This window comes from Hyalangium versicolor, assembly GCF_020103695.1.
GTDB classification, from domain to species: Bacteria; Myxococcota; Myxococcia; order Myxococcales; family Myxococcaceae; genus Hyalangium; species Hyalangium versicolor.
Window position 1 is genome coordinate 56,925 of sequence record NZ_JAHXBF010000011.1, and the last position, 115,343, is coordinate 172,267.

The 115,343-nt window shown below is 66.5% G+C and carries 80 protein-coding genes and 1 tRNA gene (2 of these 81 cut by a window edge); 44 read left to right on the forward strand and 37 right to left on the reverse strand.

Annotated features, from left to right (window positions below; translation table 11 throughout):
* Window positions 1-1,883, forward strand: partial view of an RHS repeat-associated core domain-containing protein gene (locus KY501_RS53665; protein ID WP_304608632.1) — the 3' end only. It extends 3,976 nt beyond the left edge of the window; 1,883 of the gene's 5,859 nt are visible here — the last part of the coding sequence; the start codon falls outside the window, past its left edge; the stop codon is at window positions 1,881-1,883.
* An 11-nt stretch (window positions 1,884-1,894) separates the two neighbouring features.
* A complete protein-coding gene (locus KY501_RS23150) occupies window positions 1,895-2,572 on the forward strand; it encodes a hypothetical protein (RefSeq protein ID WP_224365427.1) in 678 nt (225 codons plus the stop codon).
* 70 nt (window positions 2,573-2,642) lie between these two features.
* Here KY501_RS23150 and KY501_RS23155 read toward each other — a convergent pair whose 3' ends face one another.
* The 3 genes from KY501_RS23155 to KY501_RS23165 all read right to left on the reverse strand — a co-directional run bounded on the left by KY501_RS23155 (window position 2,643) and on the right by KY501_RS23165 (window position 7,904).
* Complete coding sequence (locus tag KY501_RS23155; protein ID WP_224365428.1) at window positions 2,643-2,867, reverse strand: hypothetical protein; 225 nt, start codon at window positions 2,865-2,867, stop codon at window positions 2,643-2,645.
* 97 nt (window positions 2,868-2,964) lie between these two features.
* Window positions 2,965-6,714 carry a S8 family serine peptidase gene (locus KY501_RS23160; protein WP_224365429.1) on the reverse strand — a complete coding sequence of 1,250 codons (3,750 nt, stop codon included), beginning with the start codon at window positions 6,712-6,714 and terminating at the stop codon, window positions 2,965-2,967.
* Between the two features lie 338 nt (window positions 6,715-7,052).
* Entirely contained in the window at window positions 7,053-7,904 is an 852-nt protein-coding gene (locus KY501_RS23165) for a TonB family protein (RefSeq protein WP_224365430.1), read from the reverse strand.
* A 355-nt stretch (window positions 7,905-8,259) separates the two neighbouring features.
* On the opposite strand from KY501_RS23165, the gene KY501_RS23170 reads away from it, so the two are divergent.
* The 7 genes from KY501_RS23170 (at window position 8,260) to KY501_RS23200 (ending at window position 13,717) form a co-directional block, all read left to right on the forward strand.
* The gene (locus tag KY501_RS23170) at window positions 8,260-9,621 is read left to right on the forward strand and encodes an IscS subfamily cysteine desulfurase (RefSeq protein WP_224365431.1); all 1,362 of its coding nucleotides are present in this window, start codon (window positions 8,260-8,262) and stop codon (window positions 9,619-9,621) included.
* Between the two features lie 56 nt (window positions 9,622-9,677).
* Window positions 9,678-10,085 (forward strand): Fe-S cluster assembly scaffold IscU, encoded by a 408-nt coding sequence (iscU, locus tag KY501_RS23175; RefSeq protein ID WP_224365432.1) that lies wholly within the window; start codon window positions 9,678-9,680, stop codon window positions 10,083-10,085.
* A 38-nt stretch (window positions 10,086-10,123) separates the two neighbouring features.
* Window positions 10,124-10,528 carry a HesB/IscA family protein gene (locus KY501_RS23180; protein ID WP_224365433.1) on the forward strand — a complete coding sequence of 135 codons (405 nt, stop codon included), beginning with the start codon at window positions 10,124-10,126 and terminating at the stop codon, window positions 10,526-10,528.
* Between the two features lie 176 nt (window positions 10,529-10,704).
* Complete coding sequence (gene hscB / locus KY501_RS23185) at window positions 10,705-11,334, forward strand: Fe-S protein assembly co-chaperone HscB (RefSeq protein WP_373691635.1); 630 nt, start codon at window positions 10,705-10,707, stop codon at window positions 11,332-11,334.
* On the forward strand, window positions 11,331-13,178 hold the full coding sequence (hscA, locus tag KY501_RS23190) for a Fe-S protein assembly chaperone HscA (protein ID WP_224365434.1): 1,848 nt from the start codon (window positions 11,331-11,333) through the stop codon (window positions 13,176-13,178). Before hscB ends, hscA begins: the two co-directional genes overlap by 4 nt.
* A 1-nt stretch (window position 13,179) precedes the next feature.
* Window positions 13,180-13,557, forward strand: a complete 378-nt coding sequence (locus KY501_RS23195) for a 2Fe-2S iron-sulfur cluster-binding protein (RefSeq protein ID WP_224365435.1) — start codon at window positions 13,180-13,182, stop codon at window positions 13,555-13,557.
* Window positions 13,558-13,633: 76 nt separating this feature from the next.
* Window positions 13,634-13,717, forward strand: a tRNA-Leu gene (locus tag KY501_RS23200).
* Window positions 13,718-13,769: 52 nt separating this feature from the next.
* Here KY501_RS23200 and KY501_RS23205 read toward each other — a convergent pair.
* The 3 genes from KY501_RS23205 to KY501_RS23215 form a co-directional block, all read right to left on the reverse strand.
* Window positions 13,770-15,914, reverse strand: coding sequence for a choice-of-anchor D domain-containing protein (locus KY501_RS23205; RefSeq protein ID WP_224365436.1), 2,145 nt, complete (start codon window positions 15,912-15,914; stop codon window positions 13,770-13,772).
* Between the two features lie 129 nt (window positions 15,915-16,043).
* A complete protein-coding gene (locus KY501_RS23210) occupies window positions 16,044-17,087 on the reverse strand; it encodes a lysylphosphatidylglycerol synthase transmembrane domain-containing protein (RefSeq protein ID WP_373691637.1) in 1,044 nt (347 codons plus the stop codon).
* A gap of 40 nt (window positions 17,088-17,127) precedes the next feature.
* Entirely contained in the window at window positions 17,128-18,681 is a 1,554-nt protein-coding gene (locus KY501_RS23215) for an alkaline phosphatase family protein (protein WP_224365438.1), read from the reverse strand.
* 154 nt (window positions 18,682-18,835) lie between these two features.
* On the opposite strand from KY501_RS23215, the gene omp85 reads away from it, so the two are divergent.
* The 4 genes from omp85 to KY501_RS53670 all read left to right on the forward strand — a co-directional run bounded on the left by omp85 (window position 18,836) and on the right by KY501_RS53670 (window position 25,483).
* Entirely contained in the window at window positions 18,836-20,017 is a 1,182-nt protein-coding gene (omp85, locus tag KY501_RS23220) for an Omp85 family outer membrane protein (protein WP_224365439.1), read from the forward strand.
* A gap of 28 nt (window positions 20,018-20,045) precedes the next feature.
* The gene (locus KY501_RS23225) at window positions 20,046-22,286 is read left to right on the forward strand and encodes a putative metal-binding motif-containing protein (protein ID WP_224365440.1); all 2,241 of its coding nucleotides are present in this window, start codon (window positions 20,046-20,048) and stop codon (window positions 22,284-22,286) included.
* Between the two features lie 165 nt (window positions 22,287-22,451).
* On the forward strand, window positions 22,452-23,168 hold the full coding sequence (locus tag KY501_RS23230) for a tetratricopeptide repeat protein (RefSeq protein ID WP_224365441.1): 717 nt from the start codon (window positions 22,452-22,454) through the stop codon (window positions 23,166-23,168).
* Window positions 23,165-25,483, forward strand: coding sequence for a putative metal-binding motif-containing protein (locus KY501_RS53670; protein WP_304608633.1), 2,319 nt, complete (start codon window positions 23,165-23,167; stop codon window positions 25,481-25,483). The genes KY501_RS23230 and KY501_RS53670 overlap by 4 nt, the downstream gene beginning before the upstream one ends.
* Window positions 25,484-27,647: 2,164 nt before the next feature.
* Here the strand turns inward: KY501_RS53670 and KY501_RS23245 are convergent.
* Complete coding sequence (locus tag KY501_RS23245) at window positions 27,648-28,559, reverse strand: LysR family transcriptional regulator (protein ID WP_224365442.1); 912 nt, start codon at window positions 28,557-28,559, stop codon at window positions 27,648-27,650.
* Between the two features lie 98 nt (window positions 28,560-28,657).
* Between KY501_RS23245 and KY501_RS23250 the strand changes: the two genes are divergently transcribed.
* On the forward strand, window positions 28,658-29,698 hold the full coding sequence (locus KY501_RS23250; protein ID WP_224365443.1) for an aldo/keto reductase: 1,041 nt from the start codon (window positions 28,658-28,660) through the stop codon (window positions 29,696-29,698).
* Window positions 29,699-29,725: 27 nt separating this feature from the next.
* On the opposite strand, the gene KY501_RS23255 is transcribed toward KY501_RS23250, so the two are convergent.
* Genes KY501_RS23255 through fni form a run of 5 tightly spaced genes read right to left on the reverse strand, consistent with a single transcriptional unit; the run spans window position 29,726 to window position 35,180 of the window.
* Complete coding sequence (locus KY501_RS23255; protein ID WP_224365444.1) at window positions 29,726-30,805, reverse strand: mevalonate kinase family protein; 1,080 nt, start codon at window positions 30,803-30,805, stop codon at window positions 29,726-29,728.
* A complete protein-coding gene (gene mvaD / locus KY501_RS23260; RefSeq protein ID WP_224365445.1) occupies window positions 30,805-31,794 on the reverse strand; it encodes a diphosphomevalonate decarboxylase in 990 nt (329 codons plus the stop codon). Before mvaD ends, KY501_RS23255 begins: the two co-directional genes overlap by 1 nt.
* Before the next feature lie 7 nt (window positions 31,795-31,801).
* Window positions 31,802-32,734: a mevalonate kinase gene (mvk, locus tag KY501_RS23265; protein ID WP_224365446.1), complete on the reverse strand. Its 933-nt coding sequence runs from the start codon at window positions 32,732-32,734 to the stop codon at window positions 31,802-31,804.
* 16 nt (window positions 32,735-32,750) lie between these two features.
* The gene (locus KY501_RS23270; RefSeq protein ID WP_224365447.1) at window positions 32,751-34,079 is read right to left on the reverse strand and encodes a hydroxymethylglutaryl-CoA reductase, degradative; all 1,329 of its coding nucleotides are present in this window, start codon (window positions 34,077-34,079) and stop codon (window positions 32,751-32,753) included.
* 42 nt (window positions 34,080-34,121) lie between these two features.
* On the reverse strand, window positions 34,122-35,180 hold the full coding sequence (gene fni / locus KY501_RS23275) for a type 2 isopentenyl-diphosphate Delta-isomerase (RefSeq protein ID WP_224365448.1): 1,059 nt from the start codon (window positions 35,178-35,180) through the stop codon (window positions 34,122-34,124).
* A gap of 160 nt (window positions 35,181-35,340) precedes the next feature.
* Between fni and KY501_RS23280 the strand changes: the two genes are divergently transcribed.
* Both KY501_RS23280 and KY501_RS23285 read left to right on the forward strand, forming a co-directional pair.
* Window positions 35,341-35,751: a hypothetical protein gene (locus tag KY501_RS23280; RefSeq protein ID WP_224365449.1), complete on the forward strand. Its 411-nt coding sequence runs from the start codon at window positions 35,341-35,343 to the stop codon at window positions 35,749-35,751.
* Window positions 35,752-35,828: 77 nt separating this feature from the next.
* The gene (locus KY501_RS23285; protein ID WP_224365450.1) at window positions 35,829-36,776 is read left to right on the forward strand and encodes a zinc metalloprotease HtpX; all 948 of its coding nucleotides are present in this window, start codon (window positions 35,829-35,831) and stop codon (window positions 36,774-36,776) included.
* A 13-nt stretch (window positions 36,777-36,789) separates the two neighbouring features.
* On the opposite strand, the gene KY501_RS23290 is transcribed toward KY501_RS23285, so the two are convergent.
* A complete protein-coding gene (locus KY501_RS23290; protein ID WP_224365451.1) occupies window positions 36,790-37,674 on the reverse strand; it encodes a 2-oxo acid dehydrogenase subunit E2 in 885 nt (294 codons plus the stop codon).
* A 271-nt stretch (window positions 37,675-37,945) separates the two neighbouring features.
* On the opposite strand from KY501_RS23290, the gene KY501_RS23295 reads away from it, so the two are divergent.
* On the forward strand, window positions 37,946-39,040 hold the full coding sequence (locus KY501_RS23295) for a coiled-coil domain-containing protein (RefSeq protein WP_224365452.1): 1,095 nt from the start codon (window positions 37,946-37,948) through the stop codon (window positions 39,038-39,040).
* Between the two features lie 61 nt (window positions 39,041-39,101).
* Here the strand turns inward: KY501_RS23295 and KY501_RS23300 are convergent, their stop codons facing one another.
* The gene (locus KY501_RS23300) at window positions 39,102-40,643 is read right to left on the reverse strand and encodes a Kelch repeat-containing protein (protein ID WP_224365453.1); all 1,542 of its coding nucleotides are present in this window, start codon (window positions 40,641-40,643) and stop codon (window positions 39,102-39,104) included.
* Between the two features lie 70 nt (window positions 40,644-40,713).
* On the opposite strand from KY501_RS23300, the gene KY501_RS23305 reads away from it, so the two are divergent.
* Window positions 40,714-42,255, forward strand: a complete 1,542-nt coding sequence (locus KY501_RS23305; RefSeq protein ID WP_224365454.1) for a sensor histidine kinase — start codon at window positions 40,714-40,716, stop codon at window positions 42,253-42,255.
* Window positions 42,252-43,580, forward strand: a complete 1,329-nt coding sequence (locus tag KY501_RS23310; protein ID WP_224365455.1) for a M16 family metallopeptidase — start codon at window positions 42,252-42,254, stop codon at window positions 43,578-43,580. Before KY501_RS23305 ends, KY501_RS23310 begins: the two co-directional genes overlap by 4 nt.
* Here the strand turns inward: KY501_RS23310 and KY501_RS23315 are convergent.
* On the reverse strand, window positions 43,555-44,805 hold the full coding sequence (locus tag KY501_RS23315; protein WP_224365456.1) for a tetratricopeptide repeat protein: 1,251 nt from the start codon (window positions 44,803-44,805) through the stop codon (window positions 43,555-43,557). The genes KY501_RS23310 and KY501_RS23315 overlap by 26 nt on opposite strands.
* A gap of 112 nt (window positions 44,806-44,917) precedes the next feature.
* Between KY501_RS23315 and KY501_RS23320 the strand changes: the two genes are divergently transcribed.
* Entirely contained in the window at window positions 44,918-45,265 is a 348-nt protein-coding gene (locus tag KY501_RS23320; RefSeq protein ID WP_224365457.1) for a hypothetical protein, read from the forward strand.
* A gap of 41 nt (window positions 45,266-45,306) precedes the next feature.
* Here the strand turns inward: KY501_RS23320 and KY501_RS23325 are convergent, their stop codons facing one another.
* The gene (locus KY501_RS23325) at window positions 45,307-45,882 is read right to left on the reverse strand and encodes a DJ-1/PfpI family protein (protein WP_224365664.1); all 576 of its coding nucleotides are present in this window, start codon (window positions 45,880-45,882) and stop codon (window positions 45,307-45,309) included.
* Window positions 45,773-46,597, reverse strand: coding sequence for an AraC family transcriptional regulator (locus tag KY501_RS23330; protein ID WP_224365458.1), 825 nt, complete (start codon window positions 46,595-46,597; stop codon window positions 45,773-45,775). Before KY501_RS23330 ends, KY501_RS23325 begins: the two co-directional genes overlap by 110 nt.
* 233 nt (window positions 46,598-46,830) lie before the next feature.
* Here KY501_RS23330 and KY501_RS23335 point away from each other — a divergent pair, with 233 nt between their 5' ends.
* On the forward strand, window positions 46,831-58,434 hold the full coding sequence (locus KY501_RS23335) for an RHS repeat-associated core domain-containing protein (RefSeq protein ID WP_224365459.1): 11,604 nt from the start codon (window positions 46,831-46,833) through the stop codon (window positions 58,432-58,434).
* Between the two features lie 2 nt (window positions 58,435-58,436).
* On the forward strand, window positions 58,437-58,745 hold the full coding sequence (locus KY501_RS23340) for a hypothetical protein (RefSeq protein ID WP_224365460.1): 309 nt from the start codon (window positions 58,437-58,439) through the stop codon (window positions 58,743-58,745).
* A gap of 43 nt (window positions 58,746-58,788) precedes the next feature.
* Here KY501_RS23340 and KY501_RS23345 read toward each other — a convergent pair whose 3' ends face one another.
* Genes KY501_RS23345 through KY501_RS53680 form a run of 4 tightly spaced genes read right to left on the reverse strand, consistent with a single transcriptional unit; the run spans window position 58,789 to window position 68,494 of the window.
* The gene (locus KY501_RS23345; protein WP_224365461.1) at window positions 58,789-60,282 is read right to left on the reverse strand and encodes a DUF4388 domain-containing protein; all 1,494 of its coding nucleotides are present in this window, start codon (window positions 60,280-60,282) and stop codon (window positions 58,789-58,791) included.
* A 12-nt stretch (window positions 60,283-60,294) separates the two neighbouring features.
* Complete coding sequence (locus tag KY501_RS53675) at window positions 60,295-62,145, reverse strand: GGDEF domain-containing response regulator (RefSeq protein WP_309242989.1); 1,851 nt, start codon at window positions 62,143-62,145, stop codon at window positions 60,295-60,297.
* 41 nt (window positions 62,146-62,186) lie between these two features.
* Window positions 62,187-63,038: a diaminopimelate epimerase gene (gene dapF / locus KY501_RS23360; RefSeq protein WP_224365462.1), complete on the reverse strand. Its 852-nt coding sequence runs from the start codon at window positions 63,036-63,038 to the stop codon at window positions 62,187-62,189.
* Between the two features lie 23 nt (window positions 63,039-63,061).
* A complete protein-coding gene (locus KY501_RS53680) occupies window positions 63,062-68,494 on the reverse strand; it encodes a methyltransferase domain-containing protein (RefSeq protein WP_304608634.1) in 5,433 nt (1,810 codons plus the stop codon).
* 104 nt (window positions 68,495-68,598) lie between these two features.
* Here KY501_RS53680 and KY501_RS23375 point away from each other — a divergent pair, with 104 nt between their 5' ends.
* The 3 genes from KY501_RS23375 to KY501_RS23385 all read left to right on the forward strand — a co-directional run bounded on the left by KY501_RS23375 (window position 68,599) and on the right by KY501_RS23385 (window position 73,515).
* Window positions 68,599-69,402, forward strand: a complete 804-nt coding sequence (locus KY501_RS23375) for an IF-2 protein (protein WP_224365463.1) — start codon at window positions 68,599-68,601, stop codon at window positions 69,400-69,402.
* A gap of 513 nt (window positions 69,403-69,915) precedes the next feature.
* Window positions 69,916-72,384 (forward strand): ribonucleoside-diphosphate reductase subunit alpha, encoded by a 2,469-nt coding sequence (locus KY501_RS23380; RefSeq protein ID WP_255636805.1) that lies wholly within the window; start codon window positions 69,916-69,918, stop codon window positions 72,382-72,384.
* Between the two features lie 120 nt (window positions 72,385-72,504).
* Complete coding sequence (locus KY501_RS23385; protein ID WP_224365465.1) at window positions 72,505-73,515, forward strand: ribonucleotide-diphosphate reductase subunit beta; 1,011 nt, start codon at window positions 72,505-72,507, stop codon at window positions 73,513-73,515.
* 18 nt (window positions 73,516-73,533) lie between these two features.
* On the opposite strand, the gene KY501_RS23390 is transcribed toward KY501_RS23385, so the two are convergent.
* From KY501_RS23390 to KY501_RS23420, 7 genes are all read right to left on the reverse strand, one after another.
* Window positions 73,534-73,941 (reverse strand): hypothetical protein, encoded by a 408-nt coding sequence (locus tag KY501_RS23390; protein ID WP_224365466.1) that lies wholly within the window; start codon window positions 73,939-73,941, stop codon window positions 73,534-73,536.
* Window positions 73,942-74,215: 274 nt separating this feature from the next.
* Complete coding sequence (locus KY501_RS23395) at window positions 74,216-75,040, reverse strand: hypothetical protein (RefSeq protein ID WP_224365467.1); 825 nt, start codon at window positions 75,038-75,040, stop codon at window positions 74,216-74,218.
* Window positions 75,031-75,690 carry a hypothetical protein gene (locus KY501_RS23400; protein ID WP_224365468.1) on the reverse strand — a complete coding sequence of 220 codons (660 nt, stop codon included), beginning with the start codon at window positions 75,688-75,690 and terminating at the stop codon, window positions 75,031-75,033. The genes KY501_RS23395 and KY501_RS23400 overlap by 10 nt, the downstream gene beginning before the upstream one ends.
* A gap of 400 nt (window positions 75,691-76,090) precedes the next feature.
* On the reverse strand, window positions 76,091-76,906 hold the full coding sequence (gene aqpZ, locus KY501_RS23405; RefSeq protein ID WP_224365469.1) for an aquaporin Z: 816 nt from the start codon (window positions 76,904-76,906) through the stop codon (window positions 76,091-76,093).
* 207 nt (window positions 76,907-77,113) lie between these two features.
* Complete coding sequence (hpt, locus tag KY501_RS23410; protein WP_224365470.1) at window positions 77,114-77,647, reverse strand: hypoxanthine phosphoribosyltransferase; 534 nt, start codon at window positions 77,645-77,647, stop codon at window positions 77,114-77,116.
* Window positions 77,648-77,657: 10 nt separating this feature from the next.
* On the reverse strand, window positions 77,658-78,473 hold the full coding sequence (locus tag KY501_RS23415) for a uracil phosphoribosyltransferase (RefSeq protein WP_224365471.1): 816 nt from the start codon (window positions 78,471-78,473) through the stop codon (window positions 77,658-77,660).
* 18 nt (window positions 78,474-78,491) lie between these two features.
* Entirely contained in the window at window positions 78,492-79,091 is a 600-nt protein-coding gene (locus tag KY501_RS23420) for a thymidine kinase (RefSeq protein ID WP_224365472.1), read from the reverse strand.
* A gap of 173 nt (window positions 79,092-79,264) precedes the next feature.
* Between KY501_RS23420 and KY501_RS23425 the strand changes: the two genes are divergently transcribed.
* From KY501_RS23425 to dnaB, 9 genes are all read left to right on the forward strand, one after another.
* Window positions 79,265-79,672: a DUF5658 family protein gene (locus tag KY501_RS23425; protein WP_373691636.1), complete on the forward strand. Its 408-nt coding sequence runs from the start codon at window positions 79,265-79,267 to the stop codon at window positions 79,670-79,672.
* Window positions 79,673-79,775: 103 nt separating this feature from the next.
* Window positions 79,776-80,075, forward strand: coding sequence for a septation regulator SpoVG (gene spoVG, locus KY501_RS23430; protein WP_224365474.1), 300 nt, complete (start codon window positions 79,776-79,778; stop codon window positions 80,073-80,075).
* A gap of 41 nt (window positions 80,076-80,116) precedes the next feature.
* Window positions 80,117-81,070, forward strand: a complete 954-nt coding sequence (locus KY501_RS23435) for a ribose-phosphate pyrophosphokinase (RefSeq protein WP_224365475.1) — start codon at window positions 80,117-80,119, stop codon at window positions 81,068-81,070.
* A gap of 174 nt (window positions 81,071-81,244) precedes the next feature.
* Window positions 81,245-81,964, forward strand: coding sequence for a 50S ribosomal protein L25/general stress protein Ctc (locus KY501_RS23440; RefSeq protein WP_224365476.1), 720 nt, complete (start codon window positions 81,245-81,247; stop codon window positions 81,962-81,964).
* Between the two features lie 69 nt (window positions 81,965-82,033).
* Window positions 82,034-82,609 (forward strand): aminoacyl-tRNA hydrolase, encoded by a 576-nt coding sequence (gene pth / locus KY501_RS23445; RefSeq protein ID WP_224365477.1) that lies wholly within the window; start codon window positions 82,034-82,036, stop codon window positions 82,607-82,609.
* Window positions 82,610-82,880: 271 nt separating this feature from the next.
* Complete coding sequence (rpsF, locus tag KY501_RS23450) at window positions 82,881-83,354, forward strand: 30S ribosomal protein S6 (protein ID WP_224365478.1); 474 nt, start codon at window positions 82,881-82,883, stop codon at window positions 83,352-83,354.
* Window positions 83,355-83,399: 45 nt separating this feature from the next.
* Window positions 83,400-83,819, forward strand: a complete 420-nt coding sequence (gene rpsR / locus KY501_RS23455) for a 30S ribosomal protein S18 (RefSeq protein ID WP_224365479.1) — start codon at window positions 83,400-83,402, stop codon at window positions 83,817-83,819.
* 30 nt (window positions 83,820-83,849) lie between these two features.
* Window positions 83,850-84,293, forward strand: a complete 444-nt coding sequence (gene rplI / locus KY501_RS23460; protein WP_224365480.1) for a 50S ribosomal protein L9 — start codon at window positions 83,850-83,852, stop codon at window positions 84,291-84,293.
* A 97-nt stretch (window positions 84,294-84,390) separates the two neighbouring features.
* Window positions 84,391-85,767 carry a replicative DNA helicase gene (gene dnaB / locus KY501_RS23465; RefSeq protein ID WP_224365481.1) on the forward strand — a complete coding sequence of 459 codons (1,377 nt, stop codon included), beginning with the start codon at window positions 84,391-84,393 and terminating at the stop codon, window positions 85,765-85,767.
* Window positions 85,768-85,839: 72 nt separating this feature from the next.
* Here the strand turns inward: dnaB and KY501_RS23470 are convergent, their stop codons facing one another.
* The 4 genes from KY501_RS23470 to KY501_RS23485 all read right to left on the reverse strand — a co-directional run bounded on the left by KY501_RS23470 (window position 85,840) and on the right by KY501_RS23485 (window position 95,224).
* Window positions 85,840-86,481 (reverse strand): hypothetical protein, encoded by a 642-nt coding sequence (locus tag KY501_RS23470; RefSeq protein ID WP_224365482.1) that lies wholly within the window; start codon window positions 86,479-86,481, stop codon window positions 85,840-85,842.
* 164 nt (window positions 86,482-86,645) lie between these two features.
* Window positions 86,646-89,942, reverse strand: a complete 3,297-nt coding sequence (locus tag KY501_RS23475) for a CHAT domain-containing tetratricopeptide repeat protein (protein WP_224365483.1) — start codon at window positions 89,940-89,942, stop codon at window positions 86,646-86,648.
* Between the two features lie 22 nt (window positions 89,943-89,964).
* On the reverse strand, window positions 89,965-91,023 hold the full coding sequence (locus tag KY501_RS23480) for an ADYC domain-containing protein (RefSeq protein WP_224365484.1): 1,059 nt from the start codon (window positions 91,021-91,023) through the stop codon (window positions 89,965-89,967).
* A 193-nt stretch (window positions 91,024-91,216) separates the two neighbouring features.
* Window positions 91,217-95,224 (reverse strand): bifunctional serine/threonine-protein kinase/formylglycine-generating enzyme family protein, encoded by a 4,008-nt coding sequence (locus KY501_RS23485; RefSeq protein ID WP_224365485.1) that lies wholly within the window; start codon window positions 95,222-95,224, stop codon window positions 91,217-91,219.
* Window positions 95,225-95,250: 26 nt separating this feature from the next.
* On the opposite strand from KY501_RS23485, the gene KY501_RS23490 reads away from it, so the two are divergent.
* Window positions 95,251-96,258 (forward strand): RNA polymerase subunit sigma-70, encoded by a 1,008-nt coding sequence (locus tag KY501_RS23490; protein WP_224365486.1) that lies wholly within the window; start codon window positions 95,251-95,253, stop codon window positions 96,256-96,258.
* 9 nt (window positions 96,259-96,267) lie between these two features.
* On the opposite strand, the gene thiD is transcribed toward KY501_RS23490, so the two are convergent.
* The 3 genes from thiD to thiE are packed head-to-tail and all read right to left on the reverse strand — an operon-like array spanning window position 96,268 to window position 98,443.
* Window positions 96,268-97,008 carry a bifunctional hydroxymethylpyrimidine kinase/phosphomethylpyrimidine kinase gene (gene thiD / locus KY501_RS23495; RefSeq protein WP_224365487.1) on the reverse strand — a complete coding sequence of 247 codons (741 nt, stop codon included), beginning with the start codon at window positions 97,006-97,008 and terminating at the stop codon, window positions 96,268-96,270.
* Window positions 97,005-97,772, reverse strand: coding sequence for a gamma-glutamyl-gamma-aminobutyrate hydrolase family protein (locus KY501_RS23500; RefSeq protein WP_224365488.1), 768 nt, complete (start codon window positions 97,770-97,772; stop codon window positions 97,005-97,007). Before KY501_RS23500 ends, thiD begins: the two co-directional genes overlap by 4 nt.
* Entirely contained in the window at window positions 97,769-98,443 is a 675-nt protein-coding gene (thiE, locus tag KY501_RS23505) for a thiamine phosphate synthase (RefSeq protein WP_224365489.1), read from the reverse strand. The genes KY501_RS23500 and thiE overlap by 4 nt, the downstream gene beginning before the upstream one ends.
* Window positions 98,444-98,532: 89 nt before the next feature.
* On the opposite strand from thiE, the gene KY501_RS23510 reads away from it, so the two are divergent.
* The 3 genes from KY501_RS23510 to KY501_RS23520 are packed head-to-tail and all read left to right on the forward strand — an operon-like array spanning window position 98,533 to window position 99,742.
* Entirely contained in the window at window positions 98,533-98,805 is a 273-nt protein-coding gene (locus KY501_RS23510; RefSeq protein WP_224365490.1) for a hypothetical protein, read from the forward strand.
* Complete coding sequence (locus tag KY501_RS23515) at window positions 98,802-99,113, forward strand: DUF1844 domain-containing protein (protein ID WP_224365491.1); 312 nt, start codon at window positions 98,802-98,804, stop codon at window positions 99,111-99,113. Before KY501_RS23510 ends, KY501_RS23515 begins: the two co-directional genes overlap by 4 nt.
* Window positions 99,110-99,742, forward strand: coding sequence for a hypothetical protein (locus tag KY501_RS23520; protein ID WP_224365492.1), 633 nt, complete (start codon window positions 99,110-99,112; stop codon window positions 99,740-99,742). The genes KY501_RS23515 and KY501_RS23520 overlap by 4 nt, the downstream gene beginning before the upstream one ends.
* 20 nt (window positions 99,743-99,762) lie before the next feature.
* Here the strand turns inward: KY501_RS23520 and KY501_RS23525 are convergent, their stop codons facing one another.
* Window positions 99,763-100,290: a hypothetical protein gene (locus KY501_RS23525; protein WP_224365493.1), complete on the reverse strand. Its 528-nt coding sequence runs from the start codon at window positions 100,288-100,290 to the stop codon at window positions 99,763-99,765.
* 208 nt (window positions 100,291-100,498) lie between these two features.
* Between KY501_RS23525 and clpB the strand changes: the two genes are divergently transcribed.
* The gene (gene clpB, locus KY501_RS23530) at window positions 100,499-103,129 is read left to right on the forward strand and encodes an ATP-dependent chaperone ClpB (RefSeq protein ID WP_224365494.1); all 2,631 of its coding nucleotides are present in this window, start codon (window positions 100,499-100,501) and stop codon (window positions 103,127-103,129) included.
* A 231-nt stretch (window positions 103,130-103,360) separates the two neighbouring features.
* On the opposite strand, the gene KY501_RS23535 is transcribed toward clpB, so the two are convergent.
* The gene (locus tag KY501_RS23535) at window positions 103,361-103,606 is read right to left on the reverse strand and encodes a hypothetical protein (protein ID WP_224365495.1); all 246 of its coding nucleotides are present in this window, start codon (window positions 103,604-103,606) and stop codon (window positions 103,361-103,363) included.
* 165 nt (window positions 103,607-103,771) lie between these two features.
* Here KY501_RS23535 and KY501_RS23540 point away from each other — a divergent pair, with 165 nt between their 5' ends.
* From KY501_RS23540 to KY501_RS23560, 5 genes are all read left to right on the forward strand, one after another.
* Window positions 103,772-107,371, forward strand: coding sequence for a tetratricopeptide repeat protein (locus KY501_RS23540; RefSeq protein WP_224365496.1), 3,600 nt, complete (start codon window positions 103,772-103,774; stop codon window positions 107,369-107,371).
* A gap of 292 nt (window positions 107,372-107,663) precedes the next feature.
* Window positions 107,664-108,170: an RNA polymerase sigma factor gene (locus KY501_RS23545; RefSeq protein ID WP_255636809.1), complete on the forward strand. Its 507-nt coding sequence runs from the start codon at window positions 107,664-107,666 to the stop codon at window positions 108,168-108,170.
* A gap of 580 nt (window positions 108,171-108,750) precedes the next feature.
* Window positions 108,751-113,019: a tetratricopeptide repeat protein gene (locus KY501_RS23550; protein ID WP_224365667.1), complete on the forward strand. Its 4,269-nt coding sequence runs from the start codon at window positions 108,751-108,753 to the stop codon at window positions 113,017-113,019.
* 458 nt (window positions 113,020-113,477) lie between these two features.
* Complete coding sequence (locus KY501_RS23555; protein ID WP_224365497.1) at window positions 113,478-113,831, forward strand: hypothetical protein; 354 nt, start codon at window positions 113,478-113,480, stop codon at window positions 113,829-113,831.
* Window positions 113,832-113,935: 104 nt separating this feature from the next.
* Window positions 113,936-115,343: the 5' portion of a hypothetical protein gene (locus KY501_RS23560; protein ID WP_224365498.1), read on the forward strand. The gene runs 74 nt beyond the window's last position; only the first 1,408 of its 1,482 coding nucleotides appear in the window; the start codon lies at window positions 113,936-113,938; its stop codon lies off the right edge, out of view.

Below are 115,343 nucleotides of genomic sequence, written 5' to 3' on the forward strand. Positions count from 1 at the left end.
AGGATGGTGCGCGGGCCCTGTTTCACCATGACTCTGAAGACCAACTTCTGGAGATCACCAACGAAGGGGGAGAGACACTTCGACTGGACAGGGATGCAGTAGGGAGGGTTGTTCGCGAGCAGGGATTCGACGGTGCCCTGAAGAAATATCAATACGATCTAGCGGGTCGTTTGGTCAGAAGAATTCACGCCAGCGAGCGAATCGATGAGTTCTCATACGATGCCGCCGGACGTCTCATCGGCGTGAAGCACTCGGATGGTGGATTCAGCCGCTATGTCTATCGGGCAGATGGAGTGCTGGTCGAGGCCGAGAACGAGACGGGTACGGTATTGCTGGAGAGAGACGCCCTCGGCCGGATCGTAGCCGAGCGGCAGGGAGAGGCCCAGGTTGCCTCGACATACTCTCTTGCAGGTCAGCGGGTGGAATTGTCGAGCTCCTTGGGCCTTCGCCAGAAAGTCATACGCGACGATCTGGGTGAGGTCATTCGCTTCGAATGCACTTCCAAGGAGAGGAGCGCTCCTTGGAGTGTTCTCTTCAAGCGTGATGGCGAGGGGCGGGAGGTATCCCGGCAGATGCCAGGAGGAGTGGCTGCGCGCTGGAGTTACGATGAAGCAGGACGCTCATTGGAGCGGCGTATTTTTCTCCGGGGCGAGGAGATCACCAAGCGCATCGTCCGTTGGAGGGGCGAGGATCAGATAGCGTCCATCGTGGATGGGGTGTGGGGACCCGTTGAATTCTTGCATGATGGCAGGGGGCGGCTTGTCGGAGCGAAAAGGCCGGAGGGTGCTCTCCAGCGCCGCGCCACGGACATCGTGGGCAACCTCTTCCAGAAGAGTGACCTCAGCGACAGGCGCTACGGGCGCGGTGGAGTACTCCTCGAGTCGGACGGCACCCAGTTCCGACACGATGCGGACGGCTATCTGATAGAGAAGCGCGAACCGGGAGACCTCATCTGGAGATATGCCTGGAATGGGGCTGGACTCTTGCAGGAAGTGCAACGGCCAGATGGTGCTCGCGTGCGCTTTGCTTACGACGCCTTCTGCCGACGGGTCTCCAAGTCGGTGGTGCGTTTGGACTCGCAAGGGGCGGAGCATGTCGAGCACCACACTCGGTTCGTATGGGATGGGCAGGTGCCCTTGCATGAGATATCCAATGCCGCGGGTACCACTCATTGGTTCTTCGAGCCTGAAAACTTCGTGGCCTTGGGCAAGGAGGACTCTCGTGGCCGCTATGCCGTGGTTTCTGATCATCTCGGCGTTCCAACTGAGGCATATGATGAGCTAGGACGATTGGCCTGGCGGATGCAGTTGGATATTCATGGGGTCGCAACGACACGAGGAGACCGCACTCCTTGTCCGTGGCGCTGGCCAGGGCAATATGAAGATGAGGAGACTGGCCTCTACTATAATCTCCACCGGTACTATGATCCCACGACAGGTCGCTATATCAGTCAGGATCCCATCCGGTTGGCGGGCGGACTTGGGTTCTATTCGTACGTTTCGGATCCGCTCAGTTGGCTGGATCCTTGGGGGCTGCAGGGGATCATCAACCGGGGAGGGGCATTCAAGGATCTCGATGCCCTCAAGCAACCGGGAGAAGTGGCTCACCACATGCCTCAGAATGCGTTCATGAGGCAACAGGGTGTCTCACGAGGAGATGGGCCAGCTCTTGGCATGGAGCAGATTGATCACGAGAAGACCCGAACCATGCGCTGGAAGGGGGCGGAGTCCATGAAGGCGGATGCAGGGAAGAGTGCGCGGTCGCGATTGGCCATGGATGTCAAAGATATTCGAAAGAACTTCGGTAATAAGTACAATAAAGGCATGCTAGAAGCCATCAAGTACGCGAAAACTCTCCCTGAGTTCAAGAAGCCGTGCCCGTAACCAGCACAACCATGAGCCAGAAATCCAAATGGGGTCCTCAATTGAGCCAGCCAGGGTGGATTGCCACGCCAGGGCATGCTCACTCCCCCCACCTTTTTGGTGGTGCTTCATGGCACATCGAGTCTGCAAATGACTTGGTGTTGCCCACGCTCTTGTTGTCTCTGGATGTGGGGAGATTGCCCGAACCGGTGTCTGGCTCCAGCGTGACGTGTTTGCCCCTTGTCACTTATCTCAACTGCGAAACGGACTCTGAAGTTCAGGAATATCGCTTCGAAGAGCGGACTTGGCGGATCCACTGGTTGGTGGGGCAGTGCAAGGAGGGGCGGCAGTTGCCACAGGAACTCCGCTTGCCCGCGCCGTTGCCTGAAGTGCGAGTGGACTTGCGTCCCATGCAACCCCAGGAGATTCCGGACACCGAGGCGAACTACTGGGCAGCGTGCGACAGCTTCCTCGGTGGCGAGGGGATCTTGCGTGTGCTCGGTGCACCGCTCTGGCTTACGGTACCCCTGGAGTTTCATTGCTCATGCGGTCGGGCAATGAAGTACGTTGCCAGTCTCGGCTACGAGCTTCCTGACACTCCCTCGCGATTCCTGAAAGGTGGTCAGGTGCTCTTCGTAGGAGAGATGGCTTTCTACTTCTTTTTGTGTGGAGCCTGTCTTCGCGTGCGGGTTGCCACTCAATCGACGTGAACCATGTGAGGCTGCTTGAGGTCCTGCTCTGTCGTAGGATGGGATGGCTCGCTGAGAAGCACGTGAGCTTTTAGCGCTTCCGAGAGATCGCTGCCCCCCCGACTTCGCCGCCAGCACGCAGCCTTGGAGGCAACCAGTGGCGGGGGGTGACGGCCACTCCATCCACCGCCTTGAAGTACAGCGGCCCCTCGCCCGTGAAGCGCGCTACCGTATCCGTCCATGGAGCGAAGCTCTGGGTGGCCGAGGGCGCCACGCTGGTGGATGCGTTCGGTGTTCCCTCCATCTCTGGATTCATCGGCTCCCTGACTCTGCTTATCCCCAGAAAAGAAAACCGGCGTGAGAACGGAGTGACTCCGTCCCCACGCCGGCTGATTCACAACATGAGCGATGAACTACTGGACGACGTTCAGCGCCGTGTCATCGACGAAGAAGCCCGTCTTCAGCGTCACGTCCTCGGTGGCGCTGAAGAACAGCTGGACCGTCTGGCCCTTGTACGCGGACAGATCGAACGTCTTCTGAACGTACGCCGTGCCCTTGTCCAGGTTGCTGTAGGTGGCCAGCGTCGTCAGCACGGTGCCCGAGCTGTTGCGCACCGACACCGTGAGCTTGTCGTACTGCGAGCTCGTCGTGGTCTCCGAGGTGGTGATCTTCAGCCAGAAGCTGAACGAAGCGCTGCAGGCCGTCGCCGGGATGGTGATGGCCTGGTAGGCGGTCTCGGTGGACGTGCTGCCGTTGTTGCCCAGCGTCGCCTTGTAGCTGCCGGTGCGCGCGGCGCTGTCGCTCGTGAGGTTGTTGATCACGCCCGAGGTGGCCGTCCAGCTCGTGCTGCCGCTCTCGAAGCCCGCGTTGGCCAGCAGCTGCGTCGTGGTGGCGCAGGTAGCGGCGTTGTTCACCGTGACGGCCACCGCGCTCGAGGTGCCCGTGTTGCCGGCCGCGTCGTAGGCCTTCGTGGTCAGCGAGTAGCTGCCATTGGCCACCGCCGTGGTGGTCCAGGTCACGCTGTAGGGCGACGTGGTGGCGGTGCCGATCAGCGTGCTGCCCGCGTAGAACTCCACCTTCGTCACGCCCACGTTGTCGGAGGCGCTGGCGCTGAGGGTGGCGGTGCCGCTCAGCGAGGCGCCCGCCGTCGGCGAGGTGATGGACGTCGTGGGAGGCGTGGTGTCCGTGCTGCCAGCGCCCACCGCGAAGGCCACGTCATCGCGGTCGTCGTAGCTGCCGGTGCTGCACGAGCCCACCGCGCCGTTGTAGCGGAAGGCGGCGCGGACGGCCTGCACGCTGCCGCCATTGGGCAGCGTGTAGGTGGTGGACAGGGTCTGGCTGCCGGTGGCCGTGGGGTTCACCGTCGCGATGAACACCCAGCTCGGGCTGCTGGCATCGGCCGCGTAGTACAGGTCCAGGTGGTCCGCGGACGTCGAGTAGGCGTAGACGGTGGCGTCGATGCGCACGGTCTTGCCCGGAGCGAAGCTGGAGCCATCCGTGGTGGTGACCTTCACGGCGTCCACCGACTCATCCGAGTGATACGTGCCGGAGGCGCCGTCCGCGCAGCTGCCCTGGAGGGTGTTGGGCTGGTGCGGCTCGGGCCCAAGGCCCGCGCGGCCCGTCAGCAGATCGCTGGAGGCGTTGCAGGTGTTGCCGACGGTGGCGCACAGCGGAACCTGCAGGGTCGCGTCATACGACGCCTGGCCCTGCGGGCTGACCGTCAGGGTGACGGGCACCGCGTACGGCGAGTTGGTGGCACCCGAGGCCGTCAGCGTGATGGCCGCGCTGTACGTACCCGCCGCGAGCCCGGTAGCATCCACCGCCGCCGTGATCGTGGAAGGAGCAGTCCCGGAGGACGGGCTCACCGTCAGCCACGCCGCGCTCGAGGCGGCGCTCCAGGTGAGCGTGCCCACGCCGGAGTTGGTGATGCTGAGCGTCTGGCTGGCCGGGTTGGCACCGCCCACGACGCTGGCGAAGCCCAGGCTGGCCGGGTTGGTGGCGATGGACGGCTGGGTCGGCGCCTGCTCGCTGCCGTTGTAGATGACCAGGGCGAAGTCCTGATCCGTGGTGTCCGTGTTGCCCGTCACGCCGTCGCCGGCGATGTTGGTCGCCTTCACGGTGACCGTGAAGCTGCCCGACACGCCCGCAGGCAGGAACACCGACTCCACGTTGTTCTTCGTGTCCGCGGAGCCGCCGCTCGTCGAGTTCGCACCCGAGAAGACGTTGCCCTTGTAGGTGGTGCCGTTGACGGTCACCTCGAGGTCCAGGTTGTTCACCCAGGGAGCGCCCGTGGTGGGGCCCGGCGCGTCCGTCCACGCCAGCGTCACCCGGAACGGGTTGCTGCTGGAGGACACCGTGCCCGTCACCTGGTACGTCTCACCCGTGCCAGCGAACACCTTGGTCTGGTCGACCAGGATGCGGCCAGCCCCGTCGAACGCGCGGCCCAGGTTCATGCGGCCCATGCCCTGGTTGTTCGAGGGCAGCGTGTCGTTGGCGCCCGTGCCCGTCATGTAGGTGGCGGAGTTCATCAGGTACGCCTTGACCATCGCCGGGCTCGGAGCGGTCAGCGCCTTGTTCAGGAAGTCCTGGTAGACGAGGGCCGAACCACCCGCCACCGCGGGGCAGGAGTGGGACGTACCGCTCGACCACCCGTACAGCGTGCTCCCGGAAGGCCAGTACTTGTCGCACACGCTGCTGCCGTCGTAGTTGGACTGCGGGATACCGGCCTCGATGTGCGTGCCGGGAGCCACGATGTCCGGCTTGAAGCGGCCGTCGCCGCCCGACGAGTTCACAGGACCGCGGCTGGAGAACGAGATGATGTCCTCCGCGCTGTTGGCGCCCGTGTTGTCGATGGCGCAGCCGTCCGTGCCCGTCTGGCGCACGTTCTCGCTGGCACCCACCGTGATGACGTTCTTGGCCGTGGCGGGGCTGCTCACCGTGTTGGCCGAGGAGCCGTCGTTGCCCGCGGCGAAGACCACCACCATCTGCTGAGCGCCCGTGGTCGTCTGCGAGTCACGAACGATCTTGTCGAACTCCTGAGCGTTCGTGTCGTACTTCTTGGCGGCGCTGCCCGTGTAGCCCCAGGAGTTGCTCGAGATACGAGCGCCCTGCCCGTAGGCCGTGCTCTCCCAGGCGGTCGCCGTGGCGGTGCCATCGCCGAAGATGGCGGTGATGCCCAGCCGCGCGTACGGAGCGATGCCGAGGCCATAGTTGTAGCCGTTGGCGTCCTCGTAGGTGCTACCGGTGCTGACGTTGTAGCCACCGATGATGTGCGAGTTCAGGAAGCCGTGGCCTCCCATCACGCCCGTCTGCGCGGTGGGGTTGTTCTGGAACGCGATGCGCGTGGACGGCAGGTCCGGGTGTCCGGACAGCGAGTACGCGTCGTCCGCGACCTCGACGGCGAACGAGCTGAACTGCGAGCTCGTGAAGCCCTTGCTGGTCAACCAGGACAGGTAGTTGGGCCCGGTGGGGCTGCCGGCCGAGATGTTGCCGGCGACGATCTGACCCTGCACCTCGTCCAGCTTGCGCCGCTTCGTCTGCTGCTCGACGGCGAAGACGCCCTCGAGCTGCGCGATCTCATCCAGTCGCGCCGCATCGACGATCAGCTCGACGTTCTGGAAGCCCAGCACCGAGCGGCTCCCGACGACGCTGGAGGCCATCCCCTTCAGCGTCGTGACGGTGGCCGACGCGTCCTGCCCGTCGATCACCTGCACCACCACGTTGAGCTGCGTCCCGGCCAGCGCGCGGCGATCGGCGCGGAGCTCCGGAGACAGGCGGAAGCCCGGCTCGTAGTCACCCAGGAACCGGACGAAGCTCCGCTTCGCCTTGAGGTCCACCAGGGCCTTGGCCGTGGTCGCATCCGCCCGAACCACGTAGGTGTTGTAGGGGATGTAGCTGACGATCTGGACGCCGGTGGCGCGCAGCTCCTCGAGCCACTCATCGCGCACGGAATCCGTGAACTGCACCAGGTACTGCCCGCTGCGAGGCGCCGCGCTGGCCGTCAGCGTGCGCTGCATGTTGGAGGACCGCAGATGGCTCGGCAGCCGGTTGTAGGTCGCCTCCGCGTTGTCCGTGTCGATGGGATACTCGTTGAGGACGATCAGCTGGTGGGCTGGACGCGTGAGGATGCTCGAGTTGAGCGCCGCGACCTCTCCAGGATCCATTCCGGTGTCACCAGAGGTCTGGCTGCAGGCCGCAAGGACCGACAGCACGAGGCCCTTGGCGGCTCGGCGGAACGAGTGGGGACGTCTTGGCAATACGGGTGTCACTTTGGCTTGGGTCGGACGAGTCCGAGTCATCGGGATTCTCCCAATGGGGGGATTAGGACCAGCAGGGACTACATGCCCCTGGGCGACAATGCTTGCGGGCATTTCGGGAATCGCCTGGTCTTTAGCGGTAACCGATTTGTTAATGGAACTCTTTTGCAACCCGGTGTCAACACAATGCGGGGTTTCCCTGCGTTAACAAATGTGTCGGGAAGCGCGGAGGAGCGAGGTGCTCCTCAGAGGTGGTAGCGGAACGGCAACTCTAGGAGGAAGGGGTTGCCCAGCTCCGGCGGAGGAGGCGGAAACGGCTGGGCATTGCGGACGGTCTCCTGGGCGGCGTCGCAGAGCACCGGGTGGGGACAGCGGCCCACCAGTTCCAATTTCAACAGCCTGCCCTGGGAGCTGATGGACACATTCAGTGTCACCTGCCCCGTGATGCCCGCGGCCGCCGCCAGGTGCGGATAGCGCACGAACATGAACCGGTCTCGAATGAGCTTCTCCATGTACCGCTCGACCAGCTCGTCGCGCTCCTCGGGGGTGAGGGTCGGTGGAGGTGCCACCGCGCCACTGGCGAGCACGGCCCCCACCAGTCCCCCCGCCACTCCGGCCACGGTGCTTCCCGGCGCCTCGTCCAGTGCATCGCCCGGGGAGGCCTCGTCGGCCGCGGCAGAGCCGAGAGCGGAAGCAGGCACCTCGCTGGCCGGGGGGCTGCTATCGGGAGGTGGGAGTGGCTCTGGAGCCTCGGGTGCTCTCGGCGGCAGCGGCACGGACATCGGGCGGGGAGGCACATCGCGGGTGACCACCCGACGGGAGACAACCCTCACAGGCGCGGAAGGAGGAGCCACCGTGCTGGGAAGCGAGGGGGGAGCAGGCAGAAGCCTGAGGATGGGCGCATCGTCCTCTCCCGCACGAACGGGAAGGTGGATGGCGCTCCTCGGATCCCGCTCGAGCACGACGATGGCGAGCACATGCAGGACGAGGATGAACGGCCCCACCCTCAAGAGCCGCGCACGGCGCTCGACCTGGGACAGACGGGCGTCGAGCACAGAGGCGAACAACCTGCCCTGTGCCACACCCTCCTGCCGCATGCGTTCGCCTCTGGCCGAGCAGCCCCAGCCCTGAAATCTCAACCTGAACGGAGATTCAAGAGCGACACGGCACATCCGTAAAGGGGGGCCGTGGGGCCACCTGTGCGGTGGTTTCCTCTTGCAACCATCCAGGTGTCCGCGAGCCCTCACTCCGCTGGCTGCCGAGCATGCCTCCACCCCGGCCCTCCGGCAGACGGGGCGTGGAGCGCCTCCGCCCCACCAGGTCTCCCCGCCCTTCCGGGATGGGCCCCGCGACGCTCTTATGTTTCCTTGACCACGAGGTCCTCGCTTTAATATTAGACCATCCTGGTCCACATTGGTGGGTCAATGTAGGCCAGTGGGAAGGTTCTCCGAGATGAAGCTGCCGATCTACATGGACAACCACGCCACCACCCCGCTGGATCCGCGGGTGCTGGAGGCGATGATGCCGTACCTGCGCGAGGACTTCGGGAATGCCGCCTCGCGCAACCATGCCTTCGGGTGGAAGGCGGAGGCCGCGGTGGACAAGGCCCGCAAGCAGGTGGCGGAGCTCATCGGGGCCTCGGACAAGGAGATCGTCTTCACCTCCGGCGCCACCGAGTCCGACAACCTGGCCATCAAGGGCGCGCTCGAGTTCTATAAGGAGAAGGGTGACCACATCATCACCCTGAAGACGGAGCACAAGGCCATCCTCGATACCTGCAAGCGCCTGGAGCGCATCCGCCAGGAGCGCCTGGACGAGCTGAAGCTGCTGCGGCTGTCGCAGCTGGCCGAGACGGACGTCACCCCGGACAACCTGGCCGAGTTCGCCGCGAAGTACCGCATCGAGGAGGACGCGCAGTACCAGAAGTGGGCCGCGCGCCCCACCGGTGGCGCCCGCGTCACCTACCTGGACGTGGAGAAGGACGGCTCGGTGAGCCTGGAGAAGCTCGCCGCCGCCATCACCGACAAGACGGTGCTGGTGTCGATCATGTTCGCCAACAATGAGATCGGCACCGTGCAGCCCATCGCGGAGATCGGCAAGCTGTGCCGCGCGAAGGGCGTGCTCTTCCACTGCGACGCAGTGCAGGGCATCGGCAAGCTGCCCTTCAACGTGGACGAGATGAAGGTGGACCTGGTCTCCATCTCCGCCCACAAGATGTACGGCCCCAAGGGCGTGGGCGCCCTCTATGTGCGCCGCAAGCCGCGCGTGCGCATCGCCCCCATCATCGACGGCGGCGGCCACGAACGTGGCATGCGCTCCGGCACGCTGAACGTCTCGGCCATCGTGGGCTTCGGCAAGGCGGCGGAGATCGCTCGCGAGGAGATGGCCGAGGAGTCCGCTCGCATCTTCCGGCTGCGCGAGAAGCTGCGCACCGGCATCCTGAGCCAGCTGGACATGGTCGTCGTGAACGGCTCCCTGGAGCACAGGCTGCCGGGCAACCTCAACCTCTCGTTCTCCTACGTGGAGGGCGAGGCGCTGATGATGTCCATCAAGGACGTGGCGGTGTCTTCCGGCTCCGCGTGCACCTCGGCCTCGCTCGAGCCCTCGTACGTCCTGCGGGCGTGCGGCGTGGAGGAGGACCTCGCGCACAGTTCCATCCGCTTCGGCATCGGACGGTTCAACACCGAGGAGGAGGTGGACTTCGTGGTCCGCCTCGTGGTGGACAAGGTGCGCAAGCTGCGCGACATGAGCCCGCTCTACGAGATGGCCAAGGAAGGCATCGATCTCAAGAGCATCGAGTGGACGGCACATTGATCCGAGGGCCGTTGCCGGCACCCCGGGTCCGTTGAAAGATTCCTGAAGGAGTACCCATGGCTTACAGCGACAAGGTCATCGAGCACTACGAGAACCCCCGCAACGTCGGGACTTTGGACAAGAACGATCCCAACGTCGGCACCGGCCTGGTGGGCGCCCCCGCCTGCGGCGACGTGATGCGCCTCCAGCTGAAGATCACCGACGAGGGCATCATCGAGGACGCCAAGTTCAAGACCTTCGGGTGCGGCTCGGCGATCGCCTCCAGCTCGCTGGTGACCGAGTGGGTCAAGGGCAAGTCCGTTGATCAGGCGATGACCATCTCGAACAAGGACGTGGCGCGCGAGCTGGCGCTGCCTCCGGTGAAGATCCACTGCTCGGTGCTGGCCGAGGACGCCATCAAGGCCGCCATCGAGGACTTCAAGAAGAAGCGCGAGGCGCGGCAGGGCAAGCAGACCGCGTCCTGAGTCGAGGCCTCGAGAACGAATCGGGAAGAGGTGCGGACATGAGCGAGCAGACGACCCCACAGACCCAGCAACTTCAGGCGGCGTCTGCCCCCGTGCCTGCTGGAAAGCCCGCCGGCAAGGGCATCGTCCTGAGCGACAGCGCGGTGCAGCGCCTGCGCGTCCTCCTGGAGCAGCGGCAGACGCCCGAGGCCGGGCTGCGCCTGGCCGTGAAGGGCGGTGGCTGCTCGGGGCTGCAGTACGCCATGGAGTGGGCCGAGAAGCCTCGCGAGCGCGACAAGATCTTCGAGCGCGACGGCGTCCGCGTCTTCGTGGATCCGAAGAGCTACCTGTACCTCATGGGCACGGAGCTGACCTTCGAGGAGTCCCTGATGGGCTCCGGCTTCAAGCTGCAGAACCCGAACGTGAAGACCGCCTGCGGCTGCGGCGAGAGCTTCACCGTCTAGCCCGGACACCTGCGCCCCACACGAGCGAGCAGGCGCCTCTCCCGCTGCTGGAGGCAGGGGGGGAGGAGGAATGGCTCTCCGGCGCCCCACCCGTGTCTGGCCACAGGTCTCACGACATTTCAGGGGGCTCGGTACGAGACCGGGCCCTTTTCTTTTTTGGCCGCGAGGAGTGAACCGTGAAGTGTTGGAACTGTGAGGGGGAGACGAGCGGGCGGCCCTTCTGCCCACGCTGTGGGAAGATCGCCGCCAGGCCGGCGGGCGCCACGCTCTTCGAGGTCTTCGAGCTGCCTGCCAGCTATGACGTGGATGTGCCCACGCTGGAGAAACGCTTCCGCGAGCTGTCACTCCAGCTTCACCCGGATCGCTTCGCCCAGGCCGACGCCCGTGAGCGGCGCCTGTCCCTGGAGCAGACCACGGCGCTCAACGAGGCCTACAAGACGCTGAAGGATCCCTCGCGCCGGGCCTTCTACCTGCTCAAGCTGCAGGGGGTGGATCTGGACCGCGAGGACGCGGGGACCCAGAAGGGCATGCCCGCCGAGTTCCTGGAGGAGGTGCTGGAGCTGCGTGAGGAGCTGGAGGGGGCCATGCACTCCAAGGATCTGACGCGGGCCCAGGCCATGGCGGTGGACGTCACTGCCCGGCAGCGCGAGGCCCTGACCGAGGCCGCCAACGCCCTGCGCGCCCTACACCACGGCGAGGATGATCCCTCGCTGGTGAAAAAGGCGTCGCATGCCCTGGGACGGGTGAGGTACTTCACGCGCTTCCTCGAACAGGTAGAGGAGTTCGAGGAGGAGGCAGTGGTGTGAGCAACAACGGCTTTCTGCAGATCCACGATCCCCTGAAGCCCAAGGGGTACGCGGTGGGCATCGACCTGGGGACCACGAACTCGCTGGTGGCCTCGGTCATCCAGGGCAAGCCCGAGTGCCTGCCAGCGGACGAGGGCCACACGCGGCTGCTGCCGTCGGTGGTGCACTACGCGAAGGACGGGGGCGTGGTGGTGGGCTCGCGGGCCCGGAGGATGGCCGCGGAGTACCCCACGGACACCATCATCTCCGTGAAGCGCTTCATGGGCCGCAGCCCGGACGATCCGGAGACGCGCAAGCTGGGCCACTACAAGTTCTCCGAGGGCAAGAGCCCCGTGGTGCGCTTCGAGGTGGCGGGCGGCCAGCCGGTGACGCCCATCGAGGTGTCCGGGGAGATCCTCCGCACGCTCAAGCGCCGCGCCGAGTCCCACTTCGCCGGCAAGGTGGAGCAGGCCGTCATCACCGTGCCCGCCTACTTCGATGATGCCCAGCGCCAGGCCACCAAGGACGCGGGCCGGCTGGCGGGGTTGGAGGTGCTGCGGCTGCTGAACGAGCCCACCGCCGCCGCGCTCGCCTACGGCCTGGACAAGGGCAGCCAGGGCACCTTCGCTGTGTACGATCTCGGCGGCGGCACGTTCGACATCTCCATCCTCAAGCTGGTGGAGGGCATCTTCGAGGTGAAGGCCACGGGCGGAGACTCGGCGCTGGGCGGCGATGACTTCGATCGTGCCATCGCCCAACGGGTGCTCCAGGCCATGGGCCAGAGCGAGCCCTCCCCGTCCCTGGTGGCCGAGGTGCTCGCCGCTGCTCGCCGCGCCAAGGAGTCCCTCACCGACGCGCCCGAGGTGGAGTTCGTGGCTGCCGGCCATCGGCAGGTCATCAAGCGCGAGGACTTCGAGGCCTGGATCCAGCCACTCGTCCAGAAGACGGGCATCGTCTGCCGGCGGGCGCTCAAGGACGCTGGAGTGACGGCGGCGGAGTTGGACGGCGTCATCCTGGTGGGCGGGGCCACGCGTGTGCCGGCGGTGCGCCGCTACGTGGCGGAGCTGTTCGGCCGCGAGCCCCTGGGAGACATTGATCCGGATCAGGTGGTGGCGCTGGGAGCGGCGGTGCTGGCGAACCTGCTCACCACCGTGAACCGCGATGACGAGGTGCTGCTGCTGGACGTCATCCCCCTGTCGCTGGGGCTGGAGACGATGGGCGGCATCGTCGAGAAGCTCATCCCGCGCAACTCCACCATCCCCACGGCGGCGGCCCAGGTCTTCACCACCTTCAAGGACGGGCAGACGGGGCTGGATGTCCACGTGCTCCAGGGCGAGCGCGAGGCGGTGGAGGACTGCCGGAGCCTGGCGCGGTTCCGGCTCTCGGAGATCCCGCCCATGTCGGCCGGCATGGCCCGCGTGGAGGTCCGCTTCCAGGTGGACGCGGACGGCATCCTCTCCGTCACCGCCAAGGAGCAGAGCACCGGTGTCACCCAGTCCATCACCGTGAAGCCCAGCCACGGCCTCACGGACGACGAGATTGAACGGATGCTGCTGGACTCCATCGACCACGCGGAGGAGGACATCCAGCTGCGCCAGTTGCGCGAGCAGCGGGTGGAGGCCGAGCGCGTGCTGACGGATGCCGGCAAGCAGTTGGGCGAGCACCCTGCCCTCCTCCAGCCGGAGGAGCGGACGGCCATCGAGGCGGCCATGGGCCGGGTGCGCGAGCTGGCCCAGGGCGAGGACTCGCACGCCCTCAAGGAGGCCATCCACGCCCTGGACGAGGTGTCCCGCCCCTTCGTCGAGCGGGTGATGAACCAGGCCATCCGCCAGGTGGTCGCCGGGCATTCGGTGGAGGAGTACTGAGGTGCCCAAGGTTCACTTCAAGAGCCCGCTGGACGACGTCACCGTCGAGGTGAAACCGGGCACCACGCTGCTGGAGGCCGCCGAGCAGGGCGGGGCCCACGTGGGACATAGCTGTGGCGGGGTGTGCGGGTGCTCCACATGCCATGTGTGGATCCGCAAGGGGCTGGACTCGCTGTCCGAGCAGTCGGACGCAGAGATGGACCGCCTGGACATGGGCTTCGACGTGCGGCCCTACTCCCGGCTCAGCTGCCAGTCCGAGGTGGGCTCAGAGGACCTCCAGGTGGAGATCACCGAGGAGTCCCTCAGCGCCTTCATGGACGAGAACCCGGCCCTGAGGCACCAGTTGGAGGCCTCCGGGAAATGGCCGCTGAAGAAGTGATGTTCTCGTAGACGGTTCCGCTTGACGGAGGCGCGGCGGTTCCCTATATGTCCGCCCCCACAGCGGCACCCCACCTGCCCAGGTGGTGGAATTGGTAGACACACTAGATTCAGGGTCTAGCGCCTGCAAGGGCATGGAGGTTCGAGTCCTCTCCTGGGCACTGATTGAGGGCCCCGGCTTTTTGAGCCGGGGCCCTTTTTCTTTTCCGGCTCTCAGCCCCGCGCCGGCCGGCTCCGTTGCGAGCCCAGCACGATGGCCAGTACGAGCAGGGCCAGCGTTCCCGCCCCACCCGCGCTGGAGCCTCCGCTGGAGCACCCGTACACCGAACGCTTCGTGCCGATCCCCTTCACGGGAAGTGTCCCCACAGGCTCGGGGATGCCCTGCAGATACACCTGCACCTCGTTCAGGGACTCGGCCTCCTCCTGAGAGCTGAAGGAGACCCTGACGATGGCACTGCCTCCGGCTGGAATGGGGAGGTCCAGTGCCGAGCTATCCAGCGAGAAGGACACGACCTCGTCCTTCAGCCGCGCTGAGACCCGCTGCTCCTGGGAGGACGCGTTCATCACGGTGATCTCCTTGGACGCGGTAGGGTCTCCGACCTCGAACTGGCCAAAGTCCAGCGCGGAGGGGTGCAGGGAGAGCGCGGCCTCGATTCCCTGGCCACGCAACTCCATCACCACCAGTATCTGAGCCGGGTTCAGGAAGACGGCGTTGAGCAAGGCGACCTCCTCCGTCTGGGCCTGCGGCGAGAAGACCACCTCGATCTCCTGCTCCTGGCCTTCAGCCAGGACGAGCGGCAGGGGCGGAGCCACCAGCGAGAATTGCGAGGCCCCCGGGCCACCCAGATTCAGCACGGACAGCGCGGCCGGGCCGCTGCCCCCGTTGATGATGCGCACCTTGCGCGGGCTCGAGCTGGTACCGCGGGGCTGCTTCCCAAAGTCCAGAGCCGACTCCGACAGATAGAGCAGTCGAGCAACGCCCGCACCGGTGAGGGGAACCAGCACATTCGGCGTGGACAGAGCGTTCGAGTCCACCCGCAGCAGGGCCGAGAACGGCCGCTCCGCCTCCGGGCGGAACGCCAGCGCCACATCCATGGCTGATCCAGGCGGCAGCGTCACCGGCAGTGACGGAGCCGTCAGGGTGAAGGCGGCCGCATCCTCACCCCCCATCGCCAGGGCGCGCACGAGGAGCGGGGCCGTCCCCGTATTCGTGAGCGTGATGACCTGGGGCGTGGAGAAGCTGCTCACCTGCACGTTGCCGAATGCCAGTTGGCTCGTGGACACCTCCACGCGAGGGGAGGTGCCCACGCCATGCAGCACTCCCTCCACAACGCCGGCGTTCGTAGCGACGAGGGCTTGCGCCGTTCGCGAGCCCTCTGCCTGAGGGCTGAACTTCACCGGAATGCGGAGACTTTCCTTCCGTAGCAGCACCACCGGAAACACCGCATCGCGGGAGAAGTCCAGGGCGACGCCCACCGGACCTCCCTTCTCATCCTCGAAAGAGAGATCGAAGACCACCAGATCCGTGTCTCCCACGTTCTTGATGGCGAGATCCTGGGTGACGCTGCCTCCCACGCTGGCGCTACCGAACTCGAGGACCGGGTCCAGCAATGCCACCTCCGCGGCCACTCCCGTCCCTGACAGCGACAGTGTGAGCAGCGGGCTTGTGAGCGAATCAGTCGCGAGGAGCAAGGTACTGGCAACCGAACCGCGCCTCACGGGCGCGAAGGTGACCGTCACTGGCCAGCTCCCCCCCGGCTGCAACTTCAGCCTGCTCGGCAGCCCCGAGAGGGTGAAGGCCGCATCGGCAGGAGACACCACCTGGCCGATCTCCAACGGGTACGTACCGACGTTCTCGACAAGAACGGTCTGCTGCTTCCCCATGCCTCCCACCTCCACCTCGCCGAAGCTGACAGTGGAGGGAGTCGCGATCATCCGTCCGTCGAGCCCCGCGCCTTTCAGTCCCAGCGGGACAGGCTCCTCCGAGGCATTGGAGATAACCGAGAGGTTGCCCAACGCCGTGCCCACTGCGGTCGGGGTGAACTGGAGAGACAAGAACACCTGATCACCTGGGGCAAGCCGCAGCGGCTCGGCTGGCGAGGGAGGCGGAGGGGCGACGAGCGTGAACGCCCCCTGGGAGAAGGTGAACTGGAAGATGGCCAGTTGGGCCGAGCCCGTGTTGGTGATCTTCACCAGCCGGACGTCACTGGGCTGGAACACACGCGAGGCGCCGAAGTCGATCGAGGACGTGGACCACTGCAGCTGCGACGAATCCCCCACCTCCCTCGATTCAGAGCGGCCACTGGAGAGCAGCAAGCCAATGCATCCCAGCACTACCATCACGTTGAGTCGGCGCACGCGATCCTCCCGGGGAAGGGAAACTCTATCCGAGGCTCCCCCCCGTTTCCGGCTCAGCCCCGCGCCGGCCGGCTCCGCCGCGAGCCCAGCACGGTGGCCAACACGATTTTCTCTGAGGGAAAACGAACTCTACGGAGAGACAGGCTCCACGGCCTCGTGGGCCACATGGTGCGCGGCTTCCCGAGCCAAGCTGCCACCTCGCCGCAGATCCTTCAGGCGCAGCTTACGCTGGTGCACCGAGACAGCGCCCACCGCCACGTTGGCGAACACCGTGCCCAGGTGCGTGAGCGTGGAGAAGGCCGCCGCATCCGCCTCCGAGGCACCCAGGCTGCGCGCCGCCCAGCTCGTGACGAAGTAGTAGAGCCCCATGCCCGCCGGGACACCGGGCACGGCCTGCCCCAGCGCGATGGCGCCCAGAACCACGGCTCCGGCGAACAGCCCACCTGGAATGCCCAACCCATGCAAGGCCATCCCATAACCCAGAGCGGGAGCCAGCACGGGCCCCACGGACCAGATCAGCGCCGTCGCCATACCCCGGAAGCTGCGCGCGGTGCCCAACCCATCCGCCACGTGCATGAGCAGGTTCTGCAAGCGTGGCATCCGGTGCCGCCGGTGCAGGGACTGGGCGAGCGGCCGGGAGTAGTGAGCCAGCAGCACCACCAGCGCCACCAGCCCCACGCACAGGTACAGAGCCACCTCCAGCGCCCCCCGGAAGTGGACCATCGTCTTGCCGAAGGGCCCTAGAAAGGACACCGCCACCAGCAGCATCAGCGCGGCAAACTCGAGCAGCTTGCACACCGCCACCGAGCCCAGGCACTGCAGGAAGGGCAACCGCTGCGTCCGCGCCAGCAGGAAGGAGCGGATGATGTCGCCCAGCTTCCCCGGCAGCACGTTGTGCGTGAAGGCACCAATGGCCACCAGGTGGTAGCGCTCCCGAAAGGGCACCTTCCGCTGAAGCGTCTGCTGCCATTGCAGCGCGCGCAGCGGGATGATGGACGCCTCCAGCAGCATGAACGGGATCAACCACACCAGGTGTCCCGGCAGCTCTCGGAAGAACTGCCGCAGCGGGAAGCGCGGCACGAGCAGCGGGCCGGGCTCCCCCAGGTTCCAATGGAAGAAGGCGGTGGAGATCAACCCCACGGTAGCCACCGCTCCCACGATGGCCAGCACCACGTGGAGAACCGCCCTGCTCCGAGGCTCCTGGCCCCGGCCCTCAGGCACGGTAGGCCTCCGCGAGACGCTGATGCAGGCGCACGCAGTGACTCAGGCCGGACAGATCCACCGGAGCGTTGCTGGGCCAGCACACCGTGCTGCGCGTCTCCGTCTTCGTGAGCCCGCCATGCGAGCCGAACTCCCAGGCGAACCCCACCGTGGCGCCGGGCTGCACCGCATCTCCGAAGAGCACCAGATCTCCCGCGGTACGCAGGTGAGGCAGCTCGCGCAGGAAATCCGCCACTGCTCGCTTGGAGAACTCCTCCGCCAGAGGGGCTCCGGCCACTTCATCCGGGCCGTACACCCCACCCTTCACCAGCGCCACGGCCGAATTGCCTCGCCGCAGCGCCACCAGTCCAATGTCCGGGTGCCGGGAGGCCCGCGCCAGCACCTCTCGGTGATGCGCCACCAGCTCCGCGGCCTCCAGCGGGGTGTGCTCCCGAGTGAGGTACACGTGCGCGAAGTTGCCGGACTCGACGACCACGGGCGAATCCGTTCCCCGAGGCTCGCGCGACGCCCCAGCAGGGCGCCCATCCATCAGCCCTCGCTCGATGTCCGCCGACAGGGGCGTGGGTGGGCCGCGCAACAGCATCTCCTCCAGACGCTGGGACTGTCTCCGCTCGAACGGGAGGCTGCCCACATGGCCATGGTCGGTGACGAAGACGATGTCGTACGGATGCTCCACACAGCGGGCCATCGCGTACAGCTCTGCCAGGTAGGCATCCACGCGGTGCAGCTCCGCGATGGCCTGCTGCGAGCGAGGCCCGCGCCGGTGTGCCACCTCGTCATAGTTGCCAAATACAAGATAGATGGCGGGCACCCCGCGCACCATGTCCACCAGCGCCTTGGTGTGGACGAAGCTCCAGCCCAGCCGCTGCAGCATGACGCGGCTGAGGAGGAACCCGCGCTCGTGGCGCCAGTCCCCCAGTGCATGGGCCCAGCGCCAGATTTCGTGGAACGCGCGCCACGTGTCCGCGCCGAACGAGCGCAGGTACGCCCACGGGCTCACGGTGCGAGCCACGAGCAGCCCCTCCATCTCCGCGGACAGGGAGCGCGCCATGATCTTCAGGCTGGCCAGCGTGCTCATGCACAACCGGTTGCGTGCTCCCGCCTGAAACAACGAGAAATAGGTGTGTCCCCCGTCGGCGAGCAGGCTGGTGCCCTCGCGCTGCCCCAACCGCTGCTCGATATGCAACGCGTCCCGCGGGGTATTCATCTGGACCTTCCGGCCCAGCTCGCGATCGAACCACGAGTAGGCCGGCAGGTTCGGATGCTCGAGCCCGTACAGGAACCCCGCCTGAAAGAAGGGGGTTGACGCTGGCGAGCCCCAGAACGCCTCCTCGAAATGATACGCTCCCGAGCGCACCAGCTGAGAGAAGAACGGCATGCTCCGCGTCTGGATGGCGTCATCCAGGAGGTCCTTCGGGACCCCGTCCAGATGGACAACGAGCAACCGCCGCGGCTGAGTGCACACCACGGGCGGAACCTTGCGGCTGATACGGCGAGACAACGCGCAGGCCCAGGCCTGCAACTCTGAGGTGAGAACATTGCTCACGTTGACGGCTCCCCACGTTGAGGTGCGAAAATGAGCATGCAGGGAGACGTCAGCCGCGAGTGCGAGTGAGCCCCCTTGGAGGGCAAGCGAGCAAGGTCGCTGACCGCGAAGTGGGTTGGAGATCCTTGCCCCTCGGGGCACGACGGAGGTTTGAATGTTGCTCCCCGCCCTCGTGGCATTCGTGACGGGCGCCGCTATCGCCCCCTCGCTCCCGGTCCCGGAGACGAAAGCAGTCGTAGCGGCCCCGAGCACGAAGTACGAGGGAATGGACGCCATCGCCATTCCGCTGCTGAGCTTCAACTCGGATCTGGGCGTGGGCTACGGCGTGGTGGGGGGCATGTACATCTATGGTGAAGGCCACACGCCGTATCAGCACGGGCTGGCGGCGCAGGTGTTCTTCACCAACCGCGGCATCCAGAACCACTACATCCGCTACGACGGGCCGCAGTTGCTGGGCCCGGTCCGCGTGGAGGCGCGCTTCGAGTACAAGCGGGAGTTCCGCAGCCCCTTCTATGGTGCGGGCAACCACTCGTCCCCGGAGTTCACGGGCGACGTGAACGATGCGCGGTACAACTATGGAAAGGGCTCTCCGAGCATGTTCCTGCGGCTGCGTGCGCGCCCGCTCGGCGAGGATCATCCACTCCAGGTGTACGGCGGCTACTCGTGGCGGTACACGCAGGTGTCCCCGTTCGAGCAGTCCATGTTGGCGGAGCTGCACCCGGTGGGCATCGAGGGCGGCCCGACGGGCCAGTTGCTGGGCGGAGTGCTCTGGGACACGCGGAACAGCGAGACGGATCCCACATCGGGCGGCGCGGAGGAGATAGCGATCCGCGTGTCGGGGCACCCGACGGGCAGCCGGTATCAGTACGCGGGGCTGGCGCTGAGCGAGCGGCGCTACTTCCAGCTCGGGTCTCGCTTCGTGTTCGCGCAGCGGGTGTCGGTGGACATGCTCTTCGGCGAGGTGCCCTTCTTCGAGTGGAGCACCACGGGCGGGGTGCTCTTCACCGAGGGCCTGGGGGGCATGAGCAGCTTGCGCGGCATCGAGCGCAACCGGTTCGCGGGGAACTTCAAGGTGTTCTCCAACTCGGAGCTGCGCTTCCACGCGCTGGAGGCGCGGATCTTCGGGCAGCCGATGAAGCTGGGCCTGGTGGCGTTCATGGATCTGGGGCGCGTGTGGCACCCCGGCGTGACAGACGGGCCGTGGCACCAGTGGCATCCGGGGCTGGGCGGAGGCCTGCGCATGTCCCGGCGGGCGGCGGTGGTCCGCGTGGACTACGCGACCTCCACCGAGAACGGCGGCCAGCGGCTCTACATGAACTTCGGCCACATGTTCTGAGAGCCGGATCGATTAGGATTTCAATCCTATGTGTCGTCTCTGGTTCCTCGGGCTGATCCTGGCCCTGGCCGCATGCCGGGAGAAGGCTCCGGCCGATGGCGCGGTTCGGGTCTCGGTCTCATACGGTTCGTACACTCCGGCGTGCCTGCGCGTCTCGGCCTCGGACACGCAAGGGCACCTGGGGGAGACGGACATTCCTCGCAGTCAGTTCAAGAACCTGAGCCAGCAGCAGGTCACCGTCGCGGTGTTCCGCAAGCCCGAGTGGGAGCGCGCGCTGACGCTGGAGGTGGCCTCTTATGATGCCTCCACGGACGGGAGCTGCTCCGGCACGGAGCTGGAGCGACACCGCTCCTCCGAGCCCGTCGCGGTGCCCCTGGGAGAGTTCTCGACGTTCGAGGCGACCCTCCTGGCCCGGGACGATGACCACGACGGCTACACGCTGAGGACCGCGGAGGTGGCGGGAACGGACTGTGACGACACGCTCGACTCCGTCCACCCCGGCCAGGCCGAGGTGTGCAGTGGAACCGCCGATGCGGACTGCGATGGACAGGCCGCCTGCGCGGACACCGAGTGCCTGAACCAGGCATGTGACGACCACAACCCGTGCACGTTGGAGGATCAGTGCAAGCAGCAAGTGGACTCGACCGTGAAGTGCGCGGGCACGCCGAAGACATGCCAGCCGCCCAACCTCACCTGCTACACCAACGAGTCCGCGTGCAACCCGGCCACGGGCGAGTGCGTCTTCACGCAGCGGCCTGCCAACCAGTCCTGCAACGACAACGATGCCTGTACCACGAACGATCAGTGCGGCGCGGACGCCTCGTGCAAAAGCACCTCCCCGGTTCGGTGCGACAATCCTCCCTCGGCCTGCCACGTGAGCCTGGGCACCTGCGACTCTTCGCAGGGCACCTGCACTTACGGGTTCAAGGACTCGAGTGCGAGCTGCGATGACTCGAATGCCTGCACGCAGAATGACCGGTGCAGTGGCGCGGGTTCCTGCGCCGGAGAGCTGACGGCCGACTGCGTGCCGAGCGATGACTGCCATCGTTCCGTGAGGAACTGTCCCACGAGCGCCATGTGTATGGAGAGCGTGGATCCCGCCAAGGTGTACCAGCCGTGCACCGTCGCCAGCCTCAATGGCGTGTGCCGTGCGGATGGCGTCTGTAGCAGCTTCCCGTACGATCCCAGCAACTTCGATCCGGACTCCATTGCCGAGGCGGACCGGATGCTGGATGTGCACATCACCTGTGGAACCCCGGCGGATCCCGTCATCTTCGACTCGGGCACGTTTGGAGGCAACGCACCGAACGGGTGTTCGTTCCCACAGATGCCCACGCCCCGGGTCATTGACGGTTACACGATCGTTCCCATCCGCAACCTCACCATCGACGCGGGCAAGGCCCTGAAGCTCCGGGGCACGAGGCCCGTCATCCTGGCGGTGTACGGCAACGCCACGCTCTTGGGTGCCCTGCTGGCAGACGGCGACATGGAAGTGCCTGGAGCGGGAGGGAACCGCACCAACTGCGGCACACAAACAGGCAGCACCGGAGCTTTTGCCAACAACACGGGGAGTGGCGGAGGGGGTGGCGGCTTCGGGACTGCGGGCGCAAGCGGAGGAAAGAACTCCAATTCCACCAATGGGGGCACGGGTGGCGTCGCGGGAGCCGTCACCTTGGTTCCCCTGGTGGGCGGTTGCCCAGGAGGAGTTGGGGGAAGTGCCAACACCACCGGAGGCGCGGGCGGCGCAGGGGGCGGCGCCCTGCAAGTGGCGGTGGCCGGTACGCTGCGCGTGGACAACTGGGTCTCCGTCAGCGGCGGAGGTGCAAGAGGTGGCAAGAGGACCCCCAACAACACAGGAGGAGGAGGTGGTGGTGGCAGTGGTGGAGGCCTGCTGCTGGAGTCCTTCCGCCTGGAACTCACCTCTCAAGCCAAGCTGACATCCAACGGCGGCAGCGGTGCGGAGGGTGGAGACAGCGGCGGAGGCACTGGGAGTGATGGAACCGATGGCTCCACATCCACGAGAGATCCTGCCCACTGCGTGGATATGGGGGGCAGTGGAACTCCGGGCGGAGACGGTGGCGCCGACAACAAGGCCCCTGCCACATCCAACAACACTCCCCCCAACAACGCTGGAGGGGGAGGCGGTGGCGGCGCGGTGGGACTCATCCGGATGCGCGGCTTCGGCAGCTGCGACATCCATTCGAGTTGCAACGACACCGACGGCGCGAATTGCGAGATCAGCCCCAAGGTGACGCCCCTCTGCCCCTGAAGGCGTACGCCTGACCTGAGGCTGAGAATTGAACGGCAGGCGAAGAATTTCGCTCCACCCTGTCCATGGCGGATGTATGCAAGTCCAATGGACAATGGGCAAAGTGGGAGCATTGCAGTGTGGCTGCCCTTCTGGGGTCTGCTCGCCATAGCGTTCTCTCAGCCTGTGCTGGCCGCGGAGCCGTCAAAGAACCCGCTGTACCAGGAAGCGCTCCGCCTCTACGACGCCTTCGAGTACGAGACGGCCCTGCACAGGCTCGAGCAGGCGGCACAATGGCCCTCCAACACTCGGGAGGATCAGGTTGCCATTGCACTTCTCCAAGGCGTTCTCGCGCTGGAAGTGCAGCAACCCGAGCGTGGAAAGAACGCTTTCCGCCACGCACTATCGCTCGCGCCTGATGCACAACTGTCCTTCTCCGTGTCCCCCAAAGTGGCCGCGGTTCTGGAACAGATTCGCGCGGAAGTCCGTCGGCCCACCGCAGTGGTTCCTCCGCCTTCCCCTCCGCAGCAAGAGGCACGAACCGAACTCCCGCCCCCATCGCCTCCCAGCCTTGAAACCAGCGGCGTCTCCAAGCTCAGGCTGCCCGTTGCCATCGGCGGAGGCATCGTCGCTCTCGGAGGCCTGATCATGTGGGGGAAGGCCAGATCCATTGAGTCGCGGATTGGTGACGGAGACCCGTCCATCGTGACTCGTGCAGACATGGACGACACGCTCCATCAGGGAAAGACGTTCGAAACGGTGGGCTGGCTCCTCATGGGTGCCGGAGCCCTCACCGCCACCGGGAGCCTCCTGTTCCTCGACAAGCCGAACCCTGGTCCCCGGGTGTCGGTTGCTCCACTGCATGAAGGAGTCTTTCTGGCATCGGAGTGGAGTCTTCCATGATCGAGGCAGCGAGAAGCACGCTGGCCCTCATCGTCGTCACCTGCGTGTTCGGCACGGGCTGCCTCAACTTCGAGGATGCCCGCACCCGGTTCTGCAAGAAGGCCACCCCCGAGCAGCGGCGCGAGATCTGCGCCACCAGCACGGAGGGCACCGTGTGGGTCTCCGTCAAGTATGGCTCGTACACGCCAGCGTGCGTCCGCGTCTCCGCTTCGGACTCGCTGGGACATCTCGCGGAGGCGGACATCCCCAGGAGCGCCATCGAGAAGCCGGAGTCACGCGAGATCACCCTCGCGGTGTTCCGCCAGTCCGACTGGGAGCGTTCCCTGGTCATGCAGGTCACCTCCTATGAGGCCAGTGCCAGCACGCGCTGCTCGGGCAACGAGTTGGAGAGGCATCGCGCGTCCAAGCCCATCGAGGTCACCCCGGGTGAGGTCGTGGACTTCAACGTCACGCTCTTGGCGCAGGACGAGGACCACGATGACTACGCCCGGAGAACCGAAGAGGTGGCAGGGACGGACTGCGATGACACTCTCGCTTCCGTCCACCCCGGCCAGCCCGAAGTATGCACCGGAGCTGTCGATGCCGACTGCGATGGCAAGGCCGCCTGCGCGGACACGGAGTGCCTGGACCAGGTCTGCGATGACCACAATCCGTGCACGCTGAATGACCTGTGCACGGCAGGGGCGAACTCGACCGTCGAGTGCGTTGGCACTCCGAAGACGTGCCAGCCCCCCAACCTCATCTGTTACACCGGCGAATCGGCATGCAACCCGGCCACGGGCGAGTGCGTCTTCACGCAGCAGCCAGCTACCCAACCCTGCGACGACAACAATGCCTGCACCGTGAGCGACCAATGTGGCGCGGATGCATCGTGCCATGGCAGTGCCTCCGTTCGATGCGACAACCCTCCCTCGACCTGCCACCAGAGCCAGGGCATCTGCGATCCGGCGAAGGGCTCATGCACTTACGGGTTCAAGGACTCAAGCGCGAGCTGCGATGACTCGAATGCATGTACGCAGAATGACAGGTGCAACGGCGCTGGAGCTTGCGCAGGCGAGCTCCTGCCGCCTTGTGTCCCGAGTGATGCCTGCCATCGTTCTGTAAGGAACTGCCCCACGAGCGCCACGTGTGTCGAGAGCGTGGACCCTACCAAGGTGAACCAGCCGTGCACCATCGCCAGCCGCAATGGCGTGTGCCGTAACGATGGGGTGTGCAGCAGCTTCCCGTACATCCCCAGCAACTTCGATCCGGACGCCATTGCCGAGACGGACCGGATGCTGGATGTGCACATCACCTGCGGCACTCCGACGGATCCCGTCATCTTCGACTCGGGCACCTTTGGAGGCAGCGCCCCAGCCGGGTGCTCGTTCCCGCAGATGCCAACGCCCAGAGTCATTGGGGATTACACGGTCATGCCCATCCGCAACCTCACCATCGACGCGGGGAAGGCCCTGAAGCTCCGGGGCTCGAGGCCCGTCATCCTGGCGGTCTACGGCAACGCCACGCTCTCGGGCGCCTTGCTGGCGGATGCGGACATGGACGTGCCTGGCGCGGGAGGAAACCGCACCAACTGCGGCACGCAGGCGGGAGGCACCGGAGGTTTCGCCAGTGGCGAGGGGAGCGGCGGCGGCGGCGGCGGCTTTGGCACCGCGGGCGCGGCGGGTGGACGGAATGACGCAAACACCGCGGGTGGCACGGGCGGCACCGCGGGCGTCTCCATGTTGGTACCGCTGGTAGGAGGCTGCCCGGGAGGGATCGGCGGAGGCATCAACGGCGGTGCAGGCGGTGCAGGCGGTGGCGCCTTACAGGTCGCTGTCGCCGGTAAGCTGCAGGTGGACAACTGGGTCTCCGTCAGCGGCGGAGGCTCTCGAGGAGGCAAGGGGAGCACCGGCAACGCGCCGGCAGGCGGTGGCGGTGGCAGTGGTGGAGGCCTGGTGCTGGAGGCATTCCAACTGGAACTGACAGCTCAAGCCCGCATCACCGCCAATGGAGGCAGCGGCGCCGAGGGCGGAGACAGCACTCAGCCGACCACCGGAAGTGATGGGGCGGATGGCTCTATCTCCACGAGAGATGCCGCCCACTGCGCGGATACGGGGGGAATTGGAGCACCGGGAGGAGACGGTGGCGCCGACAACAAGGCCCCTGTCACTCCCAACGATGGCTTCAACAACTCGGGTGGTGGCGGCGGGGGTGGCGCGGTGGGGATCATCCGCATTCGCGGCTTCGGCAGTTGCACCGTTCATTCGAGTTGCAACGCCACCGACGGCGCGAATTGCGAGATCAGTCCGAAGGTGACGCCGACCTGCCCCCCCTGAGCGACATACGCTCCAGGGAGTATCGCTGCATCCCTGAGCCTTCTCTAGATTGGCCATTCCCAGAATGGCTACCAGTTCCCTCCTCCATCGTCTCGGACTCCTCGGACTGCTCCTGAGCATGGCCGCATGCCGTCAGCATGAGGCAACGGGAGGAGCGGTGCGGGTCTCCATCAGCTACGGTTCCTACACGCCCGAGTGCATCCGGGTCATCGCCACGGACTCTCTTGGGAACGCAGCGGAGACTCACATACTCAAGGACAAGTTCCTGCACCTGGACGCACAGTTGCTCACCGTCGCCGTATTCCGAAAGCAGGATTGGACCCGCGAGTTGAGCATCGAGGTGACCTCTCATGACTTCTCCGACGGAGACAGGTGCACTGGCACTGTGATCGAGCGACACACCGCTCCTGTGACAGTCCCCGCGACAGACATCGAGTATCTCGATGTCATGCTCTTAGCCCGGGATGACGACCACGACACGTACATCCAGCGGACCGACACAGTTGCAGGAACGGACTGTGATGACACGAAAGCGAGCGTCCATCCAGACCAACCCGAAGCCTGCACGGGGGACCGCGACCTTGACTGCGACGGCAAGGCGGGCTGCGCGGACCCTGAGTGCGTGAACCACGCCTGCGATGACCACGATCCGTGTACGCTGAACGACAGGTGCACGACGCGCGGGACTGACTCGACCGCCGAATGCGTTGGCACATTGAAGGAATGCCAACCGCCCGATCTCGTCTGCTACACCCAGGAATCCTCATGCACCTCGGACACGGGAGAGTGCGTCTACACGCTCAAGGATTTGGGAGCGACTTGCGATGACTCGAACGCCTGCACCCAGAACGATCGGTGCAATGGCGCGGGTTCTTGCGCGGGAGAACTACTGGCACCGTGCGTCGCCAGTGACGCTTGCCATCGCTCCGAGAGGAACTGCCCCTCCAACGGCACCTGCGTCGAGAGCGTGGATGGCTCCAAGGTGAATACCCCCTGCACCACGTCAATCCGCAACGGAGTGTGTCGCACGGATGGGGTGTGCAGCAGCTTCCCGTACATCCCCAGCAACTTCGACCCGAACTCCATTCCTGAGGCGGACCGCAGCCTGGACGTTCATATCCAGTGCGGCAATACCACGAACACTTTCATATTTGACTCGGGCAACCTCAGTTGGACCCCTGCCCAGGGCTGCGTGTTGCCCACCTTGCCCACTGCTACAGTCATCGGCGATTTCGCCGTGGTGCCTATTCGCAACCTCATCATCGACAGGGGTCGCGCATTGAGGCTCACTGGCCCCCGACCTGTCATCCTCGCTGTTTATGAAGACGCCACGCTCTCGGGTGACGTGCTGGCGAACGCCAGACTGGTGACAGCTGGAGTTGGAGGCGACCGCACGACCTGCGGCACTCTGAGCGGCGGGGATGGAGTGTTCTCCAGGCAGGAAGGAAGCGGAGGAGGTGGCGGAGGCTTCGGAACTCCGGGCGCCGCAGGAGGACTCAACGTTTCGACCAATCCTGGGGGGCAGGGCGGAGCCGCAGTGGCCGGCACACTGGAGCCACTGGTCGGTGGCTGCCCAGGAGGCACTGGGGGCAGCGCTAATAACGGAGGCACTGGAGGAGCGGGTGGCGGAGCGTTACAGCTGGCTGTAGCCGGAACACTCCGAGTGGAGAACTGGGTCTCCGTGAGCGGTGGCGGTGGACGCGGAGGAAAAGGTTCCCCAAACGACAAGGGCGGTGGAGGGGGCGGCGGAAGCGGCGGAGGCTTGCTGCTGGAGGCATTCCGCCTCGAACTCACTGATCAAACCAAGCTTACTGCGAACGGTGGAAGCGGAGCGCAGGGAGGTGGCATCCAAGGAAAAACAGGCGCGAGCGGTACCGATGGCTCCCTATCATCCAAGGAGCCCGCCCCTGGAGGAGACGGCCAAAGCACTGGTGCTGCAGGTGGACGAGGCGGCGCCGAAGGGGGAGCCCCTAACGCAGGAAAAGACGGCGGTGACAACGCAGGAGGCGGCGGAGGTGGAGGTGGCGTGGGAGTCATCTGGCTGCACGGCTTCGGCAGTTGCAACATTCCTCAGAGTTGCAACGACGCCGACAACAATGGGTGTAACATCAGCCCGAAAACCACTCCCGACTGTCCCTGATCTGCCCAAAGCTGGTTTCTCGATTCAGAGGCGAGAGCTGGAGGCAGAGAGCGAGCGAACCGCGTCGATGAGCGCACGGAGTTTCGGAAGCTTCTGCGCCCGGCTCGGGAAGTACAGGAACAAGCCGGGCACCTCGGGGGCGTAGTCTTCGAGCACCACCTCAAGCCGGCCCGCCTCGATGTCCTCAGCCACCACCTGCTCGCTCACGTAGGCAAGTCCGAGCCCGGCCACCGCCGCGCGCCCCATGAGCTCCGCGTCGTTACACACGAGCGAGCCTCTCACCGCCACCTGGGATTCCCTCCCCCGCCGCTCGAACTCCCACTGGTAGAGCGTGCCCGAAGTGGCGGCTCGGTAGCCAATACACTCGTGCCCGAGAAGATCCTTCGGAACGACGGGCCGCCCGCGTGCCTTTAGGTAGGACGGCGCGCCCACGACAACGAAGCGGAACGGGGGCGAGATGCGGACTACGACCATGTCCCGCTCCACGGCCTCACTCAGACGGATGCCTGCATCATGGCCCTCGGCCATGATGTCCACGAACCGATCGTCCACGCTGATCTCGATCGCAAGCTGAGGGTGGCGCTGGCGCAGAACCGGAAGCACCGGTTCGATGATCAGGGGCACAGCAATCCGAGGAACCGTCAGTCGCAGGCGCCCCACCACCGCGTCGCTGGCACCACTGGCCTCCTCCACGGCGGCAAGCGCCTCCTTCAAACTCGGACTGCTGCGCGCGAGCAGGCGCTCCCCAGCTTCCGTCAGGCTCACACTGCGCGTCGTCCTCACGAGGAGCGTCACGCCGACACGCGCCTCCAGATTCCGGATGGCCTGGCTCAGCGCCGAGGGAGAAACACCAAGCGTTCGGGCCGCTGCCGAAAAGCCTCGTCGCTCCGCCACAGTCACGAATGCCAGGAGACCATTGAGCTGGGTCAGTCTCATCTTGAAGTTTCCCTTCAAGGCTCTTGTACCAGCTTGCACGTAGTCTTTCGAATTCCCCGGGAGCATCTTCCTCATGCATCCACACGGAGGAAACAACCATGCAGTACACACGACTGGGGAACTCGGGGCTCGTCGTCTCTCGGCTGGCTTTCGGTGCGATGACCTTCGGCTCGGGCGACATCCCGGCCGTCTACAAGGTGGGCGAGGACAACGCGCGCGCAATGGTCGATCAGGCCCTCGCCGCGGGCATCAACTTCTTCGACACAGCGGATGCCTACGCCAACGGCGAGTCCGAACGGATGCTCGGGCGCATCCTCGGCGATCGCCGCAAGAACGTGGTCATCTCGACCAAGGTCGGAATACGCATGGGCCCGGAGCTGCTGCACACGGGCCTATCGCGGCGCCACATCCTGGCCTCCGCCGAAGCCAGCCTGAAGCGACTCGGGACGGACTACATCGATCTCTACATCGTCCACCGCTTCGACCCGGTGACGCCGCTGGAGGAGACGCTGGAGGCGCTCGACCAGCTCGTGCGGCGAGGCCACGTGCGTTACGTGGGGTACTCCAACTGGTCAGCCTGGCAGGCGGCCAAGGCGGTGGGGCTGCAGGAGCGCCACGGCTGGGCGCGCTTCGTCTCCGCGCAGATGTACTACTCGCTGGTGGGCCGCGACATCGAGCACGAGGTGCTTCCCTTCGTACAGGATGCCGGCATCGGGACGATGATCTGGAGCCCCCTGGCCAGCGGTTTCCTGAGCGGCAAGTACACGCGCGAGAGCCTCAAGGATCAGGACAACCGGCTCTCGGGCTTCGACTTCCTGCCCTTCGACAAGGAGGCGGGGTTCCGGCTCGTCGATGCAATGCGGCCCATCGCCGAGGCCCACAAGGCCTCCATCGCGCAGGTGGCCCTGGCGTGGCTGCTGGCGAAGCCAGGGGTGAGCACGCTGCTCTTGGGCGCGAGCAAGCGCCACCAGCTCGAGGACAACCTGGGCGCGTTCAACGTCCGCCTGAGCCCCGAGCAACTCCGTCAGCTCGACGAGCTGAGCCCCCACGCGGCCTACTACCCGAACTGGTTCACGCAGAGGCTGCGCGACCCGGCCACGGACAAGGCCCTCGGGACCGGCCAGAACCCACTGGTATGACAGGAATACCAGTCCGGTACGAACCGCTCACCGGTGGGCGTCGAGCCAGGCCCGAAGCCGCGCATCCGCCTGGCCCTCGCCCCGCAGCCCCGGCTCCACCTCGAGCGTCATCGAGTGGAAGCCGCGAGCCTCCAGCCCCTTCATGAGCTCGGCTCGCGTCTCGGCATTGGGGGCGAAGAGGATGCAGCCATCTCCACCTCCCGCGCCGGACTGCTTCCCCGCGCAGCCGTAGGACGCGCCGATCGCCAGGATGCGCCGCATGGCCTCCGTCTCGGTCGGCCCCAGCTCCTGCAACAGCGCCTGCTGCGCGGTCACCGCGTCCTTGAAGGCACGGAAGTCCCCACCGCTGAGCCCGATCTCGATCTCGTGCCCCACTTCGTCCGAGCGCGCCACGAATGCCTGACGGGCCGCCTCGTCCAGCCGAGCCTCGACCTGAGAAATGAGCACGCGCGTCGAGGCACTCTCTCCCGTAAAGGCGTACGCCAGCGCCACCTTCGGCGGAGGCAGCCTCCACACATCCACCGGGGCAGACTCCATGAGCGCCGCCCGGAAGCCACCCGCGCTGGAAGCCGCGATCAACGGCGCGACCTCATACCGCCGGTAGCGCAGCACGCCTCCAGCGAAGCTCGCCGCCACGTCCCCGCCGCTCCCCTTCCCTCCCTGGCCCGCCGCGTGCGCCACCAGCGCCAGCCTCAGCGTGTCGAACCGATCCTCCAGGATGAACCGAGCCGCGTCCGCCGCCAGCACCGTCGCGCAAGCGCTCCCGCCCATGCCCAGCTTGAGGCCTCCAGGCCCCACCGCCGACGGCGCTACCGCCAGCTCGAAGCCCACGCTCTGCCGACCATGCGCCCGCAGCGCCTCGTCCAGCGTCCGAGCCACGAAGGCGAAGCCCGCCGGAACCTCTCCATCCCACCGCACGCCCTTGGGCGTCGCGCTCCCCTTCAGCGTCCCCTCTTCCAGGCACACGTGCACGCGCGCATCCGTCCGCCTGCGCACCAGCGCCGCCGTGCGCGGAGCCACCGCCGCCACCCGCGCCACCCCACCCCACAGCACCGCGTACTCGCCCGAGACGAACAGCTTCCCGGGCGCGGAGAGGGCCCGTTCCATCAGAAGAGGTGCTCGCTCTTCAGCACCGCGTCCCCGCCCGGCACGCAGCGCACCACGTCCACCGCGCCACACGCTCGAGCCAGGGCCTCGGCCGCCACCTCATGCGCCGCATCCGTCAGCAGCACCGGGTTCGGCCCCGCGTCCAGCGTGAACCACACGGGCGTCCCCTTCTTCCGCTGCTCGCGCAGGTGCTCGATCAGCCCCAGCGTGTTCGCGTGCAGGTAGCACAGCGGAGGCTGAGCCCCGAGCGACGTCGCGTGCATCCTCCACGCGTTGCGCTCCGCCAGCTCCCCCAGCGCCTGCAGATCCTTGCGCTGGATGATCTCCACCGCCCGAGGCACCTCTGCCTCCGCGTCCTTCACCCACGCCGGGTAGTACGGGCTCGTGTCCACCGTGTGCTTCATCCCGTCCCGCGACTTCACCTCTTTCTCGTCGCGGTTCACGATGGCCACGACCATGCGCAGCTCCGGCCAGTGCCCCGCCTCGAAGCGCTGCACCGCGTAGCTATCCGCCCCATCCGCGCGCTCGCCCCGGCGCCACTCGCAGATGCCGCCCTGCACACTCCGGCACGCAGAGCCGCTCCCCAGCCTCGCCAGGATGCTCGCCGCCTTCGGCTCCGCCGGCAGCCCCGCCGCCGCCCGAGCCGCAACCGCCAGCGCCGCGAAGCCCGCCGCGCTGCTCGCCAGCCCCGCCGCCGCCGGGAAATCGCCGCGAGACACCATCCTCGCGGGCCCCAGCCGGCCGCCCGTCTCCGAGCGCACCACGTCCAGCACGCGGAGCACGCGCTCGCGCTCGCTGCCCTTGGCGGTGTGGCCGTTGATCTCCACCTGGTCCGAGGACACCGCGCCGAACTCCACCGTCGTGGAGACGGACATCGGCGCCAGCGTCAGGGACAGGCTCGATTGATGAGGAAGAATCAGCGCCTCGTCCCGCTTCCCCCAGTACTTCACGAGGGCAATGTTGGGATGCGCCAGGGCCGTTGCTTTCATGAAGCCCTCATAGAGCCCGCGGTCCCGCGAGCTGACTGCTGAAACACCGGACACCGAGCTCCAGCAGCTTCGCCACCGCCGGCTCGGGCTCGAGGAACAGACCAATCACGGCGCCACCATCTCCACCCGCCCCCGTCAGCTTCGCGCCCAGCGCCCCGAGGCCGCGCAGCCGGTACACCATGTCCTCCAGCGGCGGAGAGGAAAGCCCCAGCGCCGACAGCAGGCCCTGGTTGACGTTCATCGCGTCCCCCAGCGCCTCGAGATCTCCCGCCTCCACGGCCTTCGCGCCCTCCGTGGCCACCGCCCCGATCTCCTCGAACAGGCGGCCATAGCGAGCCGACCAGCGAGCCTGGCGCTCGCGCAGCGCTCCCACCGTCTTCTTCGTGGGGCTGCGCTCGCCCACCAGCACCACCAGCACCTTGAGCGGCCGAGAGCTCTTCACCACCCGCACCCGCCCCGCCGACTGGTTCGGCAGCCGCTTGTAGAGGATGAGCTGCTGCTCGGCGCTCGTGGTGTGGTCCACGCCGGAGGGAGTGCCGTGAAACTCCTGCTCCATCTCCAGCGCCAGCCGGGCCACCTCGCGCGGCACGTCCTTGCGCCCGGCCGCCTTCAGCAGCACTCGAGAGTACGCCACCGACAACGCAGCCGAGCTACCCAGCCCCATGGAGAGCGGGAGCTCGGACTCCATCGTCACCTTCACTCCGGGCTCGCCGCACAGCCGGGCCGCGCGCCGGAAGGCATTGTTGAGCAGTGCCTTCTGAGTCCGGGACAGCGTCCCCGGCAGCGCCAGTTGGCACCGTTTGGAGGCCACACCCCGCGCCGTCACCCCGTAGCTCAGGGGACCCGCGAGCGCCGGGTGCCCATAAACCACGCTGTGCTCGCCCAGCAGAATGACCTTGCCCGCACCGAAGCCCACCCAGGGCGTCGTCTGTCGATCCATATAAGGAGGGAAATACCTAGCTGGTGGTGCCCGTGGCCTGAGCGGCCTCGTCCGCCGTCAACGCGGCGATGATCTCCCGGGCCTTCTCCACCTTCACGTGCCCGACCTTGACCAGTTCGTTGGCGATGCGCTCCACCCAGTCCCCGCGAGCCCCCGCCGTCACCGCCACGCACCGCGCGTGCAACGCCATATGGCCCTTCTGGATGCCCACGCTGCCCAGAGCGCGCAGCGCCGCGAAGTTCTGCGCCAGCCCCACCGCCGCGATCACCATGGACAGCTCGCGCGCCGAGTTCACCCGCATCAGCTTGAGCGCCACCTGCACGCCCGGGTGGACCTTGATGGGCCCGCCCACCGTGCCCAGCGCCATGGGCAGCTCGATGCGCCCCACCAGGTGTCCTTCCTCCAGGTACCAGGTGGACAGCGGCCGGTACTGCCCCTCGCGGCACGCGAAGGCATGCGCTCCCGCCTCGATGGCTCGCCAGTCCTGCCCCGTGGCGATCGCCACCGCGTCGATGCCGTTCATCACGCCCTTGTTGTGCGTGGCCGCCCGGTACGGGTCCGCCTGGGCGAAGCGGCTGGCCTGAGCAATGCCCTCGGCGATGGACTCGCCCGGCATCTCGAAGTCCGCCAGCAGTGGCACCGGGATGCGGCACATGGCCCGCGACAGCCGCTTGTCCGCCAGGTTCGACAGGATGCGCAGGTACACCTTGCCGCCGGTGAGCTGCTCGATGAACGGCGCCACGCCCTCGGCCATGGTGTTGATGAGGTTGGCGCCCATGGCCTCCTGAGTGTCGATGATCAGGTGGACGATGAGCAGCGGCTCACCGCGCGGGCCCTCGGGGGCCGGCAGCAAGCGGACCTCCACGTCCTTGGCTCCGCCGCCTCGGGCCACCATGGCTGGATGGAAGCTGTTGGCCAGCGCCAGGATCTGCTCCTTGGACTCCAGGATCTTCTGCGAGGCCTCGGAAGGATCCCCGAAGCGCGTCACCTGCACCTGGCCGATCATCATCGAGGTGTCGGCCTCGGCGGTGAAGCCACCGGCCTCACGGACGATCTTGGCGGCGAAGGACACCGCGGCCACCACCGAGGGCTCCTCGACGGCCATGGGCACGATGTAGTCGCGCCCGTTGACCAGCATGTTGAGCCCCAGGCCCAGCGGGAGCGAGAACGTGCCTACGGCGTTCTCGATCATCTGGTTGGCGAGCACAGGGCGCAGGGTGCCCACGCCGCGCAGCATCTCCAGCTCGTCTTCCTCGAGGCGGAACATCCGGGCGAGCTGCGCGAGCCGCTCCTCCATGGGCAGCTTGTGGAACCCTGCGAGCCTGGACGTCACGGTGTCAGACATGTCTTTACCTTCCCAACCTTCTAAGGCGGAGCGAGCGCCCCTCTACAGTGCTGCGAGCCAATCCTTCAACTCCCCGGTCATCACCACCGGCTTGCGCCTCAGCTCCGCGCAGCTCTTGCTACCGGTGAGGACGAGGGCCTGGCGCAGTCCCGCAAGAATGACCTGAAGAGCCCGTTCCGCGCCATCCAGGCCCCCTTCCTGCTGTGCCCGGAACAGCGGCAGGGCCATGCCACCCAGGTCCGCGCCGAGCGCGATCACCTTGGCCACCTCCAGCCCCGTGCGGATACCTCCCGAAGCCACCAGACGGACCTCAGGCCCCACGGCCCGGCGCACCGATGCCGTGGCCGCGGCGGTAGGAATGCCCCAGCTCGAATACTCGGCGCCCAGTTGAGCGAGCAGGCCCGAGGCCCGGAGCTGCTCCACGCGCACCCACGAGGTGCCGCCCAGCCCGGAGACGTCGATGTTGCGCACGCCCAGCTCCGCCAGGCGCCGCGCCACCTCCGGGCCGATACCGCACCCCGTCTCCTTCACCATCAGCCGATCTCCGAAGGCCTTCACCAGAGACGCGACCACGGGATAGCCGCCACGGAAGTCGCGATCACCCTCGGGCTGGGTGAGTTCCTGGCCGGCGTTCAGATGCAGCGCCATGCCGTCCGCGCCAATGGCGTCCGCCAGCCGGCGCACTCCGTCCACGCCCATCTGCACCGCCTGATACAGGCCGATGTTGCCCACCAGCGCCACCGTCGGGGCCACGTCCCTGACCTGATAGGTCGCCGCGCGCGCGGTGGACTCGGCCATGGCGCGCTGACTGCCCACTCCGAAGGCCAACCCGTGCCGCTCGGCCAGCGTGGCGAGATCTCGATTCACCTGCCCCGCGCGCTCGGTGCCGCCCGTCATGCCGGTGACGAGAAGCGGGTAGCGCAGGCGCTTGCCGAGAAAGGGCGTGGAAAGATCCGCCTCTTCGACATCCATCTCCGGCATGGCGCAATGCACCAGCTTCACGCACTCGAGCAGCGTGCTGTTCTGCGCTGGCTCAACATCTCCGGTGGCACACAAATCGAGATGGGCATCCTTCCGATTTGCTGTGATCTGATCACCCATGGAGCCCGAGCCCTCGTGACAGGCAGGTGTGCAGCTAAGTGCCTGATTGGTCGGGGATTTTTAGCAAGTGAGAGGGGGGTGGTGCAAGACAAAGGGGGGCAAGCGGTCGCTTGACATGACCGGATGGACGTCCCCCGGCCCCGAGCGGTAAGCAGGTGGGGTGAGCACCTCGCCTCCGAAGGTGGCCGTCTTCCTGCACAGCGGAGACTACGATCGCGTCCATCAGGGGTTGTCCATCGCCGCCGCAGCGGTGGCCTCCGGGCGGCGGGCGGAGGTGTACCTCTTCTGGTGGGCCCTGGAGCGCTTCCTCCAGGATCGGCTGGACGAGCCGGACTTCCAGCCTCCGCGGGAGGACGTGGCGGATCGCTTCGAGACGCGCCGCATGCCCACGCTGCGCGCCCTGCTGGAGTACCTGCGCGAGTCCGGGCTGTGTACGGTGAACGGCTGCACCGGCTCCCTGGCGGCGCTGGGAGGCGAACCGGTAGCAGACAAGCAGACGATCGACGGCTGGGTAGGCTGGACTGCCATCCTGCAGAGAACTGCTGGAGTGGTTGACCGCTTCTACCTTTGAGGTCCGAGCGATTGGATTGACGGGGCCCCGTGCCTGTTTACGTTCCCGAGAGCAAGAAGGGAGCGACACAGCACACCATGTCCTACTACAGCAGTACCTATGACACGACCCCTCGCGGAGGGGCCCCGCTGCGAGGGAGCGGCTGGCACCGGCTGGGCAATGCGCTCAAGACGACGGTGCTGCTGGCCGGGCTCACGGCGCTCGTGCTGCTGATCGGTCAGAAGCTGGGCGGTCCTCGGGGGCTCGCCATGGCGGGCTTCTTCGTCGTGGTGATGAACTTCGTCTCGTATTGGTTCAGCGACAAGATCGCGCTGGCCATGCACGGGGCCCAGCCACTGGAGCGAAGCCAGGCGCCGTGGCTGCACGAGATGGTGGAGGAGTTGGCGGCCCGAGCGGGCATGCCCAAGCCGAAGGTGTACCTGCTGCCTACGCACGCGCCCAATGCGTTCGCCACGGGCCGCAGCCCGAAGCACGCTGCAGTGGCGGTGACGGCCGGCATCATGGAAATCCTCGATCGCCGCGAGCTGCGAGGCGTCCTGGCGCACGAGCTGGCGCACGTGCGCAACCGAGACACGCTGATCGGCACGGTGGCCGCCACGCTCGCGGGAGTGATCAGTTACGCGGCGCAGATGCTGTTCTGGTTTGGCGGCTCGATGCTGAGCCGGAACCAGGACGAGGACGATGGCATCGCGGGCGCGCTGTCGAGCCTGGGCCTGCTGCTGGTGGCGCCGATCGCGGCCACGTTGCTGCAGTTGGCGGTGAGCCGCTCGCGCGAGTACGGCGCGGACGCCACGGGTGCGGAGCTGAGCGGCGATCCCGAGGCGCTGGCGAGCGCGTTGCTGAAGCTGGAGCGAGGCGCGCAGCTGATGCCCTATGACCGGGCGCCGGCGACGTCGCACCTGTTCATCGTCAACCCGCTGTCGGGTAGGGCGGTGATGGCGCTGTTCTCCACGCACCCGCCGATTCCTGAGCGCGTGCGGCGGCTGCAGGCCATGGGCACGCGGTCCTGGCGCTCGGGGTTCTAGGCAGCGGCCGAAGCTACCCGGCGGCCTGGATGGGCTCCCGCTGAGCCTCCGAGGCCGCCGTGGGCAGCGAGTCGATCGCGTCGAACCTCTCGAACGGGTTCTCGAGCATCTCGCGCATGGTGTTGGCGAGGATGCCTGCGTGGAACCCGTCGATGAAGCGATGGTCGAAGGACGCGCTCACATTCATCACCTTGCCCGCAACGACCTTTCCGTCCTCCACCACGGGGGCATCCTTCACGGCGCCCGGGGCCACGAAGATGGGCACGCGCGTGTAGGGCACGAGCGGGACGTAGGCGGTGTCCAGCCCGAGCGAGCCGACGTTGGTGATGATGACGGAGCCGAAGGCATCCTTGGGCATGCCGATCCCGGAGAGATCCAGGTTCAGCGTGTACATGAGGAAGCCTATGAGCCACGTGAAGAGGTTGAGGAACATGTAGGGGAGCTTCTGGATGGTCCCCTTGCCCTTCTCGAGGGCCACATCGCGGCGCTCGCGGACGCGGCGCACGGCCTCCTCCATCTCGCGGGCGATATCGAGCAGGCTCTTGTTGTCCGCGTGATCGATCTTGGCGGAGGTGAGATCCACCTTCCCACCGTCGGTCTGCACCACGAGCGCGGAGATCGTCACCACCTTGCGCAGGTAGATCTTGTTGAAGCGCAGGAGGGCATTGGCCTCGGGGCAGCGGCGGAGAGCCTCGGCCATGGCCTTGGTGACGAGATGCGTCACGGTGAGGCGGTGGCCGCTGCGCTGACGGAAGGCCTCGATATAGGCCAGGGCCTTGTCCATGCGGATGGTGAGGGTGCCGTAGACGGTGGGATCGTAGGTCGTCTTCCAGCTGCCGATGGCCAGCTTGCGAAAGCTTGAGATGTCCGTCTTGGGGGTGAGTTCCAGGTGCGCCATGACGCGATGACCTCGTGGCGATGCAAGTTCCCCAGCATCGCCGAGATTCTCAGCCCGCAGGAAGCCCCCCAGATAAAGGAAGGGCTCGGCAGGTTGGCCGCCGTCAAATAGATGCCAGCCAGAAGCGAACTCGACGCCTCGCTCGCCCGGGTGTGCGCCTGCAAGCCACGCGGGCAAGACTCCCCCTTGGGGACTACACGACTATTGACGTGCCGTTGCCGGAAGTTAGGCTGCGGCGCTTTTTTTGCAGTCCCTTGTGGAGGTAGCACTCGTGCTGGTTGCCCTCATCCTCGTATCCATCGGCTTTGCCGTCACGCTCGGCATGCTGCTCTTCGGCTCGAACCGAGCCGCTATCCCCACTCCCACCGTGAAGGGAGAACTGGAGGACGCGTCCAAGGCTCGCGCCCGCGCTGAGTCCGAACTCGAGCGCAAGCAGAAGGAACTCGACGAGCAGCGTTCACAGCTCCAGGACGTCAAGGAGCAGCTCAAGCAGGCCAAGCGCAAGCTCTACGATCAGAAGGAGTCCGAGAAGGGCGATCGAGACCTCCAGAAGGCCCGCACCGATACCGAGCGCCAGGCCTCCGTCCAGTTGGAGGTGGTGCGAGTCGAGCTCGCCAACGCCCTCGCCGAGGTGGAGCGCCTGCGCGGCGAGCAGGGCGGCGGTGCCCGTCAGCGCCGTGCCCCCGCTCCGCAGCCCGCTGCCCCGGCGGCTCCCGCTGCCCCGGCGGCTCCTGCTGCTCCGGCCGCCACCAGCGCCCCCGCCACCGGGCAGATCTCCGCCCCGGCCCAGGAGGGAGAGCACGTGGTGACGGCCGCCGTCCAGGTCACTCCGGCCGCTGAGCCCGCCGCGGAGAAGGACAGGGGCGCTCGCCGCTACCGTGAGCTCAACGACGCGGACCGCGAGAAGATGGAGCGCCTGGAGCACACCGCCAACAAGGAGCGCAGCCGCGCCTCGGAGCTGGACCGCGAGCTGCGCCGGGCGAAGGGCCAGCGAGAGACACAGCAGCGCATCTACAACGCCACCAAGGGCGAGCTGGATCTCCAGAAGGACAAGTTCAAGGCCCTGGAGAAGCGCCTGAACCGCACCCTGCTGGAGCGGGACCTGCTGCGCCGGGCCATCAAGGACCTGGAGAAGAAGACGGGCATGCTGGCCGATCGCACCGAGCTGACGCCGGACGAGGTGGCCGCCAGCGACCAGCGCACCGAGGAGGCCGCGAAGGAGCGTGCCGCCGCCGAGGCCCAGCGCACCGCCGCGCAGGCCCAGGCCGAGGCAGAGGCCGCCAAGCCCGCCGAGACTCCCGCGGCTCCGAGCGAGTCCTCCGCCGCTCCGGCCGAGGCTGACAAGTCCACGGCGCCCAGCGCCTGATCCAGCGCCCAGCGCCTCGCACCGGGCCCCTCCTCCCCTTGGGACGAGGGGCCTTCGTGTCTCAGTCGCGAGGCACGGGCATGAAGATGTAGAGCCCCGTCGCGGGCTGCGGAACGCCGCCACTCTCCGCCAATCCGCCCGCGACGAGCACCGAGCCATCCGGCAGCAACGTGCAGGTGTGCAGGTAGCGCGCCGGAGACACGGGCAGCATCCCAAGCGCACCGCCCGTCGCGTTCGTGGTGGGCGTGAGCAGCTCGGTGGCACCCATGCTCTCGAGCCCGTTCTCGAAGCCGATCCTCCGCCCTCCCACCGTGAGCACCCGCCCATCCGGCAGGCTCACCGCGCAGAGCTCTCCCCGCGCCACAATGGACGGCCCCGCAGCCACGAAGGAAGAGCCCTCCCTCAAGCCGATCAGCTCCGATGCGGCCACGGCCCTGGACCCGTTGTCCACGGGCCCGGGCGTGGAGTAGCCACCCATCACGAGCAGCTTCTGCCCATCATCGTAGGCCGCGACCGCTGCATCCCGGCGGGGCTGGCGAAGCGCCACGCTGGTGCTGGTGAGCGCGAAGGTGCTCCCATCGAAGGCGAACGTCAGCACCTCGCGGGACAGATTGGTTCCATCCGAGCCGCCAACGACAGCGATCCGCTGTTGGTCCGCGAGCGTCACCAGGGCCGCTCCCATCCGAGGCACGGAGGTAGGCACCGCGAAGCTCCGGCCCGCCGTGGGCTCCACGCCCTCGGGCGCAGTAACCACCGTGCCGGCCACTCCGATACCGCCCACCAGAAGAACCCGGCCGTCCCCGTCTGCCGCTGCCGCATGGCGGGTGCGCGCAGTGGACAGCTCGAATGAGTCGACCTGCTCCGTCGCCGGATCGAACACCGCCCCGGTGCTCAGAGGAACGGCCACATCACCTAAAGCCTGCGTCTCACCGCCAATCCAGGCCACGCGCCCGTCCGGAGTCCGCGAGGCCGTGTGGAACGCCCGGCGAGCCCCACCGAGCCCCGGGTCCGGCAGGTAGCTGAGCGTGCGCGCCTGGGGATCGAAGAGCTCCACGGAGCCGATGGTCTCGGTCTGCCCGTCGGGGTTCACCCGGAGCCCTCCGGCGATGACGACCCGGCCGTCCTCCAGCAGGGTGGCCGTGTGAGCGGCCCGCGCATCGGTCAGGTCCAGGCAGGTCCCCGCACTCTGCGCGCTCTCCACCGGGGCGAAGATATTGACGCGGCGCAGGATGACCTGGATGGGAGCGGCGGGGGCTCCTTCCTCCGGCATGACGAAGGGGAGCGAGCGGCCCACGGCGACCACCGAGCCCGCACTGCTGGGCTCCCCCGTATAGGCTCGAACCTCGAGCACCCGGCCCGCTCCGGGGGGAGTGACGGGGATGTCCTCGGGTTGCAGATCGACGGGAGCAATGCGCTCGATGGGGGCGTCCAGGCCCTCACCCGTGACACGCAGGAGAAAGTGGGTGACGCCGTCCAGCGGACGCGGCCGTTCACAACTGCTCGAAATGAGCTGAAGCTGTGGAGCGGCCCCCTGCTCCTGGCACGCGGGAGCAAGGGCCAGCACGGCCGCAAGGAAGGCGGGACGAGAATAGCGTGGCCACATACAAGGCCACCGTATCAGCTTGCGCTCGGGCCGGCGCGAGCGTAGCGATGGACAGGCCAGACTCTCCGTGATGAAGCTCTCCCTCGCCACGCGCATCTTCCTCGGCTACGCCGTGGTGCTCGTCACCTTCGGCGCGGTGTCGCTCTTCAGCGTGGCGGAGCTGCACCGCAACCAGCAGGAGATCCGGCTCGTCAGCCAGGGCTACCTCCAGCTCTCGCAGGACGCGGCGGCCCTGGAGACCTTCCACACCAGCCAGGGCAAGGACACCGAGCGCCTCGTGGACGAGGACAACGTGGAGACACGGCGGGCCCTCATCCGGCTGGCGCGCATGTACATCCCTCCGTTGATCTCCCAGCGGCTGGCCACCACGCGGGCCACGGCGCGGGAGATCCTCACCTACGCTCCGGCGGGAGAGCAGTCCTTCGTGCGTGAGCTGGAGGTGCGCATCGGAGAGCTCGAGAAGCAGTACACCGCCCACGGGCGCACGGCGGAGGCCGTCTTCACGGCGCTGGCCTCGGACACGCTGGACCGGGCTCAAGTGACCGCGTCCACCGCCGAGCTGCGCCAGGTGGAGGCCTCCATCGGCCGGGAACTGCGCGCGCTGCGCACCATCCTGGACAACCGCATCCGCGAGCGCGTGGATCGCGCCGAGGAGCACGAGCGGCGCACGGGGCTGGCCATCATCACCCTCTCGCTCGTGGCGGTGGGCGTGGGACTGGGCGCCACCCTGCTCTCGGCACGCACGCTGCGGCCGGTGCGCACGCTCATCGAGGGCGTGTCCCGTATCGGCAAGGGCGACTACAGCGCGCAGCTGGGCGTGCAGGGAGATGACGAGGTGGCCGTGCTGGCCCGCGAGTTCGATGCCATGGCACGCTCGCTCCAGGCCCGCGAATCCCAGCTCAAGGCCCAGGCCGAGGCGCTCGCTCGCGCCGAGCAGTTGGCGGCGGTGGGCCGCATCTCCGCCCAGGTGGCCCACGAGGTGCGCAACCCGCTGTCCTCCATCGGCCTCAACGTGGAGATGATCGGGGACGCGCTGGACCGGGCCGCCTTCCGCAACGAAGACGACGAACGCGAAGCGAAGGAGCTGCTCACCGCGGTGACGCGCGAGGTGGATCGGCTCACGGACGTCACTGAGCAGTACCTGCGCATGGCGCGCCCGCCCAAGCCCACGCTGGTGTCCGAGGACGTGACGGAGGTGCTTGGCGGGGTGCTGGACTTCGCACGTGAGGAGTTGGAGCGCGCGGGCGTGGAGGTGGTACGGGCCTTCGCGCGAGACACGCCGCAGGTGCTCGCGGATGAGGGCCAGCTGCGCCAGGTCTTCCTCAACCTGCTGCGCAACAGCCGCGAGGCCATGCCGGACGGCGGACGCCTCACCGTGTCCACCCGGGGGCTGGAGAAGGAAGTGGAGATCTCCGTCCAGGACACGGGCCGGGGAATGACGGAGACGGTGCGAGAGCGCCTCTTCGAGCCCTTCTTCTCCACCAAGGAGGGGGGCACGGGGCTAGGACTCTCCGTCAGCCAACAGATACTCCAGGCGCACGGAGGCACCCTCGCCTGTCAGAGTCTGCCCGGCCAGGGAACGACCTTCGTGTTAAGGCTCCCCCGCGCATGAGCTTCACACTTCATAGGGACGTGCTGCCCTCCGGGCTGCGCGTCGTCACCGTCGAGACGCCCCACCTCCACACCGCCCTGCTCGCCATCTACGTGCGGACGGGCAGCCGCCACGAGACGCCCCTCACCAACGGCGTCAGCCACTTCCTGGAGCACCTCTTCTTCCGAGGCAGCGAGGGCTGGCCGGACACCGTGAAGATGAACGCCGCCGTCGAGGAGGTGGGCGGCAACCTCAACGGCGTCACCACGCGGGATCACGGCTTCTACTACACCCCCATACACCCGAACCATCTGAAGGTGGGGATGGAGATCATCGGGGACATGCTGACGCGGCCGCGCCTCACGGACATGGAGGTGGAGCGGCAGATCATCATCGAGGAGATGCTGGACGAGGTGGATGAGAAGGGCCGGGACATCGACCTGGACAACCTGTCCAAGCGGCTGCTGTTCCCGGACCATCCGCTGTCGCTGAAGATCGCGGGCACGCGCGAGTCCGTGTCGAAGCTGAAGCACTCGCAGGTCCTGGAGCACTTCGCGCGGCACTACGTGGCGGGGAACCTGGTGGTGACGGCGGCGGGCCGGGTGAAGCACTCGGAGGTGCTGGAGCTGACCGAGCGCGCCTTTGCCCGGCTCCCCAAGGGTCCCGCCACCACGGAGAAGCCCCCTCCTCCGCCGGCGCCTGGGCCTCGGCTGCACTTCGTCTCGCACGACGAGTCTCAGACGGAGTTCCGCCTCAACTTCCGCACCGTGCCCGAGCAGCACGCGGACTACCCGGCGCTGCAGATCATCCGCCGGGTGCTGGACGACGGTCTGTCCTCGAGGCTGCCCTTTGAAGTCGTGGAGAAGCGGGGGCTGGCCTACTCGATCAACGCGGGGATGGATGGGTTCCACGACTCAGGCATCTTCGAGATCGACGCGGCGAGCGCGCCCGAAAAGGCCTCGAAGGTCGTGGAGGTGGTGCTCGAGGTGCTGGCCAAGGTGTGCTCGGAGAAGATCTCCGCGGAGGAACTCTCGCGAGCTCAGCGCCGGCACCGGATGCTGCTGGAGTTCTCGGAGGACTCGCCGGGGGAGCTGGCCGGATGGTTCGGCGGCACGGAGCTGTTCCGCAGGCCCGAGTCCTTCAGCCAGCGCGCGGACCTGGTGGACGCGGAGACGGCGGCCCACGTTCGCGAGGTGGCACGGCGCTACTTCACACGCGAGAACCTCACGGTGGTAGCAGTGGGCCAGCGCAAGGGCATCAAGGCGCTGGAGCGCATCGTGGAGCAGGCGGAGGGCCTGCCCTCGGGGGCTCGGAAGTCCGTCAGTGCCGGCCGCCGCGCAAGATGATGGGGCCGGAGGACTTCTTCTTCACGGGGGCCGGGGTGAGCGCGGCCTTGAGGGCGACGTACTTCGGGTTGCCCGGCTCGCGCTTGAGCAGCTCGTCGACGATCTTGAGCCCGCGCTCGGAGTTGGTCTTCCCCTGCGCGTATATCTCCGCCAGAGCGATCTTCTCCTCGAGAGAGGCCTCTCCGAGCTTGTAGAGCTGCTCCAGGCTCTTCTGGGCCTCGGCCTTCTCGCCGCCCTCCTGCTGCATGCGCCACATGCGCGAGAGCGCGGGAGCGAAGTGCGGATCGGCACTGAGCGCATAGCCGTAGCTCTCCTCGGCGCTCCGCTTGTCGCCCTGAATCTCCGAGGCACGGCCCCGGACATAGAGGGCGCGGGGCGCGCGGGCGTCGATGCGCAGCACCCTGTCCACGAGCGCCTGCGCCTCGGTGTTCTTGCCGATGTTCAGCTTGGCCTCGGCGAGCATGCCCAGCGCGTCGGTGTTGTCGGGATGCTCCTCGACCAGTTGGGTGAGGATCTCGGCGGCCTGCTCGTGGTGCTCCAGCTTGGCGAGGATGCGCGCGTGCAGCAGGACGACCTCGGGCTTCTTCGCATCCGCGCCGGTGATGGTGGCGATATCCTGCTCGGCCACCTCGGGGTAACCGCTGTTGAGGAAGTAGCGCACGCGCAGCAGGTGCGCCGCGATGAGGTTCGGGTTCTCCTCGATGAGCCGGTCCATCAACTTGGCGGCGAGGACCTCATCGCCCTTCACGAGGAGGATCTCGGCCTCCACCGTCTTGGCCTCGGGGTCATCCGGGCGCTGGGTCTGGATGGGCTCGAGCGACTTGAAGGCGCCCTGGGGATCTCCGTTGCGCGCCTGGAGCCGGGCGAGCGCGAGGATCTCCTTGTCGCTGAGCTGCTCGGCGTCCCGGAGCGTCACGAGGGCGGCGATGGCCTCGTCGACGTGGTTCTGGCCGAGATAGAGGTCCACCATCTGCTTCTGGATGACGGGGTCGTTCCCGGGTGCAATGGCCTCGGCCTCCTTGAGCGCGAGGATGGCCGCGGCATCGTTGCCGGCGGCGCGGTGGGCCTCGGCCATGAGCAGCAGGGGCTCGGGGTTCTCCCGTGCGAGGTTGGAGGCGGCACGGAAGGCCTTGGCGGCCCGCTCGGGCTGGTTGGAGGCCATGAACGTCCGGCCCTCGCCGAGCCTGGACTCGTAGGTCTCCGCCCGGGTCTGGACGGCCGCCATCTCCGGGTCCTTGCAGGCAACCGGGAGGAACAACGAAAGGGACGCAGTCAACCGCAGAATTCGCAAATGCATCGCTGAGCGGCAGGGTAGCGGATGTTATCCTCCCGCGTCGATGGACCCCTTCGTGCGGCGCCTCGTGGAGAGGCTCCATGACCCGACTCGACCGCTGTCGCGCAACCGCCACTTCCACACCTTCGATACTCCGGAGGGGCGGTCAGCGATGAAGGTGTCTCGCCGGCTCAAGAGCCTGCAGCGGGACATCATCGCTTGCATCAAGGAGGGCAGCCGGGCGCGCTTCTTCCGCCAGGAGGGACCGGACGGGCAGACGCGCATCGAGCTGCAGATGGAGCGCATCCAGGGACGCCGGGTGTCGCTGCTCCAGGACGCGGAGTTCGAGTTGCTCGCCCAGCTTCCGGGCGTGAGCGAGGCCCTCGAGGAAGTGCTGGACCCGGCCGCCTGACGCCTCGCTGCGGCGCGTTGCGGCGGAGTCGGGGAGGAAGCTCAGGCCTCGGCGGCGTAGGGCGGTGCCGGCTCGTACTGCATGTGGCGCTGGACCCGGCGAGCCACCGAGGGGCTCCAGAGCTGCCCCACCATCCACAGGGCCATGTCGATGCCAGCAGATACCCCGGCCGCCGTCACCACGTTGCCATCCCGGACGTAGCGGACGTCATCGAGCACGGTGAGGCCCTCGCGGGCGCGCAGTTCCTCGATGGCCCGCCAGTGCGTCGTCACGCGGCGACCCGAGCAGAGCCCGGCGCCGTGGAGCAGGAACGCGCCCGTGCAGACGCTGGTGATCCAGGAGGCCTCGGCTCCTCGAGCACGCAGCCACCCGAGCATCCGCTCGTCGTGCATCTCGCGCTTGCGCCCCTCCCCTCCCGGGACGAGGACGACGTCCATCCGAGGCGCGCTGGAGAAGGAGTGGTCCGCGCGCACGCGCATGCCCTTGGCGCAGCGGACCTCGGAGCCCTCACGGGACACGGTGAAGACCTCCAGGTCCACCCCTTCCTGTTTGGCGGCCATGGTGAACACTTCCCAGGGGCCCACGAAGTCGAGCTCCTCGGCACCATCGAACAACACGATTCCAATCCGGGTCATGACGGGACTCTCCTCTGGTGGAGAGCTGGACGCTGAACTGTGACTGGCCTCCGGGCCGGCGCAGAAACAGGACCAGCTCGCGGGCGACAGCCAGGGCCACCTCGCGTCCACAGTCTTCCTCGACCAGCGCGAGCGCCAGGTCCATGCCCGCCGTCACTCCGGCGGACGTATAGAGGGAGCCATCGCGGATGAAGATGGGATCGCGCTCCACCTTCACCTGGGGGAAACGCCGGGCGAGTTCGTCGCAGGCGCTCCAGTGGGTGACGGCGCGGCGGCCATCGAGCAGCCCGGCCTCGGCCAGCACGAACGCCCCGGTGCAGACAGAGCCGAGCCGCCGCACCTGGAGCGCCCGAGCGCGCACCCAGGCGAGCACCTGTGCATCCTGGGCCGTGCGCTGGACTCCGATGCCGCCCGCGATGAGGAGCGTGTCGATGCGGCCTCCTGGGGAGCCGAGCGTCCGGTCCGCATGGAGACGGAGACCCGAGGAAGACCGAATCACAGGCGCCTGGGTGCTGAGCAGTTCCAGCGTGTAGCAATCCGAGGAGGCGCCGCGGTGCTCCCGGAGCCAGCGGGAGGTGCGGCCGAAGACTTCCAGGGGCCCAGTGACGTCGAGGATCTGCACGTCGTCATAGGCCAGGAGGGCCACCCGGGCGGGGCGCGTCAGCGACCTGTCCAGCAGTCCTACAGGTTGGGGCATCCGCTCCATGTCTCGAATATGAGCGCCGGGGGCTGTGGCCACAAGGACAAGGTGCCCACACTTTCGGCCAGACCGAGGGGAGTCCACGATCGTGGACTGCACCGTCCACAGCCGTGGACTCGGGCTGCGTCAGCGAGGGGCTATCCCCTTGGAAACACGGTAGGTCCAGGGCTTGCACAAGGGGCCAGCCACCTCACGCCCTGTCCAGACATCCGGGGCCTGGGAGGCACTTCATGGTCCCTGTCCTGCTCATCGTCCTTGCCGCCCTGCCATCCACCCCACCCTCCTCGAAGGAGATCGATCTCACTCCGCCCGCGCCCCAGGTGCAGGTGGATATGCAGGCGCTCCACGAGCGAACGCGCCGCTTCGAGCAACTGCGAGCCCGGCACCGAGCCGCCGAGCAGCACCTGGCCCCGACGGGCTCCCTGGAAACACTGAGCGAGGCGCGCTCCCTGTGCTCAACGCCTCCGGGCTTCTGGGCGCGGCTGCTGCCGGGAGGCTCCGACACACCGGAGACGCTCAATTCCTGCCGGAGCGCCGCCGAGCGGACGGAGCAGCTCTCCTCGACGCTCACCGATAGAAGAAACGCGGCGATGCGCCACTTCGACTCGGTGGAGGCGCTGCTGGGGGGCTCCTCTCAGCGGGAGGAGGTGTGGGCCCGCCTCGAGAAACAACGTGCCTTGCTGAAGGAGCGCAGCGCCGACGCGGAGGAACTGGCGAAGCGCACATCCACGGCGCTGCGAGGCGGTGGAGACTCCTTCTCGGACCGGCTGTCCTGGCACCTGCTGCCGAGCGGAGGAGGAGACGCCTCGGAGCTGTTGTCCCAGTTCGAGACGCAGTTGCGGAGCTGGAGCGGCACGGAGCAGCCGGTGCTGGGCGCGGACCTGACGTACGTGCAGGGAGGCGCGGAGGCCGGGTCGATGCCCACGGCGCGGATGACTCCGGCCTATCTGTCGCTGAACTCAGAGCCGATGCTCGATGACGCCGCCGAGGGCCGCGAAGTCGAGCTCTCCGCGGAGCTCGTTACGAAGGCGCAGGAGTTGGGTACGGCGAAGGCCGCATACGACTTCGTGAAGAACGAGACGCGGTTGGACTGGTACTTCGGCTCGCTCAAGGGCTCGACGCAGACGCTGAGGGAGCGGCGCGGCAATGATGCGGACCTCTCGGCGCTGCTGGTGGCGCTGCTACGAGCCCAGGGCACTCCGGCACGCTTCGTCCACGGCACGGTGGAGCTGTCCGTGGAGCAGATTGCTGCATCCCTGGGGATGCTCACGGGCGAAGAGGTGGCGAAGCTCGACGCGGCGACCTCTGGGGGTGCGGCATGGACGCTCTCGCCAGAGAAGAGCGCGCAGGTGGTGCAGGCGCTGAACGCCGCGGCGATTCCGTACGAGCCGGTGGTCCGAGGCGGCCGGGTGGCGGCGGTGAACCTGGTGCGCATCTGGGTGGAGGCCTATGTCGACTTCGCGGAGTACCGCGGCGTAGGCAATGGGAAGGTGGGCCGGCAGTGGGTGGCGCTGGAGACGTCGCTGACGGGCCAGGCAAAGGCGGCCGCCACGCCTCCGGTGCTGGATGCGCTCACGGCGCTGAAGGAGACACCGGACTCGCTCACCGCAGCGTGGCTGAGTGGGCCGACACAGAAGTCCATGGTGGAGTTCGTGCGCGGGAGGGTGGAGAGCTACCTGACCGCGCAACACCCGGACATCTTCTATTCGCAGATGCAGTGGACGGTGGTGCCTCGGAAGGAGGAGCTGCCGCTCCTGCCGGGCTCCCTGCCCTACAAGGTGCTCACCGTCCACGGTGAGTCCGCCTTCCTGCCCGAGTCGCTCCAGCAGCAGGTCCAGCTCACGGCCTGGAACGATGCGGGCCTTCTCTTCGAGCTGAAGCTCCCGCTCCATCAGGTGACGGGCCATCGGACGGTGCTGACGCACGTGCCCGCGACCGAGACGGATGCGCAGATCATCTCGCTGGCTGGAGGGCTCTACGCGGCGCCCGCCTCGCTGGTCGAGGTGCGCCCGGTGGTTCGCATCAACGGTCGCGAGATGGCTGTGTCGGGCCGCAGCGTGGGCCTGGGCACTTCGTACCAGTGGTCACTGGAGGTGCTGCTGCCCGGCGGAGGGACACGTCACATCGACAACCGCGTGGTGGCGGGCAATGTGGTGGCCATCGGCGTGGGCGGCCCGGGCAATAAACACCAGGAGACCGCGGGCCTGGATTCGGCGGACCTGGATGGCCCTGCGCTCCGCTTCCTGTACACGCGAGCGGCGGCCTACGCGAACGCCTGGACGCAGGCAGAGGACGAGCTCGCGCGGCTGCTGCAAGTCATCCCGGTGCGGCCGACGGCCAACATCGTCTTCGTGCAGAACCAGGTGCGAGTGGACGAGGTGCTGGGCGTGCGCCGGAGGCTCGAGTGGAAGGGCCTGGAGGTGGACGCCGACTTCCGCGCGATGACTCCGGTGGAGCTGAAGCCTGGGCGAGGCACGGCGCTGCTGCGCCTGTCTGGCTACGAGGGCTCGTTCCAGGAGGCACGCGTCCTCTCGGAGGGAACCGGTGAACCGGCAGTGTCCAGCGTCTCGGTGCTCCAGGAAGCGGCGGTGCAAGGAATCCCCATCCTTCACCTGCAGCCCAACGGTGCGGTGACGGGCCTGCAAGCAACGCCCGAGGTACTGAACACCGTAGCGGATCAGTTGGAGCGAGGGCGGCAGGTGGACATTCCGGCCACGCCGCTCACGCTGGAGAACTGGACGGGGACAGGCTTCATCTCGCGGGATCCGGTGACCGAGGAAGGCGGCTACTTCCTCTCGGGAGTGGTGTCGGGCGGGCAGACCATCGTGTCGCCCGAGCTGTGGACGGACGCAGAGCTCGCCGAGCGCCTGGGACGCCCGGACGCACCGATGGCCACGGATGACCTGGAGCAGGTGGCCCGCATCTTCAAGGTGGCGGCAACAGATTTCCAGGTCGGCACCGTGGGCAAGCCGCTGCCCTACCCGCTCGCTGTCTACGTCACGACCGCAGAGGGAGTCCCGGTCAAGGGCGCACCGGTGACGTTCGAGACAGCGGATGCGTCCAAGCCGCTCTTCCGCAGTCCGAAGACACCGGATGCGCAGCCTGCCGGGCAGCTCACCGTGCTCACGGACGAGACAGGCCGGGCCTCGGTGGTGGCGCTGCCCGACACGAAGATCGGGCACCTCGGCGTCCTGGAGCAGGGACAGCCCTTCCTTCAGGTCATCGGCCTCAACGTGGTGCAGGCCCACGTCCAGACGACGACCTCCGCGGCCTCTCTCCAAGAGCCCTTCGAATTCACCGCACGACCGGATGCGGTGGCGCGATTCACACGCGGGCAATCGACCTTCATCAGTGATGTGGGAGTTGAGCTGGGTGTACCCCTGACCCTCACCGCGCTGGACCAGTACGACAACATGCTGGCGAACCAGACGGTGCACTGGTCTTCCAATCCTGCGACGGCCGTCTTCTTCGACGCCCGAGACGAGTTCCAGCCGCCGCGAGTGCAGACCCTGGGCTCCCATCCGGAGCGTCAGTTCCCCGTCCTCGATCAGAAGACCACGATGCTGGGACAGGGCACCGTCGGATTCATCCCGGGGATGGAACCGGCCGCCTACACCATCACCGCCAGTGCCGGGGCTGCGTCCACGCAGTTCACGGTCCAGACGACAGACATCAATCGATACGCCTTCCGCGTCACGTACGGGAACAAGGCGACGGTGAGCGGAATCCTGGGCACCGCCACACCGGCGCCCTACTTCCTGGAGTTGCTGCAGCGAGCCAACGAGGACGGCACGGGCAACTGGGTCCGCATGACGGGGCGTGAGCCGAACATCAAGTCCGCTCGCATCCACATGTCCATCCGGGACGATGCCAGTGATAGGGAGCTGAGCCACGAGACGGCGAGCCCCTCGCAGCTCGGCACAGGGTCCATGTCCGGTGTCGATCTGGCGGACAACGTCGTCTTCTGGCCTCGCTATCTCGTCAAGAATGGCCGGCAGTTGATGCAGTTCACCGCCGAGATCGAGGAATCGAATCCCGAGGACGAGGAGCAGCGGAAGCCCTGCTGCACCCAGGAGTTCTCCGCACTGGTTGAATCCCGAGAACCGGGGCTGGCCGTGAATCAGCTCCGCGCGGATCAGAGCCCCGCGGAACTCAACGGCTGTGGAGCCATCTCCTCCGCTGACGGCTGGCTGCAATTCCACATCAACAATCCCGCGGGCTATCCCCTCTACGCGCGCATCATTCCCGAGCCCATTGTCTCGGGAGAGACGCTGCTCGAAGCGCCGCCCGCCGACTTCCTGCGAGACCCGGTGGATGGCACCTCGCTCGTGATGGTCGAGCAGCACCTCTCTCGCATTCCGCTCAAGGTTCGCACGGGAACGCATGGTGGGCAGGTCCGGCTCGAGCTGTTCGCACCCGACTTCCAGGTGTCCGACCGGCTTCGGACCAAGGTGGGAGAGATCACGACGTACCTCGACTTCAACACGCCGGGCCTGAGCGTTTCGAAGGAACCTCTCAGGGCGAAGTTGATCCTCGCGGTGCGCAACTTCGAGTCCGCGGCGACGCCCGAGAACCCCGAGGACGTGGTCGCGCCCACGGCCACTGTGAAGCCCATCCCCGTTCCCGCTCGGTTGAGGTTCTGCCCATCGGAGAGTGGCCGGGTGCAGGTGTACTCGGGCCAGGCGCTGCTGGCTGCCGCGGATGTCACGGAGGGACAGGGCCCCGGGCTGGTGCTGAGCCCGATCCAGGAAGAGGTTCCCGTTCCAGCGCAGCCGGAGCCCGGCTTGCTGTTGGTGAGCGTGCCTCCGGGAGATCCGGCGGGCCAGGAGGTGCGCGTCGACTTCGCTCGAGCGAGCACTCCCACGGAACATCAGGAGCAGAAGCTGGAGCTGCGCACGCGCATCACCGACACGAGCGTACTGCCCGTGGGGCATACGTTCGTGAAGGACGTGAGCACGGTGGACGGACACCTCGTGCGGCAGGTGGTGGATCTGGAGGTGCCCGGCCGCCGCCCGGCGCTCCAGTTCTCGCGGAGCTACACGAACCGAGGAAATGAACCGGGGGTGCTCGGGCGTGGTTGGAGCCACGGCTACAGCGGCCATGTGATTGCCTCGGAAGACCCCGAGCAGAACATCTTCCGATACATGGTGGTGGGCGGCGAAGGGGCGGGTCAGGTGTTCGACTGCGGCCCCGAGCAGACAGCGTGCAAGGCCCAGCAGGGCTTCCACGGCACCTTCCGAGGAGAGACGGTGGGCTCAGGCGCATCGGCTCACCGGGAGCTGGTGTTCCGAGCCCAGGACGGAACGGAGTACCGCTACGGGTCCGAGGTCTCCACCGAGGAGGGTGTAAGCCATCCGCTGCTGTCCATCCGGAGCCCCGAGGGCAACGTGATGGTGTTCGAGTACGGCGGGCCGGAACTCCACGACGAACTGCTCCGAGTCTGGGAGCCCGGAAACCGGCGTTTCCTGCAGTTCTCCTACGCTCAGCCCGACGGAGCCCCCCGGCTGCAGCTCTCCCAGGTGGGACTCTACGAGAACCCGATGGCTCCGACGCGGCTGCTGCCGAAGGACGAGGGCTCGTCCCTGGGGGTGTGCATCGGCTTCCGCTACAACGCGATGTGGGATCTGTCAGGCGCGGCGAGATACGACGGCCCGTGTCTGACGGGAGACGACGCGGCTCCGCTGCGAGAGGAGCACTACGGTTACGTGGGCGGCCCGGATGACGAGTTGCAGACGAACCTTGTCAGCTGGACGGACGCCAATGGCCACACGACGCAATACCAGTACTACGGGCGCTCGGACAGCCTGCCGGGCGAGCAGGACTTCCTGCGCTTCGGAGACAAGCAGGAGCGTGTGCGCCGCGTCATCGAGCCGCTGGATGTGGTGACGGAGTTCACGTACCGGCTCGTCCCGCGAGCGCTGCCAGTCTTCGGGCAGACGATGCTGACTTTCGAAACGGAGGTGAAGGGACCGCGGCCGGAGGTTCCCCCCACTTTCTACCGGATGGATCCCTACGGCGGGATGGTGGACGTGGAGCGGCCGGTGGAGCCGATGCTGTTCGCGCACACCTCCGCGAAGTGGGACCGCGTGCACATGCGCCGGGATGCAGAGCAGGACGCACGAGGCCGCGTCGTGAAGATGAAGTACGACGAGTTGGGGCGCCTGATCGAGCGGCGCACCGATCTGTCCGTGCTCCCCGCCTCGGGGGATGCAGAGGCCACCGAGCCCGTGAAGGATGCCGAGGGCCAGGTGCTCGACGAGGCCGTGGAGAAGTGGAGCTACGACATCGCCTTCGGAGCGCTGGTGTGCCAGATGGATGCGGAGGGCCGCATCACCGTCCACACGCTCGACACGGACGGGAAGGACCCGCGCACAGGCCTGCCGGTGGGAACGGGGCTGCTGCTGGAGTCGCGTCGCCTGGCGACGCCGGTGTCACGCGAACAGGCTCGGAGCACCGACACCTGCGCGGAGCTGGCCGCCCCTCTGCCCCGGACGAACAAGGACATCATCACCCACCGAGAGTACTGCCACGTGAGGAGCACCGATGCGTGTCCTCCGGGAGCCGTCACGGGAGACCTCACGGCCACGGTGGATGGCAATATCAACCGTTCGGCTATCACCGCCTACGACCCTTACGGGTCCGTGCGCGAGCAGACCGTCGCGGTGACGGGCTCGAAGACGGTGAAGACAACCCGGGAGTTCGACGCGCGTGGGCGCCTGAAGACCGAGTCCGACACCTTCGGGCATCGAACGCTGCAGGAGTATGACGGGCTGGACCGTCCGAAGACGGTGATTCGCGCGAACACCAAGGGCCTCTCCCCCTCGGTGGTGAAACAGCTCGAGTACTACGCCGGGGGCCAGTTGCGCCGCGAGTACACCCCGTCCACGGGCTTCGAGCGCCTCTACACGCTGGACGAACTCAACCGTGTGAAGACAGTCAAAGAGTCCGGCGGCGGGCTCGAGAGCCCGCTCGTGACGGAGTACGGCTACGACAAGGCCGGCAACCGGGAGACCGTCACCGACCGGAGGGGCGTGAAGACGACGACGGAGTATGACTTGGGTGACCGGCCTGTGCTTGTGCGAATAGCGCCTGCCGAGGGCAACACCTTCCTGTTGCAGAACGGTGTGGAAGGCATTGTCGGGCAGGCAGGCGTGGTGGCCACGTATGGCTATGACACGGCGGGCAATCGTCTCTTCGAGACAGACATCCACGGGCACCAGACGGACTACAGGCTCGACTCGCTGTATCGCGTGGTGCGCGCGCAGGGGCCGATGGTGCCTGGGCCGGAGCTGGATGCGCCACCCCGGCGCTACGAGACGCTCGCGCGCTTCGATCTGGTGGGCAACAAGACGCTCAGCGTGGATGGGAACGAGCACGAGACGATCCAGGAGTACGACTTCGCCAACCGGCTCGTGTCCACCAAGGATGCGGTAGAGCGTGAGGAGCGGCGCGAGTACGACTTCAACGGCAACCCCACGCTCGAGAAGTGGCTGGCGGGAGGCATCGAGCAGCGCCGCCGCACAACTCAGTACGACGGGCTGAACCGTCCCTTCGAGGTCACGGAGACATTCAAGAGAGTGGGGAACGAAACGAGCACCCTCATCACCACTACGGCCTACGCCGATGAGCAGAACGCGCTCAGCACGAAGGATGCGCGCGGATTCCTGACGGTGGTGATCAAGGACGATCTGGACCGGGTGTACCAGCAGACGGTGGATGCAGCGGCCGAGCCGAGCCACACCCTGACGCGTCAGCCCGATGACCCGCTGGTGGGCAGCGCGCTGGAGTTGCTCACCCGCTTCGAGTACGACCCCCACGGCAACCTGGCCGTGCAGGTGGATGCGCTGAACCGGCGAACCGAGGAGACGCACGACGCACTGGGGCGGCTGTCGAAGCGGAACAAGCCCATGGGCGTCACCGAGTCCTTCGTCTACGACGGCGAGGGGCACACCCTCCAGCAGACCGATGGTCGAGGCATCGTCCGAACCACGGGCTATGACGTGGCGGGGCGGCCCGCGCTCGAGCAACTGGTCGAGAGCCTCTCGAACGGAGGAGAGCCTCTCACGACGCTGGAGCGCTTCTATCTGGACACGCCCGAGGCCGACAGCGGGCTGGTGAAGGTGGTGGAGCAAGACGCTCGGCTGGCTCAGACGGTGCACGTCCAGGACGGCATGCACCGCGAGGTGCGCGTGGAGGATGCGCTGAACCACGTACGCGAATCCCGCTTCGATGCGCAGAACCTCCGAGTCTCACGAGATGCCAAGGGGTACACGACCCGCTACGACTACGACGCTGTCGGAAGGCTCAAAGCGCAGCGAGACTTCGAACTCAACCAGAGCACGGCTCGTTACACCCAGACGAGCACGTACGATGACGCCTCACGCACGGAGACCCTGGTCGACCGGCGCGAGATTCCCACCGTGCGTCTGCGTGACGGCCTGGGTCGACTAATGAGCGAGACGCGAGGACTCGGCGACGATGTCCGCAGCGAGTCGACGACCTACAACGCCGCAGGCCAGGTGGTGGCGCGAATTGACCCCAACAATCACACGAGCCGCTACCGCTACGACGCAGCGGGCCAGATGCAGACAGAGACGCGAGGTGCCGGCACGCAGGACGAGGCAACCACCACGCACACCTACGATGCTGTCGGCAACCTCATCTCCACACTTGGCCCAAGAAACCCGGGAAAGCCCTACACGAACCGCTGGACGTACGACGACCTGAATCGGCAGGTGCGCTCCGAGGATGCGCTGGAGCGAGTCACAGCGAGCGCCTACGACGCCGCGGGCAACCTGCTGTGCGTGAAGCGCCCGCTGGGTCACCCGACTCTGGGCCACGGGCAGGCGACGGGGCTCACGGTGGAGCAGCTCCGGAACCAGGTCTGCACAGGAACGCATGTCACCCGCTACACCTATGACGAGGTGGGGAAGCTCACGGACACCATCGATGCGTTGGATGGCCACTACTCCTTCGTCTACGACGCCACGCGCAATCTCGTGGCAAAGCAGGACGCCAACGGCAACCTCTCGACGTTCGAGTTCGACGAACTCGGCCACCGGACTGCGGAGCACGTCCACCTCGACGCGCACCGACGCCAGACGGCTGTGGACAGAGCCTCTGTGCCTCTCTTCGAGCCGGGAGCCGAGCCCCTGTTCGACAAGGGCACCCTCACCTGGCGGTCCACCTATGACGCCAACGGCAACCTGGAGACCTTCACCGATGCCAAGGGTCAGAAGACGATCTCCGTCTACGGGATTTTGAATCGTCTGGACTCGCGCACCTACTCCAACCATGCACTGCCGAGGGCCTACCCCTCCATAGAGGCGCAGAGTTTCACGTACGACGAGAACGGCAATCTCACGGACATCATCGAGACCAAACGGACCGATGTGAGCACAATGGTTCAGCAGCACACTGGCCATACGTATGACAAGCTCGACAGGCTCGAGAGCACCACGCTGCCTTCGAACAAGCTTCTCTCCTACAGCTACTACGCGGGAGGCGAGCGAAAGAGCGTCACCGACCCGGATCTCGTCTCGACGAACTACAAGTACGACGCGCAAGGCCGACTCTCGGAAGCCACCATTCCCGAGGGAACTACCCTCTTCAAGTACTGGCCAGATTCGCTGCCGAAGACTACAGAACTGCCCAACGGCTTGATGGAGAAGCGCTGCTACGACGCTGCAGGCCAACTCACCCATATTGTCCTGGCACAGGGCAATGTGACAGAGACCTGCGAACGGGAGGGTACGCTGCGCAGCCGCTTTGACTATGACTACGACTCCAATGGGAATCGCCTGAGCCAGAGAGAGACACGCACTCGACCCGACACAGGAATGCTTGAGGCCCCCGAAACAACGACCTACGGATACGATGACCTCGACAGACTCACGGGAGTGGCCTACCCCGATGGGCGTGCGGTCCTCTACCATCTGGATCTCGTCGGCAATCGGACTGGAGAGCGCGATGCTCCATCTTCTGCCGTCTCGTCCTTGGGACCAGAAGCCTTCGACTCAGTTTCTGCCGACCAACTCTCACGAGACACCTCTGGAACCTTCAACCGTGCTGACTGGCTGATGCATCTTGCGGATCAAGTGGACTCTTCAAGGGAGCGCCAACTCAGCTATGACGCGAATGGCAACCTCTCATCTCTTATCTCGCCCGCCCGCACCCGCTCCTTCGCGTGGGACATCCGCAACACGCTGGCAACAGTTAGAGACAACGGCCAAGAGACTGGAAAATACGACTACGACATCAAACTTCAGCGAATTCGGCGACACACCACTTCTGAATCCGTGGAGTATGCGCTCGACAATGGCTTCGTCCTCCAAGAACAAGACTTCTCTCGCCAAACCAAGCGCCGTTACCACTATGCACAGAAGGCTTTAGCCGTAAGCGACACCTCAGACACAACTTCCACCATCCACTTCCTCACCAATGATGCGTTGGGCAGCGCGTCCGACGCCACATCATCCACAGGCGAAGTGGTTTCCATTCGTAAGTATGATGCATGGGGCAACCTGCAAGCGTTCATGGCCCCATCGGCCGATGAATTCAAACTCGGCTATACTGGACATCAATTCGACATAGAGACAGGCCTTACCTATGCACGGGCCCGGTACTATGACCCGGAACTGGGTCGATTCATCAGTCGAGATCCATACGAAGGAAAACTAAACGACGCACCTAGCCTGCATCGATATGTTTATGGGAACAGCAGCCCACTACGATTCATCGATCCAACGGGCTTTGCTTCGTTGGACGAACTACAACCTGGCCCTATCGACCAACTGCTCATTGCCTTAGGATGGCAGGACGCGCCTGCAGATCTCCTCAAAGCACAACCTATTTTCCACTCCGAGGAAGATGCACTGCGGGCCCGTCCTCAGGCGAAACTCGCGGAGTACACAACCGTAGAGGATCGAACCGACGCCGGAGCAATGACAACTGCTGAACGCAATGTCAAAGCACTCCCCACACCACTTATAGACTTCAAGGGGGAATACGAGCTATTCGACGAGGAACAGAAAAGACGATCCCAGGTCCAATTGCAGGGCACTGCATTAGTCGCTGGCACTGCTCTTTCAATCGCAGCGCCTTTCGCAGCTCCGCTTATTGTGGAGACTGCGGGAGTCACAGCACTTGGAGCCGGAGGTTTGGTCTTCGCTGGAAATTCGGCAGGCAATATTGCGACAGAGTACGGCCTGACTGGGGAAGTAACGCCTGAAGGTGCTGCCCTCTCCATCGCCCTCGCCGGCTTTTCCGGATTGCAGTCAGCGAAGCAGCTTCGCCCAATAGAAAGGATGGCTGCTGCCCAGGCAGAATTCTTGGCTGAAGATGCTGCAAGGTTCGGGAGAACCAGTCAGCTTTCTATTCAAACGTCCTTCATAGAGCCGATTCCAGAAGCCCCTCTTCCCAAACTGACGGCGCGTCAGGCCAAACTGCTAGCCCAGATCTCATCTCCGGGGGAATCGGTCCTTGTCCGGAAATCGGACGTAAATCTCACGGACCTCTCAGCGTTGACTAACTACAGCAAGGCAGAGTTCGGAATGTTCACCCTAGGAGGACGTCGCATGGTTTTCAGAGGAACGCCAGGCAATCTCGGTATTAGTTCGGAAAAAATCCATGAACTCGCGCTGGATGGGTGGCGCTTCTCGGGGCACACACATCCTGGAGTAACGAACACCGTGCTCAACGCTTCGCCAGACGATCGCAATGTGTTACGGCTTTTCAATGAAATGGGCACACAAAAGCGTAGCGCAATTCTCAACTCTCAAGGTAAGCTTCGCACGTTCTCGTCGAGCATATTCGACGACACGTTCGGGTTCTAGATATGCGCCTTGATGAGGCTGAACTGATCGCGAAGTCAGCGCTACGGGAGTATGCCAAGGGAAGAGAGGCACAATTGCGTGCATTGGGAGACCGACTGATCCTTCAGTCACAGAAGGTCAATGATGCATGGGTCATCATCGTGAGTATTTTCCCTAAAATTGGTCTTACCGAACCCCTCGAACCAAGGACGGATACTTCGTGGGATGATCGGGAGGAAGTTCGTGCGCGCGATTGGCTTCATGTGATCGTCGATTCCATGGGTGCCGCGCGCGTGGAAGAAGTTGCAAAGCTGGACGAACTTGCAGGATAAAAAACAGCGGGGCCATACCTCTGCCTCGGCACAGCATCCGTGCTCACGCGGAGGAGGCGACTCGTGGCCCCTGCTGCATCCCTGGTGTGGCGGGGGCCGGGTGGAGGCTTTGGATGAGCAGGCCACGGAGGGCTTCGGTTAGATCGTCTCCCAGTGCCATGGCTCCTGCTGGGGCCCCCTGCAGTTTCTCGGGCACCGTGTTGCCCACTACGGCCACGGGCACACGGATTTCCCAGGCCAGGTAACTGGCGAGCCGTACGGCGGCCTCTGACGTGTCCATCAGCAGGGCGCCTACGGCTCCTGCGCTGAAGGGGCGCCAGAGAGGGCGTGCTGCTTCTGCGGGGGGCAGCACGCAAAAGTCCAGGTGCAGCACTTCGCTCAGTTCCAACCGGCCCAGTGTCCCGAAGCCACTCTTTACGGCTGTCGGCTCTGCGGACACGGCTGCTAATCCTGGCAACTGTGCGAACAGCCGTCTTGCCGCGGATGGGCCGTTGCCGCAAATGAACACCTTTGCCGTCACAACCTTCAGTGGAGCCTTGCCTCGCAGCACCCGGCTCCGCAGCGCGTGCAGCTCCGCTGGGCCCAGCAATGGGCCGCTGCCCTCCTGCTCTCCCTCCGCCACCCTCGCCACGCCCTTCTGCATCAGCGTGATGAGGACTCCCAGCACCTCCAGGTCCGTCGCCGGCGCCAGGTCCAGTACCTCTCCCAGTGCCCTCGGCTGCCTCAACAGGTCCACCACCTGTGCCGTCACCGGGTGCTGGTCCTGGGGCAGGTCCGCCTCCGGCGCGATCACCAGCCGCATCGTCCGAGGCGGCAAGGACGGCAGCAGCCGGTTCACCTCGTCCGACTGCCTCATGCCCTCCAGCAGCGCGTCGTCCATCGCTCGGGTGATGCGCGGCTTCCCGGGACTCGTTCCCGGCGCGAACGTGAACGTTCCCTCCGTCCACGCCAGCAGCCGGAACAACGCCTTCTCTCCCTCCACCCGCCCCAACTTCGCGTTCACCGGACGCCCGTCGCCTACCTGGATCTCTCCCCGCTCGTTGCCCCGCTCCAGGTTCAGCTTCCCGCTCCGCTTGTTCATCCCCAGGATCTGCATCAGATCCGGAATGCCCAACTGGCTCAGCGAACCTTCAATCTCCTGCGCCTCGCTCTTGAGATCCTTCGCCGCCTCCGCTCGCCGGAAGATGTGCTCGATGCGACTCAACACCTCGTCCTGGTTGAAGGGCTTCTTCAGGTGCGCCGCCAGCCGCAACCCCCTCAGCCGATCCATGTCCAGGTTGGTGGTCGTCAACACCACCGGCACGTCCTCCGTCCGCGGATTCGTCCTCAAAATCTGGATGAACGTCCTCGCGTCCAACAGCTTGCAACCCTCGTCGAACAACACCAGATCCGGGTGCCGCAACACGCAGATCTCCAACGCCCTCGAGCCATCCGGCGCGTAGTGCACCTGGTAGCCCTTCTGTCTCAACGCGCGCGTCAAATGCCTCACCGCGTCGAGGTCCGGATCCGCTATCAGGATCTTCCGTGCCTGGGCCACGCCGCTCGCTCGCTAGTACGGCTGCAGGTCATACTCCGCCTGCAGCTTCGTGATCAGCCCGTCCACCACCGCGGTGTCCGAGGAGTGAAAACCCCACGTCGCTCCCTTCCCCCTCCTCTGTATCAACGCGTACGAGGCGTGCTCCGACAGCCAGAACAAGAACTCGTGCCGCGACACCCGATCGTCTCCCTCCAGGAACACCGGCGTCACCGCCGGGTGTGACTCCAAATCCAATCTCCGCCCCAACAGGTAGATCCGTGACGCCATCTCCGGCGGCGCCGACTCCAGCCCCGACGCAATCGGCAGGTCCGCTCGGATCTCCGGCCCTCCCACGTACAGCAACCCGCGCGAGCCCGGATCCCTCAGCAGCTCCCGCGCGATCTCCGCCTGCAGCTCGTCGAACAGCACGTCCGACACCTTCCCCCGCCGCGACGGCTCCGCCCGCTCGTCCGTCGGCAGCTTCGGGCTCGATGGCGTCCCCAACAGCAGCTCCACCTCGTCCCAGAATGGCAGCCCGTCCAGCAGCAGCCTCCGCTGCAACGACGCCCGCCGCTCGTCCATCCGCCGCCGGCACCGGTGCACCAGCTCGTCGAAGTCCTCCCCGTCCTTCGGGAACGTTCCCGCCCCTCCCACCATCGCCAGCGGCAGCTTCCCCTCCACCTCCTGCACGTCCGGCTCGTCCCTCACCGCCGCCACCGCCCGCCTCACGAACATCAACGCACCGAAGAAGTCCGTCTCCGGCAACAGCAGGTAGAACTCCTGATCGCTCGCCTTCGCGATCACGTCCGAGTCCCGGATGATCCGCGACAGCGCCCGGATGATGCCTCGCACCGCCTTCTTCGCCTCCGCCGCCCCCAGCCTCACCCGCACCAACGGCAGGTTGTCGATCGAGAACGTCAGCAGCGAGAACGTCCGACCGTAGCGCCGCGCCTTGTAGATCTCCTTCGACGCGTAGTCCGTGAAGTAGCTCAGGTTGTACGCCGCCGTGTCCCGATCCCGCAGACCGAGCCGCTGCAGCGCCAACAACCGCCGCCCGTTCTTCACCCCCACCGCCGCGAAGTCTCCAATCACCCGCGCCTGCCGCGCATGCTCCGGTTGGAACTCTCCGGCGATCGGATCCGACAGCTGCGCCAGCCCCATCAGCTCCCCGCCCGCCACCAACGGCACGTACAGCACCGGCGAGCGCTCCTCCCTCACCAGCCACGGCGCCGCCTCGCGCAGGCGCGCCGACAGCGCGCCCTCCGGCTTCATCCGCTCCACCAGGAAGTGCCGGTCCAGCAGACCCCGGTATGCCCTCAGCACCAAGTCGCCCCGGTCGTCCACCAGCCACAGCGCCGCGCTCTGCGCGTCACACACCGCGGCCAGATCCGCCGTCACCCGCTCCTGCAGACCCTCAAGGTCCGGGTACGCCAGGAACTCCAGGCAGCGCCGGTGCAGGTTCTGGTAGCGCGCGAACTCCAGGTTCTCGTCGCGCAGCTGCTCTCGCTCGTGCCGCAGCGCCACCCTCTGCAGCGCCCGGTCCACCACCAGGTAGAGATCCGTCTCCTCCACCGGCTTGGTGAGGCAGTCCGCCGCGCCCGCCTTCAGCGCCATCTCCGAGCCCTTCACGTCCGGCCGCGCACTGACCAGCAGCACCTCCTGGTCCGGGTTGCGCTCGCGCAACTTCGCCGTCAGCTCGAAGCCGTCCATCCCCGGCATCATCACGTCCGTGATGACCAGATCGAACCGCGTCAGGCTCGCCTGCTCCAGCGCGCGCGGCCCGTCCTCCGCCTCGACGACCCGGTATCCCCGGCGCGTGAGCATGTGGGTGACAAGCTCTCGAAAGAAGAGATCGTCGTCGACCAGGAGGATGGTGCCTGCCACGGCGGGGAAGGCCTCGAAGGGCGAAGGGGAAGAGGAAAAGGTTACCGACCCGGTGAGAGCCCCACAACGCCCTCGAACACGAACGACACGGGACCTCGGAGGCGGATGTCGGACAGGTCCGATGGCACCCGGATTCGCAGGTCCCCGCCCGGCAGCGTGACTCGCAGCCAGGCATCCGCTGGCAATCGCTTCGCCAGCACCGCCGCCGTCGCCGCCGCGCACGCGCCCGTCCCGCACGCCTGCGTCAACCCGCAGCCCCGCTCCCAGACGACGACCGTGAGCCCATCCGGGTCCACCCGCGTGAACTCCACGTTCGTCCGATCCGGGAAGGAGGGGTGGCGCTCCAGCGTGGGACCCAGGCGCTCGGCCTCGTCCAGCGGGCGATCCAGCAACACCAGGTGCGGGTTGCCCATGCTCACCGCCGAGCCGCGCAGCCCCGGGTGTCCCGGCACGGGAGCATCGAGGAAGGACTGGCCCGTCGCCCCCGAGGGGAGGTTCGGCGCCACCAACCTCGCGGGTCCCATGGAGATGTCCACCTCGCCGACTCCGTCTTCCCGGTAGCCCGGGACGCACGAGAGGACTCCCGCCCCCGTCTCCACGAGGATGCGCTCGGGACGGCCTCCGGAATGGTCCACGAGGTACTTCACCGCACAGCGCAGGCCGTTGCCGCACATCTCCGCAATGCTGCCGTCCGCGTTGTGCACCACCATCCGCGCCAGGCCAGCCGCCGAGGGAAGGAGCGAGAGCACTCCGTCCGCGCCGATGCCTCGCCGCCGGTCGCACATCCACCGCGACTGCTCGGCATCGATGTCCAATCCCGTCTGCCGACGGTCGAGCACGACGAAGTCGTTACCGAGCCCGTGATACTTGAAAATACGTTCCTGTTCCGCCACGACTCCATCCTAGCGGCGGAACATCACTCCTGCCCGTCTACCTTGGGGGGGACCCCCGGGTTCGGGATGGGCGGAGAGGTGGCAGGCCGACCCGATGCGGCACCCGAGCTGGGCGTGAGGACAGGAGGTCCCCCTGTTGCACCCGGAGTGGGGGCCAACGCGGGCCTGGAGCCCGTTCCGGGAGCAGGCGTGCGAACAGGCGTGGGCGGGACGGCGCCCGCTCCGGGCCGGAGAACCGGGGGACCTGCCGCAGCGCTAGCTCCGGGTGGCCGGGCCGTGGGTGCTCCGGGGATGGGAGGTTGGGTCGCGGGACGGCGGGCTGGTTCGGCGGGCTGCCCGGGGGACGTGACGGGTCGGGATGCCGCCGCGCGTCGAAGGTTGGCCAGCTCGGTTTCCCGCTCGGACAGGGTGGTGCGCAGTTCCTCTTCCTGGGTCTTCGCCCGGGCCAGGCCCTCTCGCAGGTCCTTCAGCTCGGTCTCACGGGCGTCTCGCTCGCCCTTGAGCCGCTCCAGTTCCTCGGCCATGGCGGGATCGACGGCAGGGGCCTTCCCTGCCTCGGCTTCCTCCAGCCGAGAGGTGAGCTCTCGCACCCGCGTCTCGAGCCTCGTCTGGTCTTCCAGGAGGATCTTCTTCTCGGCTCCCAGGCTCTCCGCCTCCTCGCGGAGCATCGGGAGTTCGCGCTGGAGCGCGGCGAGGCGCTCGGTGGCCTCCTTCTCACGCTGCCGCGCCGACTCCGCCACCTCGGAGGCTTCCTTCGCGCGCTGCTGGGCCGCCGACAATGCCTCAGCGCTCTCCTTCTCGCGCTGACGGCTCGTCTCCTGGGCTCCTTCCGCCGCCTGGGTGAGACGCGCGCGCTCGGCCCGCTCTGTCTCAAGCAGTCTCGTCGCCTCCGCGGCTGCGCTCTCCAGCGTCGAGACCTTGCCCTCCAACCGCACCCGCGCCGCCTTGGCCACCGTGAGATCCGACTGGAGACGCTCGCGCTCGGAGTTCAGGGCGGTGCGCTCGGACTCGATGCGGCTGAGGCGCTCCTGCTCTGCCCGGAGCGTCTCGTTCGCCTTGGCCAGATCCGCTCGGGCGGCTTCCAGCGCGGTCAGATCCGCTTCGAGACGGCTGATGCGCTCCTGGCTGGTACGCAGTGCCTCGTTGGCCTGGGCCAGCTCGCCGCGGCTCGTCTCCAGCGCGGCCGCGCCTTCCTTCTCGAGGGTCCCGCTCCGCTCCTGCTCCGCTCGGAGCGAGTCCTGGGCCTTCGCGAGCTCGGAGCGTGTGGACTCCAGATCGGTGCGAGCGGCCTCCAACGCCGCGCGCTCGGCTTCCAACGAGGCCTCCGCCGTGGAGGCTCGGCCCGCGAACCGCCGCGCGGATTCGAGCTGCACCCCGAGCAACTCCGCCTGCTCGTGCTCGGCCTTCAGACGCGCCCTCGTGTCGTTCAGCTCGGCGTCGAGCCGCGCGAGGTGGAAGTCCCGCTGCTGCAGGGCCTGGCTCATGCGCTGCAGCTCAGCGCCCAGCCGCATGATCTCGCCGCGAGCTGCCTCGAACTGAGCCACTCCGGCCAGCAGGCGCTGGCGCTCGGCATCCCACGCAACCTCCCGCTCGCGGGCCTGCACCAGCTCCTGCGCCCGCGCCGCGTTCCCCTCTTCCACCCGGGTGGTGAGCTGACGGGTCCGCGCCTCCGCCTCCGCGAGCGCATGCTCCAGCGTGGCCACCCGGGCGCCCTGCTCCGCCAACGCGGCCCGCTGCTCCCGAGAAGTACCTTCGACCGAGGTCTTCTCGGCCTCCAGGCGCTCCAGCGTCGCTCGGAGGTCCTTCTCACGGACCTCCGCCGCGGCGAGGCTCTCCGCGTTCGCGCCACGTTCCCGATCAAGAAGAGCCTTCAGTTCCTCATGGGCCGTGCGCTGTTCCGCCAGCCGCTGGTCGAGCGCCTCCAGCTCGGCGCGCAGCCGGGTCCCCGCCTCGCGCTCGGACGTCCAGCCGTTTCGAGCCTCCGAGAGCAGGGCCGCGATCTGCTCGCGCTCGCGCTGCTCCGTGTCCAGCGTCTCCTGGACCTGTGCGAGCGAGGTCTCGACGGCTTCGCGCTCCTTCCGCTCCGCCGCGAAGGCAGTACGCAGCTCCGCCAGCCCCGCCTCTCCTTCGGAGCGCCCCTGACGCTCGGCCTCGAGCTCCGCCCGGACGGTCTTCAGCGAATCGTCGAGCCGGACGTGCGCCTCGCGCTCCGTGGCCAGCTCCGCGCGCACCTCTTCGAGCGAGGTGCCCAACCGCCGCTGCTCCTGGCCCCCTGCTTCGAGCACGGCCCGGGACTGCGCCAGGGCCGCCTCCACCTGCGAGCGCTGCTCCTGCTCCGCCGCGTACTCCGAGCGCAGGCGGGACAGCAGCTCGTCCGCCTCCATACGCCGCTGCCGCTCCGCACTGAGCGCCGCCTGCGACGCCGCGAGCGCCTCCACGTCCTGCGAGTGCCCACTCTGCTCCGAGTCGAGCTGGGCCCGCAGCGCCGCGAGTGCTTCTTCCAGCCGGGCACGCTCCTGGCGCTCCGTGGCGAGCTCCTCCCGCGTCTTCGCGAGCGTCTCGTCGGTCCGGGTGCGCTGCCCCTGCTCCTCGGAGAGCGCGGCCCGGAGCTTCTCCAGCATCGTGTCGACCTGCGCGCGCCGAGTCTGCTCCGCCTCGAGCGCCGCCTGGGCCTGTGCCAGAGCCGCTTCGGCCTGGGTGCGCAACCCCCGTTCGCCGTCGAAATCCACCCGGAGCTGAGCCAGCGCATCTCCCGAACGGGCTCGTTCCCCGCGCTCGGTCTCCAGGACCGACCGGACCTCCGCCAGCTCCACCTCGATCCGGGAACGCTCCTGCCGCTCCGTCTCGAGCGTCTCGCCCGTCCGAGCCGCCAGGGCCTCCGCCTGACTTCGCGCCTGACGCTCGCTGTCGAGCTCCGACCGCAGGCCGGTCAGCTCCTCGGACAACTCCTCGCGCAGTTCCTCCCCAGCATCGAACTCGGACTGCAAGCCGGTGAGCTTCTTCTCCAGCTCTGCCCGCTGCTGGGCCCCGGTTTCCAGCTCCGCCCGGACTCCCGCCAGCTGCTGCTCCAGCCCGTCACGTTCCGTCTGAAGCCCGGCCAGCTGCTGCTCCAGCGCGCCGCGCCGCTGCTCCGCCGCCTCCAGCTCCGCCTGCAACCCGGCCAGCCGCTGCTCCAGCTCGGCGCGTTGCTTCGCTCCCTCCTCCAGCTCGGCACGAAGCCCGGCCAGCTTCTGTTCCAGCTCGGCGCGCTGTCTCGCACCAGCGTCCAGCTCGGCACGAAGCCCCGTCAGATCTCGCTGCAGCTCGTCGCGCAGCTCCTCCCCAGCGCCGATCTCGGATTGCAGGCCGGTGAGCTTCTTCTCCAGCTCCGTCCGCTGCAGTGCCCCAATCTCCAGCTCCGCCCGGAGACCCGCCAGCTCCCGCTCCAGACCGCCGCTCCGCGCCCGCTCCGCAGTGAGATCACCCTGGGCGATCTCAAGCTCCGCCGAAGCCTCGGCCACCTGCCGCTGCAGCTTCGCGCGCGTCTCCGTCAGCTCCTGGAGCTTCTGCTCCGCCTCGGCCAGCGCCAGCGCCGTAGCCGTCCGCGCCGCCGACTCGCTCTGACTCAGCGCCCGGACCTGCTCGAGCTGCTGCTCCAGGGCCTCGCGCGCCGCCGTCTCCCGCGCGAGCTTCACCCCGAGCGCCTCCGTCCGAGTCCGCTCCTCCTCGACAGCCTGGGCCAGCCGCTGCGCCCCCAACTCCCGCTCCGATTCGAGCGACTGCGCGAACGCCGCAGCGGCCTTCTCGCGATCCTCCTCCAGGTCCGCCATGCGGACACCGGCCGTGAGCAGATCCGCTTCGAGCTTCTCCGCCGACGCCCGTACCGCGAGCTCGACACGCTTGAGCTCCTCCAGCTCCGCAGTCAGCCGGGCCGCGTCCGCACGTGCCGATGCCAGCTCCGTCCCCAGCGCTCGCAGCTCCGCCTCGCGCTCCGCCAGACGGTCCTCCGCGGCCTGACGCTCGGCCTCGGCCGCCGTCACCCGCTGCCGACCCTCCTCCAGCCCCCGGGCCACCCGCGCCAGCTCCGCCTCTTTCAGGAGCAGCGCATCACCGGAAGCCTTGGAGTCCTCCTTCACCTGAGCCAGCTCGGCCTTCAGGTGCTCCACCGCGGCCAGGGCCTGCGAGTACTGCTCGGCGATGCGCAGCTCCCGCTCCCGCGCCGCCTCCGCCTGCCGCCGCCGATCCTCCACCTGCTCCTGCGCCCGATCCGCCGCGAGCCGATCCTTCTCCCGCGCAATCCGCAGGTTCGACAGCTCGTCCTGCAGATCCCGGACCTCGGCATACGCCTGGGTCAACCGCTCGCGCGTCTCTTCCAGCCCGGCAGCCACCTCCTCGCGCCGGGCCCGCTCCAGCCGCTGTGCCTCCTGAGCCGCCAGCACCTGCACACCCGCCTCGGCCTGGATGCGCTGCACGCCCTCCAGCTCCAGGCGCTGCTGCGTCATCCGCCGCTCGGCATCCGTGAGCCGCTCCTGAGCCACCTGCAGCTCCAGCTCGCGGCGCCGCAGCTTCGCGGCCAGCTCGTCCCGCTCACGGGCCTGCTCGGTGGTGCCCCGAGCCTGCTCCAGTTGCGCGGTGAGCCTCGCCACCTCGTCCCGAGCGAGTTCCAGCTTTGGATGCAGCGCCGTCACCTCCGCCTCGCGGTCGGACAGCTCCGCGCGCATCTTGGTGACGAGCTCCTTCTGCTTCCCGGCCCGCTCCTCCCAGGCCTTGGCGCGCTGGGCCATCTCGTCCAGTCGCCCCCGAGTGAACGCGAGAGGCTCTGGAGGCAACTGCACCCAGGTAGGGTCCACAATCCGCGCCGGCTCCTGGCCGGCCATCACGACAAAGTACGCCGCCTCGCCACCGCGGATGAGCGAGCCATCCACCTGGAGGCCCTCCCCGCGCTCGAAGGCGAGCTGGTACCCGAGCAACGGGCTCTGGGTGGCCACCTCCACATGAGGGAAGTGCGCCGAGAACACATCCAGCAGCTGCCCGTACGTGGGCGGAACGCCCTCCTCCACCTCCATGAGCTGCCACAGGGCCAGGCCGCCGATGTTGCGCAGGCCTCCAATCAGGTAGCCCTGCTTCGACACGAGCCGCGCCAGCTCCGCCAGCAGCGCCGGGGCGCGCACGTAGGGCGCCAGGTCCGCCACCAGCACGGTGTCGAAGCTGCCCGGCTCCAGGTCCTCAAAGACGTTGGCGCGGTAGCGCAGCGTGGCGCCACCATGGGCCTTCTGCGCGGCCTCGACGGCGGCCATGTCCGAGTCACACGCCACCACCACCCGGGCGCCGCGCTCCAACAGGAACCGGGCGCTCTCGCCGCCCGTGGAGGCTACCGAGTCCACCTCGAGCACCCGCCTGCGGGCGATGAGGCTCTCCACGAAGATGTAGCGGGGCAGCAGTTCACTGGGCCCCATGCGGCGGAATGTGGGATGCATGGGCAGCTTGGCGGATGGGAGTATAGCTGCCGGGACTCAGGTCCCAAGGAAAGCGCCGCCCCAGAAACCGGGCCGGACGATCGGATGATAGGAGAGCAGGCACGATGAACGGCAACCCACAGCAGGGCCTCGGCTCCCGAGCGATGCGAGCCCTCACACGGCTGGTGGTCACACTGCTCGTGCTGGCGATGGGCGGGGCGGTGGCGTTCCTGCTCTCCCAGCTCAACGCGCGCACCTTCACACTGCTGGTGGAGAACCGGCAGCTCATCGTCATGAAGGGGCGGATGCTGCCCTGGGGCGCCACGCCCTTCCAGCCGAGCGACGTGGGCCTGGCGGACACCTACGCTCCCATCCCGCTGGAGGACCATGACGTCCCCCTGCGTCTCCTCGCCGAGCGCTTCAGCGAGCGGGATGAGCTGGACCGGGCCCTCTTCTCAGAGCTGGAGGCGCTGGCCCGGCCGCGCATTGCCTCGGACGAGCCCCAGCGGGTGGAGCGCGGCGTCTACTACCTGCGCCGTGCCGAGCGCCTCACCGGGCTGAGCGAGGAGCAACGTTCCACCCTCAAGCGGATGCTGGCGGAGGTGGCCTACTACCAGGCCCGGCAGAAGATGGACGATGCGCGCAAGCTCATCAACGAGGCCCTCTCCCAGCTCCGGCTGGCCTCCGAGAGCGACAACCGGCACTCGCGCAACGCGAACCAGATGCTGACCCTGGTGGAACCGGCCGCCACCACGCTGGAGGAGTCTCTCCGCAAGGCCGTGCACACCCTCAGCGCGCCCCCGTCGCAGGAACAGGCCGCCCCCCCTACCCCCGCTGCCCCCAAGCCCCCTCCCCCGGCCGGCGAGCCCCAGACGGTGCCTCCCGAGGCCGCCCAGGATGGTCGCGACGCCGGCGGCGGGACGCCCTGAGCTTCCGCCTTCCGAACCCCACGGTGCTACAGGTAGGAACATGCCCGACAACCAGGGGATCAGCCGAAACGGGCGCGAAAACCCCTGTTTCTGAGGGTCCAGAATGGTCGGAAATGAACGCCCGGATCAGGCCCAGGAGTAGCGGGTTTTTGGGGCCTGGAAACTGCCTCACGAGGGTGGGTCAGGCCCACCTCTTGCTGGGGCCCTGAAACATCGTTTTGTGACGCGGAAAGAAGCGTCATCTACTGATCATAGATTGCAATCCGCGCGCCCGGCCGAACCCTAGATCTCGCGTTGACACCGGGCGGGCCCCCCAATAGGTTGTGCCTCCCCTTGCTGCCCGTCCCAGGGACGGGGGGCCTGCTGGGTAACCTTTTTTACAACCTGAAACGGATGCGGCAAGCCCCCCCGGTTTCCGAACGGGAGAGGTCTGTGCGCCGCATCTTCACTGGGAGTGCGCCGCCCGTGAACGTTGAGACCCCCGCCGCGAAGTCCGCTTCTGTCGTCCCGCCCATGCCCGCTCCGGAGGCCGCGCCGCAGACGCCCGCCGCTGAGCTGGCGCCCACGATGATGCGGGTGCGCAAACGCAACGGGAACACGGAGCCGGTGGATCTCAACAAGATCGTCCGGGCGGTGAGCCGGTGCTGTGTGGGCCTCCAGCGGGTGGACGCGCTCCGGGTGGCCACGAAGACGATCAGCGGCCTGTATGACGGGGCCACGACGAAGGAGCTGGACAGTCTGTCCATCCAGACGGCCGCGGCGCTCATCGTCGACGAGCCCGAGTACGCGCGCCTGTCGGCCCGGCTGCTGGCCACCTATATCCAGAAGGAAGTCTCCAACCAGGAGATCCACTCCTTCTCGCAGTCGGTGGCCTCAGGCCACAAGCATGGGCTCATCGCGGACCGGCTGCTGCAGTTCGTGCAGACCAACGCGCGCAAGCTGAACGCGGCCATCGATCCGTCGCGCAACGACTTGTTCGAGTACTTCGGCCTGCGCACCGTCTATGACCGGTACCTGCTGAAGAACCCGCAGACGCGTGAAGTCATCGAGACGCCGCAGGACTTCTTCCTGCGCGTGGCGTGCGCGCTGACGGACTCGGCGAAGGACGCCATCGAGCTGTACCGGCTGTTCAGCTCGCTGGAGTACCTGCCCAGCTCGCCCACGCTGTTCAACGCGGGCACTCGGCACGAGCAGCTGTCGAGCTGCTTCCTCCTGGACTCGCCGACGGACGAGTTGGAGGCCATCTACAAGAAGTACACGGACGTGGCGATGCTCTCGAAGTTCTCGGGCGGCATCGGCGTGGCGTACCACCGGGTGCGGGCGCGCGGCTCGCTGATCAAGTCGACGAACGGACATTCGAACGGAATCGTCCCGTGGCTGAAGACGCTGGACGCGTCGGTGGCGGCGGTGAACCAGGGAGGCAAGCGCAAGGGCGCGTGCTGCGTGTACCTGGAGACGTGGCACGCGGACATCGAGGACTTCCTCGAGCTGCGAGACAATACGGGTGACGAGGCTCGCCGCACGCACAACCTGAACCTGGCCAACTGGGTGCCGGACCTGTTCATGCGCCGGGTGGAGGCGGACGCCGAGTGGTCCCTGTTCGATCCGAAGTCCACTCCGCACCTGACGGACCTGTACGGCGAGGCCTTCGAGAAGGCGTACGCCGAGGCCGAGGCGAAGGGCCTGGCGGTCCGCAAGGTGAAGGCGCGGGACTTGTATGCGCGCATCATGAAGACGCTGGCGCAGACGGGTAACGGCTGGATGACCTTCAAGGACATCAGCAACCGGAAGAGCAACCAGACGGCGAAGGACGGCAACGTCATCCACCTGTCGAACCTGTGCACGGAGATCCTCGAGGTGACGAACGCCTCGGAGACGGCGGTGTGCAACCTGGGTTCGCTGAACCTGGGCCGGATGATGACCGAGGGGAAGTTCGACTTCGAGCGGCTGCGGACGAACGTGGCGCTGGCCATCCGGCAGCTCGACCGGGTGATCGACCTGAACTACTACCCCATCTCGACGGCGGCGGACTCGAACCGCAAGTGGCGGCCGGTGGGCCTGGGGCTGATGGGCCTGCAGGACGTGTTCTTCCAGCTGCGGCTGCCGTTCGACGCGCCCGAGGCCCGTGCGCTGTCGAAGAAGATCTCGGAGGAGATCTACTACTCGGCGCTCTGCGCTTCGTGCGACCTGGCCGAGCAGTACGGGCCGCACCTGGCGTTCGCGGACACGCGGGCGGCGCGGGGTGAGCTCCAGTTCGACTCGTGGAGCGTGGTGCCCGAGGACAAGGAGCGCTGGGACCTGCTGCGCGCGCGGATCCAAAAGGTCGGCCTGCGCAACTCGCTGATGATCGCGATTGCGCCGACGGCGACGATTGCGTCCATCGCGGGCTGCTACGAGTGCATCGAGCCGCAGGTGTCCAACCTGTTCAAGCGCGAGACGCTGTCGGGTGACTTCCTGCAGGTGAACAAGTACCTGGTGCGGGAGTTGCAGGCGCTGGGGCTGTGGAACGAGTCGATGCGCTCGCGGATGAAGATGTCCGAGGGCAGCGTGCAGGAGCTGACGGAGCTGCCGGCGGACCTCAAGGCGGTGTACCGGACGGCGTGGGAGATCCCCATGCGCTCGCTGATCGACATGGCGGCGGACCGGGGCGCGTTCATCGACCAGAGCCAGTCGCTGAACCTCTTCGTGGAGGCGCCGAACATCGGGAAGCTGTCCTCGATGTACTTCTACGCGTGGCAGAAGGGGCTGAAGACGACGTACTACATGCGCTCGCGTCCGGCGACGCGCATCGCGAAGGCCACGGTGGGCACTCCGGCGGGGGCGAGCATCACCTCGACGCCGAACATGCCTGCGGCCAGCGCGGCTCCTGTGGCGGCTCCGGCTCCGGTGGTGACGGCGGCGCCCGAGGCTCCGAAGTACACGGAGGCCGAGGCGGTGGCCTGCTCGCTGGAGAACCCGGAGATGTGCGAGGCCTGCCAGTAGGCCGCTGCACCCCTGCCTTCCTTGATTGACCTGGGGCGTCCCTCTGTTTCGAGAGAGGGGCGCCCCTTTCCTTCCGTTACGCCCCCAGACTTTCCCCATTTGCTTCAGAGGATGCCGCCGATGCTGCTGGACCCCGGGATGAACCTCACGCTGCGCCCGATGGCGTACCCCGCCTTCTTCGAGATGTACCGGAACGCCATCAAGAACACGTGGACGGTGGAGGAGGTGGACTTCTCCACGGACCTGGTGGACCTGCGCAGCAAGATGACGGACGCGGAGCGGCACCTGATCCACCGGCTGGTGGCGTTCTTCGCGACGGGCGATTCCATCGTGGGGAACAACCTGGTGTTGAACCTCTACAAGCACATCAACGCGCCCGAGGCGCGGATGTACCTGTCGCGCCAGTTGTTCGAGGAGGCGCTGCACGTGCAATTCTACCTGACGCTGCTGGACACGTACGTGCCGGATCCGGCGGACCGGGCGAAGGCGTTCGCGGCGATCGACAACATCCCGTCGATCCGGCGCAAAGCGCAGTTCTGCCTGAAGTGGATCGATTCGATCCATGACTTGAAGGAGGCGAAGACGAAGGAGGATCGGCGGCGGTTCCTGCTGAACCTGATCTGCTTCGCGGGGTGCATCGAGGGGCTCTTCTTCTTCGCGGCGTTCGCGTACGTGTACTTCCTGCGGAGCAAGGGTCTGCTGAACGGACTGGCGGCGGGAACGAACTGGGTGTTCCGGGACGAGAGCGCGCACATGGCGTTCGCCTTCGAGGCGATCAAGCTGGCACGGCAGGAGGAGCCGGACCTGTTCGACGCGCGGATGCAGGCGGACGTGATCGAGATGCTGCGCGAGGCGGTGGAGTGCGAGACGCTGTTCGCGCAGGACCTGCTGAGCGGTGGAGTGGCGGGGTTGTCGGTGCAGGAGATGCGGCAGTACCTGGAGTACGTGGCGGACCAGCGGCTGATGATGCTGGGGATGCAGCCGATCTTCCGGGTGAAGAACCCGCTGTCGTTCATGGACCTGCAGGATGTGCAGGAGCTCACGAACTTCTTCGAGCGTCGCGTGAGCGCCTACCAGGTGGGCGTGGGCGTGGGCGCGGCGAACGACGTGGTGCTCGACGCCGCGTTCTGATCAACCAACTCCGCGCCCTTAGTTGAAGTAGCCAAACAGCTGCTTCAACACCCTAACGATCTCTGGCCGTCGAGCTGCATCCTCTGCGGCCCGATAGATCAGGGAAATGAAGGCGTGTTGCTGCGGCGATTGCTCTCGAGAAGGACTCCAAGCTGAAAAGACGTGTTTCCGGCCCTCTGGATACTGCACCGTGCACGTGAAGGTGCATCCGTCGAATCCCATCTCCTTCCCATCTGGGATGCTTTCCGGCGCGAGTGCAGCCATCTCGTCCAGGAAGCGCACACCTTGTTCCGTGGAGAGCGCAATTCGCTCTCCATGCCCATGAGTTCGCACCCGGACGTATTCGCCCTCCGGGCCGAAGCACACCTCGATCTCGGCCGCGGGATGAAACGTTGGCACGAACCGAACCGCGTATCGCGTCGTCATGACACCGGCACGAATACTCCTTCTCCTTCATGACTCCAATGAAGGACAGGTTCCGGTACTTCTCCGCGTGTCCAGCCAGTAGCCCACGACGACGATGTACTCGAAGAGCTCCGAGCGAGCTTGGTGCCGGGTGGCGATATCGTCGAGGGCCTTCGCAAGGCGGAGAGTTCGAAGCCCGGCCACACCGTGGGCAGCAAGGTTGCCGCAACGAGAGCGGTCGAGCGCTGGAGATGACTGGGTTGCTCGTGTCAGTAGAGGCAGGAGTCGAACCTGCTCACTCCTGCTCGAGGGTTTGCTCGCGCTCGACGGCCCGTTTGCGCTCCTCCCACGCCTTCAGGGCTGACGCCACAGGGTGCAGCGAATGGCGCTTCAGTCTCCGGTGGTGGACCGCGAAGTGGAGTTCCCCTGCGATGAGGACGAAAGCATAGGGGCTGGCTGGGTGAGTCACCAGCCAAGCCTCCGCTTCCTCGCGCGTGTCGAACGAGGGCGTCTGCGGAGGAACTCCTCGCGCGGTGAGTACCTCCATCGCTGGCTCCACGGCGTAGTCGCGATACATGCCGCGCGTGTTGTCCTCGGGCGTGTACCAGAATTGGTAGTACTCATCGCCGACGAGGATGCGGGCCGGGCTCGGTGGCTCCTTGGCGTCCTTGAGCCAAACCTCCGCCTCCTCGCGGTGGGGGAAGTGCGCGATGGCTACCGGGGCGTACTTGAGTTGATGAAGGAAGAAGTCCTCGCCATCGGCGAACTGGCCCGTATCCGCGATGAAGTTCAGAAGCGCTATGAGCACGTGGACATGTCGCTTCTGCTCGGGCTCAGGGGTTTCGTCCAAGGTCCGGAGCAACAGCTCCAGCGCCAGCTTCGCGAGGCTCCCTTGCGAGTTCAAGCATGCGCTGACAGCAGGTTGTTCCGTGGGAGCCGTCTTCTGGAGGAACGCCTCGAAGCTGTAGAGCTGCCCGGTGACATGGACGAAGTCGCCGAGGGCCCGCAGGTAGCGCCAGAGCTTCTCCTCCTCCTCACGCCCTTCCAGGCTCGCGGCTTGTCGGCGAGGCGCGATGAGCGTCGCCGTGGTTGCCAGCGCATCATGAGGGATCACCTGCATGCCTCCGCGAGCTGGGCGGCGGGAGGCATTTCCGGGGAGGCATCTGTCATGAGGATGAGCGGCGCCAACACGAGAGCCGCTCCCGCAGAGCCAACGACCACGACAGCGAAGGCCACGCCAGCGATGACCACGACGGCGCCCACGGCGAGCTCCGTGCGGTGTTTCTTGATCCAGTCAACAGCAGGGTCTATCGCATCGAACTCAGCGGCGAATTCATCCGCCCATTCACCGCGCCCCTTCTTGCAGTCGATCGCGGCCTCCATGCAGTTGGTTCGACACCACCAGCCCCTGGCGATGCGCCATGGCTGCGCCTGGGTATCCATGTATTTGCGGTGGCCGATCACGAATGGCCTGCTGCTGTTGAGGCAGTCCCTGACGCACTGGTCATGGCGTCCGTCGCAATACGCGTTCAGCCCCGAGGAGGTTGAGACGCGCACGATGCCTCGATAGGGGCTCGCTGTGCTCAAGGTCTGCTGGAACTTCGCCAGGTCAAGCTCCTTCAGCGGAATCCAGGAGTGGGTCACCTGCCCATCGGGTTTTTGCTCAAAGATGAGAGCGTACCTGGACAGTTCCTGGGAGCGCGTAGGGCCAGCTTCCGAATAGCGCGGCGCGCCACAGGAAACGAGCATGAGGGCAAGGCTCAGCGCCATGGCTCTTCGTGTCACGGAGTCAATTCTCATGGCGGCGCGCCTCCAGTGGGATCAAGCAGGAGCCCGCCAACTTCCGCAAGGCGACATGCGAAAGCCCCCTGTTGCCAGGTGAAGGGGCTCAGAGGGGCTGCTCATCGTCTTTCCACCAAACGGGCTTCCCTGGGAACCGGATGCACTGAGCCCAAGGATTCCAGAGGCTTACGTGGAGTTCGGGTGTAGTGGCCTGGCGAGAGGCCGAGTTGCACTTCTGACGCCGTCAGAAGTAGCCAACGGGGAGCCTGATCTCGCAGTACCGTCCGCGAACGCCGACAGTCGCACCGTCTCCCAGCGCGGACGAATCGTCCGCGTCCGCGGACAGTCCCACCTGACTGAGCAGCAAGACAGGCAGGGCGCGGAGGCGTCAGCTCTCCGCTGGCCGCCGAGGGACAACGCGCTCGGCTCGTTCGCTCTCCAGGGCCTGCTCGGCTCGCGAGGCGGGGATCTCCACCACCGGGCGATGGACGGTTCGGTAGACCGCTGCGGCCAGCCCGCCACCCAGCAACGGGGCGACGATGAACACCCAGAGCTGCTGCAGCGCCCAGCCCCCAACGAATACCGCAGGCCCCAGGCTGCGCGCCGGGTTCACCGAGGTGTTCGTGAGGGGAATGCCCACCAGGTGGATCAATGTCAGCACGAGGCCGATGGCTACGCCCGCGAACCCAACGGGCGCTCGCACGTCCGTAGCCCCCAGGACGGTGAGCACCAGCAGGAAGGTAAGGACGATCTCCGCCAGGAAGGCCGCACCTGCGCCGTACTGCCCAGGCGAGTGAGCCCCAAACCCGTTGGCTCCCAGCCCCTGCGCCGCTGCCGAGTAGCCCTCTGGAGCCCCTCTCGCCAGCAACAACACGATGCCCGCTGCTACGATGGCCCCCAGGCACTGGGCCAGGAGATAGCCCGGAACATACCGGCGCTCGATCTTCCCGCACAGCATCAAGCCGATTGTCACCGCGGGGTTGACGTGGCAGCCCGAAATGGGGCCGATGGCATAGACCATCGCGAGCAGCGACAGCCCGAAGGCGAACGAGACACCCAGAAAGCCAATGCGCTCCCCCGCCAGGACGGCAGCTCCCACGCCTCCGAGCACGAGAACAAAGGTTCCTACGAACTCGGCGAGGTATCGTCGGATTGCCTCACCGCCTGCCGCCTGAGAACCCACCTTCGCCGTAGCATTCGCCATGGGGCACCTCCCAAGCGGGGCGCCCAGACCTCGACTGTCCCCGCCATGAGTGTTGACTCATGGTGACGCTGCTCACGCTGTCCGCAGGAGCAACACTCTTAACGAAGCACCGGCTGTCACGGCTGCCAAGGAGAGTGCTCCGGTTGCGCTCCTCTCCACGCCTGGGCGAGAGGAGCAGCCGGGTCTTCGAGCGCCCTCCCCACGTGCCTACTTCCCCTTCATCACTCCAATGAAGGGCACGTTCCGGTACTTCTCCGCGTAGTCCAGCCCGTAGCCCACGACGAACACGTCGTCGATCACGAAGCCCTTGTAGTCGATGTGGATCTTCGTCCGAGCCCGCGCCGGCTTCTCCAGCAGCGACGCCACCTTCAGCGACGCCGGATGCCGCGCCCGCAGGTTCTCCAGCAGGAAGCTCATCGTCAGCCCGGTGTCGATGATGTCCTCGATCACCAGCAGGTGCTTGCCCGCCATCGGCTTGCTCACGTCCGTGGTGATCCGCACCTCGCCCGTCGTCTCCGTCCCGCCCTGGTACGAGGACACCCCCAGGAACTCGAGCGTCAGCGGCAGATCAATGGCCCGCGCCAGATCCATCGCGAAGAACGTGGAGCCCTTCAGCACGCAGACCAGCGTCAGCTCTTTGCCCTGGTAATCCCGCGTGATCTCCGCGCCCAGCTCGCGCACCCGCGCCTGGACCTTCTTCTCGTCGATCAGCGTCCCGACGTCACTCTCGTAGAAAGCCACGGCTCGTCCCCTACACGTACGCGTTGTTCATGATCTCCCCGAAGCCGCCGCCTCCGGGAACGATGTACTGCCGCTCGTCCAGCCCCCGCTCCTTCTCCCAGTGCGTCCCCGGCTCCGTCCCGAACACCTCCGGCGGAGACATGCCCCGATCCAGCCGCAGCGCGTAGATCGTCACGTCCGGGTGCTCCGTCGTCAGCCGCTTCAGGTACTCCGGCGTGACGATCAGGTTCAGCGTGATGATCCGCCGAGGCTTCCCCGGCACCTTGTTCTTGTACAGCGAGATCGCCGTCGACAGGCTCCCGCCCGTCGCGCCCATCGGATCCGGGAACAGGACGATCGCGTCATCCACGTCCCCGCCGATCTTCGCTCCGCCGATGTTCGAGCCCACCACCGTGTGCTCCGCATCGATCATCCGGCTCATGATGATGTGGTCCTGCCGCACCAGCGTCGGATCCACCGTGACGTTCAGCAAGTCGTACGTCACCTGAGAAGGCAGCGTCCCCGCCCGAGCGATGTTCACCGTCACCACGCGCGTGTGCGCGTCGATCACCTCGCCCTGGAAGATGCCCTGCGGCGTCGAATCCACCATGCGCGTGGGGATGGCCACCATCTTCCGCGGGAACTCCGCGTTGATGACCGTCTTCACCAGATCCGAATACAGCAGCTCCACCAGGCGGTTGATCTGCGGCTGCACCGTCCCCTTGGCGCACAACGTCGCCAACTGGGAGAGGAGAAAAGGATTTCCCACCAGATGGACCTGCGGGCCATACCGGTGGTTCAGCTCGTTCAGCCGGAACGGCACGTTGGCATACAGCGTGTCGCGCATCGGACCCTCCTCTTCGATTCAGTCGAACAGCTTGAGCGTCTGGGGCGGCGTGGCCTCCGCCGGCTCCGGCACGTGGCACTTGCGGCAGCGCGCCTCGTAGGCCCCCGCCGCCCCCACCACCACCCGCTCCTCCCGAGCCGCCAGCCGCTGCGAACGGTTGGCCGGATTGCCGCACACCACACAGATGGCCAGCTCCTTCGTCACGTACTCGGCCACCGCCAGCAGCTGCGGCATCGGCTCGAAGGGGCGCCCCTGGTAGTCCTGGTCCAGTCCCGCACAGATGACGCGCAGCCCCTTGTTGGCCAGCGCCTCGCACACCTGCACCACCTCGGGACCGAAAAATTGGACCTCGTCGATACCGATCACCTGTGTCTCAGGCGACAAATGGTAGAAAATTTCTTCAGCCCTCTCGATGGGCGTAGAGACCAGTTTGAGCTGCGAGTGGCTCACGACCTGGGTCTCGTCGTAGCGGTCATCCAGCTTCGGCTTGAAGACCTGAACGCGCTGCTTGCCGTAGACGGCGCGCTTGACGCGGCGGATCAACTCCTCCGTCTTGCCGGAGAACATCGAGCCGCAGATGACCTCTATCCACCCGATATCTTTGGGGAATTGGTGCACGAGAAGATCCCCGTCCGTGGGCGGAGGGCGCGCGGATACTCATTCAGCCTCCCCACGGAGTCAATGACGGCGTGAGCCCCAGCCCTCCTTCTCGAGGCCTGCCCCGCGCCCCCGCTCACGCCTGCCTGCCCGCTCCTTTCCGGAGAGGCCCGGGAAGCTGGCAAGACTCTTGAATGAACCTACCCGCAAGATTCTCACGGGAGGTTCGGGTGGCGGCGACGGCACAACAGCAGGTACGGAGTTTCTGGGCGAGCTTCGAGTCGTTCTACCTCTCACCGGCCTCGGTGGCGCTGCTGGTGCTCAACCTCCTGGACGGGCTGTTCACGCTCACATTCCTCCAGTTGGACGTGGCCGAGGAGCTCAACCCGCTCATGCGCGCGGCGTACGAGAGCTCCCCTCTGCTGTTCATGGTGTCCAAGCTCGTGATCGTGAACGCGGGGCTGACGCTGCTGTGCATGCACCGAGGCCTGCGCGCAAGTCGACTGGCCATTCGGGCAGGCGCCCTCATCTACGCCATCATCAACGTCTACCACTTCGCCTTCCTGGCCCACCTGGTGCGCCACTGGCCCCACTTCGCATGACAACCGCACAACGTAGTGAGTAGCGAGGGACTTGCATTTAGGGGCCTCCTTGTCCCAGGCTTCCCGCCAGCACTGCTCTTTCGGGTTCCTGGTGGGGGGCCACATGAACATCACCGACGTCCGGGTGTTTCCAGTCGCAGAGGACAAGCTGAAGGCCTATGTGACGATCACCCTGGATCACTGTTTCGTCATCCGCGACCTCAAGGTCATTCACGGCGCCTCCGGGCTCTTCATCGCGATGCCCGCGAAGAAGCGCAAGGACGGCACCTACAAGGACATCGCCCATCCCCTCAATGCGGACACCCGCAGCGAGATGGAGCGGATCATCCTCCATGAGTACGAGAAGCAAACGGCCAACGGACATTCGCTGCACAATGTCCTGATGGCCGCTGAGGCCGACTAAGGCGCTTCCCTTGCGGGCGTGGGCGGGTTAGTAGCGCGCGCATGGCGCTCGCTCACGACTTCAAGGTGTTCTCCGGCAGTTCCAATCCGGGGCTGGCCCAGCGGATCAGCGATTATCTCAAGCGGCCGCTGGGCAAGGCGACGGTCGGCCGCTTCTCCGACGGGGAGATCCACGTCGAGATCGGTGAGAACGTCCGAGGACAGGACGTCTTCATCATCCAGTCCACGTGCCCGCCGGCCAATGATCACCTCATGGAGCTGCTGATCATCTGCGACGCCCTCAAGCGGGCGAGCGCGGGCTCGATCAACGCGGTCATGCCCTACTACGGCTACGCCCGGCAGGACCGGAAGGTGGCGCCGCGCACGCCCATCACCGCCAAGCTGATCGCCGACATGCTCGAGGTGGCTGGCGTCAACCGCGTGGTGTCCATGGACATGCACGCCGGGCAGATCCAGGGCTTCTTCAACATCCCGTCGGATCACCTCTACGGCTCGCCGGTGTTCCTCGAGGATCTGCGCAAGCGGTTCCCGGACACGCAGGATCTGGTGATCGTCTCGCCGGACGCGGGCGGCGTGGAGCGCGCGCGCGCCTACTCGAAGCGGCTGAACTCGGGCCTGGCCATCATCGACAAGCGCCGCCCGCGGCCCAACTCGTCCGAGGTGATGAACCTCATTGGCGATGTGAAGGGCAAGGACACCGTGCTGGTGGACGACATGGTGGACACCGCCGGCACGCTGGCCCAGGCGGCCGCCGCACTGAAGGACAAGGGCGCGCGCCGGGTGGTTGCCTACGCCGTCCACCCCGTCCTCTCGGGTCCGGCCATCCAGCGCATCACCGACTCGGTGCTGGAGGAAGTGGTTTTCACCGACACCGTGCCTCTGGCGCCCGCGGCGCAGGCGTGCTCGAAGATCCGCGTGCTCACCACGGAGCGGCTGTTCGGCGAGGCCATTGCCCGCATCCACCGGGCCGACTCGCTCAGCTCCCTGTTCGTCTAGGCGTGCGCCAGGCTGGCGGGCGGCTTGACTCCAGGCCCGCTGGCTGGCATGTGCCACCTCCACTCCACCGGCTCCCTCCATGAGGCGCCGTCTTCGGGGCCCGCCATCGGGGCGGGATGCCGAGGGCGCCAGGCGATCCGGTGGACACTCGCAGTCCCCCGAAGAGGCATTTCCATGTCCGTCGACAAGTCTACTCTCGAAGCGAAGAGCCGTCAGGGCGCCGGCAAGGGCGCGGCTCGCAAGCTGCGCGGCCTGGGCCTGGTGCCCGCCGTCGTCTACGGCAAGCACCTGCAGGCGCCGGTGCACGTCGCGCTGGATCCGAAGGCCATCCGCCAGTCCATCAACACCCCGCACAAGCTCAACACGCTGATCTCCCTAAAGCTGGACGGGGCCTCGCACCAAGTGCTGCTGAAGGACTACCAGATGGATCCCGTCACCCGCGAGATCCTCCACGCCGACTTCATCGCGGTGAAGGACAACGAGAAGGTCAAGGTGAACGTGCCGCTGGTGCTCACCGGTAAGGCCGTGGGCACCGCGGATGGCGGTCTGCTCACCCAGGCCCGCCGCGAGCTCGAGGTGTGGGCGCTGCCGCAGGCCATTCCGGAGAAGATCGAGGCGGATGTCACCCACCTCAAGATCGCCATGGTGCTCCACGTCAACGACATCAAGCTCCCCGAGGGCGTGTCGGTGAAGACGAACGTCAACTACACGCTGGCCGTGGTCAGCGCACCCGAGCGCGAGGAGGTTCCGCAGGCTGCTGCTGCTGCTGCGGCTCCGGCGGCGGGTGCCGCGGCGGCTCCGGCGGCCAAGGCAGGCGATGCCAAGGCGGGCGATGCCAAGGCGGGCGATGCCAAGGCGGCCGCGGGTGCGGCCAAGGCTCCGGCGAAGAAGTAATCTGGCGCTGGTTTGTCCGAAGCGGGGCTGGCCTCTCGGGGCCGGCCCCGTTTTCTTTAGGAGCCTCCCATGAAGCTCATCTGCGGGCTGGGCAATCCGGGGCGCGAGTACGAGCGGCACCGGCACAACATCGGGTTCATGGTGGTGGACGCGCTGCTCTCACGCGCTCGCGCCGAGCTGAACCAGGAGAAGTTCCAGGCGCGGGTGGGCCAGGGCTCGCTGGGCGGCGAGCGCATCCTCTTCGTGGAGCCGCAGACGTATATGAACCTGTCCGGCCGCTCGCTGGCCGAGGCGGCGCGCTTCTACAAGATCGCCGTGGAGGACATCCTCGTCATCCACGACGAGCTGGACCTGCCCTTCGGCCGGCTGCAGCTCAAGGCGGGCGGAGGCACGGGCGGGCACAACGGGCTGAAGAGCTCCGTGCAGAGCCTGGGCGCGGACGGCTTCATCCGCCTGCGCTTCGGCATCAGCAAGCCGGAGGGGCCCAACGCCAAGGAGCGCGTGGCCGGCTACGTGCTCTCCAACTTCGATGATGGGGAGCGGCGCCAGCTCGAGGAGTTCATCGGCAAGGCCTCGGACATGGCGGAGACGTGGGTGCGCGAGGGGCTCGCCACGGCGATGAACCGCTTCAACCGCAAGGCCTGAGCCCTTCCCGGGAGGCCAGCCGTTCCACAGCGCGTCAAAACGGCCACCTCCCGCCTTGACTTGAGGGGGGCCCCCCCGTAGAAGACCCCTCCCCTCCCCCCCCGGGGGGCGGGGATGTTCTTTTCCATCTTCCCGTGTTCGCACGGGACGAAGCGCGAAGGTGACGGGCGCGCTGTTTCCCGTCCCCGGCGGACGGCTCTTCGGGCCGGACGACCGTTTCCCCGCTCCCTGGATTGGCCAGGGGGCACTCGACCCCAAGGGGAGAGAAAACATGGCTGAGACACAGGCCGCGGTGCGGCTTCGTGAGTACGAGACCATCTTCCTGGTCAAGCCCGACCTGACTGACGACAACGTGGACCGCCTCAAGGAGCGCGTCCGTGGCATCGTCAGCCGCGAGGGTGGCAAGGTCCTCCGCTTCACGGTGTGGGGCAAGAAGAAGACGCTCTACCCCATCGCCAAGCAGCCCCGCGCCATCTACGTGCACACCCACTACCTGGGCAACTCGAAGCTGGTGGCCGAGGTGGAGCGCAACCTGCGCAACCTCGACGAGGTGACGCGCTACCTGTCCGTGAAGCTGGCCGACGAGGTGGACCCCGAGTCCCGGCCGGTGCTCGAGGACGTGAAGCTGGCGGGCGACGTGGAGGAGACCCGTCCGGGCGCCCCCGATCGCGACACGGGCGGCTTCCGCTCCGAGTCGGCCGACGAGGGTGGCGAGGCGGAGGAGGAGGGCACCGAGGAGGCCTAAACGCCCTTCGGTCTTCCACGGACCCTTTCGAGAACGAGAACGCTCATGAACGGTACGGATAACAAGACGACTTCCTCGGCTCCCGCGCGCTCTGGCGGCGGTGGCGGTGGCGGCCGCAGCTTCGGCGGCGGTGACCGCGGCGGCTTCGGTGGTGGTGACCGCGGCGATCGCGGCGGTGATCGGGATCGCGGTGGCGATCGCGGCGACCGCGGCGGCGGCATGGATGATGACAAGCGCGGCGGACGTGGCTTTGGCCGCAAGAAGGTCTGCCGCTTCTGCGCCGAGAAGAACACCAAGGTGGACTTCAAGGATCAGGCGACCCTGAAGTACTTCGTCACGGAGCGCGGCAAGATCATTCCCCGCCGCATCTCTGGCAACTGCGCGAAGCACCAGCGCGAGGTGGCCGTGGCCATCAAGCGCGCTCGCGGCCTGGCGCTCCTCCCCTACAACGCGATGGTGGGCTAGTCGGCCCGTCCGGGACTTCGGAGAAAGCACATGAAGGTCATTCTTCGTGAAGACATCGACGGCCTCGGCAAGTCCGGGGAGCTCGTCACCGTCAAGGACGGCTTCGGGCGCAACTTCCTCCTTCCTCGCAAGAAGGCGGTGCTGGCCAATGAGCAGAACATCCGCCAGCTGGAGCACGAGAAGGGCGTCATCTCCGCGCGCAACGCCAAGCTGAAGGGCGCTGCCGAGGAGCTGGCCAAGAAGATCGGCTCCGTCAAGGTCACCATCAAGCGCAAGGTGGGCGAGCAGGACAAGCTGTTCGGCTCCGTCACCGCGCTGGACATCGCCGAGGCGCTGGCCGCCCAGGGCCAGCAGGTGGACCGCCGTGGCATCCACCTGCCCGAGCCCATCAAGACGGTGGGCAACCACGAGGTGGAGCTGCGGCTGCACCGCGAGGTGGTGGCGAAGATCAAGGTCGAGGTCGTCCCCGAGTAACGGGATTCCCCTCGCCTGCTTCCCTGAGGGCCGTCCGGTTCGCCGGGCGGCCCTCTTCTTTTGCCCGCGCCCTGGCCTGTAGAGTGGAGACGAAGCCATGTCCAACGTGCTCGATGGTCGTGAAGGGCGGAAGGTTCTCGAAGACCTTGCCGCGGAGCGCGCGGTGCTCGGCGCCGTGCTGGCCGACAACACGCTGATCGCCAACGTGGCGGAGGTGGTCCACCCGGACGACTTCGCCAGCCCCCAGCACTCGGCCATCTTCGCCGCGATGCTCAAGCTGGACGGCTCGGCCCGGCAGGTGGACCACCTGACGCTGGCCGAGGAGCTCAAGGTGCTGGGGCACCTGGCCGCCGTGGGGGGCCCCGCGTACCTGATGACGCTGGACCAGGGCGTCCCCTTCACCCACAACGCGGTGCAGTACGCGGAGATCGTCCGGGATCAGGCGCTCCGGCGGCGGCTGGCCAACGCCGGCCGCGAAATCATGGAGATGGCCAGCCAGGACTCGGGCGACATCGAGGTGGTGCTCGATGAGTCCGAGCGCAAGCTCTTCATCCTGGCCGAGAAGCGGCGCGAGGGCGATCTCCGGGCCGTCAGCGAGCTGATGGAGCAGACGCTGGATCTGCTCGACAAGATGAAGGCCTCGGCCACGGGCGTGACGGGCCTGAGCACGGGCTACATCGACCTGGACAACCAGCTCACGGGCCTGCACGCCGGCGAGCTCATCATCCTCGCGGCTCGCCCCGGCATCGGAAAGACGTCGCTGGCGATGAACATCGCCATGCACGCGGCGCTGAAGGAGGACAAGGCGGTGGCCATCTTCAGCCTCGAAATGCCCGCCGACCAGTTGCTGATGCGTCTGCTGGCCTCGAGCGCGCGCGTGGACATGAAGAAGCTGCGTGGCGGCCGGCTGACCCAGAACGACGAGGAGAAGTTCCAGGAGATGGCGGGCCAGCTCTACAACGCGCCCATCTACATCGACGACTCGGGCGGCCTGTCCCCGTTCGACCTGCGCGCCAAGGCGCGGAGGCTCAAGCAGAAGGACTCGCGGCTGTCGCTGATCGTCATCGACTACCTCCAGCTGATGCACCAGAAGGGCAAGGTCGAGAGCCGCCAGCTCGAGGTGAGCGAGATCTCCCGTGGCCTCAAGCAGTTGGCCAAGGAGCTGGAGGTTCCCATCATCGCGCTCAGCCAGCTCAACCGTAAGGTGGAGGAGCGTAAGGGCGGCAAGCCGATGCTCAGCGACTTGCGTGAGTCCGGCTCCATCGAGCAGGACGCCGACGTGGTGATGTTCATCCACCGCGAGGATGAGGGCGAGGGCGGCGCCGACGGCGAGGAGGCCGCCAAGTCCCGCACCGCCATCCCCGTGGAGCTGATCATCGCCAAGCAGCGTAACGGCCCCGTGGGCTCGGTCGACCTGGTGTTCCTCTCGGAGTTCACCCGCTTCGAGAGCCGCGCCCGCGGCGAGTTCCAGTAAGGAGCGCCCGAGCGCGACCCACCCCACCGAGGACGGGGCCCCTGGCTACTCGGGGCCCCCGCTCCGCCGTGACTACGGGCAGATGGTACCAACCCTGCGGCAGATGTCGCCACAGTGGCAGTCGTAGCCCGACTGACAGGAAGGATTGGGCACCTCACAGGAGTTGCCTCCCGGGGTCCCTCCACCGCCGGACGAGAGCACGCCCGTCACCGTGGTGCTGGCGAGCACAGGGGCACTGTCCGAGTCGGAGGTGTGAACACTGAAGACGTAGGTGTTGCCTGCACCGATCCACGGGGCGTTCTCGCAGGCCGAGCCGTTGTCACTCTCCTTCGTGAAGAGCTTGCCCACCGCTCCGTTCACGCGCACCCGGATCCACACGGGCGCGGTCAGGTAGGCCGTCGACCAGCAGATGCGGGTGGTCCCCACCGACCCCGCCGGCACCGAGACCGTCGAGGGGCTTGCACTGATGGAAGCCTGCGGCGGCGCTGCGGCCACGCACTGCACCGCGTTGTATGCGCCGGGACAACTACCGCAGAGGACGCTACACGTGTAGTAGCTCGGAATGGAGCCGGGAGGGCACGAGAGGCCACAGCTCAGCCCACTTTCGACGGTTCCAAGCGCCTCGGATTCGACGGCGTGCTCCGTGTCGACTCCGCACGCCGTAACGAGTGCAAACAGCACCAGCGACACAGCCTTCAAGTTGCTCTTGAACATCCAGCTCTCTCCCCGATCGAGCGCTGAAGCGCCCCACATTGGCAAGGGAACTTCCCCTGCACCTGAAGGAGGAGCAGCACCCGCGAGCTATGCAGGGAGATCGTGCCTTCCGCTTGGAGCACAACCTTGCCTTGAGGGTGCACGGCAGTTGTCGCCTGGGTGCTCTACTTCAACCCGCGCAGCGGCGTGTCCTGACCGATGGCGATGAACGGTGCCCAGTAATAGGGATGCGGATGCTTCCGCCTCATCGTCCGCATTGCCTCGCGCAGAGCGGTGATGCGGCCCTGCCCCGCCAGCAGGTTGCGGTAGTAGCCCTCCATGAACTCCCGCGTCGTCTCGTCATTGACGCTCCACAGGCTCGCCACCACCGCCTCTGCCCCAGCCACCACGAATGCACGGCGCAGCCCGTAGACCCCCTGGCCTCGCTTCACGTCGCCCACCCCCGTATCGCAGGCCGACAACACCACCAACTGGGTGCCCCATAGATCGAGCCCCGCCAGCTCCAGGGCCGTCACCAGGGAGTCCTCCCGGCGCCCTCCACCGGATGGCGTGGCCGAGGCTTGCGCTCCCGCCATCACCAGATACGAGCGAAGCAGCGGATCCGGAAGACGCAGTGACTTGTCAGGCTCGCTGAGCGCGCAGCAGGCGCCCACGGCGCGAGTCCCCGGCTCGGGAGTGGGAGAATCCTCGCGGAAGAATCCGTGGGTCGCGACGTGCAGGATCCCAGGCGTGCGCAGCTTCAGCAGCGCTTCCTTGGTCGCGTCACGGCCCAGCAGCACCTGTGCCTGAGGGAACAGGCGCTGGATGGCCTCCGCCTCCTTGCGAGCCCCAGGCAAAGGCAGGAATGGCTTGTCGAGTTCGGGCGTACGCACGTCAGCGAAGAAACGCTCGAGGGCCCCCGAACGCTCGACAGGAGCGGCCTCCGCCAACCCCGAGGGGGCAGCGGGTCGAGCGTCGAAATCAGGATCCGCCATGACGACGACCGAACGCTCCGGCGCGGCCTCCTCGGGGCGAGGCAGCAGGTCCCTTCCCGAGGTGAGATAGGCAAGCTCGAAACCCTCCTCGAGGATGCGGCGGCCATCATCCAGCACCCCGAGGGGCACCAGGGAGAGCTGTCCGTCCGTCGAGAGGAACAGGCGCCTCACCTTGCCGAGCCGCGGCACCAACGGACGAAAGGCCAGTTTGTAGAGCTCGCGGGCAGCGGGCTGGTAGTCGCTCACGTGGCGCGACAACACGCGCTGCAGTTGCAAGGCGGCGCGATCCACGGTCTCGGCCGGGCCCAGATCGACGGCCTGCGTGTGCCCATCCGAGAAGAGCAGGAGCGCCAGATAGCGCAGGTCCCTCACAGACTGCACGTCGGAACTGGGTCCGATCGGGCTGTCATCGTAGGCCACGAACTCGATGAGCGCGCTGTCCTTGGGAAGAGCCGCCGCGACAAGGCTCACGAGCTCCGCGGGGGGCGGCCGCGTGACATGCGCACGCAGGGGAGCCGAACGCCGGGCGAGGTCCGCCTCGAGCGCATCGCCGCGGGCCATGAGCTCCTTGAGGTTCTGTTGGTATTCCGGGAGTGGACGATCGCCAGGTCCTGCGAGCGACTCCTCCGCGATGCGGGTCCGCAAGGCGCGCAGCAATTCGAAGTCCTCGCGCTCCTCCGGCCCCAGGCTCCGAGAGACGATCTGGGAGGTGTTGGCGATCTCCTCCACGGAGCGGCCCTTGCGAAGCAGGGCGGCCGTCAACGCCAACCGCCGGACTCCCGCATCGTCCGGGTGAGCACGCACGAGCGCGTAGAGCTGCTCCTCATTCTTGCGAAGCAGGTGGAGAAAGCTCTCCAGGCCGCGTTCAGAGAAGCCGAAAACCTCCTGGCGCAGGTTCGACTCCGAGACAGCCAACCCCCTCTCGAAGAGCGGCACAGCCTCTGGCAGGCGCCGCTGTGCGACGCGGAGAAGGGCCATGTCGTGGAGTGCTTCGGCGACATCCGGGTGCGCGCTCCCCAGGAGCGCCTCCCGAATCTCCAGTGCCCGTGCAAGCAACGGCTCGGCCCGCGAGTACTGCCCCTGTTCGAAATAGAGCAGCGCGAGGTGGTGAAGCGATTGGGCCACGTTGGGGTGACTCTTGCCGAACGCCTTCTCACGGATGGCCAGGGCCCGCAGGTGCAGTGGCTCTGCTCGAGCGAAATCCCCCTGCACCAGGTAGACGTTGGCGATTCTGTCGAGAGATTCGGCGACATCCGGATGGTCCTGGCCGGACTTCTCCCGAATCGCCACGGCCCGCTCATACAAAGGCACGGCCTGAGCGTATTGGCCCTGCTCGGCATAGAGGTTGGCCAGCCCGTCCAGCGCATAGGCGACCCTGAGATGATTCTCTCCGTGTGTCGCCTGGCAGATCTCGACGGAGCGCAGCGAGAGCGGAACTGCCCGCTCGTACTGCCCCTGAAATGCGTAGAGGGTGGAGAGCGAATTGAGCACATCGACCAGATCGGGGTGGTTCTTGCCCAGGACTTCTTCCTGAATGGCGAGCACGCGTTGGTACAGCGGCTCTGCCTGTGCGTAATGCCCCTGGTCCAACGCGAGGTTGCCGAGGTTGTAGTAGGCATCGGCGACCTCGGGGTTCTTGTCACCGAGCGTCGCGATCCAGATGTCGAGGGCACGCCGATACATCGCCTCGGCCCGAGGGTACTTCCCCTGATGAACGTAGGCATTGGCGAGGTTGTTGATCGATTTGGCGACGTCAGGATGGTCCTTGCCGAGAGCCGCCTCCTTGATCGCGATCGCGCGCTCATACAACGGCTCGGCTCGCGCGTACTGCCCCTGCTTGATGTAGACACTGGCGAGGTTGTTGAGCGAGAAGGCAATGTCCGGATGATTCTTGGGGAGGATCCTCTCTCGCACAGCGAGCGTCCGTTCGTGGAACCGCGCGGCCTCTTCGAGCTGGCCTCGCATCAGGTAAACGTTGCCCAGGTTGTTCATCGAGGCGGCGACTTCTGGAGAATCCTTTCCGAACACCTCCTCTCGAATCTCCAGCGAACGCAGGTACAACGATTCAGCCTGCGAGTACTGCCCTTGCTTCAGGGCGAGGGACGCGAGCGAATTGAGCGAATCGGCGACATCCCGGTGGTGCGTACCGAAAGCTGCTTCACGTATCGCGAGCGCACGTTGAAGCAGGGGCTCGGCTCGTTCATAGCGTGCCTGGACAAAGTGGATGGTGCCGAGCACCTGGAGGCACTGGGCGACATCGGGATGCTTGTCTCCGAGCACGGCCTCCCGAAGCTCCAATGCATGCTCGGCTGAGGCCATCGCCTCCGAGAATTGCCCCGCGGCCCGCTGCTGCACCGCTTGATCATAGGACCGTTGCGCCTCACTCAGGCGGGGATCCCCCCCGCCTGTCTCCACCGTGGCGCACGCCACACCGCACAGGACCAGCCATGCCGCCGTCACCAGAACTCGCGAGATGTGTCTCTTCATGGCCATGGTCCTCTCGACGTCATCAAGGGGTCGAGCGCGGAGCGCTTCGCTGTACGCTCTTCTCATAGGAGCGATTGCGCAACAGCACCGCGTCGGCGCGCTCACCCTTGCGGAGCAGCGTGCAGCGATCCCCCTCCCCCAGATCCTTCTCGCCGGCCTCGAAGCGTTCGGGGCATTCCTCCAGGATGCGCTCCACCGCACTCCCATCTCGCGTGCGAGAGAGGCACCAGGCTCCCTCCGCGGTCCACGCCGCCTCGAAGGAGGCCAGCGCCGGCTCCCAGCCTCCCGCCGCCACTTTCGCCCGCGTCAGCACCGCCAACCCGTCGTACATGTCGATGGGCGTGTCTTCGCGCGTGTGGCTGCGCCCGTCTCCGCAGTAGTCCGCCCGAGCCATCCGCGTGCAGGCCTGATGGAGCTCATGAAGCGGTTGCCCCTCCTTCTGGCCCCAAGGCTTGTAGCCCCACCCGATGCACTTCGCGATCGCCCCATTCTCACAGGCGAAGGTGAACTGCCCGGATTCCTCATGCCTCGCGCCCCGCGCATCCCAGACGCCCGGCACCGCCAGCACCCGGGGCGAGGGCACGCGGAGAGTCCCCACACAAGGGTTCTCCCAGCTCGAGCGCTCCGCGTCCCAGATCTGGATCCGGTACCACATCATGGAGGGATCCCCGGGCGCGGCCTCCGCTCCACACAGCGCCACCTCCACGGACGCGCCGTCACTCGAACGGCCCTGCAACACCGCGCCGACCAACTCCTCGGGCTTGCGGGACGAGGACACCAGCCGCCCCTCTTCCAGGCGCAACCCTTCCACGGCGTTCTTCCCGAACTTCATACGCCCCAGATCGACCGAGGCCAGGATGCTGCTCGTCTCGCTCCGCTCATCCTTGCGCCCCGTTCCCCACAGCAGCGTTCCCTGCGGGAAGACCTTGCGCTCGGGGGCTTGGGGCTGACAGGGCGGAACGGCCCGGGAAGCCTGGGTGGGCTTGACGGCTCGAGCAGGCTTGGATGCCGACACAGGCGTGGAAGCCACCGCGACTCCAGCGACCACGACACACGACAGAATCAACAGATGTCTCATCATGGAGGTCCTCGCTCTCGGGCGACTCCGTTCGTGGGCCGCCTCGCAAAGAAGAGGAGAGGCACGGTCGAGCTATGCAGCGACTCACCATCGCGGCAGGAGAGATAGTGCATGCGCTCACCGGCCAGCCTGCCCACCAAAGAGGTATGGCGTCGCCAGTCCTGTTCAGTGCAGGGCATCCAGACATATTGGGAGCTCAGTGGGACGAGAGGGCTGCGCACACCCGCACGCCGATCCGTGCATCGCGAAGCCTCGAGGTGCTGGGCTGACGGCTCGCAATCAACGCCCCAACATCCCCGTAGTACCAGGCGCCTCCACGAAGCACGATGTCGCCGAGCCCTGGCGTCGAGGGTTGGGTCATCTCGAAGGCATTGCCCGTCATGTCGACGAGCCCGAAGGGGCTGGTCGAAACCGGATGGGAGCCCACCTCGTCAGGACCGTACCCATCCGGGTTGAAGCCATAGGTCGCGTCGACGTTGGCATCGTCCTTCTGCAGCCGGTTGCCGTGCGGAAACCTCCGGCCGTCGGCTCCACGAGCCGCGCGCGTCCACTCCAGCTCGGTGCACAACCTCGCTCCTGGAAGACGCCCGGTGCGATCGAGCCACGCGAGATAGCCCGCGAGATCCTCGGCGGACACGCTCGCCAGCGGGAAACGACGCCAGTCCTGCTCGGCCCGCACGCTTCGGCCGGGATACAGGATGGGTTCTCCCGCCCGAGCAGTGAGGAGCCCTCCGCTCACCAGATAGAGAGAGAAGTTCCAGGTGCCATCGGGTAGCTGCCGCAACGTGAGCGCACTGTCCCCGTTGATGCGGGGCGTCTCGAGAATGGAGCGCTCGGGGGCCTTCTCCGGCAGGGTTTCGAGGTACGACGCCCACTCGCCCAGGGTCACCTCGGTCCGGCCAATGAAGTAGCCCTTCTGGATGCAGCTCCGGTGCAGGGGCGCGCTCTCCAGCATCTTCCGCAGCTCCTCCACATCCGCGCTGCCCTCGAGGGTACAACCCGGAGGGATGAAGACATAACCCTCGGGGACACGCTCGGGGAGCTCGAGGCTGATGCGCTCATGCGCTCCCCTTTCGAGCAACAGAGGGAGATCGACCGGGGTGCGTCCCTCTCGGGTGATTTGGAGGAGATAGGAACCCGCTGGCACGAGTACCTGTGCCACAGGTGTCGGACCCACCGTCTTCAGTTCGGGCACGGGCTCGCGCCGCAGCTCCCCATGATCTTCCACATAGCGCGTGAATTCGACGCTCGCGCCCGGCGGCTCGGTCACGAGTTCGAGCTCGGCGGGCATCTCGATGCGCTCCCGCCAGAGCGAACCCTGCGGGGTCAGCCGCTGGAAGCGCTGCAGGTACCGGGCTCGCTCGTCCGGCCGGTGGAAGCGTTCGGTGAGCAGGATGCGCTCATAGGTGAGCTGGCTGAGAAGTTCGTGCGCCTGTGAATCCCCATGAGCGCGCTCGAGCACATCCTCGAGCGCGCGTTCCGCCTCGTCCTGCACGGCGTCGGTCTGCCGGAACTCTTCGAGAGCCCGAGCCCAGATCTCCTCGGCTCGCAACCACCGTTCACGGGGATCCTGCTCCGCCCCGGAGCTGCCGGGCCCCTGCCCCAGGAACAGCGCGAGCGCCTCTTCCTGATGGGTGCTGGCGCTCTGGGACAGGGTTCCCGCCCTGGCGAGCACTCGCCGGGCTTCGCTCATCCGGGCATCGACGAAGCGCCGGAGCTGCAAGTGCTCTCGCAGGCGCAATCCGCCCAGGATGCCGGCCACTCCCAGCACCAGGAGGAGCACGATGAGCCAGCGGCGCAGCTTCCGGCGGCGGACGGATCGCCAGGAGGAGTTCAGGAAGGACTGCTCGCGGGCTCCCAGCGTGGCGGTATCGAGCGCTCGTGCCTCGTCGAGCTGGCGCTCCCGCCAGAGGAGATCCTCGACGCGCCCGAGGCGCTCCCACTCGAGCCCGGCGGCCTCGATTCGATGGCGGAGGGCACGCTGTCCGGCATCCTCATCGAGCCATTGCCGCAGCGTTCCCCAACTCGCGACGAGCGCCTCATGGGCAATCTCATAATGAGCCCGTTCCCCTACCTTGCGCACGTGGAGCAGGCGTCCTTCCACGAGCGCTGTCAGGGTGGCACGGGCCTGCGGCGAAGTCGTGAGGAGCTCCTCCTCGCTGCACTCGCCGCGGGTGCCCTCTGGAGTGATGAGACGTCCGAGCACCCTGCGCGCGGCCTGCTGCTCGGTCCGGCCGAGACGGGCCAGGACTCCGTCCGCGTGACGCGAGAGCGCGCCCGCAACTCCTCCCATCTCACCGAGCGCCGCCTGGGTGATGCAGCCCCTGGCGGTATCGCGGCGCTCCCACAGTTCCGCCAGCGCGAACTGGAGCAGCGGCAGGCCTCCCGCGCCCTGGGCCGTGGCTTCGATGAGCGTCTCCAGCAGCGCCTCGGACTCGAAGACCACGCCCCGGCTGCGGGCAGGCCCGACGATGGCGTTCCGCACGCCCGAGCGTGAGATCGGCTTGAGCAGATACAGCGTCTGCTCGACCGCGGTGTCCAGTCCAGGCAGGGCTCCCACACGCGCGAGGAAGTCTCCGCGCACAGCCAGGAGGACGCGAACCCCCGCAGAGGGCAAGGTGAGCTCTCCCAAGAGGCTGGCGAACCGTGCCGCCTGGACCGGCTCGCTCAAGGTGACCAACTCCTCGAGCTGGTCGATGAAGAGGAGCAGCCCTCGCCGGTCCTGATAGGCCGCACGCAGCGCTGCTCCCACCTCCGCCGGTGCTTCGCTGAGCCAGCGCCCCAGCTCCGCCTCGCTCTGCCCGAGCAGTGGTGCGAGCGCCGCCGCCAGCGTCGAGAGCGGACGGCGACCTGGCCACAGCATGAGGGCGGAGAAGTCACGGTCCTCCCCCAGCAAGCCCTGAGCGGCTCGGGGAAGAACTCCCGCGCGGCACAGCGAGGACTTGCCCACACCCGAGTCCCCCGTGATGAGGACCAGGGGCTGGCGGCGCATCCGCTCGAGCACGCCACGGATCTCGGCATCGCGCCCGAAGAAGAGAGCGCGGTGCTCGGCCTCGAAGGGAGCCAACCCCCGGTAGGGATTCTCGGTCGAGAGCAGGTCCGGCTCGCTGAACCGGCTGAGGCGCTCGAACTCTGCGCAGAGGGCCTCGGCCGAGGCAAAACGCTCGCTCGGGTCGACCCCCAGGCAGCGCTCGATGAGCGCGGCGAAGTCGAGATCGATCCCCGGTACCCGCGCCGTGAGCGAGGAGCTGCCTTCCCGTCCAGCCTGCCGCGGAGCCCCTCGCGCCCCCAATTCCTCCTGCGCCGATGGCGAGTCTGCCCGGCGCGGCGGCAGGGCGCCGGTGCACAGCTCGTGGAGGACCAGCCCGAGCGCGTAGAGATCGCTCTGCGGCGTGGCCGACACACCCCGGAACAGCTCCGGCGCCATGTAGCGAGGTGTCCCCGCAACGGCGTGCAACCCGCTCGGCCCGAAGGGCGCGTTCACATCAACGAACTCGGCCAACCCGAAGTCGAGCAGCTTCACCTCGCCCTCGGTGGTCAGGAACGCGTTGGACGGCTTGAGGTCCCGATGCAACACCCCCTGGCGGTGAGCCGCCGCGAGCCCTCGCGCCAACCCCAGGCCCACCTTCAGGACCTGCCGCCATGGCAGCGGCAGGGCAAGCTCCGCCAGGCTCTGGCCGACCAGGTATTCCGAGACGAGGTAGGGATGCCCCTCCACCTCGCCCGCCCGGAACAGGGTGACGACGTTGGAGTGCTGCAAGCGCGCGATGGCGCGCACTTCGTTCTGGAAGCGCTCCCGACTCCGGTCATCCGGCTGGCGAGAGGCGGTGAACTTCACCGCCACCTGCCGGTCCAGGAAGCGGTCATGTGCGAGATACACGACCCCCATGGCGCCACGGCCCAGCGGGCGCACCATCTGGAACTCATCGACCTCGGCGGGCGGTGTCCAGCTCGCGGGAGGTGGTTCGCGAGGAGTCCCTGCCGGAGACTGGCTCGCCAGTTCCCGCCGAAGCGGCTCGATGCCCTGCTCCGGACGCAGGTCGCCCCGGGCGATCGTGACGAGGAGGAGGTGGCAGTCCGGGCACTCGGCGGCATGACGGTGGACGCGCGAAAGCTCCTCCGTCGACAGCCGGCCCTCCATCAGCCCGGCGAGGAGTTCGTCCGTCAGACAGCGCGATTCCACAGACCCGGCATGACGCGACATGAATTTTCCGACGTAGGATGGCGGCAATGGAGGAGTCTCTCAAGCTCGCTGTCACGTTCCTCGAGCATGCATCCGTGCGCGTCGCCGTCCCTGGGGATGGCGTCGAACTCGAGGGCGTGCTCCTGCGAGCATGGGAGACCGCGCGCGGCCCCTGGCCGCAAGTCGCCCTGCCCGCTGAGCTCTTCGTGAAGCACCTCGCCCGGCATCTGCCCGAGACCAGCGACGGGAACCCGCTCGCGACGGTGCTCGAAGAGCTGGCGCTCGCGGATCTCTACCTCGCCTGCGCCTGCGTACAGCAGGTACCCGAGGCCGTCGAGGCGATGGAGCGCCACTGCCTGGCGAAGCTGCCGGGCCTGATGGGGTACCTCAAGCTTCCGGACGCGGTGCTGGATGACGTCTGCCAGATGGTCCGCATCCAGCTCCTGCTGGGCTCGAGCGAGGCGGGCCCGCGGCTGGCCGATTACACGGGCCGCGGCGCCTTGCTGAGCTGGGTGCGCGTCATCGCGGTGCGGCTGGCCCTCAAGCAGGCTCCCCCCGGGCGAGCAGCCCCCGAGGACGGACTGCTCTCGGCCCTGGAAGCCCTGCCCTCGCCCGAGACGGATGCGGAGCTCGACCTCGTCAAGCGCCGCTACCGCCCGATGTTCCTTCAAGCCATCCGAGAGTCCTTCGATGCGCTGTCCAGCGAGCAGCGACACCTGCTCCGGCTCCACGTCATCGATCGGCTGCCCACCACACGCCTGGGCCCGCTGTTCGGTGTGGACCAGTCGACCGTCTCTCGCTGGATCATTCGTGCACGCGAGGCCGTCTATGAGGAGACGAAGCGCCGCCTCAAGGAGCGCCTGCGCCTGTCCTCGCGCGAGTTCGATAGCCTCACGGACGCCATCGACAGCCAGCTCGATCTGAGCCTCAGTCAGCTCTTGAAGGACGATGAGCCGGAGAAGCCCGAGCCGGACAAGGACGATGAGCCGAAGAAGCCCGAGGCGAAAAAGGACGATGACCCGGAGAAGCCCGAGCCGGACAAGAAGGAGGAGTGAGGGCCTGGGCTACCTGTCTCCCGTACGGAGATATCGAGCCACGAAGGCCTTTGCCGTGCGCGCGGCGGCCGCCACCGAGCGGCCTCGGCCCAGCTCCACCGCCAGCGCCGAAGCCAGCCGGCAACCGGTACCGCGGCGCTCGGGTGACCGCGAGAGGCGCTTTCCAGTGAGCAGCTGGGTCCGGCCCGGCACGCACAGCACATCCACGGCGCCCCGAGCCCGGTGTCCTCCCTTGACCAGCACCGCTCCGAAGCCCTGAGCCACCAGCGCCCGTCCCGCCTCAGCGGCCTCCTCCACCGTGCTCACGCTCGGCAGCCCCAACAGCCACGCCGCCTCATCCAGGTTAGGCGTGAGCACCACCCGAGGACCCGCCAACGACAGGTAGTGCCGGACCGTCAGACGGGAGAGCTGTTGCCCTCGCGACGTGCGGACCACCGGGTCCACCACCCACCAGGCGCCGGTGCCCTCCAGCACCTCGCGAATGGCGCCGAGCCGCGCCGGATCCGGCACCATGCCGAGCTTCACCGCATCCACCGGCCCCAGCTCACGGGCCGCGGTTACCTGCGCCCGCAGCAGCCGCACCGGCGTGGACTCCCAGAGGAACGTGGTGGCGCCCTGGGCCGTCTGCGCGGTCGCCACCGCCACGGGAGCGCCCTTCAGCGCCCTCACCGCGGCCACATCCGCCAACAGCCCCGCTCGGCCCGTGGGCTCATGGCCCGCGAGCAGCAACACTCGAGGAGACGCGCTCACCGGCGGTAGTCGCGCGCCTTGTGCACGAACACCTTGTAGATGCCGCCGTGCACCGGGAGGTTGTTCAACATGTACTCCGGATGCCACTGCACGCCCAACGCGAACACGTGCGCGGAGGACTCGATGGCCTCCACCACTCCGTCCGGAGACGTGGCGCTCGCCACCACCTGGTTGCCCAGCTTCTTCACCGCCTGGTGGTGCGTCGAGTTCACCATCAGCTGCCCCTTCCCCACCGCCTCCGCCAGCAGCGAGCCCTCGCGCACCTCCACCGGGTGCTGCGGCTGCGTGCGATCGTGCTTCTGCTCGTGGTCGCGCGCCTCCGGCACCTCCCGGGAGATGTCCTGGTACAGCGTGCCGCCCAGCACCACGTTCAGCAATTGCATGCCGCCACAGATGCCCAGCACCGGCATGTTCCGCTTCAGCGCCGCCCGCATCAGCGCCGTCTCGAAGGCCGTCCTCCCCTCCTTCAGCGGTCCCATCCCCTCGCGCGCCGTCTCGCCGTAGGCCTCGGGCGGAATGTCGAACGCGCCCCCGGTGATGAGCACCCCGGAGACACGGTCCAGGTACGCCTCCACGCACGCCACATCGTCCGTGTACGGCAGAACGAACGGCAGCCCTCCGGCGCGCAGCACCGCCTCCGCGTACGACACCTTCAGCTCGTAGCGCGCGAACGGGTTGTCCGGGCCCGCCCCCGTCCAGTCCGGGGAGATCCCAATGTTGGGCCGCCGCGGTGGCAGGCCGTGATGTCTCGGAGGAGGTGTCATGAAGAGCCTCCGAGGCTAGCCCCTCGAATGCCCGTGTCAAACGCGGCGAGCAGGAGTCGCACCCGCTCGGCAATGTCCTCGGCCAGCAGGGCGTCCGATACCACCGCCGCGCAGTGCGCTCCCGCCGCCGCCACCTGGGCGATGTTCGCCAACCCCACGCCCCCTATCCCCACGACCGGCAACGGGCTGTCTCGCACCACCGCAGCGAACGCCTCCAGCCCCAGCACCGGCGCCGGCACCTGCTTCGTCGTCGTCCCGAAGACAGGCCCCAGCCCCACATAGTCCGCCCCCGCCTCCCTCGCCGCCCGAGCCCCCGCCGCGCTGCGCACCGTCACCCCCACCACCCTCCCTGCTCCCAGCAGCTCCCGGGCCGCCTCCGGTGGCAGATCCTCGTCTCCTACATGCACCCCGTCCGCACCCGACAGGAGCGCCAGGTCCACGCGATCGTTCAGCAGACACAGTGCGCCAACGCGGCGGCACGCGGCGACCACCTCGCGCGCTGCGGCCAGCGCCTCCCGAGGCGGGGTGCGCTTCATCCGAAGCTGGAGGATGCGTGCCCCACCGGACAGCAGCCGGGCCGCCTTCTCTCCCAGCGGGAGCTCCGGGCGGACGGTATCGTCACACAGCAGGTAGGGACCTTTGGGAAGCACTGGACGGGCGGGGGCGTTCATCGGCTCCAGGGGTTGCGGCGGCGTTGACAGGCTGCGCCTCTGCTATAAGGTGGCGCGCCCTTTTCACAAGAGATTCCGAGGATTTGAACATGGCCGATACCCTGGACCCGAAGCACCTCGACAAGCGCACCGCCGAGCGCTACCTGCGCAGCGGTCAGCTCGACGAGAAGGCGTACGAGCGCCACATCAAGGGCCTGCCGGACGTGGCCGACAAGGCCACCACCATCGTGACAGCGATGGACGGCGATGACTTCGATGACACGGACGTCGATGAGGAGGACGACATCGACGAGGGTGACGAGGGCGACGAGGGCGACGAGGAGGAGTCCGAGGCGGAGCCCGAGGAAACCGAGACCCCATGACGGACGAGAAGCGGGGTGAGACCTTCGTGATGCGGGGTGAGGCGAGCCCCGCCCCGGTCGCAAGCCCCATCTCCTTCAACGCCTTCATCATCGGGCTGGCCTCCACGGCGCTCATCCACCTGGGCGACACGGCCAACCCCGAGACGGGCCGCACCGAGCGCAACCTGGAGCTGGCCCGCGAGAGCCTCGATCTGCTGTCGATGCTGCGCGAGAAGACGCGCGGCAACCTCACCGACGAGGAAGAGAAGCTCTTCACCACCCTGCTCACGGATCTGCGCCTGCGCTTCGTGGAGGCGAGCAAGCGGTGAGCGTCCCCGCCAGCCAGCCGCAGAGACTGCCCCGCGGCATCCGAATCGCCGCGGTGCTGAGCCTCATCCTCGCGGGCCTGACGGGCATGTCCTCCGTGACGGAGGCCTCGAGCCTCTCGCAGTTCTCCGAGTACAAGGAGGCCGTGCTCGCCAACGCTGGCCGGTTCGGAGACCGGGAGGCCAACGAGCACGTGCTCCACGCCCAGTTCTCCGCCCTGGAGCCCATGCGCGAGCCTCGCATCTTCCTGCTGGGAACGCTGGCCGTGGTCTGTGCCTTCGTCTTCGTCGCTGGGGCACGCATGCTGCGGCCCGGAGGCCTGCCTCGCGAGGGCATGCGCCGGTTGTTGGGAGGAGCCGCCATCGTCGCGGCCATCCTGCGCACCATCGAGGGAGCGCAGTGGATGGTCGTCGTCAATCAGATGAGTGCCGCGCTCGTGAAGGGCCCGTTCCCGTCCTGGCAGGATCCCGCCAGCATCGAGCTGATCCAGCGCTTCGCCCCCGCGATGCTGGCCGCGGGCTACATCGGGATGACGGCGCTCGTGGCGGGAGGCTTCGTCCTGCTGGGCCAGTACTTCCGCAGCGAGCGCGTGCGCCAGGTCGTCACCGCCCAGGACGGGCCTACCGAGTAACCCCCATAGCCCTGAAGTCCTCAGGCCACCCGAGGCAGCTGCGGGCCCGGCAGCAGCCCTTCCAGTTGCTCCGCCGCATCCGCCGCATCCAGCGAGAGCACCACGCCTGACGCAGCGCGTGGCATCCCCAGCAGTTCCTCGCGCGCCAGCCCGAACACGTACGCCAGGTGCCCCATGGGCCACCGCGCCCGCATCCGCGTGAAGGCGGCGTCATCCGCCTCCTCCTCGCCGGACAGATCCACGTCCGCGTACACCACCTGATCCCCACCCACCTGATGGCCGTTGCCGTGGGCGATGACCTGCTCGCCCACCGCCGAATCATAGGTGTAGGTGTGGACCGTGGCGTTCGCCGCCCGCGAGAGCAACCGAGGCAGCGCGTGGTGCTCCGCGTACCAGCGAGCCGCCGCCTGCCGCCCGGAGGTGCTCAGGCCCAGGAAGGCCAGCCGCACCACCTTCCGCCGCCGGATCACGGTGACTTGCAGGCTTGGCAAGGGGCCAGACACCCCGTCCAGCGCCAGCGCCTCTCGCGCCAGCCGGACCAGGTCCAACCCTTGAAAAGTCTCGACTCTGATGAGGTAACCGCCGTGCGCTTCCAGTGGACTTCCCCCCGAAAAGGCGCGCGGCGTATAGCCCGGCCTCCTCACTCTGGCAACTCCCCAACCTTGGATTCCAAGACATTCCTAGCAGCCCGAACTATTCCGTGGATTTTGTAAACGAGTTGCTTGCCAAGGGGGGTTCGACCCTTACGTTGGCCTCATGAGACTCGACAAGTTCACTGTGAAGGCGCAGGAAGCGATCCAAGAGGGCCAGTCCCTCGCTCGTCGGGCGGACAATCCCAACTACGAGCCGGAGCACCTCGCGGCAGCGCTGCTCGGCCAGAAGGACGGCATCGTCGAGCCGATCCTCCGAAAGATCGGTGCGGACCCGAAGCTGTTCGCCAGCCGGCTGGGCGAGGCGCTCCAGAAGCTCCCGCGGATGCAGGGGGGCGAGAGCTCCATGCTCAGCCAGCGTCTGCTGAAGACCTTCGACAAGGCCGAGGACGAGGCCAAGGGGCTCAAGGATGAGTTCGTCTCCTCCGAGCACCTGCTGCTGGCGCTCACCCATGACAAGAACGCCATTGGCGAAGTGCTGAAGTCGTCGGGCGTCACGCGAGACCGCGTGCTGTCCGGCATCAAGGACGTGCGCGGCTCGGCCCGCGTCACCAGCCAGGACGCGGAGAACACCTACCGCGCGCTGGAGAAGTACGGGCGTGACCTGACGGAGGCGGCCCGCGCGGGCAAGCTGGATCCCGTCATCGGGCGCGACGAAGAGATCCGCCGCTGCGTCCAGGTGCTCAGCCGGCGCACCAAGAACAACCCCGTGCTCATCGGCGAGCCCGGCGTGGGCAAGACGGCCATCGCCGAGGGCCTGGCGCGGCGCATCGTCGATGGCGACGTGCCCGAGAGCCTGAAGAACAAGAGGCTGATCACCTTGGATCTCGGCTCCATGGTGGCCGGCGCCAAGTACCGAGGCGAGTTCGAGGAGCGCCTCAAGGCCGTCCTCAAGGAGGTGGCGGACTCGGCCGGTGAAGTCATCCTCTTCATCGACGAGTTGCACACCATCGTCGGCGCGGGCAAGGCCGAGGGCTCCATGGATGCGGGCAACATGCTCAAGCCGGCGCTGGCGCGCGGCGAGCTGCACTGCATCGGCGCCACCACGCTGGACGAGTACCGCAAGCACATCGAGAAGGACGCGGCCCTGGAGCGGCGCTTCCAGCCCGTCATGGTGGGCGAGCCCAGCGTGCACGACACGATCAGCATCCTGCGCGGCCTCAAGGAGCGCTACGAGGTGCACCACGGCGTGCGCATCCAGGACAACGCGCTGGTGGCCGCCGCCACGCTCTCGCACCGCTACATCGCGGACCGGTTCCTGCCGGACAAGGCGATCGACCTGGTGGACGAGGCCTCCAGCCGCCTGCGCATCGAGATCGACTCCATGCCCACGGAGATCGATGACGTGCGCCGGAAGATGACGCAGTTCGAGATCGAGCGCGAAGGCCTCAAGAAGGAGACGGACGCGCACTCGCTGGAGCGCCTGGGCCAGATCGAAAAGGAGCTGGCCAACCTCAAGGAGCGCTTCACCTCGCTCAAGGCGCACTGGGACGCGGAGAAGGCGGCCATCACGACGATTCGCGGGCTGAAGGAGAAGCTCGAGAAGGCCAAGAACGATCAGGCCGGGGCCGAGCGCACGGGCGACCTGAACAAGGCGGCCGAGCTGAAGTTCGGCGTCATCCCCTCGCTGGAGAAGGAGGTGAAGACGCAGAACGAGAAGCTCGCCGAGCTGCAGAAGACGCAGAAGTTCCTCAAGGAGGAGGTGGACGCGGAGGACATCGCCGAGGTGGTGGCCAAGTGGACGGGCATCCCCGTGTCCCGCCTCATGGAGGCCGAGGTCCAGAAGCTGGTGAAGATGGAGGACCGGCTGGCCCAGCGTGTCATCGGGCAGCGGGACGCCATCGTCGCCGTGTCCAACGCCGTGCGCCGCGCGCGCAGCGGACTCCAGGATCCGAACCGGCCCATCGGCTCGTTCATCTTCCTGGGCCCCACGGGCGTGGGCAAGACGGAGACCGCCAAGGCCCTGGCCGAGTTCCTCTTCGATGACGACAGCGCGATGGTCCGCATCGACATGTCCGAGTACATGGAGAAGCACGCCGTGGCCCGGCTCGTCGGCGCGCCTCCGGGCTACGTCGGCTACGACGAGGGCGGTCAGCTCACCGAGGCCGTCCGGCGGCGTCCGTACACGGTGATCCTCTTCGACGAGATCGAGAAGGCGCACCAGGACGTGTTCAACATCCTGCTGCAGATCCTCGACGAGGGCCGGCTCACGGACAGCCAGGGCCGCACGGTGGACTTCAAGAACACGGTGCTCATCCTCACGTCCAACATCGGCTCGCAGGCCCTGCAGGAGGGCATGGCCGGCAAGGACACGCTGGACGAGGCCACCCGTGGCGAGGTGATGGATGCGCTGCGCGCCCACTTCCGGCCGGAGTTCCTCAACCGCGTGGACGAGATCGTCATCTTCGAGCCGCTCAAGAAGAGCGACATCCACCGGATCGTCGACATCCAGTTGGGGCGACTCGGCAAGTTGCTGGCGGACAAGCGGCTCACGCTGGAGCTCACGGACAAGGCGCGCGGCTTCCTCGCGGAGCGCGGCTACGACCCGACGTACGGTGCTCGTCCACTCAAGAGGGCCATCCAGAAGTACCTGATGGACCCGCTGGCGCTGAAGGTGCTGGGGGGCGAGTTCCTCCCTGGAGACAACATCCAGGCGGACGCCGCCGGGGACGCGCTCAGCTTCGGCAAGGTGCTCGTCGACAACTCTCGCGACGAGAAGACTCGGAAGACCGCGTAGGTTCCTTCCCCTCCCCCTGCGCGGAGCCAACGCCCCACCCCTGCTCCAAGGGGGGTGGGGCGTCTCTATTCCTGGCTTGCCTGAAGCCCGTAATGTCCGCTCTCGCTCCTGCGGTATTTTCTTGTCCCCAGGACCGGGAGCACCATGACCTCTCCACTCGTCCGTACCATCGACCTCCTGCACTCCACGGACGGCCTGCACGTCCTGTGGCATGGTGCATCGGGCGAGGCTTCACGCCCGGTGGAGCTGGCGACCCAGGAACTCATCGCCCAGCAACTCAGGGCCCTCGCCGATGTCGAACGCGCCTCGAACCGCGACGCCTGTCTCCTGGCTCATGCGCAGAAGCGACTCGGACACACACTCCACCACCTGCTCGACGGTCCTGGTGAGCACTCCCTCCAGCATCACCTGCAGTCCGCACGGAACCCTGGCCAGCCACTCTCGCTCGTCATCCGCCTGCGCTCCAGCGATAGCCACGCTCTCGTCCACCACCCCGCCCTCCAGTGGCACCTCCAGTTACTGACCTCTCCAACGGCAGAGCCCCTGGCACTTCTGCCGAACGTGATCCTCAGCATTCAGCTCGGTGAGGCGGAGACCTCGCAGCCCGTACTCATCCCTGGCGGGCGCCTGCGGGTTCTCTTCATGGCCTACTCGCCGACTGACACTCCACCGGTGCTCAACTTCGAGGCCGAGGAGAAGCACTTCCTCGACCAGTTGGCTCACTTTGTCGAGCAGCGCCGTCTGCTCCTCGATGTCGCTGAAGAGGGAAGCCTCGCCGAACTGCGCCGCCGCCTCTCGCGCCACTCCTACGACATTGTCCACCTCTCAGGCCATGGCGCCATGACCGGCAAAGGCCCACGCCTCCTGATGGAGGGCGAAACGGGAGCGAGGCATGACGTCAGCCCCGACCAGCTCCTTGAAGTGCTCCGGCAGGCTCCCACGCCCCCCCGTATGGTTGTCCTTGCTTCCTGCAGCACTGCCGAGCAAGGAAACGGGGGGCCCAGCCTGGCAGCCGAGTTGGTGCATGGCGGTATTCCCTGGGTCGTCGGGTGGACCCGCCCCGTGCAGGATGGGTTGGCCAGAACCGCTGTTGCACAGCTCTACGACCGCCTGTGTCATGGCGAGGGGCCGGCCCAGGCTGTCGCTCGGGCGCGCCAGAGCCTCCGCGCGGAAGACTCGAGACGACCGGACCCCGGCCAAACACATACCTGGGCCAGCTTGCAGTATCTGACTACACAGCCGGCGGGCTTCGCCCTCGACTTGAGCGCTCCTCCTGCAACAGAGGAGTCACCTACGCGCGAGATGGTCTACACCACGTTGGGCAGACGCATGCGCGTCCTGAAAGAGGGCTTTGTAGGCAGACGCAGGGAGTTGCAGACGCTTGGGCGTATCCTCTGGCAGGGGCACTGGGCCGCTCCAGGCCAGGCCCCTCACCCTGTCGCGGGCGCACTTGTGACAGGAATGAAGGGACAGGGCAAATCCTGCCTCGTCGGTCGCGCGATCCAGCGATTCAGTCAGGAGGCGGGGGAGCTGGCCATGGTGGTGTTCCATGGCAAACTCAATGCGATTGAGTTGCTGGATACGTTCCGCCAGGAGGCCTCCCAGGCAAAGGATCTCGCAGCCACGGCTCTGCTCGATGACACAGTACTTTCGTTGCCACGTCGCCTGGAACTGTTGCTGAGCCACCACTGGCGGAAGCGCCCCATGGTGGTCGTGCTGGATGACTTCGAGCAGAACCTGGAGATTTCAGGCCAGGGTGAGGCTCGGCTCCATACCTTCGCCTCCGAACTGCTCGGCGCGCTCGTGCCCGCATGCAGAGGGGCGCAGCCCAAGGTCCTCCTCACTACCACCACCCTCTTCCCGCTCCCTCCGGGTTGCGAGGAAGCGCTCGTGAAAGTCCCCCTGGGGGCTCTTGAAAAATCGAGCATCAACAAGCTGTTGTTGAGGGAGTTGAAGGGGGACAGCAAGCTGTGGGCTGAACTTTGTGAGCGTTTGGGCCGCAATGCCCGCGTTCTCGAGTGGACTCGGCAGCTCATCACAGGGAAGACATCCAGCGAAGTGCGTAGGATGCTGGGACGAACAGACCAGGAGCTTCAAGACTGGCAGGGGAAGGTCCCTGATAGCGAGAAACAGGACGAATTGGCGGCGCTCTTCCTCAAGCACATAGCACTTGAGGAAGCCCGGACCCAAGTGGGGCCAGACGCGGAGACCTTTGTCGCGCGAGCGCGTGTCTACGAAGTGCCGGTACCCGTGGAGGCATTGAGCAGGCTGACCGAGGGGCTCACGGTGTCGCTCGGCCGCGACCTGGTCCCGCTGACGAACCTCGGGCTGCTAGAGGTAGGGAGTGAAGAAGGACAGGAGGTCTACCGGGTCAGTCCGCTGGTGAAAAAGAAGTTCGACGCGCCAGATGGCCAGCGGTGGCACGGTATCGCGGCGGAGTTCTGGTGGAAGGGGGTAAAGAGCGATACCGGCTGGTATGCATACGCCTTGCTCCAGGCCTGGGAGCATGCGCTGCAGGCTAGGAGGCAGGACATCGCGGACGCGGCTGCGGGCATACTCAATCCATGGCTGCACGATTGGGGCGAGTACTCACCAAACCTCAGCCTGGGTAGGCGGCACATGGCATTCTTCCCGGAGAGTGTAACGGGGCTGCACTGGACCGGCCATGCGCTCTACCGAATGGGCGATGTCGAAAACGGGCGGGCACTACTTGAGCGCAGTATAGAGCTCGCAGAGCGCTCCTTGGCTGGAAAGGAGCAGGCCCCATCCATCGTCAAGCAACGCTTGTCCGCCTGCCTCTATGAACTCGGCACAGTGCTGAGCGCCCAGGGAGAGTTGAAGCAGGCTCGTGCCCTGCACAGACGCTCCCTGAAACTCAGGAAGGAGGCGTTCGCCACTGAGAACCATCCCGTCGTCGCGGCCTCGTTTCATGAACTGGCAGTCGTGTTGGGGGCCCTGGGCGACTGGGTTTGCGCTCGCGCTTGCCTTGAACGGTCCCTGAAGATCTGCAAGCAGATATATGGCACCGAGGTCCATTCCTCTGTCGCCACCTCGTTGCAAATGATGGGAGCCCTGCTTCAAGCGCAGGGCGACACGAAGGAGGCCTGCTCTCACTTCCAACGGTCTCTCGAGCTCAAGAAGCTTGTGCACGGCACCGAAATCCATCCCTCCGTTGCCGCTTCGCTCCACGCTCTGGCAGTCGCGTTGCGAGCCGAGGGCAAGCTGGATTCCGCTCGCGGCCACCTCGAGCACTCCCTGGAGATCCAGGAGCAGGTGTACGGTACGCAATTTCATCCCTCTGTTGCCGCCTCGCTCCACGCCCTGGCAGAAGTGAATCTGCTCCAGGACGACCTGACGACCGCCAGTGCCCTCCTCGAACGGTCGCTGACAATCAAAAAGGAGGTGTTCGGCACCGAGCTTCATCCCGACGTCGCGGCCTCACTCCACGCATGGGGAAGAGTCCGTCACGCTCAGGGAGAGCTGGTATCCGCTCGCAATCTCTTCAAGCAGTCCCTGAGGATAAGCAGGCAGATATACGGCACTGAGAACCACGCCTCCGTCACCGCATCGCTCCACGAACTGGCGAGAGTGCTGCAGGCCCAGGGCAAGCAGGCATCCGCCTACATTCTCCTCAAGCGCATACTCAAAATAGACACACACATATCCGGCACGGAGGTCCATCCCTCCGTCGCCGCATGCTACGCCAACCTTGGCGCATGCCTGGTGGCACTCGGCCGGTCCGCGGAAGGCGAGACCATGCTCCGCAAGGCGCAGGAGCTCTTCGAGCACGTCCATGGCACTCGCGACCACTACAAGTACGCCGAGGTTGAAACCTCTCTCGCCATCCTGCTGCTGTCGCTTGATCGCGAGGAGGAGGCTCTGTCTCTCTTGCACCACGCCCGATCGGTGCTGCAGCCCAAGCTCCCCAACCATCCACTCCTCAAACGAATTCAGCACCTCCTCTCTCACCCGCGTGTGAATCTGCGCAAACTGGCGCACCTCGCGCTCGTCGCACGAGCCTCCCGCACCACTCCCCCTGACAAGCTGACCGAAGGACTTCAGGTGCTGAGAGATGCAGGCCCCCTGTACACGCTCGTCGCGGATTTCCTCGAGCACGTGGCGTGCAGCGCTCCCCTTCCTCCTGTCCCGGCAGCCCTCCCGAAGGAATTGGCAGAGCTCATGGGCTCCGTACGCACCGCGGCGGAGAAGTTACCCGTCTCCAAGCAGTTGGCTCCCAGATAGCATACCCTCATCACTCCACGCGATAGGACTATCCTTCCTCCGACATATGCTCCTCACACACCTCATTTGCGACGCACTCCTCGATCTCAGCCTCCCGGATGATGCTCATCCACCCTCTGTTGCGCTCCAGCAACGGATCTACCAAGCAGCCATCGACCTCGTCCCCCCCAACGACAGCGCCAACCGCAGCCATGACGAGCGCACGCGCGACTCTGACAATGCCCTCCTCCGCGCCTTCCTCAGAGGAGATGCCGGCTCCTTCAAGATGCTCATGGAGAGGCACCAACCTTGGATGACTGCTTGGGCGCGCCAGCATCTCCCTGACGCCGATGCCGACGACGCGGTACAAGATGCCTTCATCACTTTGCTGCACAAGGCCACCAAGCTCCATCCCGGAGCCACCTTGCGCAGTTTCCTCTTCGGGATCTTGCAGAACTTGGTGTTTCGTATCCGGCGCTCGCTTGCTCGTCGCCGGAACGAACCGCTCGAGGATGAAACAGAGGTGAATGCCGCGGACGTCGACCCCCCCTCGACCCCGGAGCTGGAGTTGCTCAACAAGCGTCCCTATCTTGAAATCGCGAAGGTACTTCACCGTGCATGTAGCCTCCCTGAACAGAGGGTGATTCTCCTGATGCTTGATGACCAGGACGACAAAGCCATCGCCGAGACCCTGGATATCACCGTCAACTACGTGCGAGTGCTTCGCTATCGGGCATTGCCGAAAATCCGCAAGGAGTTCGAAGAGCCCGCCCCTACGTCGGAGCAACAAGATGGGCTCGGCGGGCGTCGCAAGAAATAGCACCAAGCGCGCGATCGTGCTCTCCGTGTAACGTCTGTGCTCGCTACGGCGATACCGCCGTATCCCCAGCACCAGGAGCCCCATGTCCTCTTCCCCCCTGCACACCGTCGACCTGCTGCACTCTGCCGACGGCCTGCATGTCCTGTGGAGCTCTGCTCCCGGTGACAGGCCCCGCCCGGTGGAGCTGACCACGCAGCAGCATATCGACCAGCACCTCAAGGCCCTGGCACAGGCTGAGCGCGCCTTGAGCTTGAATGCCTCTCTCCTCCAGGCTGACGCTTACCGACAGCTCGGGCTCACGCTCTACGACCTGCTAGATGGCCCTGAGCATTTCCTGCAGCATCTGCTGCAGTCCTCTGAGGCCTCGGGCCAGCCCCTGTACCTCGTCATCCGCCTGCGCTCCAACCATGGCAAGCCCCTGCCCGATCACCCAGCACTCACATGGCAGCTCCAACTGCTTACCTCACCCTCGGCGGGGCCACTGGCACTCCTGCCTCACCTCACCCTCTGCCTCCAACTCGGTGAGGCCGAGCCCTCTGCGCCTGTCCTCCTCCCTGGTGGGCAGTTGCAGGTCCTCTTCATGGCCTACTCCCCCACGGACACTCCCCCAGTGCTCGACTACGAGGCCGAAGAGGAACTCTTGCTCTCCCAGCTGGCTCCCTTCGTCCAGCAGCGTCGCCTGGTGCTCCACGTCGCCGAGGAGGGCAGCCTCGCTGAACTCCAACGCCGCCTCTCCCTTCGCTCCTACGACATCCTCCACCTCTCCGGCCACGGCATCATGACCGACGACGGCCCGCGCCTCCTGATGGAGGATGAAACGGGCGCCAGACATGACGTCGGCCCTGAGCAGTTGCTTGCGGTGCTCCGGCTCGCGCCCCCCCGCCTGGTGGTCCTCTCTTCCTGCAACACCGCCGAGCACAGGAATGGTTTGCCCAGTCTGGTGGCCGAGCTGCTCCAGGGCGGTATTCCTTGTGTCGTCGGCTGGACGCGGCCTGTGAGAGACAGACTGGCCAGTACCGCGGTTGCACAGTTGTACGACCGTCTGTGCCAGGGAGAGGGGCCTGCTCAAGCCGTGGCTCGGGCACGTCTGGGTCTCTATCAGGAAGACTCCAAACGACTGCCATCCGCCCAGAGCCATACCTGGGCCAGCTTGCAATATCTGACCACACAGCCGATGGGTTTCGCTCTCAACCTGGACGAGCCACCTGTCACAGAGCAGTCGCCTACGCCCGAGGTCATCTACACCATGTTGGGCGGCCACATGCGTGTGCTCGCGCGCGGCTTTGTCGGCCGGCGTCGCGAGTTGCAGGTACTTGGGCGCCTTCTCCACCGAGGCAGCCAGACCTCTCCTGGCACGGCGGAGCGTCCCGGGGTGGGCGCCGTCGTGGTGGGAATGAAGGGCCAGGGCAAGTCCTGCCTCGTTGGACGTGCCCTCCAGCGCTTCAGCCAGAGTATCGGGGAACCCGCCACATTGGTGCTCCATGGCGAACTCAACGAGCTGACGCTGCTGGAAGCGTTCCGCCGGGAGACCACTCGCTCGAAGGATGCCAAAGCCGCAGCCTGGCTTGATGACACCACGCTACCGCTGCTGCAACGTCTCAAGTTGCTGCTGTGCGACCACTGGCAAGCTCGCCGCCTGGTGGTGGTGCTGGATGACTTTGAGCAGAACCTGGACATTCCTGGCCAGGGCGAGGCCCGACTCCGCAACGTTCTCGCCTCCGACTTGCTTGAGATGCTCGTGCCTGTGTGCGCTCAGCACCAACACCAACTGCTCATCAGCACCACTGCCCGCTTCTCTCTGCCCTCCCATCTCCAAGGCGCACTCGCGGTACTCCCTCTGGGGGCACTCGACCGAGCCAGCATCCAGAAGCTGTGGATGAGAGGCAGGGAGGGCGACAAGGAATTATCGCACGTAGACAAAGCTATATGGATCGAGTTGTGCGAACGCCTGGGCCGCAACGCACGCATCCTCGACTGGGCTCGACAACTCTTGGGAGGCAAGACGCCCGATGACTTGCATAAGATACTGGAGCAAGCAGGACAGGCTCTTCCAGACTGGCAGGGGAAGGCACCTGACAAGGCGAAGCAGGACGCTCTGGCAGCCCTCTTCCTCAAGCACCTGGCGCTTGAAGAGGCACGAACCAAGGTAGGTGCGGACGCACTGAGATTCATTGAGCGGGCGCGCGTCTACGAGGTGCCGGTACCAGTTGAGGCCTTGGACAGACTGACCGAGGGGCTTTCGGTGTCGCTCGAGCGCCACCTGGTGGCCCTGGCGAACCTCGGGTTGGTGGAGGTGGGGAACGACGAGGGGAAGGGAGTCTACCGCGTCAGCCCCCTGGTGATAGAGGAGTTCGATGCGCCCGACGCTGAGAGGTGGCATGCGGTTGCCGCAGAGTTCTGGTGGAAGAGAGCGAAGATTGACGGCAAATGGTATGCGCGCGCCACTTTCCAGGCTTGGGAACATGCACTGCGGGCCAGGCGGCAAGATATCGCGGATGAGCTTGCGGAGGCGCTCAATCCTTGGCTGCGTGATCAAGCGGAGTACAAGACGAGCGCCAGCATGGGTCGGCGGCACCGAGAGGCCTTCCCCAAGAGTGTGGTGGGGCTGAAATGGACCGGCTACGCGCTCTCCCAGACTGGCAATCTGCAAGAGGGGAAGGACTTGCTCGAGCAGAGCATCAACCTCACCGAGCTTGAACTGGCGGAAGAAGGGCCGAATCCATCCGCGGTCAAACAGCGCATGGCCAGTTGCCTCCATGAGCTGGCTGGCGTGCTCAGAGCCCAAGGCAACCTGGCAGCCGCCCGCTCTCACCTCGAGCGCTCTCTGGAGATAAAGAAGCAGGTATTCGGCACCGAGATCCATCCCTCCATCGCCGTCTCGCTCCATGGACTGGCAGGAGTCATTCGAGACCAGGGAAACCTGGCGGAGGCTCGTGCCCTCCTCGATCGCGTGAGGAAGATTCACGAGCAGATTCATGGCACTGAGGTCCATCCCTCCGTCGCCAGCTTGTTCCACGACCTGGCTGGCGTGTCGAGAGCCCAGGGAGATCTGGCGACGGCGCGCGCCCTCATTGAGCGCTCCCTGAAGATTCAGGAGCGGTTGTACGGCACCAGGGGCCATCCCTCCATCGCCGCCTCGTTCCATGCGCTGGCGGAAGTGCTGCATGCGCAGGGAAACCTTGCGGAGGCTCGCTCTTGCCTCGAGCACTCTCTGGAGATTCAAAAGCAGGTGCTCGGTACCGAGGTCCATCCCAACTTCGCTGCCTCGCTCCACGCATTGGCAAGAGTCATGCATGCCCAGGGAGACATGGGGGAGGCTCGCCGCCTTATCGAGCGATCCCGGGAGATTCAAGAACAGGCGCTCGGCACGGAGGATCATCCCAGCGTTGCTGCCTCGCTCCATGAGTTGGCCGCGGTGCTCCATGCTCAGGGAGAACCGGCGAAAGCCCGCTCTCACCTTGAACGCGCCCTGGCAATCAAGAAGCAATTATTCGGCACCGAGGCGCATCCATCCATTGCCGCCACGCTCCATGAGTTGGCAAGAGTGCTACAGGACCAAGGAGACCTGGCGGAGGCTCATTCCATCCTTGAGCGCTCCCTGGGGATTCAAAAGCAAGTGCACGGCACCGAGGTGCACCCCTCTATTGCCGCTACACTCCACGAGTTGGCAAGAGTGCTGCAGGCCACGGGAGATCTGGCGAAGGCTCGCACCTACCTCGAGCGCTCCCTGGAGATTCATGAGCAGGTGCACAACACCGGCATCCATCCCGACATCGCTGCTTCGCTCCACGAACTGGCCGGAGTGCTACAAGCCCAGGGGAAGCTGGTGGAAGCTCGCTCTCACCTCGAGCGCTCCTTGGAGATTTATAAGCAAGTGCATGGCACCGAGGCCCATCCCTCCATCGCTGCCTCGCTCCGCAAGTTGGCAGGAGTACGGCAAGCCCAAGGAGTACTGGGAGAGGCACGCTCCCACCTTGAGCGTTCCCTGAAAATAGACAAGCAAGTGCATGGCACCGAGGTCCATCTCTCGGTCGCCGCCTCGCTTCATGAGTTGGCCGCAGTGCTTCATGCGCAGGGCAAACTGTCGGAGGCTCGCTCCCACCTCAAGCGCTCGCTGGCTATCAAGCAGCAGGTACTCGGCACCGAAATCCATCCCGACGTCGCTACCTCGCTCCATGAGTTGGCAAGAGTGCTGCAGGCCCAGGGCGACCTGGTGACGGCCCGCTCCCACCTCGAGCGCTGCCTGGCGATTTTCAGGCAGGTGCTCGGCACTGAGGTCCATCCTTCCATCGCCGCCACGCTCCATGAGTTGGCGGGAGTCCTGCAGGCCCAGGGCGACCTGGTGACGGCCCGCTCCCACCTCGAGCGTTCCGCAGCAATCTACAAGCAGGTGTTTGGCACCGAGATCCACCCCTCCGTCGCCGCTTCGCTCCACGAGTTGGCAAGAGTGTTACAGGACCTGGGAGATCTGGAGACAGCTCTCCCTCTTTTCGAGCGCTCCCTTGAGATTCAAAAGCGGGCATTCGGCACCGAGGCCCATCCTGACGTCGCCATGTCCTACGCGAGCCTTGGGACGTGCCTCGCTTATCTCCGCCGGTTTGATGATGGCGAAGCCAAGCTCCGCAAGGCTCAAGGAATTTTCGAGCATGTCCATGGTACTCGTGACCACTACACATACGCTGAGATGGAGAGCTCGCTAGCCTTCATCCTGCTGGCGCGCCAGCGCCAGGAAGAGGCGCTGCCTCTCCTGCGCCATGCCGTGGCGGTGCTGCGAGCCCAGGTTCCCAGCCATCCACTGCTCGCACGAATTCAAAGACTCTTCTCTGGCTCGCGTATGCCCCCGTCCTGAGAGCAAGAGCGAGCAGGCCACGGAGAGTTCCCTGCGCCGCTCGCGGACTTTCGATGCGGCCGCGGCGTCACGCGGCCCATCTCTCAAGGCAGGCGCAACGCGCGGCTGACCGTCGCCTCTCCAATGCCCAGCAGGAGGCAAATCTACACCGATCACGCCAAGTGTATCCTGGAGTAGGCGATCCCCTCCGCCGAGATCGCTGAGCCGCGCCTCCTCAGGCTCGTTTCCACCAGGCCTGCCCGAAACCGCCGCGCACTTCGTCGGAGAAGTGCTGAAGGCCGCCGAGGATGTCTCGCTCTGGTCCTGTCGCAATGCCGGGGACCGGCTGCCTCGCCAACGCCGGGTTGAGGATGGAGCGCTGTAATAGAAAGCCGCCTCGATGCGATTTTGCTTTGCGCGCGCAACGCAGTCTGTTGCGAAACCACTGGTGGTTTTTCTCACAATGCCGAGGAGAACCAATGTCGAACTGCAATAGCCGAGAGCTGCCTCCCTTCGCCTCACTCGCCGAGATCGTGGATCCCCCGCCTCCTCCCAAGGATTCACCCCCGGGTGTGAAGCAGGACGGCAAGACGGATGTGCCCCCGCAACTCCAGGAGAAATGCGCGCCAGAAAGCGTGGAGAAGCAGTCCACTTGCAATGGCCGAGAGCTGCCTCCCCTCGTCTCTCTCGCCGAGATCGTGGATCCCCCGCCTCCGCCCAGGGATTCGCCCCCGGGCGTGAAGCAGGACGGCGAGACGGATGTGCCCCCGCAGCTCCAGGGGAACCGCTCGCCAGATGGCGCGGAGAAGCAGTCCACCGCGGCGGATGAGTAGCTTCTAGCCGTTTCATTCTTACAGAAGGGGGCTCCTCTTGAGGGGCCCCCTTCTCGTCTGAAGAAGCACCGCATCAAGCTTTTCCCCTCACGCGAGGAGGCGCCATGCCCGAATCCGCCAAGAAGATCCCGCGTCGTTCCCTCAAGGATGCGCTGCTACTGATGGCCCGCGATGACGGCAGCCCTGTCCTTGCCCACGGGCTGCCACTCGATGTGGCCCAGACGCTGCTGCCCCAACGCCTTGAGACGAACGTCCTCGCGTCCCTTCACGACGCCGGAGGAGACCCGAATGACCTCACCCATCAGAAGTGGGGCATCGTGGCTCCCGAAGGTCCTCTTGGAGATGAACTGCTCGGGCACATCCGGCCGCTCCTCCGGGCGCGAGAGGCGGAACAACAAGAGAATGCCCTCATCTACAGGGTGCCCCCCCGCATGAGCACCGTGCAGGCACGAGCGTGGGGGCGCCAGATCCTCCTGCATCGCTCCCACCCCCAGGGACCGCCGCGTTACCTGCTGCTCCTGGGGGACCTCGACCAGGTGCCCCTCGAGCTCCAGTTGGCCCTCAACAGCGAGTGCTACGTGGGCCGGCTCGCCTTCCCTGCAGGCTCTGGCTACGCGGCCTACGCCGCCAAGGTCCTTCACTGGGAACGAAGGGTTCAACGCCCCGCCGCACGGATGCTGTTCTTCACGGCACACGACGCGACCCCCGCCACGAGATTGAGCTACCGCGAACTCATGGCGCCCACCCTCCAGCAGTGCATCGAGGACCACGCCCGTGGTTCCTTCCAAGCGAAGGAAATCATCGAGGTGGGGGATCACTCGAATTGGGGATGCGGTCCCCTGCTCCGCCAGGCCGCAGTGCCCATTCCGAGCACGCTCTTGACCCTGAGCCATGGCATCGGCGCTCCCCGCAGAGGCGGCTGGAGCTCCGACGAAGAGCAACGAAGGCGTCAGGGTTCCATGAGCCTCGGAACTGAAAGCCTCGAAGCTTCGCATGTGGAGAAGCGTCGCTTTCTCCCCGGCGGCTTCTGGTTCAACGTCTCATGCTTCGGGGCAGGCACACCCTCGCAGAGCAGCTACTTCCCATGGCTGAAGCGGCTCCAGGAAGAGAAGCTCTTCAACGAGCCCCTGGAAACCGTCCTGGAGTCACTCGCACGAAAAGAGCCCTTCGTGTGTGCGCTCCCCCAGTCCGTGCTCGCGAACCCCGAGGGCCCGCTCGCGGTCATCGGCCACGTGGATCTCGCCTGGACGTTGGCATACTGCGAGAAGTACGGAGGGCATCCGTCGCACTTCGCCAATGCCCTCCGGCTCGTCATGTCGGGTTGCCGTGTCGGCCTCGCCATTCATGTCCTTGGTCGTGCGGCAGCCAATCTCTACGCCGACCTGGGAGCACGGCTCCAGGAGATCGAACAGGCCCGCGCTTGGAACCTGCCGCCCCCTGCATTCCCATCCCTCCATCTCCTCTGGATGACCTGCAATGATCTCTCGGGCTACGTGCTCCTCGGTGACCCCG

Excerpts from the sequence above, each read along its gene's own strand:
- KY501_RS23500 (WP_224365488.1), bottom strand. The coding sequence starts at position 97,772 with ATGACACCTCCTCCGAGACATCACGGCCTGCCACCGCGGCGGCCCAAC.
- KY501_RS23485 (WP_224365485.1), bottom strand. The coding sequence starts at position 95,224 with ATGTCGCGTCATGCCGGGTCTGTGGAATCGCGCTGTCTGACGGACGAA.
- KY501_RS23300 (WP_224365453.1), bottom strand. The coding sequence starts at position 40,643 with ATGTGGCCACGCTATTCTCGTCCCGCCTTCCTTGCGGCCGTGCTGGCC.
- KY501_RS23540 (WP_224365496.1), top strand. The coding sequence starts at position 103,772 with ATGGCCTACTCGCCGACTGACACTCCACCGGTGCTCAACTTCGAGGCC.
- KY501_RS23155 (WP_224365428.1), bottom strand. The coding sequence starts at position 2,867 with ATGAATCCAGAGATGGAGGGAACACCGAACGCATCCACCAGCGTGGCG.
- KY501_RS23250 (WP_224365443.1), top strand. The coding sequence starts at position 28,658 with ATGCAGTACACACGACTGGGGAACTCGGGGCTCGTCGTCTCTCGGCTG.
- KY501_RS23255 (WP_224365444.1), bottom strand. The coding sequence starts at position 30,805 with ATGGAACGGGCCCTCTCCGCGCCCGGGAAGCTGTTCGTCTCGGGCGAG.
- rpsF (WP_224365478.1), top strand. The coding sequence starts at position 82,881 with ATGGCTGAGACACAGGCCGCGGTGCGGCTTCGTGAGTACGAGACCATC.
- KY501_RS23150 (WP_224365427.1), top strand. The coding sequence starts at position 1,895 with ATGAGCCAGAAATCCAAATGGGGTCCTCAATTGAGCCAGCCAGGGTGG.
- KY501_RS23480 (WP_224365484.1), bottom strand. The coding sequence starts at position 91,023 with ATGATGAGACATCTGTTGATTCTGTCGTGTGTCGTGGTCGCTGGAGTC.
- KY501_RS23435 (WP_224365475.1), top strand. The coding sequence starts at position 80,117 with ATGGCGCTCGCTCACGACTTCAAGGTGTTCTCCGGCAGTTCCAATCCG.
- KY501_RS23270 (WP_224365447.1), bottom strand. The coding sequence starts at position 34,079 with ATGTCTGACACCGTGACGTCCAGGCTCGCAGGGTTCCACAAGCTGCCC.
- KY501_RS23160 (WP_224365429.1), bottom strand. The coding sequence starts at position 6,714 with ATGGATCCTGGAGAGGTCGCGGCGCTCAACTCGAGCATCCTCACGCGT.
- rplI (WP_224365480.1), top strand. The coding sequence starts at position 83,850 with ATGAAGGTCATTCTTCGTGAAGACATCGACGGCCTCGGCAAGTCCGGG.
- KY501_RS53670 (WP_304608633.1), top strand. The coding sequence starts at position 23,165 with ATGATCGAGGCAGCGAGAAGCACGCTGGCCCTCATCGTCGTCACCTGC.
- clpB (WP_224365494.1), top strand. The coding sequence starts at position 100,499 with ATGAGACTCGACAAGTTCACTGTGAAGGCGCAGGAAGCGATCCAAGAG.
- KY501_RS23165 (WP_224365430.1), bottom strand. The coding sequence starts at position 7,904 with ATGCGGCAGGAGGGTGTGGCACAGGGCAGGTTGTTCGCCTCTGTGCTC.
- mvk (WP_224365446.1), bottom strand. The coding sequence starts at position 32,734 with ATGGATCGACAGACGACGCCCTGGGTGGGCTTCGGTGCGGGCAAGGTC.
- KY501_RS23490 (WP_224365486.1), top strand. The coding sequence starts at position 95,251 with ATGGAGGAGTCTCTCAAGCTCGCTGTCACGTTCCTCGAGCATGCATCC.
- mvaD (WP_224365445.1), bottom strand. The coding sequence starts at position 31,794 with ATGAAAGCAACGGCCCTGGCGCATCCCAACATTGCCCTCGTGAAGTAC.
- KY501_RS23315 (WP_224365456.1), bottom strand. The coding sequence starts at position 44,805 with ATGGCGGCCGTCCAGACCCGGGCGGAGACCTACGAGTCCAGGCTCGGC.
- KY501_RS23170 (WP_224365431.1), top strand. The coding sequence starts at position 8,260 with ATGAAGCTGCCGATCTACATGGACAACCACGCCACCACCCCGCTGGAT.
- spoVG (WP_224365474.1), top strand. The coding sequence starts at position 79,776 with ATGAACATCACCGACGTCCGGGTGTTTCCAGTCGCAGAGGACAAGCTG.
- KY501_RS23290 (WP_224365451.1), bottom strand. The coding sequence starts at position 37,674 with ATGGCGCACCTGGAACTCACCCCCAAGACGGACATCTCAAGCTTTCGC.
- KY501_RS23380 (WP_255636805.1), top strand. The coding sequence starts at position 69,916 with ATGCCCGCTCCGGAGGCCGCGCCGCAGACGCCCGCCGCTGAGCTGGCG.
- KY501_RS23320 (WP_224365457.1), top strand. The coding sequence starts at position 44,918 with ATGGACCCCTTCGTGCGGCGCCTCGTGGAGAGGCTCCATGACCCGACT.
- KY501_RS23375 (WP_224365463.1), top strand. The coding sequence starts at position 68,599 with ATGAACGGCAACCCACAGCAGGGCCTCGGCTCCCGAGCGATGCGAGCC.
- KY501_RS23555 (WP_224365497.1), top strand. The coding sequence starts at position 113,478 with ATGTCGAACTGCAATAGCCGAGAGCTGCCTCCCTTCGCCTCACTCGCC.
- KY501_RS23550 (WP_224365667.1), top strand. The coding sequence starts at position 108,751 with ATGGCCTACTCCCCCACGGACACTCCCCCAGTGCTCGACTACGAGGCC.
- iscU (WP_224365432.1), top strand. The coding sequence starts at position 9,678 with ATGGCTTACAGCGACAAGGTCATCGAGCACTACGAGAACCCCCGCAAC.
- KY501_RS23180 (WP_224365433.1), top strand. The coding sequence starts at position 10,124 with ATGAGCGAGCAGACGACCCCACAGACCCAGCAACTTCAGGCGGCGTCT.
- KY501_RS23390 (WP_224365466.1), bottom strand. The coding sequence starts at position 73,941 with ATGACGACGCGATACGCGGTTCGGTTCGTGCCAACGTTTCATCCCGCG.
- KY501_RS23415 (WP_224365471.1), bottom strand. The coding sequence starts at position 78,473 with ATGCGCGACACGCTGTATGCCAACGTGCCGTTCCGGCTGAACGAGCTG.
- KY501_RS23305 (WP_224365454.1), top strand. The coding sequence starts at position 40,714 with ATGAAGCTCTCCCTCGCCACGCGCATCTTCCTCGGCTACGCCGTGGTG.
- thiE (WP_224365489.1), bottom strand. The coding sequence starts at position 98,443 with ATGAACGCCCCCGCCCGTCCAGTGCTTCCCAAAGGTCCCTACCTGCTG.
- dnaB (WP_224365481.1), top strand. The coding sequence starts at position 84,391 with ATGTCCAACGTGCTCGATGGTCGTGAAGGGCGGAAGGTTCTCGAAGAC.
- omp85 (WP_224365439.1), top strand. The coding sequence starts at position 18,836 with ATGTTGCTCCCCGCCCTCGTGGCATTCGTGACGGGCGCCGCTATCGCC.
- KY501_RS23335 (WP_224365459.1), top strand. The coding sequence starts at position 46,831 with ATGGTCCCTGTCCTGCTCATCGTCCTTGCCGCCCTGCCATCCACCCCA.
- KY501_RS23310 (WP_224365455.1), top strand. The coding sequence starts at position 42,252 with ATGAGCTTCACACTTCATAGGGACGTGCTGCCCTCCGGGCTGCGCGTC.
- KY501_RS23545 (WP_255636809.1), top strand. The coding sequence starts at position 107,664 with ATGACTGCTTGGGCGCGCCAGCATCTCCCTGACGCCGATGCCGACGAC.
- KY501_RS23440 (WP_224365476.1), top strand. The coding sequence starts at position 81,245 with ATGTCCGTCGACAAGTCTACTCTCGAAGCGAAGAGCCGTCAGGGCGCC.
- KY501_RS53680 (WP_304608634.1), bottom strand. The coding sequence starts at position 68,494 with ATGCATCCCACATTCCGCCGCATGGGGCCCAGTGAACTGCTGCCCCGC.
- KY501_RS23330 (WP_224365458.1), bottom strand. The coding sequence starts at position 46,597 with ATGCCCCAACCTGTAGGACTGCTGGACAGGTCGCTGACGCGCCCCGCC.
- KY501_RS23515 (WP_224365491.1), top strand. The coding sequence starts at position 98,802 with ATGACGGACGAGAAGCGGGGTGAGACCTTCGTGATGCGGGGTGAGGCG.
- KY501_RS23385 (WP_224365465.1), top strand. The coding sequence starts at position 72,505 with ATGCTGCTGGACCCCGGGATGAACCTCACGCTGCGCCCGATGGCGTAC.
- KY501_RS23395 (WP_224365467.1), bottom strand. The coding sequence starts at position 75,040 with ATGCAGGTGATCCCTCATGATGCGCTGGCAACCACGGCGACGCTCATC.
- pth (WP_224365477.1), top strand. The coding sequence starts at position 82,034 with ATGAAGCTCATCTGCGGGCTGGGCAATCCGGGGCGCGAGTACGAGCGG.
- KY501_RS23340 (WP_224365460.1), top strand. The coding sequence starts at position 58,437 with ATGCGCCTTGATGAGGCTGAACTGATCGCGAAGTCAGCGCTACGGGAG.
- fni (WP_224365448.1), bottom strand. The coding sequence starts at position 35,180 with ATGGGTGATCAGATCACAGCAAATCGGAAGGATGCCCATCTCGATTTG.
- KY501_RS23425 (WP_373691636.1), top strand. The coding sequence starts at position 79,265 with ATGAACCTACCCGCAAGATTCTCACGGGAGGTTCGGGTGGCGGCGACG.
- KY501_RS23470 (WP_224365482.1), bottom strand. The coding sequence starts at position 86,481 with ATGTTCAAGAGCAACTTGAAGGCTGTGTCGCTGGTGCTGTTTGCACTC.
- aqpZ (WP_224365469.1), bottom strand. The coding sequence starts at position 76,906 with ATGGCGAATGCTACGGCGAAGGTGGGTTCTCAGGCGGCAGGCGGTGAG.
- KY501_RS23285 (WP_224365450.1), top strand. The coding sequence starts at position 35,829 with ATGTCCTACTACAGCAGTACCTATGACACGACCCCTCGCGGAGGGGCC.
- KY501_RS23510 (WP_224365490.1), top strand. The coding sequence starts at position 98,533 with ATGGCCGATACCCTGGACCCGAAGCACCTCGACAAGCGCACCGCCGAG.
- KY501_RS23400 (WP_224365468.1), bottom strand. The coding sequence starts at position 75,690 with ATGGCGCTGAGCCTTGCCCTCATGCTCGTTTCCTGTGGCGCGCCGCGC.
- KY501_RS23225 (WP_224365440.1), top strand. The coding sequence starts at position 20,046 with ATGTGTCGTCTCTGGTTCCTCGGGCTGATCCTGGCCCTGGCCGCATGC.
- KY501_RS23245 (WP_224365442.1), bottom strand. The coding sequence starts at position 28,559 with ATGAGACTGACCCAGCTCAATGGTCTCCTGGCATTCGTGACTGTGGCG.
- KY501_RS23475 (WP_224365483.1), bottom strand. The coding sequence starts at position 89,942 with ATGAAGAGACACATCTCGCGAGTTCTGGTGACGGCGGCATGGCTGGTC.
- rpsR (WP_224365479.1), top strand. The coding sequence starts at position 83,400 with ATGAACGGTACGGATAACAAGACGACTTCCTCGGCTCCCGCGCGCTCT.